Here is an 88962-nt window from a genome sequence, read left to right as displayed (position 1 = left end):
AAGGCCGATGCTTTTTTTAAGATATCGACGTCGCCGCGCAGTTGCTTGTTCTCGGCTTCAAGCTGGCGGATGCGTTGCTGCTCAGCGCTGAGCGGCTTGCCGATACCGGGGCGACCTGCAGCCTCTTCATCAGCCTGGGCTAGCCATCGCCGAACGGCCGTCTCGCCAAGCTTCATGTCGCGGCAGACATCGCCGACGCTCAAGCCCTGCACACGAATCATCTGCACGACCTGCAGCTTGAACTCCGCGTTGAATGTCCTTCGTTTTCTCTTGCTCATATTCCTCGTCCAGGTGGGTTGCACCTATCGAGGTGTCCAGGGAAATTAGACCAGCACAAAACAGCAGCGCCAAGCGCCTGGGCAGCGTGGCAGACGATTCCAGCGGTGCAAAGCGCAGCAGATCCACGATGGCAATGGAGGTCGCATGAAACCCCATGCGCACGCCTGGGTATGGGTCTCCATGAGACACACAGCCCGTATCTGGGGTTGACTACCGGGCCCCTATTGATTGGAGTTGCAGCCTAAGGATTGGCGATTCTCTGGCGTATCCAGGGTCGGCCAGACTACGCCATCGACAGCCAGAACGCGCAAGCCCAGCACACGCTCGCAAGGGGCGCAGCTACCCGATGTCCATGCGCGCGCCAGCAGGGTGAACAATTGCTGCAGCAGCTCCTGACCCAAGCGCTGGCGGCCCTGCAAAGCGGCACGGGGTGCGGCGATAGGTTGGCCGTCCAGCGTCAAATCCAACTGGCGCACAACATGCCAGATGGGTTGATTGCGAAACAGCGCTAAGCCGATGACCAGCCAGACCACATGCGCGGCAGGCAGTTTGCGTCTGCGCACAGAGGCTTTGCCGGTGGCGGCAAGGGCTTGGCTTATCCACTGGGGGACCGATCAAGGCGCTCAATTGATCCAAGCTGGCAGGGGTGCGTGCCAGAGTGTGTGAGAGCTCGCTTTGCAATCAATTCATAGAACAAAAAAGGGAAGTTGTTCAACAGCTTCCCTTTTTACTTCAGGCCATGCGAAGGCTTAACTGACTGGCATTAGGCCGAAGCCCTCTTTTTTTGCGTTGTTGCTTGTGTGTTTCAGCCGCTTACAGCACGCCTTGCGCCAGCATGGCATCCGCCACCTTGACGAAGCCAGCGACGTTGGCGCCGTTGATATAGCTCACGCTGCCATCAGCGCGCTGGCCGTGCTTGATGCAGGCGGCGTGGATGCCTTGCATGATCATCAGCAGGCGGTTGTCCACCTCTTCGGCGGTCCAGGACAGGCGCATGGCGTTCTGGCTCATCTCCAGGCCCGAGGTAGCGACGCCACCGGCGTTGCTGGCCTTGCCCGGTGCGTATAGCACGCCGGCGGCTTCAAACGCCTTGGCGGCTTCGTTGGTGCAGGGCATGTTGGCGCCTTCGGCGACGCAGATCACACCGTTTTGGATCAGCAAGGCTGCATCGTTCTTATCTAGCTCATTCTGCGTGGCGCAGGGCAGGGCCACATCCACTGCCACATGCCAAGGGCGAACGCCGGCTTCAAAACGCGTGCCGGTGCGGGCTGCGTAGTCGCTGACACGACCGTACAGATGGTTTTTGACTTCCATCAATTCGGCCAGCTTTTTAGGGGTGAAACCGTCCTCGTCGATCACGGTGCCGCTCGAATCGGACACCGTCACCACCTTGGCGCCCAGAGCCATGGCTTTTTCAATCGCGTACTGGGCGACGTTGCCAGCGCCCGACACCGACACGCGCAGACCGTCGAACGACTTGCCGCGGGTCTTGAGCATTTCGTCAGCAAAGTACACCGTGCCGTAGCCGGTGGCTTCGGGGCGGATCAGCGAACCGCCAAACGACAGGCCCTTGCCGGTGAAAACGCAGTCGGCGCGGTTGCTGAGCTTTTTGTACATGCCGGCAATGAAGCCGACTTCACGGCCGCCCACGCCAATGTCGCCGGCTGGCACGTCGGTGTCGGCGCCGATGTGGCGGAACAGCTCCGAGGCAAACGCCTGGCAGAAGCGCATCACTTCCCCGGGGCTCTTGCCCTTGGGATCGAAATCAGAGCCGCCCTTGCCACCGCCCATGGGCAGCGTGGTCAGCGCGTTTTTGAAAGTCTGTTCGAAAGCCAGGAATTTCAGCACTGACAGTGTCACCGAGGGGTGAAAGCGCAGGCCACCCTTGTACGGGCCAATGGCCATGCTGTGCTGGATGCGGTAGCCGCGGTTGACTTGCACCGTGCCGTGGTCGTCCGTCCAGCAGACGCGGAACATGATGGTGCGCTCGGGCTCCACCAGACGATCGAGCAGGCCGTGGTCGGCGTATTTCGGGTTCTTTTCAATGAAGGGCCACAGGCTTTCCATGACTTCGGTCACGGCTTGCAGAAACTCGGGCTGACCAGGGTTGCGCTGAGCCACCTGTTCCAGGAACTGGTCTACGGACGCGTACTTCATATTTAAGAGCCTTTTGGATGAAAAAAACGGGCAATGCCGCACCGCAGCGCAGGATTATGCCAAAGACTCATGGCTCCATGCACCAAATGTGTGTGGTCTCATGCACCAAGTTCATGCATTGCATGGAGCGATGGCGCTGCAAATGCCCGATCGTGGTGCGTTATGGCCATGAAAAGCAGTGTTTTGGCAAGGCGATGGCTGCGTCTCCCTGGTTTGGGGCAGCCACAAAAAAGCCCGCAGTGCGCAGGCTGTGGTCGCAATGGGACGCAAGCCTTAGCGCCCACGCAGGAACAGTGCGTCCAGCTCCTTGATGCTGAGCTGACGCCAGGTGGGGCGGCCGTGGTTGCACTGGTCGGAGCGCTCAGTCACCTCCATCTGGCGCAGCAGAGCGTTCATCTCATCCAGCGTCAGGCGGCGGTTGGCGCGCACCGCACCGTGGCAGGCCATGGTGCCGAGGATTTCGTTTTGTGCGCGCTGCACCACGGTGCTGGCGTCGTGCACGCTGAGTTCAGCCAGCACGCTGCGCGCCAGTTCGACCGCGTCGCCCTGTGCCAGCGTGGTCGGCACGGCGCGTACCGCCAGGGTTTTGGGGGAGAACGGCACGATCTCCAGTCCGAGCTGTGCCAGTGTGTCGGCGCAGGCTTCGGCGCAGGCGACTTCTTCGGCGGTGGCGGCAAAGGTGGCCGGGATCAGCAGCGGCTGGCTGGTAATGCGAGCATTGCTGTCCACCTGTGCCTTGAGGCGTTCGTAGACGATGCGCTCGTGTGCGGCGTGCATATCGACCAACACCAGCCCTTGGGCGTTCTCGGCCAGGATGTAGACGCCGTGTAGCTGCGCCAGCGCTCGGCCCAGCGGCCATACGGCGGCGGCTGTTGGGCTGTCCTGCGGGTCGGGCGTGGCATCCGTGGCCGGTGCCGCACGCTGGTCTGTCACGCGCCACAGCGGTGGCGCGGCGCTGGGTACGGCTGGGCTGCCCCACAGTGCCTGCAGATCGGTCACACGGTGGCCGCTGCGTTCATCAAAATGTATAGCTTCTTGCGCTTGATGGACGGGCGTTTGAGGCCTATTTGGCTCATATTTTATTGCCGCAGCCTGGGGTAGCGTGAGGCTGGCGCTGCTCTCGCTGGCCAGGGCGGCGGCCAAGGCCGCAGCGCGGGGCGCCGCAAGAGCGTCTTCGACCGCATAGCGCACGGCTTGGTGCACTTCGCGGCTGTCGCGAAAGCGCACTTCGATTTTGGTCGGGTGCACGTTGACATCGACACGCGCCGGGTCGATGGCCACATACAGCGCATACACCGGCTGGCGTTGGCCGTGCAGCACGTCCTCGTAGGCGCTGCGTGCGGCGTGCGTGATCACCTTGTCGCGCACAAAGCGGCCGTTGACGTAGCTGTACTGCTGGTCGGCGCGCGAGCGTGCAGCGTCGGGCAGGCCTACGCGGCCGGTCACGCTGACGCGCCCGGCGCTGTACTGCACCGGCACCGATTGCGCGACGAAATCTTCGCCCAACACATCGGCCAGACGCCGCGCCAGGGCTTCAGGCAGATCGCTGCCAGTTATTAGCGTGGCGCGCCACTGCTCCACCAGCTTGCCCTGGTGCCAGAGGGCAAAGCCCACATCCGGGCGCGCCAGCGCGTGGCGGCGCACCGCTTCGATGCAGTGGGCCAGTTCGGTGGCATCGGTCTTCAAAAACTTGCGCCGCGCTGGCGTCGAAAAAAACAGCTCTTTCACTTCGACCGTGGTGCCGGTGTTGCGCGCTACCGGGCGCAGCTCGCCGCTGCGCGCATCGAGCAAAAAGGCGCTGGCCTGGTCGGCCGGGCGCGACAGCAGCGCCATGTCGGATACCGAGGCAATGGCGGCCAACGCCTCGCCGCGAAAGCCCATGGTGGCCACGGTTTCGAGGTCGTGCAGATCCGTGATCTTGCTGGTGGCGTGGCGGCGCAGAGCGACGGCCAGTTCGGCTTGGGCAATGCCGCTGCCATCGTCTTCCACTGCAATCAGGCGCACACCGCCAGCCGACAGACGCACAGTGATCTGCCGTGCGCCGGCGTCCAGCGCATTGTCGACCAGCTCGCGCACCACCGAGGCTGGACGCTCAACCACTTCGCCGGCGGCAATCTGGCTGATGAGTTCGTCCGGCAGTTCACGGATCGGGCGGCGAGCGGGCGGGACCGGGGAGAGGGCGGGTACGGGTGCAAAAAAAGGGGAGTTCACTGCAGCGATTTTAGGCAGAGCAAAAAAAAGCTGCCCGCAGGCAGCTTAGGTGTGTCAGCGCCGACCGTGCAGGCCAGCGCAGCGGCCGTCTCAGCGGCTGCGTCGGTTGTGGTCGCTGTTCTTGCCGACTTCGTTACCGATCAGCGCCCCTGCGGCCGCACCGCCGATGGTGCCTAAGGTCGAGCCAAATACGGCGTCACCGACCACACCGCCAGCTACGGCGCCGACGCCAGTGCCAATCTGGGCGTTGCTCGGATTGCTGGCACACCCGCACAGCGCCAAGGCCGCAGACAGTACGCAGGCGGTGCTAAAAATGGAATGTTTCATTTGATTTCTCCTTGTGGCAGTGCCGGGTTAAAAGCCATCCTAAGACTATTGCGCCCGTGCGGCTGTCGGACGATGTCCTGAATGTAGAGTTAAAAAACAAGTGTCACAAAAAGGGCTTGGTGCGTGCAGCATTACAGTACGGGCCACGCACAGTGCGGCAATCTGTACCATGCCCTGGCCGCTTCGGAAGGACTTTTTCTTGGAAATCATTCAGTTCCTCCTTGACTTCATCTTGCACGTGGACAAGCACCTGGAGGCGTTTGTCGTGGCCTATGGGCCGTGGGTCTACGCGCTATTGTTTGTCATCGTGTTTGTTGAAACCGGCTTGGTCGTGATGCCGTTTTTGCCGGGTGACTCGCTGCTGTTCATCGTCGGCGCGCTGTGCGGTGCCGGGTTGATGAGCTTTCCCCTAGCGGTCGGCGTGCTGCTCGTGGCGGCGGTGCTGGGCGACCAGTGCAACTATTCCATCGGCCGTTACCTTGGGCCCAAGGTGTTTCAGTGGGAGAACTCGCGCTGGTTCAATCGGCGTGCTTTTGACCAGGCGCATGCGTTTTATGAGCGCTACGGTGGCATCACCATTGTCATCGCACGTTTCATGCCCTTCATTCGCACCTTTGCGCCATTTGTCGCCGGTGTGGCTGCGATGGGGCGCGGCAAGTTCACGGCGTTCAATGTCGGCGGCGCGCTGCTGTGGGTGCTGGGGATTTGCAGCGCCGGTTACTTTTTTGGCAACCTGGCCTGGGTCCGGCAGCACCTGGACAAAATCATCTGGGCGCTGATTCTGGTGCCCGGCTTGATCGCCATCGTCGGCGCTTGGCGCGCTGGAAAAGCGGATCACAGCGCAGCACTGCGCTGATCGTTTACACCGTGCGGCTGCGCGCCAGGGGCGGGTTTTTGGCGAAGTAGCGCGTGATGCCGCGCATCAGTGCGTCGGCCAGTTGCTCCTGGTAGGCACTGGAGCGCAGTTTGGCCTCTTCTTCGGGGTTGCTGATGAAGGCGGTTTCCACCAGTACGCTGGGGATGTCCGGCGCCTTGAGTACGGCAAAACCAGCCTGTTCGACGCGCGGCTTGTGCAGCTTGGCCATACCGCCAATCTCGCCCAACAGCACGCTGCCAAGTTTCAGGCTGTCGTTGATTTGCGCCGTAGTGCTCATGTCCAGCAGCGCGCGCTGCACATGCTGGTCTTTGGCGCGCACGTTCAGCCCACCCACCAGGTCGGCCTGGTTTTCCTTATTCGCCAGCCAACGCGCGGCGCTGCTCGATGCCCCGCCCTGGCTGAGGGCAAAGACACTGGCGCCGTGTGCCTCGGGCGTGGTGAAGGCATCTGCGTGGATGCTGACAAACAGATCTGCTTGTACGCGCTGGGCTTTTTGTACGCGCGTGCCCAGGGGCACAAAGTAGTCGCCGTCGCGCGTCAGAAAGGCGCGCATCGGGTTACCGCCGACGCTGGTGGCGTTGATGCGTTCGCGCAGCAGGTGTGCCACCTTCAAGACCACGTCTTTTTCGCGCGTGCCTTTGGGACCGATAGCGCCGGGGTCTTCGCCGCCGTGGCCGGGGTCGAGCGCGATGATGATGAGGCGGTCAGTGCGCCGCGCCGGGGGAGGGGGAGCGCTTGGGGCGGGTGCGGGATCTGGGGCAGCCGCTACCACGGCTGGTGCTGGTGCTGGTGCTGTCAGCGGTGCTGGCGTTGGCGCTGCAGCTGTCGCACTGGCGGGAAGCGCTGCGTGCCGGGCAATCAGCGCTTCCAGTGGATCGGGCGCGCTGGCGGTTGGCGGCGGTAGGGGCTGCGCAGGAGCTGCGGCCATGCTTTTGGCGGCGCCGGTGGTCTTGTCCCGCAGCCGTTCTGTGATCAGCACTTCGAGCGGGTCGATAGCCTCTGCAGGGTACAGATCGACCACTAGCCGGTGCTGGTAGGCCGCAATGGGTGGCAAGGTAAATACCTGGGGCAGTGCCGCCTGTTTCAGATCGATCACCAAGCGCACCACGCCGGGGGCGTTCTGACCGACGCGGATGCCGGCAATATTGGGGTCGTCGTGGCGCACTTTGGCCAGCAGCTCGCGCAGTGCCGGGTTCAGGTCAATGCCTTCGATGTCCACCGCCAAGCGCGGCGGTGTGGCGACGAAGAACTGCCGTGCACGCAGCGCGCTGTCGGACTCGATGGTGACGCGGGTGTATTCGGGCGCTGGCCAGATACGCACGGCCATGATGGTGGCACCACGCGCAATATGCTGCGTTCCCAGCAGCAGTACCAAGCTCCCCGCTTGTAGCAGGCTGCGGCGCGAGGTGGCCGGTGGGTGGGGTGGCGGTGGGGTGGGTGCAGGGTTCATGCGCTCATTCCTTGCAGCAAAGTATGACCTCGGGCAGTGTGTGCTTGCAGTGTCACACGCCGTTCGGTGTCATCAAATACTTCTATATCAATAGCAATATCCGCAGCAGGAATCAGCGCTGCGGCTTTTTGCGGCCATTCTGCCAGCTTGAGGCCCGGACTGGCAAAGATGTCCCGAAAGCCCGCATCTTCCCACTCGCGCGGGTCACTGAAACGGTAAAAATCAAAATGCCAGATCGCCAGACCTGGCGCTTCGTGTGGCTCGACCACGGCGTAGGTCGGGCTTTTGATGCGCCCGTCCACACCCAAGGCGCGCAGCAGATGGCGCACCAGCGTGGTCTTGCCCGCGCCCAGATCGCCGTGCAGGGTGATGAAAGCGTTGGCCAGCAAAGGCTGCGCGGCCAGTTGGCGGGCAAAGGCGGCGGTATCGTCCTCACTGCGCCAGGTGACTTGGTGGACCAGCGCGGCGGGGGCGACAGTGGTGTTTCCTACAATCGGGCGATGGTGGTATGCAGCAGTCAACTTGTTCCTCAAATTCAGCAATGGGCGCACGAGCTGGGATTTTCCCAAATTGGCGTGGCCGGGGTCGATCTGTCTTGTGCCGAGCCAGGGTTGATGGAGTGGCTGGCGCAGGGCTTCCATGGCGAGATGCATTACATGGCGGCGCACGGCTTGAAGCGCGCGCGTCCGGCCGAACTGGTGCCGGGCACGGTGAGCGTGATCACGGCACGCATGAATTATTTGCCGCGTACCACGCCCGAGGGCTGGCAGGCGCTGGAGTTTGCGCGCTTAGCCGATTCGGCGCAAGGCGCCGTCTCGGTCTACGCCCGGGGCCGCGACTACCACAAGGTGTTGCGTGCGCGCTTGCAAAAGCTTAGCGACCGCATTGCCGAGGCCATCGGCCCGCTGGGCCACCGGGTGTTTACCGATTCGGCGCCGGTGCTCGAAGCCGAGCTGGCAGCGCACAGCGGCCAGGGCTGGCGCGGCAAGCACACGTTGGTGCTGAGTCGGGATGCCGGCTCGATGTTCTTTCTGGGCGAGATTTATATCGACGTGGCGCTGCCCCCCAGCGCGCCGGTCAGCGCGCACTGTGGCAGTTGTCAGTCGTGCATGGATGTCTGCCCAACGCAGGCCATCATTGCGCCGCACCGGCTGGATGCACGCCGCTGCATCTCTTACCTGACCATCGAACATGCCGGGCCGATTCCGCTGGAGCTGCGCCCGCTAATCGGCAACCGCATTTATGGCTGCGACGACTGCCAGTTGATTTGCCCGTGGAACAAATACGCCCAAGTCAGCAGTCTGCCCGACTTTGATGCGCGCGCCGGCTTGTCGGGTCAGCAACTGGTGCACTTGTTTGCCTGGGACGAGCCGACGTTTTTGCGCCAGACCGAGGGTGGACCGATCCGCCGCATTGGCCATGAGCGCTGGTTGCGCAACATTGCCGTGGCGTTGGGCAACGGGTTGCGCGCCACCGGTAGTGCCGAGTTGCGCGCCGCGCTGCACACGTGCGCGCAGCATGAGAGTGCGTTGGTGCGTGAGCATGTGGCCTGGGGTTTGGCGCAAGGAATATAGGTCAAATAGGCCTCAAACGCTTATCTGGTAAGCGCTGATAGCTATATTTTTGATATTTTAAGACGCTGCAAAAACATCAGCGTAGCACGCTCAGCGCCAGCGGCAGGCTGGCCAGACCGAGCACCGTCGACAGCGTCACCAACCCAGCCACATATGGCCCGTTGTAGCCCATGCGCGCGGCCAGCACGTAGCATGAGGAGGCGGTGGGCAGGGCCGAGAACGCCAGCAGCACGGTGGTTTGCCGGGCATCCAGCTGCAAGGCCCGGGCAATGGCCCAGGCGGCCAGCGGCAGCAGCAGGTGGCGAATCGCCAGCACCGACACCGACAGGCTCTTGCTGCGCGTGAGCAGGCCAAATTGCATTCCGGCGCCCGCTGCCATCAGGCCCAGGGCCAGCGAGGCCGCACCGATGCGGCTGACACTGGGCGCCAGCCAGCCGGGAATCTGCAGGCCCAGCAGGTTGCACGCCAATGCCGAGACCGTGGCGATGATCAGCGGGTTGCGCAGCAGTTCGCGCGCAAAGCTGTGCTGCCCCTGGCGTGCCATGGGCCAGACGGCGCCGATGTTGAGCAAGGGCACGCATACGCCAATCAGCACGGCAATCATCTGCAGACCTTCGGCGCCCGCCAGGCGTTCGGCCAGCGCCAGACCAATGAAGGAGTTGAAGCGAAATGCCACCTGCGCGCTGGCGGCGTGGTCGCGCGCGTCCAGTTGCCGCCCCAGCCACGGCAGGCGTGGCAGCAGGTAGGCCAGGGCGATGCCGGTCAGGCTGAGCAATATGCCTGCCGCCATCAGGCTGGAGGCGGCGCCGGCGTCGATCGGGCTTTTAATGATCGACTGGAACAGCAGCACCGGAAACAGCAGGTAATAGACCAGGCTCTCCACCGGCTGCCAGACCGAGCGGTTCAGCGCCGTATGGCGGCAAATCAGGTAGCCGCACAGGATCAGGGAGAAGTCGGGGAAAAGAAGCAGTGCGTAATTCACGGCGCAGGATACCGGGCCTGCCCAAGCTGTTCTGAGGCCGGCAACGGGTTTTAATTCTGGTCGAGGTTGTCAGCCCAGGTCAGGGCTTGCAGATGGGCCAGATTGACTTGGCGGCTGGTCAGGTTCAGGGCCTCGGCGTGGTGCGCGAACACCGCATCATCGTTGCTTTCGCACGCCTTGGTCAGCGCCAGAAAGGGGGCAAACACCCCGGTGCCGTACAGCAACGCGTCTACAACAGGCTGTGGCAGCGCCAGCGAGTCCAGGGCTTCTTCCATGGGGATAGCCAGCATGGTGTCGAGCATGGAAAACATACCGACGACAAAGGCGTTGTCGCACTCTTCAGGCAACAGTAGCTCAGAGGCGAGCAGCTCCATGAGGCGCCCACGCACCACCGCCGTGGTGCCGATGGCCGGTGATGCGTTGTCTGCGCGCGACGTGGTCAGCAGCATGGCAGCCCAGCGAAAGAGCTTTTTGAAACCCAGGATCATCACCGCGTGGCGAAACGACGTGATCTCACACGACAGGCCAAAACCTGAAGAATTGATGAAGCGCAGCAGGTTGAAGGACAGCGTCGGGTCTTTTTTCAGCACCGCTTCAATTGCGGTGGCCTCAGCCTGGTTGCGCACCAGATTGATCAGCTGAATGATGATGGCGTGCGAAGGGCGCAAGGTTTGTGTCTTGACCAGCGCCGGTTTGGAGAACCAGTAACCCTGAAATAGCTTGACCTCCAGATCGGCCATCAGGGCGTGCTGCTCGGCGGTTTCGACCTTTTCGGCGATGAGCTGGGCGCGCGAGTACGCACGGGCGAATTTCACCAGTCCCGGCGCCTGGTCAGGCGTGAAGGTGGTCATGTCCAGCTTGATGAACGCCGCCAGCGCCAGCCACCGGGCGTAGATCGGGAGCAGCGTCTGCTGGTCAAAGGCCAGGCGAAAGCCGCGCTTGCTCAGCCCCACCAGGGTGGACATGCGGTATTCGATGTCATCGGTGGTGGCGTCTGCGGGCAGCGCCGGCACTTCCAGTACCACCTTTTCCGGGTGAATTAACTCCAGGTGTCCGCCCGCCAGGCTTTCGTGAGTGCAGTTGATGAACACCAGTTTTTTGCCCCCCAGCGCCTTGATGCCGGAAGAGGAGAGCGCATTGAACAGCAGCGCCGCATCGGTGGCCGCGGTGTGGGCGTGTGAGGTGGTCGAGCGGTCAAATAACTCGTAGCCAAACACGGCACGCCCGGCATCAACAATCGCCTGGCGAGCAATCACGGCCACATTGTCGGCCTTGAAAGCCTCGGCGTCGTCGGCTGTGGCGGGGTGGGCAAGGGTGTGGGGCATGGGTGGCGAGAAGATGGTTGAGCGTTGATTCTAGGAGGCTATCGAATTTGCATTATCGAAAGAAAAAACTACCCCCAGACCGACTGCATTTAGGCTAGCAGTGGTTTTATGGCAGAGCCGCCAGTGCTGCAGTTCAGTCGCCGATGTGATCGACCCATACCAGCGCCTGTAAATGGGCACCGTTGATTTGCTGGCTGCTCAGGCGCAACACGCTGGCTGCACGGTCAAAGGCATCGTCGTCATTGGACTCGCACGCCTGTGCCAAGCTGAGCAGATTGCCCAGCACACCGGTGTGGTGCATCAGCGCCTCTTCCACCGGCCCAGGCACACGTAGCAGCTTCAGCGCCGCCTCCATGGGTAAGCCCAGCATGATGTCGAGCAGTGAAAAAATACCCGCCACAAAGGCCTGGTCCGCGTCTTCTTGCTCCATGCCACTTTCGAGGGCCAGCAGCTCCATCAGCCGACCGCGCACGACTGCGGTCTGGCCTACCGACGAGGGCGTACCACTGCTGCGCGATGTGGTCAGGAGCAGCGCTGCCCAGCGGAACAGTTTTTTCAGGCCGAGCAGCATGACGGCTTGGCGAAACGAAGTGATCTCGCGGGCCATGCCAAAACCTGACGAATTGATGAGCCGCATCAGGTTGAACGCCAGACCGGCGTCTTTTTTCAGCAGATCTTCGATCTCGTCCGTGCTGGCCTGCGCGCGCACTAGGTTGATCAGGCCGAGGATGCTGGTTTGTGTCGGCGTGACCAGTTTGGCGTGCACCAAGGCGGGGCGCGCAAACCAGTAACCTTGGAACAATTGCACACCCTGACTCGACACCATGTCGTATTGCTGCGCGGTTTCGACTTTTTCAGCGATCAGGTTGGCCTGGGAGTGGCGTTTGGCGTATTTGATGAGGACCGCCAACTGATCCAGTGCGAGCAGTGACAGGTCCAGCTTGATGTAATCGGCCAGCGGTAGCCACGGCGCATAGGCTGACTGCAGTACGGTGTGGTTGAAGGCCAGATGAAAACCGCGCTGGCGCAGGCTGGTCAAAATCGGAAGGCGCGTGGCGACTTCTTCAGAGGCAGCGTGTCCCAGGGGCGGGATTTCCAGCACCACCTTGTCCGGTTCGATCAGTTCGAGATGGCCGCCGGCTAGGCTTTCATGCGTGCAATTGACGAAGATGAGTTTTTTACCGACCAGTTCGTCGCTGCCCGCGTGCGATAGCGCCGTGAACACCAGCGCCACGTCGGTGGCCGCCGTATGCGTAGGCCCCGAGCGTGAGCGGTTGAAGAGCTCGTAGCCGATCACCACATGCTGGGCATTGACGATGGCCTGGCGGGCGATCAGGGCAACCGAGGACGAGTGTTCTTGCGGAGGATCGGGAGGACAAGTCCTGGGGGCGGGAAGGCTGGACATAGTCAGGATTTCGATTGGAAAGCCCGCGAAATGGGCAAAAAATAGGGGTCAAAAATTCGCTCTAGAAGGCGATTCGTCTCAGTTTTGTAGCAACCACTGCAACTCAGCCTCGCTGAATCCGGCTTGGCGCCTGGCAGTTTCGTTAAAGGGGGGCTTGAGGCGTGGAGCCTGATACTGTTGTACCAGACTTGGGTAATGCTCTTGCGGGTCGAGGTGGCTTTGCAGGCACAACCAACGGTACCAATGGTTACCAATCGCAACATGCCCCACTTCTTCGCGCAGGATCACATCCAGAATGTCCGCCGCCGCCAGCGCGTCGGGCGCGCCCACTTGGCGCAATTTGCGCTGGATCAGCGGGGTGGCGTCCAGACCGCGGGCCTCCATGGTGCGCGGCACCAGTGCCATGCGTGCCAGCACGTCGTGTTCGGTTTTCTCGCACATCGTCCATAAGCCTTGATGGGCCGGGTAGTCGCCATAGTCGCGCCCCAGGGTGCGCAGGTGCGCGCGCAGCAGATTGAAGTGCTGGGCTTCTTCCGCAGCCACACGCAGCCAGTCGAGGTAATAGTCGCGCGGCATACCGTCAAAGCGCCAGATGGCGTCCAGCGCCAGATTGATGGCGTTGAACTCGATGTGCGCAATGGCGTGGATCAGGATGGCGCGCCCTTCCAAGCTGGCCGGCGAGCGCTGCGCTACCTCGTTGTGGCGCACCAGCAGCGGCCGCTGCGGATGGCCGGGCAAGGGCGGTGCCTCGGCGGCACGTACGGGCGCCTTGTCAGCTATTGAATATGTAGCTGATAGCGCTTGCATGGCAAGCGTTTCAGCGGATTTTTGCTCGGGATTAGTAAGGCCCAAGACTTGCAAGGCGTGTTGACGAAGTTCCATCCTTACAATTGTAGGAACCCCGGTGCCGGGTGGCGCTTGACGAGCGCGTTGAGCACACAACCTACCAAGACAGGATCAATCCATGGCAATTTATGAACTCGATGGCGTCACTCCGTGTGTGGCTGATACGGCCTGGGTGGCCGACAGCGCGCAGGTGATCGGCAACGTGGTGCTGGGCGAACGGGCCAGTGTGTGGTTTGGTACGGTGGTGCGTGGCGACATGGAGCGCATTACCATCGGTGCTGGCTCCAACATCCAGGACACCAGCGTGTTGCACGCTGATGCCGGTCAGCCGCTGTTGATTGGCGAGTATGTCACGGTAGGCCACCAGGCCGTGTTGCACGGTTGCACGGTGGGTGATGGGTCGCTGATCGGTATTGGCGCCATCGTGCTCAACGGCGCCAAAATTGGCAAAAATTGCCTGGTCGGCGCTGGGGCGCTGGTCACCGAGGGCAAGGAATTCCCGGACGGCTCGATGATTATTGGTGCCCCCGCCAAGGCGGTGCGCGAACTCACGCCCTTGCAAATCGAGGGTTTGCGCCAAAGTGCGCAGCATTACATCGACAATGCGCAGCGTTTTCAGCGTGGTTTGAACGAAATCGCCTGAAAACGTGTTTTGCCCTGCCCCAGGGCATGGCATTTTTTTCACTTGCAGGAACCCCTGGCGTGTCTGAACTTCACCGATTTTTATTTGATGACCAACCGGTACGCGGTGCCATCGTGCGCCTGACCGATGCCTGGACCGAGATGCTGGGCCGGCGTGTGGCCAATACCAGCTCGCAGCCGTACCCGGTGCCGGTGCGCGAACTGCTGGGCGAAATGGCCGCTGCTGGCGTACTAATGCAATCCGGCATCAAATTCAACGGCGCGCTGGTGCTGCAGATTTTTGGCGATGGCCCGGTCAAGCTGGCGGTGGCCGAGGTGCAGTCTGACCTGAGCCTGCGCGCCACTGCCAGCCTCAAGGGTGAGGTGCCGGAGGGCGCGGGTTTGGGTGCGCTGGTCAATGTGCACGGCGGCGGGCGTTGCGCCATCACGCTGGACCCAAAAGATAAATTTCCGGGCCAGCAGCCCTACCAGGGCGTGGTGCCGCTGGTGGATGCGCAGGGGCGCAAACTGGATCACCTGAGCGATGTGCTGGCGCACTACATGCTGCAGTCCGAGCAACTCGATGCCACGCTGGTGCTGGCCGCCAACGACCAGGTGGCCGCGGGCCTGCTGGTGCAGCGGATGCCGGTCAAGGGTGAAGGTAATATTTCTGGCGGTGCGGCGCGGCACGATAAAGAACACGACGAAGACCAGATCGGGCGCAACGAAGACTACAACCGCATTGCCACCTTGGTCGCCAGCCTGACGCGCGATGAATTGCTGACTCTGGACGTGGAAACCATTTTGCACCGCCTGTTCTGGGAAGAGCCGCTGCTGCGCTTTGAGCCCCAACAGGGCACGGATGGCCCGCGCTTTGCCTGCACCTGTAGCCGCGAGCGCGTTGGCCGCATGTTGCACAGCCTGGGGGTGGAAGAGGCCGACAGTATTCTGGCCGAGCAAGGACAGATCGAGGTGGCCTGTGAGTTCTGTGGTCAGCAATACCGCTTCGATCCGGTGGATGCAGCGCAGATTTTTGCCGCACCCGTTGTGGCCCAAGCGCCGGCGCCAAACGCAGTGCAGTAAACCACTATGCGCAGATTATTCTGCTCTACGCTTTATATGGCGGTCAGAACCAGTTTGGATAACTCGACCAAGCCGATCGGCGGAACTGTCAGCCACGGTAGCGTGAACAGGCGCTGGGCTAGGCCGGCGGATAGGCGTTCGATCTGCTTGTGTTCACTTACCAGCCGCGCCGCCAGCAGCGGGTCGTGTGTGCCGGCCGCGAGGACACTCTTGTTGAGCACCCAGGCATAGGGCTCGACGTTGGCGCGGCGCAGGTCTTCCTGTAAGGCAGCGGCCTGCGATACCGGCGTTACCTCGGGCAGGGTCACCAGAATGATCTTGGTGTAGGCAGCGTCTTGCAGCCGCATCAGCGGCGTGACCATGCGTCCTGCGCCGTGCCCTTCAAACTCGCGCACCATCTGCCGGTGGTAGGCGCCGGTGGCGTCCATCAGCAGCATCGAATGCCCTGTGGGCGCCGTGTCCAGCACCACAAAGGCGCTGCGCCCTTCGCTGACGATGCGCGAGAAGGCATGGAAAACCGCCACTTCCTCGGTGCAAGGCGAGTGCAGGTCTTCCAGCAGCAGAGCTTGCTCTTGGGCATCCAGGCCGGGCGACTTGGCGGCCATGATTTTGTCGATGTAGCGCTGGGTTTCGACCTGGGGATCGATGCGGCTGACCCGCAGTCCCGGCACCTCGCCCTCCAGCGTCACGGCCAGGTGCGCAGCCGGGTCCGTGGTGCTCAAGTGCACGGTTTTGCCGCGCTGCACCAGCCCCAGCGCCAAGGCCGCCGCCACCGTGGTCTTGCCGACGCCGCCTTTGCCCATGACCATGATCAAGCCGTGATCGGCCGTGGCCAGTTCATCGGCCAAGGCAGCGAGTCCTTGGACAAAGCTGATTTGTGAAGCGGAGACGCTTGGCACCGCCGTGGCGATCGGCGCGGCGGATGACAGCAAGGCGCGCAGGGCGGGCAAGCCGACGGTATCGAAGGCTCGCAGCGGTACTTGGTCCTGTGGCAGGCGCTTAAGCGACTGCGGCATTTCGTTCAGTGCCAGTTGTCCTAAATCTTCGATGGCGCAGGCCACGGCATCGCTGCGGTCGCTGGCATGGAACACGCCGTTGATCGCCAGACGCTGGTTGTTCAAGCCGAGTGCATGCAACTCTTCCGAGGTGCGCGCTGCCTCGGTGATGGCACCCTTGTCAGCGCGGGTGACCAGCACCACCGTGGTCAGGGCCGGATCGCTCAATGCCTGCAACGCGGCCTTGAAGCGCTCCTCTTGTATCTTCAACCCCGAGTGCGGCCCCAGGCACGAGGCACCGCGGTCATTGCCGGCCAGAAATCCGCTCCACGCCTTGGGCAGACTCAGCAGACGCAAGGTGTGGCCAGTCGGTGCCGTGTCGAAAACGATGTGGTCGAAATGCTCGGCATCGTCGGACAGCAACGAGGCAAACTCATCGAAGGAGGCAATCTCCGTAGTGCAGGCACCCGACAGTTGCTCGCGTACCGTGGCGCGCTCGGTCTCGCTGGCGGCGGCACCCATTTGCGCCACCACCCGCTGCCGATAGGCCTCTGCGGCGTTGTCTGGGTCGATGTTCAGTACCCATAGACCGGGCGCGCCGGGCACGGGCGTCGGGCGGTTGCGCAACGCCACGCCGAGCATTTCGTCCAGGTTCGACGCCGCATCCGTGCTGACCAGCAGTACTTTTTGGCCGGCGTCGGCCAGTGTCAGCGCAGTGGCAGTGGACAGTGACGTCTTGCCGACGCCGCCCTTGCCGGTGAAGAACAGATGGCGGGTCGGTTTGACCAGAAAGCCGATGGGGCTGTCGCACTGGCTATTTTCTGATCCTGAAGCTGTGGTGTCCATCTCGATTCCTTTTCGTTCGAACTGCAAGGCAGGTACGCTGACTTGTTTAGGCGCCCTCTGGGCGCCAGGCGTTGATGATGGTCACCAAGGAGAGCATCACCGGCACTTCCACCAGCACGCCCACCACGGTGGCCAGTGCGGCACCTGAATTCAAGCCAAACAGCGAAATCGCCACCGCTACCGCCAGTTCAAAGAAATTCGACGTACCAATCAAGCAGGCTGGGCCGGCAATGTTGTGCGGCAGTTTGAGCTGTTTGGCGCCCCACCAACTGATGAAGAAAATGCCATAGGTCTGAAGGATCAGCGGGACGGCGATGAGCGCAATCACGAAAGGCTGATCGACGATGGTGCGCGCCTGAAAGCCAAACAGCAAGACGACGGTGGCAATCAGACCCACCACCGACCAGGGTTTGAGGCGTGCGACGAAATGGCCCAGCGCGCCGGGAGATTGTTTGACCAGTATCTGGCGCGTGGCCATGCCCGCCAGTAGGGGCAGTACCACATAGAGCACGGTCGAGAGCACCAATGTTTCCCAGGGCACAGTGACATTCGTCACACCCAGCAGCAAGGCCGCGATGGGGGCAAAGGCGACCACCATGATGAGGTCGTTCACCGAGACCTGCACCAGCGTGTAGCTGGCGTCGCCTTTAACGAGCTGGCTCCACACAAAGACCATGGCCGTGCAAGGCGCCACGCCGAGCAGGATCATGCCGGCGATGTACTCGCTGGCCAGTTGCGGCGCTACCCAATCGGCGAACACATACCGAAAAAACAGGAGGCCCAGCGCGGCCATGGTGAAGGGCTTGATCAACCAATTGACGACCAGCGTCAGCACCAAGCCGTGCGGCTTCTGGCCCACATCCTTCACCGCGTGCCAGTCGATCTGGATCATCATCGGATAAATCATTACCCAGATGAGGAGGGCAACGACCAGGTTGACCTGCGCCACTTCAAGCGCTGCCACGGTTTGGAAAACACCGGGCATCACCAATCCCAGCCCTACGCCAGCCCCAATGCCCAAAGCCACCCATAGTGTCAGATACCGCTCAAACAAACCCATACATACCGCCTGATTGAAACTGAGAAAGTTGGTTATTGCGAAGCCAAATCGCGAGCGGACTCTTGCAGGCTCGATATGCCGAGCTTGCTGGCAGGCAGGTTGATCAGAAGCTCCAAGCGGCGTTTAAGTGTGTGCAGCGTTTTGCGGAAGGCTTCGCGTTTTTGTGCATCAGAAGTATTGCCTTCTGAGGGATCGGGGTAGCCCCAATGGGCGGTTGCGGGGTGCCCGGGCCATACGGGACATACCTCACCAGCGGCGTTGTCGCAGACGGTGACGATCAAGTCCATGTGCGGTGCGCCGGGTGCAGCGAATTCGTCCCAACTCTTGCTACGCAGTCCCTCGGTGCTGAGGCCTGCCGCTTGGAGTGTCTGTAGACCCAGTGGGTGGGGGTGCTGGTTTTCGCGGGGGCTGCTGCCAGCCGAATAGGCCTTGAAGCGATCACCGGCGATGGAATTGAGCAGCGCCTCGGCCAGGATGCTGCGAGCGGAGTTGTGCGTGCATAGGAAGAGGACGTTCAAGGGGGGTGTGGTGGTCATGATTTGACGGAGTTAGCAGCCGAAGGGTTTGGTTTCGCAGTGGCAGGAAATCGCCTCTGGCGACAGACACTCTGCCCCTTGGCAGCAGTTTTCGGTGAGGTAGCGCAGTAGTTCGTTCATTGCTGTGAACGATGCGCGGTAGATCAGGTTTCGCCCTTGGCGTTCTTGGCTGATCAGGTTCGCCCGCGCCAGCTCCTTCAGGTGAAACGACAGGGTGTTGGACGCCACCGCTAGCTGCTCGGCCAACGCACCGGGCGTAAGCCCTTCATTGCCTGCCACCACTAAAGCGCGAAAAACTCTGAGGCGCACCTCTTGAGCCAATGCAGCCAATGCACGAACCACTTCATCTTCTTTCATGAATCAATGATACAACGAATATTGAATTATTTTATCTGTTGCCAAAAACAGAAATTTCACCCGGGCGAAAGGGTCACACCAATCACCGCCACACCCTGCAAGGGAGTTCGCACCATCAGAAGCTTTGGCGAGGACTCAAAGAACCATGTAAGTCGCTATGACTCTATCCCAGTGCTGTTGCGGCTGGAAGTGTGCAAGTGCGGTCTGCAGTCACAACCGCTGCAGCCGCAGTGCCATGTCCCGCTTCAGGGCGTGTATTGCACGTAAATTTCGTTGGGCTTGACCATGCCCAGCTCACTGCGTGCTTTTTCTTCCACCATATCCAGACCTTCTTTCAGGTCGTTGACTTCGGACGCCAGCCGAACGATGGCTTGGTTGGCGTTGGCGTTGGCCGCTTTTTGTTCGGCCAGCTGGCGTTGCATGGCTTGCACGCGCGGAATACTGCCCCGGCCAGACCACAACTGAACATGCAGTGCGCCCAGCAGGGCCAGCAGCACGATGGGGACGATGCGAGAGCCCATGGATGGTCAGTGTGTGGTGTGTGCCGGTCAGCAGGAGCTGTTTAGCGCAGGTTGTAGAACGCGCTGCGGCCAGGGTAGTAGGCGATGTCGCCCAGGTCTTCTTCGATACGCAACAGTTGGTTGTACTTGGCCATGCGGTCGGAGCGGCTCAGGGAGCCGGTCTTGATCTGCCCGGCATTGGTGCCCACAGCGATATCGGCAATGGTGCTGTCTTCGGTCTCACCCGAGCGGTGGCTGATGATGGCGGTGTAGCCGGCGCGCTTGGCCATTTCGATGGCCGCGAAGGTTTCGGTCAAAGTGCCAATCTGGTTGATCTTGATCAGGATCGAGTTGGCAATGCCCTTGTCGATGCCTTCTTTCAGAATCTTGGTGTTGGTGACAAACAGGTCGTCGCCCACCAGTTGCACGTTTTTGCCCAGGCGGTCGGTCAGCACCTTCCAGCCGGCCCAGTCGCCTTCGTGCATACCATCTTCAATGCTGATGATCGGGTACTTGTCGCACCAAGTCGCCAGCATGTCGGTCCAGGCTTCAGCGCTCAAAGCCAAGCCTTCGCCGGCCAAGTGATATTGGCCGTCTTTGTAGAACTCGCTGGCTGCGCAGTCCAGCGCCAGAGCAATCTGCTCGCCGGCAGTGTAGCCAGCGGTGTCGATGGCTTGCAGGATCAGCTGGATGGCGGCTTCGTGGTTTTCCACGCTCGGGGCAAAGCCGCCCTCGTCGCCCACGGCGGTGCTCATGCCTTTGTCGTGGATGATTTTCTTCAGCGCGTGGAACACCTCAGCGCCCCAGCGCACGGCTTCGCGAAAGCTCGGTGCGCCCACTGGCACGATCATGAATTCCTGGATGTCGAGGGTGTTGTTGGCGTGTGCACCACCGTTGATGACGTTCATCATTGGCACCGGCAGTTGCATCCCGCCCATGCCGCCCAGATAGCGGTACAGCGGCAGGCCCGACTCTTCGGCCGCAGCACGCGCCACGGCCATGGACACGGCCAAGATAGCGTTGGCGCCCAGGCGGCCTTTGTTGTCAGTACCGTCCAGGTCGATCAGGGTTTTGTCAAGGAAGGCCTGCTCGGAAGCGTCCAGGCCCAGCACGGCTTCGGAGATTTCGGTGTTGATGTGCTGCACTGCCTTGAGCACGCCCTTGCCGAGGTAGCGACTGTTGTCGCCGTCGCGCAGTTCAATGGCTTCGCGCGAGCCGGTGGAGGCGCCTGAGGGCACGGCAGCGCGGCCCATGATGCCTGATTCCAGCAACACGTCGCATTCAACGGTGGGGTTGCCGCGGCTGTCCAGCACTTCACGGCCTACGATGTCAACAATGGCGCTCATGGTTTTTCTTTCAGGAGTTTTGCAAAGAGGACATAACGGCAATCAAACCGTCATGATTTAAGATGAAAATGGCTTCAAACCCTTATCGGGTGTGCGGTATTAGCTATTTTAATGATAGTCATTAAAAAGCCCTGGCAGGCGTTGGTTGCGCTGGTGCCGGGGCCAGTTGTATCTGCGTCAGACGCTAAAGTCGTTTTCCAGAAAACCATTCTTTTTCGTCACGGCGTCCAGGGCAACCAAAGTTTCCAGCAGTGCTTTCATGTGTTTCAGGGGCACAGCGTTGGGGCCGTCGCTCAGGGCTTGTGCGGGGTTGGGGTGGGTTTCCATGAACAATCCCGCCACGCCCACGGCGACAGCTGCGCGTGCCAGCACTGGCACCATCTCGCGCTGACCGCCGCTGCTGGTGCCCTGGCCGCCGGGCAGTTGCACGCTGTGCGTGGCATCAAACACCACCGGCGCAGCCGTCTCGCGCAGGATCGCCAGGCTGCGCATGTCGCTCACCAGGTTGTTGTAGCCAAAGCTGGCGCCGCGCTCGCAGGCCATGAAGTTGTCTTCATTCAGGCCCATTTCGCGTGCAGCGGCACGGGCCTTGTCGATGACATTCTTCATGTCGTGCGGCGCCAAAAACTGGCCCTTCTTGATGTTCACCGGCTTGCCCGACTGCGCGACTGCGCGGATGAAATCGGTCTGGCGGCACAAGAATGCCGGGGTTTGCAGCACATCCACCACGCTGCAGACTTGGGCGATTTGTGCTTCGTCGTGGATGTCGGTCAATACCGGCACACCCAGTTCACGCTTCACTTTGGCCAAAATTTCCAGCCCTTTGTCGATGCCGGGGCCACGAAAGGTACTGCCCGAGGAGCGGTTGGCCTTGTCAAAGCTGCTTTTGAAGATGAACGGAATGCCCAGCGAGGCGGTGATTTCTTTCAGCTGGCCGGCCACATCCATTTGCAGCTGCTCCGACTCGATCACACAGGGGCCGGCAATCAGGAAGAAGCGATGCTCCAGACCGACGTCAAAGCCACACAGTTTCATGCTGTGGCTCCTGCGCTGCTGGCGGTGGCCGCAGGCTCTGGGGAGGCTGAAGGCACGGCGCTGGTCATTTTCTGGCGCACGATGGCGGCCTTGATGAAGGCGTTGAACAGCGGGTGGCCGTCCCACGGCGTGGATTTGAACTCGGGGTGGAACTGCACGCCGACAAACCACGGGTGCACGCTGGTCGGCAGTTCAACGATTTCGGTCAGGTGCTCACGCTGCGTCAGCGCCGAAATTACCAAGCCGGCCTTGCGCAACTGATCTAGGTAGTTGACGTTGGCTTCATAGCGGTGGCGATGGCGCTCGGTCACTACATCGCCGTAAATGCTGTGCGCCAGAGTGCCGGGCTGCACGTCCGAGCTTTGCGCACCCAGGCGCATGGTGCCGCCCAAGTCGGAGTTGGCGTCGCGCGTCTGGATACTGCCGTCGGCATCTTTCCATTCGTTGATCAGTGCAATCACCGGGTGCGGCGTGTCGGGGGCGAATTCGGTACTGTTGGCGCCGGGCAGATGGGCCACGTGGCGCGCGTATTCGATGGTGGCGACCTGCATGCCGAGGCAAATGCCGAGATAGGGCACTTGGTGTTCGCGGGCAAATTGGGCGGTGGAGATCTTGCCTTCGACACCGCGCAGGCCAAAGCCGCCGGGCACCAAAATGGCGTCGTATTTCGCCAGCTTCTCAGCGGCGTTGCTCGCATCGATGGTTTCGGAGTCCAAATGCTCGATCTTCACACGTACATGGTTGTGCATGCCGGCGTGGCGCAGCGCTTCGTTGACGGATTTGTAGCTGTCTGACAGATCGACATATTTGCCGACCATGGCGACGGTGACTTCGCCTTGCGGGTTGGCGGTTTCGTACACCAGCGCGTCCCAGCGCTTGAGGCTGGTCGGCGGCGTGTTCAGGCGCAGCTTGTCGCAAATCAGGCCATCGAGGCCTTGCTCGTGCAGGATGCGCGGTACCTTGTAGATGGTGTCCACGTCCCACATGCTGATCACGCCCCACTCGGGCACATTGGTGAACAGCGAGATTTTGGCGCGCTCTTCGTCTGGAATGGCACGGTCAGCGCGGCAGATCAGCGCGTCGGGTTGGATACCGATTTCGCGCATTTTCTGCACCGTGTGCTGCGTCGGCTTGGTTTTCAGCTCGCCGGCGGCGGCAATGAACGGCACATAGGTCAGGTGCACAAAGGCGGTGTTGTTGGGACCGAGTTTGAGGCTGAGCTGGCGTACGGCTTCCAGGAACGGCAGCGATTCAATATCGCCCACGGTGCCGCCAATTTCGACGATGGCGACATCGACCGCATCGGCCGTACCCATGCCTGCGCCGCGCTTGATGTAGTCCTGAATTTCGTTGGTGACGTGCGGAATCACCTGCACCGTCTTGCCGAGGTAGTCGCCGCGGCGTTCCTTCTCCAAGACGCTTTGGTAGATGCGTCCGGTGGTGAAGTTGTTGGTTTTCTTCATGCGCGTTTCGATGAAACGCTCGTAGTGGCCAAGGTCAAGGTCGGTTTCGGCCCCGTCATCGGTGACAAAAACCTCGCCGTGCTGGAACGGCGACATGGTGCCCGGATCGACGTTGATGTAGGGGTCTAACTTGATGAGGGTGACTTTAAGACCCCGCGATTCGAGGATCGCGGCAAGGGAGGCGGAGGCGATTCCCTTGCCCAGGGAAGACACCACACCGCCGGTGACGAAGACAAATTTGGTCATGTCATTGATAGGTGGTGGGAAAGCGGGATTATAGGTGGCGCCCCGATGACCGCACGCTTGGACCGTTGCGTGCCTCTGCTAAATTGCGCCCCATGAATGAACTTGCCGGTAAACACATTGTTCTGGGCCTCAGCGGAGGTGTTGCTTGCTATAAGTCGGCCGAGTTGTGCCGCCTGCTGATCAAGGAGGGCGCCACGGTGCAGGTGGTGATGACCGAAGCCGCCGAGCACTTCATGACCCCGATCACCATGCAGGCGCTGTCAGGGCGCACCGTCTACGGCTCGCAGTGGGACGCGCGCGAGCCGAACCATATGCCGCACATCAACCTGAGCCGCGAAGCCGACGCCATCGTGGTTGCACCATGCAGCGCCGACTTTGTGGCGCGGCTGGCGCAGGGGCGGGCAGACGAATTGCTGAGTCTGCTGTGCCTAGCTCGCCCGCAAAACAGCGTGCCGCTGCTGTTAGCACCGGCGATGAACCGCGAAATGTGGGCGCATCCCGCCACGCAGCGCAATTTGGCCCAGGTGGCGCAGGATGGCGCGCTGGTGTTGGGTGTGGGCCACGGGGATCAGGCCTGCGGCGAAACCGGCGACGGGCGGATGTTGGAAGCCACCGAGCTGCTAGAAGAAGTTCTTGCCTTTTTCACGCCCAAGCGGCTGGCCGGGCAGCGGGTGCTGATCACCGCTGGCCCGACGTTTGAGGCGATTGACCCGGTGCGCGGCATCACCAACCACTCCAGCGGCAAGATGGGTTTTGCCATTGCCCGCGCCGCGCGCGAGGCCGGTGCCGAGGTCACGCTGATTGCCGGCCCGGTGCATCTGCCCACACCGCGCGGTGTGCAGCGGATTAACGTGCAATCAGCACAAAATATGCTTGCAGCCGTTGTAGAGCGTGCGCAAGCAGCTACTATTTTTATAGCGACGGCGGCGGTGGCCGATTGGCGCCCGGCAGCGCCGTCCGAGCAAAAAATCAAAAAAGACGGCTCGGGCCAGATGCCGGTGCTGCACTTTGTCGAAAACCCCGACATCCTGGCCACAGTGGCGCAGTCGCCCCATGCGCTGGTGGGCGATTTGTTCTGCGTCGGTTTTGCCGCCGAGAGCCACGACTTGCTGGCACACGCCACGGCCAAACGGGCGCGCAAAGGCGTGCCACTGCTGGTCGGCAACATCGGCCCGGCCACTTTTGGGCGCGACGACAATGCCCTGCTGCTGCTCGATGCCCAAGGCCACCGCGAACTGCCACCGGCCTCCAAGCGGGTGCTGGGGCAACAACTGGTTGAAGAGATTGCCGCCCGTTTGCCGCAGCCTCTTACATCTCACTAAAACATCCGAAAAACCTGATGAAAATAGACGTCAAAATTCTCGACCCGCGCATGACGGAGCAACTGCCGGCCTACGCTACACCGGGCAGCGCCGGCCTGGATTTGCGCGCCTGCCTGGATACGCCACTGGTACTGGAGCCCAATGCCTGGCAACTGGTGCCCACCGGCATTGCCATCCATCTGCAAGACCCCGCTTACGCCGCGCTCATCCTGCCGCGCTCGGGCCTGGGGCATAAGCATGGCATCGTGCTGGGCAACCTGGTCGGCTTGATCGATAGTGACTACCAGGGCCAACTGATGGTCAGCGCCTGGAACCGCAGCACCACGCCCTTCACCTTGGAACCGATGGAACGCCTAGCGCAGCTGGTGATTGTTCCGGTGGTACAGGCGCAGTTCAATGTGGTGAATGATTTTTCTGCCTCCGAACGGGGCGAGAACGGCTACGGCTCGACGGGTACCCGCTGAGAGCGCAAGCCGTGCAGCCGTGCAGCCGTGCACGCCAGCGTTGCCTGTCGGCGCAGGGCTGACCTTGATGGCCGCCATAGGCTGACACTGCGCCCGGTGTGCACCGGGTAAGGTCACAATGAAATATTGCCTTCGTTTTTATCGTGCAGCCGCTGTGCATTGGCGCATTGTTTCAAGGAGATCTTCATGTACACCACCTTTTTCCGCCGTGCCACGGGCACTGCTGCCTTGGTTGTTCTGGGCGCCCTGACGGCCTGTGCACCGTACCCGCGCCACCAGCAGACTTATCCGCAGGCCTACCCCCAGAACTATCCGCAGACGTCTTATCCGTCCACGGGCTACCAGAATCCTGGCAATGCCCCCTATGGCACCGAATACGGCCGTGTAGTGAATATTGAAGTGCTGCAGTCCCAAGGGCGCAGCCAGTCTTCGGGGGTGGGGACTGTGTTAGGTGCCGTGGTGGGGGGTGTCCTCGGCAACCAGGTGGGCCGCGGTAGCGGACGCGCGGCGGCTACCGCCTTGGGTGCGATTGGTGGTGCTGTAGTAGGCAACCAGATCGAGGGGCGCAACCAGCCCGGCGAGTACCCCCAGGGCTACCGCATGACGATCCAGCTCGATCAGGGTGGCATGCGCGCCTACGACGTCACTACGCCCGGTGACGTGCGCGTGGGCGACCGTGTGTCTCTGTACAACGGTCAGATTTCGCGCATGTAGGGGCTCTGGCCCCGCGCTTTCAGTGCAGCAGATCGTTCCCAGGAGCGTGGGGCTGGATGCGAAAGAATCCGGTGCCTGCGGTGCCACTGCCGATTTCTTCTTCAGTGGCTTCGCGCACACCACACACCTTCAGATGCAGCCGGATGGCAATGCCGGCCAGCGGGTGGTTGCCATCCAGCACGACATGCTCGGGATAAATTTCTGAAATGGTGTAGAGCGCATCAGTGGGTGCGTCGGGGTTGCAGCCTGCGGGCAGGGCATTGCCCTCCAGCACCATGCCTTCTTCCAGTTCCGCCGGAAACAGTGCACGCGGCTCTAAAAACAACAACTGATCGTTGTAGTCGCCAAAGCCTTCTTCTGGCTCGATGTGCAATGCCAGCGTGGCGCCCGTACTGTGGCCTTGCAGCGCACGCTCAATACAGGCGAATAAATCGCCGCCGCCCACCACAAATTCCACTGGTTCATCGAGCACGTCCAGTTCGTCGCCCAAGGTGTCTTTCAGGGTCCACGTGAGTGCGACCACGCATTGTTCTGTGATTTCCATAGGAGAATTGTCGCAGTTTGATCAACCGCCCTTTGCCGGGCAGACTTGTTTTTTTATGGACATCCACCAATCCCTTCCTTTGCTCGGCGGCTTGAGCGCTGCGCAGTTCATGCGCCGCCATTGGCAAAAAAAACCACTGCTGGTGCGCCAGGCCATTCCCGGCTTTGTGCCGCCAGTGCTGCGCACTGGGGTGTTTGCCTTGGCGGCCCAAGACGGAGTCGAGTCGCGCTTGGTGCAGCAAGTGGACGGTGCCTGGAAGGTGCAGTCCGGCCCGTTCACCCGCCGTGCGCTGCCGCCGCTGCAGCGCCCAAACTGGACGCTGCTGGTGCAAGGCGTGGATTTGCACAATGACCCGGTGCACGCTTTGATGCAGCAGTTCCGCTTTGTTCCCGATGCGCGGCTGGACGACGTGATGATCAGCTACGCCAGCGACGGCGGCGGTGTCGGTCCGCACTTTGACAGCTACGACGTGTTCTTGATCCAGGCCCATGGCCGTCGGCGCTGGCGCATCGGGCGCCAGAAAGACTTAACACTGCGCGACGATGTGCCTATGAAAATTCTGGCAAATTTTGAGCCTGAGGAAGAGCATGTGTTGGAGCCTGGCGACATGCTGTACCTGCCCCCGGGTTGGGCGCACGATGGCATTGCCGAGGGCGAGTGCATGACTTATTCGGTCGGCTTTCGCGTGCCCGAGCGCTCGGACCTGGCGCAAGAACTGCTGGTGCGCTTGGCGGACGAGGACGAGGGTTGCGCCAAGCCTTTGTTGTACCGCGATGGGCAGCAGGCGGCGGTGGAGCAGCCGGCAGAAATTCCGGCCACGCTGCAGACCTTTGCCCGCGATGCGCTGGCACGCGCCCTGGCCGAGCCGCGCGCCTTGGAGCGTGCTTTGGGCGAGTACCTGACCGAGCCCAAGGCCAACGTCTGGTTTGAGCCGGGTGACGCGCGCGCCATGCTGGAGCAGGTGGTGCTGGATCGGCGCACCCGCATGATGTATGACGCTGACCACCTCTTCATCAACGGCGAAAGCTACCGCGCCAGCGGACGCGATGCCACGCTGATGCGCCAATTGGCCGATCAGCGCCAGCTGGATCAACATGCGCTGGCGCGTGCCAGCGATGGGGCGCTGGAGTTGTTGTCTGCTTGGTGCGCAGACGGCTGGGCCCACGCGCAGCCGCCGGCCTGACGCGGTTTATTCCATTAGAGGTTAGCGATGCAGACTGTGCCTCCTGTACCCCCTGATGCCGCCCTGCCCGAGGGGCGCTTCACGGGGCGCGAGGCGTTTCAGCAACTGGTGCGCGACGCTTTCGCCTGCGCTGCGCGCGAGGGCTGGTCTGACATCATGGTGAGCGATGCTTATTTTCATGACTGGCCGCTGGGTGAGCGCGCCGTGATTGAGTCGCTGAACGCCTGGGCGCGCAGTGGGCGGCGCTTCACGATGCTGGCGTGTCACTACGACGAGGTGATTCGCCGCCAGGCCCGTTTTGTGCGCTGGCGTGGCACCTGGGATCACCTCCTGACTTGTCGTGCCAGCCGCTCGGCCGATCCGTTGGTTCTGCCCAGCATGATCTGGTCCCCCGGCTGGGTCTTGCACCGCCTCGATCCTGAGCGCTGCGTGGGTGTCAGCACGACGCAGCCACAGCAGCGCACGCTGCTGCGCGAGTCGCTCAAGGAATGGCTGACCAGCAAAAGTGCTCCTGGCTTTCCAGCGACGACGTTGGGCTTGTAGGGGATTACCCGTACTCTTAGCGTAAATTTACAGTGTTGGCTGCAAACGTCAGTGTTATTCAGGATTGACGAATCCCTAATATAATTATGGATTCAGTTTGACGTCAGCGTTTGCGCATACGTCGCCAGAGCGGAGCCAGGCTGTAGAGGCGGGACGTTATGGCATCGGTTTTTTGTTTATCTACCAAGGAAATTTAAAATGAACAAGTCTCTCCTCCTGGCTTCCCTGATGGTTGTGGCACTGGCTGCCTGCGGCAAAAAAGCAGAGCCTGTCGCTGCCCCAGCACCCGCTCCCATGGAAGCTCCTGCAGCTGTCGTCGCTCCTGCCGCAGCTCCTGCTGCTGATGCCAGCGCTGCCGCTGACGCTGCCAAGACGGCTGGCGAAGCTGCCACGGCTGCTGGCGAAGCTGCCAAGTCGGCTGGTGCTGCTGTTTCCGGTGCAGCTGCTGATGCTGGTGATGCTGCCAAAGCCGCTGCTGATGCTGCTGCTGCCGCTGCTGCTGCCGCTGCTGCCGCTGCTCCTGCCAAGTAAATTGCCCGGGTTTGGGTTGTCCGGCCGCTGTGGTCGGCTCCCAGACCGTAAAAAAGCCCCGAACCTTTTGGTCGGGGCTTTTTTTTGGCTGCGGTGTTTTACTTCAGGTCGTCCGCCAGTACGCGCAAGATGCTTTGGACATTGGCAGAGGTTTCGGGCGCGCCGGCAGCATTGAGCACTGACACTGTGCTGGCTTCGCCAGCACTGCGCACTACCACGCGGTATTTCAGCGGTGGTGTCGCTGCCTTGCCTCCCAGCAGCTTGCTGAAGAAGCTTTCTTCCTTGTCTGTGCCAGGTGCGACGTAGCGCACGAAATACACGCCCTGGCTGCGGTCACGGTCTTCGACAGTGAAGCCGGTACGGTCTAGCGCCAGGCCGATACGGCGCCAGGCGCGGTCAAAGCCTTCGTGCATTTGCAGCACCGGCACGCCATTGACGCTGGACAGCTGGGCACTGGGCGGTGTTTGCACCGGAGCGGCGGCAATGGCTTTGGACTGCTGCTGGCTGACGCCGAGTTTGACCATCAGGCGGCGCAAGAATTCGGTCTCCAGTTCCGGGTCAGCCGCACGTGGCTGCCAGATGGTGCTGTCCTTGGCGCTGCTGGAATAGACCTCGATCATGCCGCGGTGGCTGATGTAGATTTCGGTGTCGCCGTTGGGCATGCGCTCTAGGCGCGTGCGGAACTTATCGCGCTCGCCGGTCGAATACAGCGCATCAAACACCTTGCCAATCGTCGCGCGAATGATGTCTTGCGGCAGCTTGGCACGGTTTTCTGCCCAGTCGGTTTCCATGATGCCGACATCGGACTGTTCTTGCGCCAGCGTGAAGCCGTTTTCTGTCCAGAAGTCGCGTACCGGTTCCCATAGTTTGTCGGCCGGACGCTTGACCACCAGCCAGCGCTGGTTGCCGTCGCGTTCAATGCGCACGTCGCCCATGGTGGCCGTGGCGGCGGTGCTGGTGGCCGATGGCTGGACGGCTTGGCCGGCTTGCAATGCATTGGCCGATACCACGCTGCCAGGCAGGGTGTAGCGGCTGTCGCGCGAGAGCTGCTGCAGGTCAGGCGGCACCTCTAGGGTGGCGCCTTTGGTGGCGCTTTTGTAGTCGATCTTGTCGCCATCGAGCACTGAGCAGGCAGACAGCGCAAGGGTCAGGCCGAACAGGCCCAGTCGTGCAGTAGGGTTCACGCAGAAATCCTTGGAAATTCGTATACGGGCAGAAGCAAAGACAGAGGCAGAAGGTGCCGTGTGGGCGGTTCAGGTCAGCAGGCCGCTGGCGCGCAGTGCCGCTTCGACAGCAGCTTCGTGGTGTGCGCTCAGGGGGGTCATGGGCAGGCGCAGCGTGCCACCGCACAGACCCATGCGGGCGGCGGCCCACTTGACGGGAATCGGGTTGGCTTCAATGAACAGGTTTTTGTGCACTGGCATCAGCTGGAACTGGATTTCCATGGCGCGGCGGATGTTGCCGGCCAAGGCGGCAGCACATAGCTCGTGCATCAGGCGCGGTGCGACGTTGGCGGTGACGCTGATGTTGCCGTGGCCACCGCACAGCATCAATGCGACGGCGGTCGGGTCGTCGCCGGAGTAAATAGCAAAGTTTTTTGGCAGATCGCGGATTAGCCACTGCGCGCGTTCAATGTTGCCGGTGGCTTCCTTGATGCCGATGATGCCGGGCACTTGCGCCAGGCGCAGCACCGTTTCGTGCTGCATATCAGCGACCGAACGGCCGGGCACGTTGTAGAGCACGATGGGCAAGTCGCCCGTGGCTTCGGCAATCGCCTTGAAGTGCTGGTACTGGCCCTCTTGCGTCGGCTTGTTGTAGTAGGGCACCACCTGCAGCTGGCTGTTGGCGCCGACGCCCCGGGCGAATTTGGCCAGTTCGATGGCTTCCGCCGTCGAGTTGGCACCGCAGCCGGCCATCACGGGCACGCGCCCTGCCGCCTGCTCGACGCTGACGCGAATGATTTCGCAGTGCTCTTCGACGTTCACCGTGGGCGACTCGCCCGTGGTGCCGACCACACCAATGCAGTCGGTGCCTTCGGCAATATGCCAGTCGATCAGTTGGCGCAGCGTGGGGTAGTCCACGCTGGTGTCCTCGTGCAGGGGGGTGATGAGGGCGACGATGCTGCCGGTGAGGGGGGCGCTAGGTAGGGTCATATCCGCAGTGCAAAACGGTAAAAGGGCATTCTAACTAGCGGGCGCTTGCAGAAAGTGCCGCGCTGGTGCATTGGTTGCCGCCAGTTCACGCACGGCGGTGATGCGCTGGACGAAGCGCTCGGGCGCATCCAGATAGCCCTCTTCATAAGCCACCACGCGCAGCCCGGCGCAGGCGCACAGCAGTTCGCCCGGTTGCAGCAAGAAATCGGCGCGTGACGGCTTGCCCACGGTTTCGTTGCCACTGGCAAAGGTTTCGTAAATCAGTAAACCGCCCGGCGCCACGCTGGCCACCAGAGTGGGCAGCAGGGCACGCCACAAATAGTTCGTCACCACTACCGCGCCAAACTGGCGGCTGGGCAGGGGCCAAGGGGCGTTTTCGATGTCGGCGCACAGCGCTTCGCCCCAGGCTGCGGCCGCTTCGGCCGCTTGCGCTGAGCGGTCCACGCCGGTGACCGGATGGCCCCGCTCAGCAAACCAGCGCAGGTGCCGACCCAGGCCACAGGCCACATCCAGCACCGGCGCGCCCGCAGGTACCAAGTGTGACCAGCGCTGTATCCAGTTGGAAGGGGTTTCTGTGTGGTGCATGGTGCTCTTGGTTAGCTATTATTTAAATAGCTTGTAGTGCTTATTTTGTAAGGGTTAGAGGCTGTTTTGATGCTTAAAAACAAGCCCACATCTGATCAGCCAGCATCACCATGAAGTCGGGGTTGCTGTACAGCGCAAACACCAGCAGCAAAGCGATCAGCACCAGTGCGCGCACGGCCCAGCGCCGCCAGACGGCAGGGCGCTGGGCCTCGGAAGTGGCAGGAGCAAGTGTGCGGGACATATCAGGCGGTTTGCAGTGCCGGACGCTGGATGGGCTGTTCCTTGATTGGCAGGTTGATCAGGCCCGCCAGCACGCCCAGGCCAATGGCCAGATACCAGACGATATCGTAGCTGCCGGTGCGGTCGTACAGATAGCCGCCCAGCCAAACCCCCATGAAGCTGCCCAGCTGGTGGCTGAAAAATACAAAGCCGCCGAGCATGGACAGGTGTTGCACACCAAAAATTTGTGCCACCAGCGCATTGGTTGGCGGCACCGTGGATAGCCACAGCGTGCCCATGACGGCGGAAAAGATATATACGCTGGTCGGAGACAGCGGCACCAGCAAGAAGATGCTGATGACCACGGCGCGGGTGAAATAGATGAACGCCAGAATATGGCGCTTGGCCAAGCGCTGGCCCAGCGCGCCGGCCATATAGGTGCCGACCACGTTGAACAGGCCGATCAGCGCCAGGGCGTAGCTGGCTACCTGGGAGGACAGACCGTGGTCTTTCAGATAGCTGGGCATGTGCACGCCAATGAATACCACCTGAAAGCCGCAGACAAAGTAGCCAACGGTGAGCAATAAAAAGCTGCGGTGGCGAAACGCCTCGGTCAGCGCTTCGGCAATGCTCTGGCGGCGTTGCAGCGGCGCGGCGCCCTGGAAACCCGGCTCACGCAGACCAAAAGCCAGCGGCACGATCAGCAGCACCATCAGCGCCAGTGCCAGCAGCGCGGTTTGCCAGCCCAGGGTGGAGATGAAAAATCCCTCCAGCGGCACCATCAAAAACTGGCCGAACGAGCCGGCTGCTGCTGCCACACCCATGGCCCAGGAGCGCTTGTCGGCGGCAATCTGGCGCCCCAGCACGCCGTAAATCACGGCATAGGTGGTGCCGGCCTGCGCCGCGCCGATTAGCACGCCAGCCGTCAGGGCAAACAGCGTCTCGGTGGGTGACAGTGCCATGCCGGCCAGGCCCAGGCCATACAGCACGGCGCCGCCCATGAGCACGCGAAAGGCGCCAAAACGGTCGGCGGCCATGCCAGCAAAGACGCCGATCACGCCCCAGGACAAGTTCTGGATGGCCAGCGCCAGCGCAAACGACTGGCGGGTCCATCCCATCTCTTGCGTGATGGGTTGCAGCCACAAGCCAAAGCCGTGGCGAATGCCCATGGACAAGGTGACGATGGCGGCGCCGCAGGCGAGCACCTGGAACAGGGAGAGTTTGCGAGCTTCGAAAGACATCGGGCGAATGTAACGAATAGCGTGGTTTTTTGCTTGACAGTGTGATGACGGCAAAGCGGCGCGGTGCGGTCGATGGCTGGCAAAGACTGTATGAAACACCAGCACTACAATCGCGCACCATGGCCGTTAAACCCACTCCCGCATCCCTTTCCGCAATCCCCCCCGAATATTCCGAAAGCTCGATCCGCGTCCTCAAGGGCTTAGAGCCGGTCAAGCAACGCCCGGGTATGTACACGCGCACCGACAACCCGCTGCACGTCATCCAAGAAGTGCTGGACAACGCCGCCGACGAAGCCCTCGCCGGCCACGGCAAAAAAATCAAAGTTACGCTGCACGCCGATGGCTCAGTCAGCATTGACGACGACGGCCGCGGCATTCCGTTTGGCCTGCACCCGGAAGAAAACGCACCCGTCATCGAGCTGGTGTTCACCCAACTGCACGCCGGCGGCAAGTTCGACAAAGGCAAAGGCGGCGCTTACAGCTTCTCCGGCGGCCTGCACGGCGTCGGCGTCTCGGTGACCAATGCGCTGTCGCAGCGCATGGAAGTGGCCAGCCACCGTGAAGGCCAAGTGGCGACGCTGGTGTTCTCCGGCGGCGACGTTATCGAGCCGCTGGCCTTGCGTCCGCAAGTGGCGGGCGACCGCCGCCAAGGCACCAGCGTGCGCGCCTGGCCCGACGCCAAATACTTTGAGTCCAGCCAGTTGCCGATGCCCGCGCTGATCCACCTGCTGCGCAGCAAAGCGGTGCTGATGCCCGGCGTGTCGGTGTCGCTGATCAACGAGAAGACACGCGAAACGCAAACCTGGCAATACAAGGGCGGGCTGCGCGACTACCTGGCGCAGACGTTGGTCACCGACCCGGTGATTCCATTGTTTGAGGGCGAAGGCTTTGCCGACAGCGGCCACGACAGCTTTGCCGAAGGCGAGGGCGCCTCCTGGTGCGTGGCCTTTACCGAAGAGGGCGCGCCGGTGCGCGAGAGCTACGTCAACCTGATCCCGACCAGCGCCGGCGGCACGCACGAGAGCGGTCTGCGCGATGGCCTGTTCCAAGCCGTCAAAAGCTTTATTGAGTTCCACAGCTTGCTGCCCAAGGGCGTCAAACTGATGCCCGAGGATGTGTTCGCGCGTGCCAACTATGTGCTCTCGGCCAAGGTGCTCGATCCGCAGTTTCAAGGCCAGATCAAAGAGCGCCTCAATTCGCGCGATGCGGTGCGGCTGGTCAGCAGTTTTGTCCGTCCGGCGCTGGAGCTGTGGCTGAACCAGCATGTCGAATACGGCAAGAAGCTGGCTGAACTGGCGATCAAAGCTGCACAGACGCGCCAGAAGGCGGGTCAAAAAGTCGAAAAGCGCAAAGGCTCGGGCGTGGCGGTGCTGCCGGGCAAGCTGACCGATTGCGAAAGCCGCGACCTTGCCTACAACGAGGTGTTTCTGGTCGAGGGTGACAGCGCCGGCGGCAGCGCCAAGATGGGACGCGACAAGGAAACTCAGGCGGTGCTGCCGCTGCGCGGCAAGGTGCTCAACACCTGGGAAGTCGAGCGCGACCGGCTGTTTGCCAACAATGAAATCCACGATATTTCCGTCGCCATCGGCGTCGATCCGCATGGCGCTAACGACGAGCCGGATCTGAGCGGCCTGCGCTACGGCAAGATTTGCATCCTCTCGGACGCCGACGTGGATGGCTCGCACATCCAAGTGCTGCTGCTGACTTTGTTCTTCCGCCACTTTCCCAAGCTCATCGACACCGGCCACATTTATGTGGCACGCCCGCCGCTGTTCAGGGTGGATGTGCCCGCACGCGGCAAAAAACCGGCTGCGAAGGTGTATGCGCTGGACGAGGGCGAGCTGACCGCCATCCTCGACAAGGCGGTGAAAGACGGCGTAGCGCGTGACAAATGCGCCATCAGCCGCTTCAAGGGCCTGGGTGAAATGAACGCCGAGCAACTGTGGGAAACCACCCTCAACCCCGATACCCGCCGCCTGCTGCCGGTGCAACTGGGCGGCATGGACTTTGCCGCGACCGAGAGCCTGATCACCAAGCTGATGGGCAAGGGCGAAGCCGGCGCGCGGCGCGAGCTGATGGAACTGCACGGCGACAGCGTCGAAGTCGATATTTGAGCCACATATGCGTGTTTTTGGCCTCTAGCCCTTATGTAGTAAGTGCTAGTAGCTCTCATTTTTGAATAACTCTCCCATGACCGACGATCTTTTGACTCCTCTGGCCGAGCCGCCAGTCCCTGACGATAGCGCTGGTGATGGCGACTGCCTGGGCAGCTACGCCCAGCGCGCCTACCTGGAATACGCGCTGAGCGTCGTCAAGGGCCGCGCGCTGCCCGATGTCTGCGACGGCATGAAGCCGGTGCAGCGGCGCATTTTGTACGCCATGGAGCGCATGGGCCTGAGCTACTCGGGGGCCAACGGCAGCACGGCGCCCAAGCCGGTCAAGAGTGCGCGCGTGGTCGGCGATGTGCTGGGGCGCTTTCACCCGCACGGCGACCAATCGGCCTACGACGCGCTGGTGCGCATGGCGCAGGATTTTTCCCAGCGCTATCCGCTGATCGACGGCCAGGGCAACTTTGGCTCGCGCGATGGCGACGGCGCGGCGGCGATGCGCTACACCGAGGCGCGGCTGGCCAAAATCACCCGGCTGCTGGTGGAAGAGATTGACGAAGGCACGGTGGATTTCATCCCCAACTACGACGGCTCGACCACCGAGCCGCGCCAGTTGCCGGCGCGCCTGCCGTTTGCCTTGCTCAACGGCGCCAGCGGCATTGCGGTCGGTTTGGCGACCGAAATCCCTAGCCACAACTTGCGCGAAGTGGCCGATGCCTGCGTCGCGCTCATCAGAAATCCGCAATTGCCCGAGGCGGATTTGCTGACCATCTTGCCCGGCCCGGACTATCCCGGCGGCGGCCAGATCATCAGCCCGGCCAGCGACATTGCCGACGCTTACCGCAGCGGGCGCGGCAGTCTGAAGGTGCGGGCGCGCTGGAAAATTGAAGAACTGGCACGCGGCCAGTGGCAGCTGGTGGTGACCGAGCTGCCGCCCGGCGTGAGCACGCAGCGGGTGTTGGAAGAAATTGAAGAGCTGACCAATCCAAAGATCAAGAGCGGCAAAAAGGCGCTGAGCCAAGACCAGGTGCTGCTCAAGGCCAGCGTGCTGGCGGTGCTGGACGGCGTGCGTGATGAATCCAGCAAGGACGCTGCGGTGCGCCTGGTGTGTGAGCCCAAGACCAGCAAAACGCCGCAGCAAGAGTTGATCACGGCGCTGCTGGCGCATACCAGTCTGGAGACATCGTCGTCCATCAACCTGACCATGATCGGTATCAACGGCAAGCCGGTGCAGAAGTCGCTGCGCCAGATGCTGGTCGAGTGGATTGCCTTCCGCCAGACCACCATCACGCGGCGCTCGCAGCACCGTTTGGACAAGGTGCTCGATCGCATCCACATCTTGGAGGGGCGGCAGATCGTGCTGCTCAACCTCGACGAGGTGATCGCCATCATCCGCAATGCCGATGAGCCCAAAGCGGCGCTGATAGAGCGCTTTGCCTTGAGCGAGCGCCAAGCCGAGGATATTTTGGAAATCCGCCTGCGCCAACTCGCGCGGCTGGAAGCCATCAAGATTGAGCAAGAACTGCAAGCGCTGCGTGATAGTCAAGGCAAGTTGGAGGAGATTTTGGGCAGTCCGGCTGCGCTGCGCCGCCTGATGGTCAGAGAGGTCGAGGCGGATGCCAAGCAGTTTGCCGATGATCGCCGCACGCTGATCCAGGCCGAGAAAAAAGCCGTGGTCGAGGTCAAGGTGGTGGATGAGCCGGTGACGGTGGTGGTGTCAGAAAAAGGCTGGGTGCGTTCGCGCAACGGCCACGGCCACGAGGCGGGCAGCTTTGCCTTCAAGGCCGGCGACCTGTTGTACGGCACCTTTGAATGTCGCACCGTCGATACCTTCCTGATGTTCGGCAGCAATGGCCGCGTGTATTCGGTGCCGGTGGCGCAATTGCCCAACGCCCGTGGTGATGGTCAGCCGGTGACGACGCTGATCGAGCTGGAGGCTGGCACGCAGATGGCCCACTACTTTGCCGGCCCCGCCGCCGCCACCCTGCTGCTGGCCAGCACCGGCGGTTATGGCTTTCTGGCCAGCGTCGAAGGCATGGTGTCGCGCAATAAAAGCGGTAAAGCCTTCATCAGCCTGGCCGAGGGCGAGGCGGTGTGCGTGCCCTCGCACGCCGCCCACAGCAGCGGCAGCGCGGCGTTGCTGGCCGCGACGCATGTTGCCTGTGCCTCGGTCGGCGGACGCATCCTGACCTTTGAAATGGCCGAACTCAAGCGCATGGACAAGGGCGGGCGTGGGCTGATGCTGATCGACTTGGAAGACAAAGATGCGTTGGCCGGTGCCGCCGCTTACACGCGCAGCATCCGTATCGAAGGCGTTGGCCGCGGGGGCAAGCAGCGCGAAGAAACGCTGGAGATTCGCTCGCTCAACAACGCCCGCGCGCTGCGGGGGCGCAAGGGCAAGGCGGCCGACCTAGGCTTCAAACCGGGCGTGGTGACGCGGGTGGAGTAGGCCGGTTGTTGATGGCCCGCAAGGCCGGTCAGGCGATTCTGGTGTAATCATTGGGGAGAAATGTTTATTTTTATACTCCACTGAGAGAGCAGTCTTCTGTATGAATCAGCTTCGAATGGCGCACAAGTTGTGGTTTTCTGTAATGGCCATCGTGGCCCTCTTGGTGGCGGCGATAGGCTTTGCTGGCTATCGCACCATCACAGTCGAGGCTGAAAGCGAGGTGGCCAGCGCGGCGCTGGCCAGTCGCGTAGAAGCGGCTTTGCGCTGGATGGGCCTGACGGAGACAAATGCCGCGCGTACCCAGGCGATCATCGTCAGCAGTGACCCCGAGGTGGAGCGCGTGTTCAAAGACGCCATGGCGGCGACTACGGCGCGCATCAGCGAAGCGCAAAAATCGATGGAAGCCATGGGGCTGACCGACGCTGACCGGGCGCACATGGCAAAAATAGCTGCTGCGCGCAAAACCATGACCGAGGCCCGTACCAAGGCGCGCCAACTCAAGGCCGATGGCCAGTCCGCCGAGGCGGTGGCCTTTATCAATGGCACCTACAACCCGGCCTCCAGCGCTTACTTGCAAACCTTGCACGACTTTGTGCAGATGCAGCAGCAGGCGGCGCAGCAACAGCAGCAGACCACCCTGGCGGCGCGCACCACCACGCTGCAGATCGCTGCAGGCAGCGTGGGCCTGGTGCTGCTGGCCATCCTGGCAGGCGCCGGGTTGCTGATCCGCAGCATCCAGCAGCCGCTGGTAGAGGCCAATGCTTTGGCGGTGCGCATTGCCGGCGGTGACCTGAGCGCCCGTCACCAAGTGACGCGGGGTGACGAATTTGGCGAGCTGCTGCGTGCGCTCTATGCCATGAGCGGTGCGCTCGGGCGCATGGTGCACCAGGTGCGCCAGAGCACCGACAGCATTGCCACCGCCAGCAGCCAGATCGCCAGCGGTAACCACGACTTGTCGGCACGCACCGAGCAAACCGCCAGCAACCTGCAAGAAGCGGCCGCCGCCATGGAGCAATTCAGCAGCACCATCGCGCAAAGCGCCAGCAGCGCGCAGCAGGCCAGCACGCTGGCCGCTGGCGCTTCGGGCGTGGCGCGCCGGGGCGGCGAGGTGGTCGGCCAGGTGGTGAGCACTATGGAAGAGATCAACCACAGCAGCAAAAAAATTGCCGACATCATTGGCGTGATCGACTCCATTGCCTTCCAGACCAACATCCTGGCGCTGAACGCCGCCGTGGAAGCGGCACGCGCTGGCGAGCAGGGCCGAGGTTTTGCTGTCGTCGCCAGCGAGGTGCGCAGCCTAGCCGGGCGCTCGGCGCAGGCGGCCAAAGAGATCAAGGAGCTGATCAGCGCCTCGGTGGAGAAGGTCGGCGCCGGCACGCGGCTGGTGCAGGATGCGGGCACCACCATGCAGGACATCGTGCAGTCGGTGCAGCGTGTGACCGACATGATTGGCGAAATCACCTCTGCCTCGACCGAGCAGAGTACCGGCATTGCGCAGGTCAGTCAGGCCGTGGGCAACCTCGACCAGATGACGCAGCAAAACGCCGCCCTGGTAGAAGAAAGCGCTGCTGCCGCACAAAGCCTGCATGAACAGGCTGAGCAGTTGGCACAGGTGGTGTCGGCGTTCAAGGTCTAGCGCAGCCCCCGCACCGGGCGTTACGCCAATTCGGCGATCAGCTCAATCTCGACGCAGGCTCCCATCGGAATTTGCGCCACGCCAAAAGCGCTGCGCGCGTGCGTGCCGCGCTCGCCAAAGACCTCGGCCAGCAGCTCGCTGGCGCCGTTGGTCACCAAGTGCTGCTCGGTGAAGTCGCTGGTCGAATTGACCAAACTCATCAGCTTGACGATACGCACCACGCGGTTCAGATCGCCGCCGGCTGCCACCTGCAAGGTGCCCATCAGGTCAATGGCCACGGCGCGCGCTGCCACTTTGCCGCCTTCGGTGCCCATGGTGCGGCCCAGCTGCCCGACCCAGGGTTTGCCTTCTTGGCGTGCGATGTGACCGCTTAAAAACACCAGATTGCCGGTTTGCACATAGGGCAGATAGGCGGCAGCCGGTACCGACACGGGCGGCAGGGTGATGTTCAGGGCGGAGAGTTTGTCGTAAATATTCATGGGCGTCCTTGCGGGGAGTGTGTGGAAAAAACAAGCCACGCCTTGGTGGCGCTGGCACAGCGCTTTTATACAGCGGTGGCGGTGGCATTTCTTGTGATCGCAGTGGGACGAGGGAGAGCCGCGGCATTTAGCATGGCGTTATGGATATTTCTGCGCCTGCCCAGCCCACGCTTGATTTTGCGCTGGCGCCGCCGCGTTCGTCGGCGCTGGTGCCGCTGCTGCTCGGTGTTTTATTAGGGACAGCGCTACAAGTGCGTCAGCCGGTGCTGTGGTCGCTGGCGCTGTATGCGCTGCTGGGGCTGGGCAGCGCAGCGGCGCTGGGTGCGCTGTGGTGCTGGGGACGGCGGCGCAGAGGAGTGGGCATCGCTGTGGTTCTGGCCGCAGCCGGCCTGCTGTTTGCCGTGTGCGGCCTGCGTGCCAGCGACTTTGCGGCGCAGGCTTTGAGCCCGGCGCTGGAGGGGCGCGATGTGCGTATCACCGGGGTGATTGCCGCCATGCCGCAGCCGATTGAAGGCGGCGGTGTGCGCCTGCGTCTGGCGGTTGAGGCGGCGCAGCTGGACGGCAGGGCGGTGCAGCTGCCCCCACTGATCGATCTTGGCTGGTACGCCGGCGACTGGCGTGAGGGCAGTCGCGCCAGCGCGGTAACGCAGCCGCCGGGCGCGGTGCCAGCATTGCGGGCCGGCGAGCGCTGGCGCCTGACAGCGCGTTTGAAAGCGCCGCACGGCGAGCGCAATCCGCACGGTTTTGACTACGAACTGTGGCTGTGGGGGCAGGGGGTGCAGGGCGTCGGTTATGTGCGCGTTGGGGCGCATGACATAGCACCACAGCGCCTGGATACCACTTGGCGCTATCCGATCGAGCAAGCCCGCCAGTCGGTGCGCGATGCCATCCTGAACCGTCTGGCCAGCGACCCGACCGACGCCACTGCGGTGCGCATCGCCGGTGTGGTGGCGGCCTTGGTGACGGGCGATCAGCGCGCCATTGATCGCAGCGATTGGGATGTGTTTCGTGCCACCGGCGTGGCCCATCTGATGAGTATTTCGGGTCTGCACATCACGCTGTTTGCCTGGGTGGCGGCGCTGTTGGTGCGATGGTTGTGGCGGCGCTCGGAACGTCTGTGCCTGCGCTGGCCGGCACCTTCGGCGGCGTTGGTCGGCGGGGTGCTGCTGGCGCTGGCGTATGCGCTGTTCAGCGGCTGGGGTGTGCCGGCGCAGCGTACCGTGGCCATGCTCGGCACGGCGGCGCTGCTGCGCCTGAGCGGGCGGCGCTGGCCGTGGCCGCCCGCTTGGCTGCTGACCTGCGCGGTGGTGGTGCTGCCTGATCCGTGGGCTTTGTGGCAAGCCGGATTCTGGCTGAGTTTTGTGGCGGTGGCGGTACTGTTTGCTACTGATAAAGGAGCTTCTAGCGCAGGCAGTAAGGGCGTTAGAGGCCACTTTATGTCCTTGTTGCGTGAGCAGGGCGTGGTCACGCTGGCGCTGACGCCGCTCACGCTGCTGCTGTTTGGTCAGGTGTCATTGGTCGGGTTGCTGGCCAATCTGCTGGCGATTCCGTGGGTGACGCTGGTGGTCACGCCGCTGGCCTTTGCCGGTGTGTTATGGGCCCCGCTGTGGCATTTGGCAGGTTGGGCAGTGCAGGGCATGGCGGTGTGGTTGCAGTGGTTGGCCGCGCTGCCACTGGCCAGCGTCTGGGTGGCCGCGGCGCCGTTGTGGGCTGGGCTGGCGGGTGTCGCTGGCGGCGTGCTGCTGGCCATGCGCCTGCCGTGGTCGGTGCGTTTGCTGGGTCTGCCGCTGCTGTTGCCGGTGTTGCTGTGGCAGGCGCCGCGCCCGCCACCGGGGCAATTTGAATTACTCGCTGCCGACGTCGGCCAGGGCAATGCCGTGCTGGTGCGCACCGCCACCCACACGCTGCTGTATGACACCGGCCCGCGCTACAGCGCCCACAGCGATGCCGGTGGCCGGGTGCTGGTGCCGCTGCTGCGTGCATTGGATGCGCGTGTCGATGTGCTGATGCTCAGCCACCGCGACAGCGACCACACCGGCGGCGCGGCGGCGGTGCTGGCGCAGCAGCCGCAGGCGCAGTTGATGGGCTCGATTGAAGGCGAACACCACCTGCAAACGCTGCATCCTGTGCAGCCGTGTCTGGCCGGCCAGCAGTGGCAATGGGACGGCGTGGACTTTGCCGTGCTGCATCCCTTGCCGGGTGAAGGCGGCGGCGCCGAGCGGGCGCACAACCCAAATACCCAAAGCTGCGTGCTGCGTATCGCGTCAGGGCGGGGGGCGGTGGCGCTGCTGGTGGGCGATATTGAAAAGGCCCAAGAACAAGCGCTGCTCGATCGCCAAGCGGCGCTGGCCGCCGATGTCCTGCTGGTGCCGCACCACGGCAGCAAGACTTCGTCGAGTGGCGCATTTCTGGACGCCGTGCAACCGCGTGCCGCGCTGGTGCAGGCGGCTTACCGCAGCCGCTTTGGCCACCCGGCAGCGCAAGTGATGCAACGCTACCGCGAGCGCGGTATTGCGGTGTGGGATTCAGCGCACTGCGGCGCAGCCACCTGGCAGTCGGCGCAGCCGGCGCAGGTGCGGTGCGAGCGCGCGCAGCAGCAGCGCTATTGGCAGCACCGCATCGAGCCGTGATTCAGTCTGGTGTGGCCGGTGGGGTGGCGGCTGGTGGCGCGGACGTTGAGGGCGCAGCAGCCGGTGCGGCAGCGGCATAGCGGCGTTGATCGCGCAGCATGAACAGGTACAGGCTCTCGACCTTTTCGCGCGCCCAGGGGGTTTTGCGCAAAAACTTCAGACTCGACGCTACGCTGGGGTCGCTTTGAAAGCAGCGCACCGGAATGCGCTCGCCCAGCTCTTGCCAGCCAAAATAATTGGCCAGACCCTCGACCATCGCCTGCAGCGTCAGACCGTGCAGCGGGTTGCGCGGCTGCGCCGCAGGCGCCGGGGCGGCGGAGGTGGAATCGACGGGTTCGGTCATGGCGGGGTACTGTGAAATTTAAAAACGATAGCTATAAGCGCAGAATACATAAGCGTTGCAGCCGTTTTTAATATGAAAAAACGGGCCGAAGCCCGCGTGTCGAGAGCGCCAGCTGGGTGTCAGCCCACTTCGCCCATTTGCGATTGCAGATAGTTTTGCAGGCCGACTTTGTCGATCAACTCGATCTGCGTTTCCAAGAAGTCGATGTGCTCCTCGGTGTCGTCGAGAATTTTTTGTAGCAGGTCGCGTGAGACGTAATCGCGCACCGTTTCGCAATGCGCCATGCCTTCTTTGACGGTGGCTTGCGCGCCCAGTTCCGAGCGCAGGTCGCAGGCCAAAATCTCGGGTACGTCTTCGCCCACTTGCAGCTTGGCCAAATCTTGCAGATTGGGCAGGCCGTCGAGCATGAAGATGCGATCCATCAGCAGGTCGGCGTGCTTCATCTCGCCGATCGACTCCTCATATTCCTTCTTGGCCAGCTTGTCGAAGCCCCAGTGCTTGAGCATGCGGTAATGCAAAAAATACTGGTTGATGGCAGTCAGCTCGTTTTTGAGTTGCGCCTGCAGATAGGTAATGACTTGTGCGTCACCTTTCATGGTGGACTCCTTGCGATGCGGTGAAAACAGCTATTGTGCGGCCTGCCCGAGAGGGCAACAAGCAGACGGTGAGGGGCGATGCGGTTATTAAATAGTTTTGTACTATTAATAGTATTTATTCAATTGATTAGATCAATGATGTTCTTTACCCTAAACTTCAGTTTCGATGCAGCCACTTCTCTTTTCTTCCATTCTTTAACCCAAGGAAACCGCAATGTCCCTGATCAATACGCAAGTCCAGCCCTTCAAGACCGAAGCCTTTCACAACGGCAAATTTGTCACCGTGACTGAAGAAAATTTCAAAGGCAAATGGTCGGTGGTGATTTTCATGCCCGCCGCCTTTACCTTCAATTGCCCGACTGAAGTGGAAGACGCTGCTGACAACTACCCTGAATTCCAGAAGGCCGGTGCCGAGGTGTACATCGTCACCACCGACACACATTTCTCGCACAAGGTGTGGCACGAAACCTCGCCTGCCGTCGGCAAGGCCCAATTCCCACTGGTTGGCGACCCGACCCACACGCTGACGCGCGCCTTTGATGTGCACATCGAAGAAGAAGGCCTGGCGCTGCGCGGCACCTTCATCATCAATCCCGATGGCAAGATCAAGACCATGGAAGTGCATTCCAACGAAATCGCCCGCGACGTGAAAGAAACCCTGCGCAAGCTCAAGGCTGCCCAGTACACCGAAGCCCATCCCGGGGAAGTCTGCCCCGCCAAGTGGAAAGAGGGCGAGAAGACCATCGCTCCTTCGCTGGACTTGGTCGGCAAAATCTAATTTGCCTGTTACTCGTCAGTTAAACCACTGACCAAACGCCCGGGTGCCTGGCGCCCGGGTTTTTTTACGCCAAAAATCACCATTTCAGGAGTTTCCTCATGCTCGACGACGCCCTCAAGACCCAATTGAAAGCCTATCTGGAGCGCCTGCAGCGCCCGGTCGAATTGGTGGCTACGCTGGACGACAGCAGCGCGTCGAACGAGCTGCGCGAACTGCTGCAAGACATCCGCGCCCAGTCGGACAAGATCACCGTGGTCGAGAACAACACGCTGGATGTGCGCAAGCCCTCGTTCCTGATCACCAACCCCGGCACCGACAGCGGTGTGCGTTTTGCTGGCGTGCCGTTGGGGCACGAATTCACCTCGCTGGTGCTGGCGCTGTTGCAAGTCGGCGGCCACCCCTCCAAAGAAGCAGCTGACCTGCTGGAGCAAATCAAAGGCTTGGAAGGCGACTTTCACTTTGAAACCTATTACTCGCTGTCCTGCCACAACTGTCCCGACGTGGTGCAGGCGCTGAACCTGATGAGCGTGCTGAACCCGCGCATCACGCACACCGCGATCGATGGCGGCGTGTTCCAGAAAGAAATTCAAGAGCGCGAAATCATGGGCGTGCCCACCGTGTTTTTGAATGGCGAGCGCTTCGGCCAGGGCCGCATGGAGCTGGCCGAGGTGGTGGCCAAGATCGATACCGGCACGGGGGCACGTGAAGCCGCCAAGCTCAACGCCAAGGCGCCGTTTGACGTGCTGATCGTTGGCGGTGGCCCGGCTGGCGCCGCCGCTGCGGTGTACGCCGCGCGCAAGGGCATCCGCACCGGTGTGGCCGCCGAGCGCTTTGGTGGCCAGGTGCTCGATACGGTAGATATTGAAAATTTCATCTCGGTGCAAAAGACCGAAGGGCCGCAGTTTGCCGCTGCGCTGGAGCGCCATGTGCGCGACTATGAGGTGGACATCATGAATCTGCAGCGCGCCACGGCGCTGGTGCCCGCCACCACTGAGGGCGGACTGATTGAAGTGCAGTTTGACAACGGTGCCAGCCTGCACAGCCGCAGCGTCATCATCTCGACCGGCGCGCGCTGGCGCAACATGAACGTGCCCGGTGAAAACGAATACCGCACCAAGGGCGTGACCTATTGCCCGCACTGCGACGGTCCATTGTTCAAGGGCAAGCATGTGGCGGTGGTTGGCGGTGGCAACTCGGGCATTGAAGCTGCCATTGACCTGGCCGGTGTGGTGTCGCGCGTCACGGTGCTGGAGTTTGCTCCCGAGTTGAAGGCCGATGCCGTGTTGCAGCGCAAGTTGTACAGCTTGCCCAACGTCACCGTCATCACTAATGCCCAAACCACCGAAGTGATCGGCAACGGCAGCAAAGTCACCGGCCTGCACTACACCGACCGCGCCACCGGCGAGGCGCAACAGGTGGCGCTGGAAGGCATTTTTGTGCAGATCGGCCTGCTGCCCAATACCGACTGGCTCAAGGGCACGGTCGAACTGACACGCTTTGGCGAAGTCCAAGTGGACAGCCATGGCCGCACCGATGTGCCGGGGGTGTTTGCCGCCGGCGACTGCACCACGGTGCCGTACAAGCAGATCGTGATCGCCGCCGGTGACGGCGCCAAGGCCGCGCTGAGCGCGTTTGACCACCTGATCCGCAGCAGTGCGCCTGCGGCCTGATTGTGGGTTAAATAGTGTTCTAACGCTTTCTGGGTAAGCGGTAGTAGCTATCAAAAACAAAGCGCAGTCGAGGCTCTGCTTTGTTTGGAGTGGCGTGCCGTTTTTATCCGATGGTGTACCCGCCATCGACCACGATGTCTTGGCCATAGATGTTTTTCGCCGCATCGGACGCCAGAAAAACGGAGGTTTCAGCGATGTCTTCCGGCTGACCGAAGGCACCCTGCATCAGTCGCGCATTGATTTTTTCAGCCACCGAGCCCAGCGCTTCGGGCGGCAGTCCCACCGATCCCCACAAAGGCGTCGCGATGGGGCCGGGGGCGATGGAATTCACCCGTATGCCCTGCGGCGCCAGTTCTGCTGCCAAAGTCTGCGCCAGGGATTTGAGTGCCGCTTTGCTGGCGCTATAAATGGCCAGCCCGGGAAAGCCGACCTGCGTTAAAAAGGTCGTAATGAACTGAACCGAGCCGCCTTTGCGGATATGCGGAACAAACAGCCGCGCCGTCTCGGCCGCACCAAAAAAGTTCACTGCAAACTGCGTCGCAAAGACCTCCGGTGTACTGTCTGCAAAGGAAGCCACCCGGGCAATGCCGGCGTTAGGCACCAGAATATCGATGGTGCCGACACGGTCCAGTGTGGTCTTGAGCAAACGCTCCAAGTCTTCTTGTCGGGTGACATCGCCGCACACTGCAATCACCTCGCCCGGATGGGCGGCTTCCAGTGCCTGCAAGCTTTCTGCATTGCGCGCAAAAGCGACTACCTTTGCGCCTTCGCTCACAAAACGCTCTACCACCGCGCGGCCAATGCCGCTGCTCGCTCCGGTGACTACCGCAATCTTGCCGTCTAAACGTTTCATTGGTGCTCCCGAAAAAGACATCACTGTTACCAAGTAAAAACTTCAAAGAATCGAAGGGGGTTACGAGAATAGTCAACCGCTGTCAGCACGCTCAAAGTTTTCGATCCTCAGTGCAGCCTACTACCTCGGCCAATCCCATAGGGGATTAGCCGGCATTGGCGCTGCTGGGCGTACTGAGCGTCCTGGGCATTGGACAGTCAGTAACTCAACCGCTCGGGCCGTACTTCCTGCAGGATGGTGGTGGCAATTTCTTCAATCGACTTGTGCGTGGACGATAGCCAGCGGATGCCGGCGCGGCGCATCATGGCTTCGGCTTCGCTCACTTCCATGCGGCAGTTTTGCAGGCTGGCGTAGCGCGAGTCGGGGCGGCGCTCGCTGCGGATTTCGGACAGGCGCTCGGCGCTGATGGTCAGGCCAAAAATCTTTTTCTTGAACGGCACCAGCGCCGGCGGCAGCTGGCGCCGGTCAAAATCTTCGGGGATCAGTGGGTAGTTGGCGGCTTTCAGGCCGTGCTGCATCGCCAGGTACAGGCTGGTGGGTGTCTTGCCGCTGCGGCTGACGCCCACCAGGATGACATCGGCGGCTTCCAGGTTCTTGTGGCTCTGGCCGTCGTCGTGCGCTAGGCTGTAGTTGATGGCCTCGATACGGTCCTGGTATTCCTTGTTCTTGCTGATGTCCGAAAAGCGCCCGACGCGGTGGTGCGACTTGATGCCCAACTCCATCTCCAGCGGGTGCACAAAGGTGCCGAACATGTCCAGCAACATGCCTTTGCAGCCTTCCCGGATCACTTTGAGCACTTCCATGTTCACCAGCGTGGTGAAGACGATGCACTTGCTACCCTCCAGTTCCGAGGTGTGGTTGATCTGGCGCACCACCTGGTGGGCCTTGTCCACCGTGTCGGTGAAGGGCAGGCGCACGCGCCGTGGCACCAGTTCAAACTGCGCCAGGATGGCATTGCCAAAGGTTTCGGCGGTGATACCGGTGCCGTCGGAGACAAAAAATACGGTGCGTGTGTGCATGGGCGAGAGCCTGTTGGGGGGAGCCTACAATGGCGCCGATTATCCGAATTTCAGGCCGTGTAACCGCGCAGCGCAAAAAAACAACAACTCAGTTGCACCCGTTACATGGCCGTACCGCTTTCAACTTCTGGAGCTTTCCCATGTCTGCACTTTTCAGCCCGACCGACCTGGTCGTACCGTTTGAAAACCTGAGAATGAGCGACGTCGAGTCGGTCGGCGGTAAGAACGCCTCGCTCGGCGAGATGATTTCGCAACTGCCCGAGGGCGTGCGCGTGCCCACCGGCTTTGCCACCACCGCCCACGCTTTCCGCGAATTTTTGGCCTACGAAGGCCTGGCCGGCAAGATCAGCGCCAAGCTGGCCGCGCTCGATACCGAAGACGTGCGCGCGCTGGCCGTCGTCGGCGCGGAAATCCGCGCCATGGTCGAGGCCCAGCCGTTCCCGGCCGACCTGCAAAAAGCCATTGGCGAAGCCTTTGCCACTTTGTCCGCCGGCAATCCGCAAGCCAGCTTTGCCGTGCGTTCGTCGGCCACCGCCGAAGACCTGCCGGATGCCTCGTTTGCCGGTCAGCAAGAAACTTTCCTCAACGTGGTTGGCATTGAGGACGTGTTGCACAAGATGAAAGAGGTGTTTGCCAGCCTCTACAACGACCGCGCCATCAGCTACCGCGTGCACAAGGGTTTTGAGCACGACGTGGTCGCCTTATCGGCCGGTGTGCAGCGCATGGTGCGCTCGGACTTGGGCGCAGCCGGCGTGATGTTCACTATCGACACCGAATCGGGCTTTGAAGACGTGGTGTTTATCACCAGCAGCTATGGCCTGGGCGAGACGGTGGTGCAGGGCGCTGTCAATCCCGACGAGTTCTATGTGCACAAGCCAATGCTCAAGGCCGGCAACCAGGCGGTGATTCGCCGCAACCTCGGCTCCAAGCTGATCCAGATGGTGTTTGCCACGCCCGAAGAAAAAGCCGCCGAAGGCAAACTGATCAAAACCGTCGACGTGCCTGCTGAGCAACGCAACCGCTATTCGCTGACCGATGCCGATGTGCAGCAACTGGCGCACTACGCCTTGGTGATCGAGCAGCACTATGGCCGCCCGATGGACATCGAGTGGGGTAAGGACGGGCAGGACGGCCTGTTGTACATCCTGCAAGCGCGTCCCGAGACGGTCAAAAGCCAGTCCAAGGGCCAAGCCGAACTGCGCTACAAATTGAAGGGGACGGGCCCGGTGCTGGCCGAGGGCCGCGCCATTGGTCAGAAGATTGGCACTGGCCCGGTGCGCTTGGTCCACCACATCAGCGAGATGGACAAGGTGCAGGCCGGCGACGTGCTGGTCACCGACATGACCGATCCCAACTGGGAGCCGGTGATGAAGCGCGCCAGCGCCATCGTGACCAACCGCGGTGGCCGCACCTGCCATGCCGCCATCATTGCGCGCGAGCTGGGCATTCCGGCGGTGGTCGGCTGCGGTAACGCCACCGAGCAGCTGAAAGACGGCACGCTGGTGACGGTGAGTTGCGCCGAGGGCGACACCGGCCGCATCTACGATGGTCTGCTGGAAACCGAAGTGACTGAGGTGCAGCGCGGCGAAATGCCCGCTTCGCCGGTCAAGATCATGATGAACGTCGGTAACCCCCAGCTGGCGTTTGACTTCTGCCAACTGCCCAACGAAGGCGTGGGCCTGGCGCGGCTCGAATTCATCATCAACAACAACATCGGCGTGCACCCTAAGGCCATCCTGGACTACCCGAACATCGACACCGACTTGAAAAAAGCGGTCGAATCGGTGGCACGTGGCCACGCCAGCCCGCGTGCTTTCTATGTCGATAAGGTGGCTGAGGGTGTGGCGACGATTGCTGCCGCTTTCTGGCCCAAGCCGGTGATCGTGCGCCTGTCGGACTTCAAGAGCAACGAGTACCGCAAGCTGATCGGCGGCAGCCGCTACGAGCCCGAGGAAGAAAACCCGATGCTGGGTTTCCGCGGTGCCGTGCGCTACACCAGCCAGGAATTTGGCGAGGCTTTTGCCATGGAGTGCGAGGCGCTCAAACGCGTGCGCAATGACATGGGGCTGACCAACGTGCAGATCATGGTGCCGTTTGTGCGCACGCTGCGCCAGGCCGAGCGCGTCACGCAGTTGCTGGCGCAGCACGGCCTGCCGCGCGGTGATAACGGCCTCAAATACATCATGATGTGCGAGATTCCAAGCAATGCCATCTTGGCTGAGCGCTTCCTCGAGTTCTTCGACGGCTTCTCGATTGGCTCGAACGACCTGACGCAGCTGACGCTGGGCCTGGACCGCGATTCCGGTCTGGAGCTGCTGGCCGCTGACTTTGACGAGCGCGACCCGGCCGTGCAGGCGCTGATCCATCTGGCCATCCAGGCCTGCCGCGCTCAGGGCAAGTACATCGGCATCTGCGGCCAGGGTCCCTCAGACCACCCGGACTTTGCCCAGTGGCTGGCCGACGAGGGCATCTCGTCGATCTCGCTGAACCCCGACAGCGTGATCGCCACCTGGCAGCAGCTGGCCCGCTAAGCGGTAGTTCATCGGCTGTTTTGCCATGCGTGCCGCGATTCCAGACGCCGATGACGATGGCCAGGAAGCGCGGCCGTTTCCGCCCGATTTGCACGATGTGCGCCACCTGTGGCTCAAGGCGGGGCTGCTGGTGCTGTGGGCGCTGGCGTCGTTTGGCGCCTGCTTCTTTGCCCGCGACCTGACTTTGGCATTGGACGGCTGGGAGCTGGGCTACTGGATGGCTGCGCAGGGCGCGGTGCTGATTTTCATCGCCATCGTGCTGGTCTATGCCCGCGCCATGAGTTACTTTGAGCGCCAGGATGCCGTCGCTGCGGCTGCGGCTGCCGCTCCCGCTCCCGCTCCCGCTCCCGCTCCCGCTCCCGCTACGCGCCGTGCCGATGCCTGATTCCGCTGACGCTGCCAGCTACGCCCGCCGCCTGCACCGCATCCTGGCGCTGTACGTGCTAGGCGTGCTGGGGTTTTTGGCTTTGATGGCTTGGGCCGAGCAGCGTGGGCTGTCGCGCCATTGGATCGGACCAATTTTTCTGTTTTTCACCGTCATGGTGTATGCCGCCATTGGCGTCTATGGCCGCACCAGCGATCCTGAAGAGTATTACGTCGCCGGCCGGCGCATTCCGCCGATGTACAACGGCATGGCCGCCGCGGCCGACTGGATGAGCGCCGCCTCGTTCATCAGCCTGTCGGGCGCGCTGTACCTGCAAGGTTTTTCCGGTACACCCGGACACGCCGGTGGGCTGGCCTATGTACTGGGCTGGACAGGCGGGTTTTGTCTGGTGGCGATTTTGATTGCGCCGCACCTGCGTGCCATGGGCCTGTACACCGTGCCCGATTTTTTCCATGTGCGCTTTGGCGGCCGCTGGCCGCGCGTGATTGCGGCGCTGGCGGTGGTGGTGTGCTCGTTCACCTACGTGGTGGCGCAAATTTATGGCGTTGGCCTGATCGCCTCGCGCCTGACCGGCGTACAGTTTGAAATCGGCATCATGCTCGGCTTGGGCGGTGTGCTGCTGTGCTCTTTTTTGGGTGGCATGCGTGCCATCACCTGGACGCAAGTGGCGCAGTACGTAGTGGTGCTGCTGGCATTTTTGATTCCGGTGTCGTGGCTGGCGTACAAGCAGCTGGGCAATCCGATGGCGCCGTTGGTGTATGGCGTGCAGATCGGCAAGATCGCCGATCTGGAAACGCAACTGCTGAACTCGCCCGCTGAACGCCAGGTGATTGCCGCCTATCTGCTGCGCGCCCAGGATTTTGAAGCACGCCTGCAAGACGTCGATGCCGCGCTGGAGCACGCGCGCGAGGCGGGGCAGGCGAATATCCACCGACTGCGCGCACAAAACGCCGATGTCGGCCTGATTGTTGCTGCCAGCCGCGAACTGGCCGCCTTGCCGCGCGACGCTGCGGCCGCGCGCGTGCTGTGGACGCTGAAAATGCGCGAAAACTACGAGCGTGCGCGCCCGCTGGGGGGCCTGCCACGGCACAGCCAGCCTTATGCCGGGGACCCCGACGGTACGCCGCAAGAGCGGGCTGACTACCAGGACACGCGGCGCAATTTTCTGGCGCTGATGTTCTGTCTGATGGTCGGCACCGCCGGACTGCCGCACTTGCTGACGCGCTTTTACACCGTACCCACGGTAGCCGGGGCGCGCCGCTCGGTCGCGTGGACGCTGTTTTTTGTCGCCCTGATTTACATGAGCGCACCGGCGCTGGCGGTGCTGGTGAAGTTCGAGGTCATGAACAACCTGGTCGGCAGCAGCTTTGACTCACTGCCCAACTGGATGGCGCAGTGGGCGCGGGTCGATGCCTCGCTGCTGTCGGTGGAAGACATCAATGGCGATGGCCTCGTGCAATTTGGTGAGATCCACTTGGGCGCCGACCTGATCATGCTGGCCACGCCCGAGCTGGGCGGCATGCCGTATGTGGTGTCGGGGCTGGTGGCGGCAGGGGGCTTGGCGGCGGCGCTCTCGACGGCCGACGGGCTGCTGTTGAGCATCAGCAATGCGCTGGTGCGCGACCTGTATTTTCAGTCGCGCCCGCGCAGTGCGTCGCCCGAGCAGCGGGTGATTTTGACCAAATTCACGTTGCTGGTGGTGGCACTTGGAGCAGCTTTTGTCGCTGCGCTAAAACCGTCCGACATCCTGCCGCTGGTGTCGGCCTCGTTCTCGCTCGCTGCTTCGGCTTTTGTACCGGTGATGGTGCTGGGCATTTTCTGGCGCGGCACCACGCGGCGTGGCGCCGTGGCGGGCATGTTGTGTGGGCTGGGTATCGCTGTTTATTACATGGTGTCACATTCGCTGCTAGTACAGCACCTGGTGCCGCGCTGGTTGCTGGCCGATGGGCTGTGGTTTGGTATCCAGCCGATGTCAGCGGGGGTGTTCGGCGTTAGCGCCGGGTTGCTGGCAGCCGTGCTGGTCAGCTGGATTACCCGGCCGGTGCCAGAGCAGCCGCTGGTGCGCTTTGAAATGTGAAGTGAAGTCAAGTGAAGGCGCTGCTGCGGTGAGGCAGGCCTTCAGGCATAAAAAAAGCGGCTGATCAGCCGCTTTTTGAACTACCGGGGGAATCGATTTAACGACCGACCTGGACCAATTCAACGTCGAACTTCAGCGTGGCGTTGGGTGGAATGACACCGCCAGCGCCGCGTGCGCCGTAGCCCAGGGCTGCAGGGATGATGAGGGTGCGCTGGCCGCCGACCTTCATGCCTTGCACGCCTTCGTCCCAACCCTGGATGACTTGGCCGCCGCCCAGGCCAAAGACAAAGGTATCGTTGCGGTCCCGGCTGGAGTCGAACTTGGCGCCTTGTTCGCCGTTGTGGTAGAGCCAGCCGGTGTAGTGCACCGTGACCTGTTGGCCCTTGGTGGCTTCGGCGCCTTCGCCCACGGTGGTGTCTTCGTATTGCAGGCCGGAGGCGGTGGTGGTGAATGCCATAAACAATCCTTTTATTGCGTGGGTACGATGAAATTACTATATAAATGATAGCTACTAGCGCATGTATCTAAAGGGCTGGAGGCTGATTTCACTTATATTTTGTGTGGTTTTATTTTTTAGCGCGACTGGCGACCCAGCGGGTGGCAAAGGCTTGCACATCGTTCAGGCGCTTGAGCAAGTCGGTGCCGGAGGCGGTGACGATATAGCCGTCATTGCCGTGGTCCACCAAGCCGGCTTCACGCAGCTCTTTGATGCGCGTGTTCAGCGTGTTGGGCGTGATGCCGCCGACGCTGTCTTGCAGCAGGCGAAAGGTTTGCGGGTGGCCGTCGCGCAGAGCCCACAGGACGCGCAATGCATAACGGCATTCAAGCCGCTCAAACAGCTGGTTGATGGCGGTGTTCTCTTTGGAGCTCATGTGGCTTCTCCTTGCGCAGTAGGGAATCAGAGGTAGTTCAGCACCAGTAGCAGGGCGCTCTGGGCACGCTGCGGACTATAGCGCTGAATCTATTTTGCTACAAGTTTAGTAGCTCATAACGCATACCCGGTATGCGTCAGACCTTGAAAACACTTCAATCTGAAAAAAGTGTTGTGGTGCTACCACTGCACACACCGATGTATTCACCATAAAAAAGCGCCTGCTGTTCTCGTGGTGACACCACGGAAGCGACAGGCGCTGGGGGTGGCGTGGGCCAGTCGGTCGGCCCCATCGCTACCCGTTCAGTTACAGCGAATCGATAAAGCTGCGCAGTTTGTCGCTACGGCTGGGGTGCTTCAATTTGCGCAGCGCCTTGGCTTCTATTTGGCGGATGCGCTCGCGTGTCACGTCAAATTGCTTGCCGACTTCTTCCAGCGTGTGGTCGGTGGACATTTCAATACCAAAGCGCATCCGCAGCACCTTGGCTTCGCGCGGTGTCAGGCCATCGAGAATGTCCTTGACCACGTCGCGCAGACCGGCCTGCATGGCGGCTTCGATGGGCGCGGTGTTGGCACCGTCTTCGATAAAGTCGCCCAGGTGGCTGTCGTCGTCGTCACCAATCGGCGTTTCCATGGAAATCGGCTCTTTGGCGATCTTCATGATCTTGCGGATCTTGTCTTCCGGGATTTCCATCTTCTCGGCCAACACCGATGCATCGGGCTCAAAGCCAAACTCTTGCAGGTGCTGGCGGCTGATGCGATTCATCTTGTTGATGGTCTCGATCATGTGCACCGGGATGCGGATGGTGCGCGCCTGGTCGGCAATGCTTCGGGTGATCGCCTGGCGGATCCACCACGTCGCGTAGGTCGAGAATTTGTAGCCCCGGCGGTATTCGAACTTGTCTACCGCCTTCATCAGGCCGATGTTGCCTTCCTGGATCAGGTCGAGGAACTGCAGGCCTCGGTTGGTGTACTTCTTGGCAATCGAGATGACGAGGCGCAGGTTGGCCTCGATCATCTCTTTCTTGGCACCGCGCGAGGTGGATTCACCCGCGTTCATGCGCTTGTTGATGCTTTTCAGTTCGGTCAGCGGCACCACCACGCTGGTCTGCAGGTCGGTCAGTTTTTGCTGCAGGTCCTGGATCGGCGGAATGTTGCGCGCCATCACATTGCTCCACGGCTTGCCGGCCGCAGCCTGCTTTTCGACCCATTGCTGGTTCAGCAGGTTGGCTGGAAAGTCTTTGATGAACTGCTCTTGCGGCATGCCGCATTTGTCCACAATGATGCGGCGCATTTCGCGCTCTTTTTTGCGCACATCATCGACCTGCGCGCGCACCATGTCGCACAGCTTTTCAATCGTCTTGGCGGTGAAGCGGATGGTCATCAGCTGCTCGCTCAGAGCGTGCTGCACCTTCATGTAGGCCGGCGTACCGTAGCCTTCTTTTTCGTAGATCTTGTGGATCTTTTCGAACATCTCGCGCAACAGGTCAAAGCGGGTCAGCGCTTCGTTTTTCAGCTCTTCGAGCTTTTTGGTCAGCGCCTTGGAGCCGCCCTTGCCGTCGTCATCGTCGTCTTCGTCAAACTCGTCAAAGTCTTCTTCGGCGACATAGTCGTCGGCTTCGTTGGGGTTGGAAAAACCATCGACGATGGTGGTGATCACCACCTTGCCGCTGCGAATTTCTTCGCCCATGGCCAACACTTCGGCAATGGTGGCCGGTGAGGCGCTGATGGCTTCCATCATCGCCATCAAGCCGCCTTCGATGCGCTTGGCGATTTCAATTTCGCCTTCGCGCGTCAGCAGCTCGACCGTGCCCATTTCGCGCATATACATGCGTACCGGATCGGTGGTGCGGCCAAACTCGCTGTCCACGGTCGATAGCGCGGCTTCAGCGGCTTCTTCGGCTTCTTCTTCGGTCGAGGCGGTTTGTGCGGTGTTGGTCACCAGCAGCTGCTCGGCATCGGGCGTTTGCTCGTACACCGCCACGCCCAAATCGTTGAGCATGGAAATCACCACTTCGAGCGTCTCTTGATCGACCAGCTTGTCAGGCAAGTGGTCGGAGATTTCGCCGTGGGTCAGGTAGCCGCGCGTTTTGCCCAGCTTGATCAGGGTTTTCAGGCGCGAGCGGCGCTTGGCCATGTCTTCTTCAGACAGTACCGTTTCGTCCAAGCCAAACTCTTTCATCAAGGCGCGCTCTTTGGCCTTGCTGATCTTCATGCGCAGCGGCTTGACCTTTTCGACTGGCGCCGCGTTGGCATCGACTGTGGTTTCGGTGTCGGTTTCTGCCTCGGGTTCGCCTTCGAGGTCGGACTCGATGTCCGACAGGTCGGTGTCGTCATCCCCATCGTCCTTGGACTTGGCTTTGGGGCCGCGCTTGGCAGGGGGCTTGGCAGCGACTTTGGCGGGCGCGCGTTTTTTTGGTGCTTCGGCGGCGTCGGTGCTGTCGGCGTCCGTCGCTTTTACGATTTTGGCGCGGGCGGGTTTTTTCTTCAGCAATTCATCGGCAGCTTTGATCAGCTCGGCAGAAGTTTTTGGGGACACGGTTTTGACTTTCTTGACCACCGGAAGTACGGGTGTGACCGCTGGTGCGGCAGCAGCGGGGGCCGGTGGTTTTTTGGCAGTTGCGGGAGCGGCTGGGGCGGCGGTACCTGGGGTGGACTTGGGCTGCTTCGCAGACTTTTGAGTGGGCATGGCATGACCTCAGATTCAAAAATGAACACAAAGAAAACACAAGCGCCACAGGGGTCGGCGCGCAGAGCACGGTAAAGGCAGGGCCATTACGGTTCGAGGGCGATTCCTCGGCAGCAAGATGTTGGGGCGATCATTTGGAGTGCAGTCCTTGCGGCGCAGAGGGCGGTTGTGCGTGTGTGTCACGGTGGCCCGATCCGGAGGTGCTGCTGTCGCTCTTGCCGACGTTAACCGTACATTATAGCGGCGGCGCTTATTTCAAGAGGCGGGCGCAGCGAGTTTTTCCAGTGCCACGCGGCGCACTTGCAACTCGCGGTAACGCTGCAAGGCACTGGGGTCGTGCGCTGCTTGGGCGATAGCCGCGTCTTGTTGCTGCTTGATGTGTTCGATCAGCATCCGGTTGAGCAGGCTGCGCAGTTCGGTGCGCAGTTCAGCGGTTTCGCCTTGGGTCTGGGCGTGCGCGCCGGTCATGACCTGTTCGGCAATGCTCTGGCATGGTTGGCCCTGCACGGCTTCACACAACAGCGCCCACGAGCGTACGCCGTGTTCATGGAACTGGCCTTCGAGCCAGGTAAACAGCGGGCCGTGCGGCGGCGCCAGCGCGCACAGCACCGCCTGGTCTTCCTGCGTCAGGGTGTCCAGAAAATCCATGTGCGACAGCAGCAGCCGCGCCGCGTGGTCGGCCCGACTGGCGGGTGCAGCGCGCGGGCCGCGTGCGCCGCCGCTCCAAGCAGGGGCTGCGGCGCGTGGGCTCGTGCCTTTGGGGTTCCAGCGCGGTTTGGGCTGGGGCGGGCGCTGTGCGTAAGACGCTGCCCCGCCCTCGAATCCACTCGGCGGGCCATCGGGCAGATCGGACAGGTACGACGGCGGCTCGGCGCTGCCCCAGTCGGGGTAAGCCTCAGCGTGCGGCTGCGGCGCGTGGCGAATGCTGTGCGCGCCATGCGTTCGGGCGGCATCGCGCGCCCGGGCTTGGCTCCACACATCGGACAAATCGCGCACGTCCAACTGCGCCTGCGCCGCCAGCTCGCCCAGCAGTTGCCGTTTGAGCACGCCATCCGGCAGCAGCTCCCACAGCGGACGCGCATTGCTGGCCATGTGCGCGCGGCCTTCAGGCGTGCCCAGGTCGCATTGATCGGCGGCGGCTTCCAGCAAAAAGCCGCTCAACGGCATGGCGGCGCTGATATGGCGCGCAAAAGCTTCGCTGCCGTGCGCACGCACAAAGCTGTCGGGGTCGTGCTCGGCGGGCAAGAACAAAAATTTGATGCTGCGCGTGTCGCTGGCGTAGGGCAGGGCACCTTCGAGCGCCTTGCGCGCCGCGCGCCGGCCCGCGTTGTCGCCGTCAAAGCTGAACACCACCGCCTCGGTAAAACGAAACAGCTTGCCCAAGTGCTCGGGCGTGCAGGCCGTGCCCAGGGTGGCCACGGCGTTGGGAAAGCCCCACTGCGCCAGCGCCACCACGTCCATATAGCCCTCGGTGACCAGTACCAGGCCGTGCTCGCGGATCGCCGTGCGCGCTTCAAACAAGCCGTACAGTTCGCGCCCTTTGTGGAACACCGGGGTTTCGGGTGAATTGAGGTATTTGGGCTTTTCATCGCCAAACACGCGCCCGCCAAAGCCAATGCATTCACCCTTGACGTTGCGGATCGGGAACATCAGCCGATCGCGAAAACGATCGTAGCGGCGCACATCGCTGGGGTTCTCGTCGTTGACGATGACCAAGCCGGCCTCGGCCAGCAACGGGTCGTCGTACTGTGCAAACACGCTCGCCAGCCCATGCCAACCCTCGGGCGCGTAGCCCAGGCCATAGCGATTGGCCACCTCACTGGACACGCCCCGGCGCTGCAAATATTCAATCGCGTGCTGCGCCGTGCTCAGGTGCTGGCAGTAAGCAGCGCCGGCTTTTTCCAGTACATCGGTCAGCGTGGCCTGCTGCTGCTTGCGGGCGGCGGCGCGTTCGCGCTCTTGCGGCGAGACATCGTCTTCGGGCACCTGCAAGCCGGTTTGCTGCGCCAAGTCGTGCACCGCCTCGACAAAGCCCATGCCGGCGTGCTCCATCAGAAAGGTGATGGCATTGCCGTTCTTGCTGCAACCAAAGCAATGAAAAAACTGCTTCGCCGGGCTGACACTGAAGGAGGGTGATTTTTCGCCATGGAAGGGGCACAGCCCCATGAAGTTGGCGCCGCCTTTTTTCAGCTGCACATAACGGCCGACGACCTCGACGATGTCGGTGCGGTCGAGTAACTCTTGGATGAAGGACTGGGGGATGCTCACGGCGGCATTTTCCTTCATTGCGTTCCCCCTTCCGCATCCGGCCTGCCGGCTGGCGTCTGTTGTAATCAGGCGCAGTCCGTTTGCGTTTTTTTAAGGAAACCTTCATGACCAGTATTTACGACCAAGACATGCCGCGCACCGGCGCTAACCATGCGCCGCTGTCACCGCTGGACTTTATTGAGCGCACCGCGCAGGTCTACCCCGAGCGTTTGGCCATCGTCCACGGCGCGCTGCGCCAAACTTGGGCGCAAACCTACACCCGCTGCCGCCAGCTGGCCAGTGCGCTGCAACAGCGCGGCATCGGCAAAAACGACACCGTGGCCGCCATCCTGCCAAACACACCGCCGATGGTGGAAGCGCACTTTGGCGTGCCGATGGCCGGCGCAGTGCTCAACACCCTCAACACCCGGCTCGACCCCGAGGCCATCGCCTTTATGCTGGACCACGGCGAAGCCAAAGCGCTGATCGTTGACCCAGAATTTGCCGGCCTGATCGCCAAAGCGCTGCCGCTGCGCACCGCCACCACGCCGCTGCTGATCATCGAAGTGCAAGACGCTTTGTACGAGCACCCCAGCGACTCGCTCGGCGGCACCACTTACGAAGATTTTGTCGCCCAAGGCGATGCCGACTTTGCGTGGCAAATGCCCGCCGACGAATGGGATGCCATTGCGCTGAACTACACCAGCGGCACCACCGGCAACCCCAAGGGCGTGGTCTACCACCACCGAGGCGCAGCGCTCAACGCCATCAGCAACGTGCTGGAGTGGGATATGCCCAAACACGCTGTCTACCTGTGGACGCTGCCGATGTTCCACTGCAACGGCTGGTGCTTTCCGTGGACGGTGGCGATGCGCGCCGGCGTCAATGTCTGCCTGCGCCGGGTCGAGCCGCAGGCCATCTTCAACGCTATCCGCGCGCATGGCGTGACGCACTACTGCAGCGCGCCCATCGTGCACAGTCTGCTGGTCAACGCCCCGGCCAGCATGAAAGAAGGCCTGCCCAGCGGCGTCAAAGCCATGGTGGCCGGTGCCGCGCCACCGGCGTCGATGATTGAAGGCATGGAAAAACTCGGCTTTGACCTGACCCACGTGTATGGCCTGACCGAGGTGTATGGCCCGGCCACCGTCTGCGCCAAGCACCCGGCGTGGGATGCCTTGGACATCGGCGAGCGCGCCCGTTTGAACGCCCGCCAAGGCGTGCGCTACCACTTGGAACGTGCCGTCAGCGTGCGCGACCCGCAGACGCTGGAGCCGGTGCCGCACGACGGCCAGACCATGGGCGAAATCATGTTCAAGGGCAACATCGCCATGAAGGGCTACCTGAAGAACCCCAAAGCCACCGTCGAAGCCTTTGCTGGCGGTTGGTTCCATTCGGGCGACCTGGCAGTGCAATACCCGGACGGCTACATCCAGATCAAGGACCGCAGCAAGGACATCATCATTTCCGGCGGCGAGAACATCTCGTCCATCGAAGTCGAAGACGTGCTGTACCGCCACCCTGACGTGCTCTCTGCCGCCGTGGTTGCCAAGCCGGATGAGAAATGGGGCGAAACGCCCTGCGCTTTTGTCGAACTCAAGGCCGGCGTACACACCACCGCCGAAGACATCATGGCGCACTGCAAACAGCATCTGGCCGGCTTCAAGGTGCCGCGTACGGTGATCTTTGGTGATATTCCCAAAACTGCCACCGGCAAGATTCAGAAGTTTGAGCTGCGCAAGCAAGCCGGCTCGGCCAGTGCGATGGTTCCTCAGTAAGCGCGAAGCCCTCAATCAAAAAGAGCACCGCAAGGTGCTCTTTTTTTAATAGCTGCTAGCGCTTTCTGTATAAGCGTTAGAGCCGGTTTTGACTGGTATTTTGGTCTCAAGCCGGCAAAAACAGCGCCGGATCGACCATGCTGCGGTTCAGCATCACGCCCCAGTGCAAATGCGGCCCGGTGACGCGGCCGGTCGCGCCGACAGCGCCGACGCGTTGGCCGGTGTGCACGGAATCACCGATCTGCACGTCGATGGCGCTCAGGTGGCACACCATCGACAGCAGTCCGCCGCCGTGGTCCAGCCACACGGTTTGGCCGTTGAAAAAATAATCACCGGTGTCGATGACTTTGCCCGGCAGCGGTGCCACCACCGGCGTGCCGGTAGAGGCCGCAATGTCCATGCCGCTGTGCGGATTGCGCGCTTGGCCGTTGAACACGCGCCGCAGCCCAAACGAGCTGGAACGCCGCCCAGGGGTCGGCACCTGCATCGCCAAACGCGCTGGCAACGGCGTACTGAAAGTCGCCATCACCCCGGCCTGGTGGTCGCGCTCGCGCTCGTAGCGGGCCTGGTTTTCAGGCGACAGATCGACGGTGCGCGGCGCCACCGTCAGGCGCTGCTCACGATAGCGCTTGTCGGCCACGGTGTAAGCGACTTGGCGCGCCGGGCTATCGGCTGTGGCGGCGACGCTGATGTGCGCTGCACCCAGCGGAGCCGATAGGGGAATGCCGACCACCGCCGTCCACTCGATCATGTCGCCCAGCACCAAGAGCGGCACCTCGCCAGCCACTGCCACCGGTCGCTCGGGCGCCGGCCCCAGCGACAGGCGCACCACACCGCCCGGTACTACCAGCGCACGCGGCCAGACGCCTGGTTCAGACGCCTTGGCGCGTCCTTTGGAGGCGGCCCATACCGCCGAGGACCCTGCCAGCAGGCCTACGCTGGCCAGCAGGGCCGTGCGGCGGGAGGGGAGGAACGTGGTGAGAGAGGTGTGTGCGTGCATACAGGCCAGCAACAACTTCAGTGGGTGACAAATTCGTATGTCACGGCTTCGCTCTCGACCATGTCCAGAATGTCGTTGAGCACCGTTTCTTCTTCGGTGCTGCTCCAGATTTCTTCCGGGTCGCTGGCAAACAGCGGCTCAATGGCGATGTCCATGAACACGCCATTGGGCAGCTTGAGCACCGGGGAGCCCTCCGAGGTGCTGACCAGTTCCCAGTCGTCCGGGACAGACATTTCCAGTTCGATGGTGACGTTGAGTTTTTTCATGGGACGCTTTCTGTAGTGGGGGGATGGCAAACACGCTTTCAGGCGGCTTACCGGGGGTTTTCTGCGGTGCTGCATTTGTACCGCCATGGGCAACTGCAGGCCAAAGGCATCGGCCACCCAAAGCCAACTGCAGTTTGACACGTCATACGGCCAGCTGCGTGTTGCGTAAAGAAAAGTAGTCAATCACCCTTCAGGTGTCTTGGCCTGGGGGACGGCGCAAAAGCCAGCAGAAAATACCTGCTGAAACAGGCTGCGCGCTGGCTGCTGGCGCAAGGAGGGTCGTATGGTTTCGCTGGATTTGAAAATTCCGCCGCCGGTGGTGGCCGTGCTCGTGGCTGGCGCTATGTACGCCGCCACGCTGTTGCCGCCGCTGCTGGCACTGCACAGCAGCGTGCGCGTGGCGATTGCGCTGGTGTTGGCAGTGCTGGGCCTGTGCTTTGACCTGGCCGGTTTGCTGGCTTTCAGAAAAGCCAAAACCACCACCAACCCGCTCACGCCCCAGCGCAGCTCTTCGGTGGTGACTGGCGGGGTTTACCGCCTCACGCGCAACCCGATGTACCTGGGTCTGGCGCTGCTCTTGTTGGCGCTGGCGGTGTTTTTGGCGTCGCCGTGGGCGCTGTTAGGGCCGTTCGTGTTTGCCGCGTTCATCACGCGCTTTCAGATCCAGCCCGAAGAACGGGCGCTGGCGCAGCGCTTTGGCGCGCCTTACCTGGACTACTGCGCACGCGTGCGGCGCTGGTGGTAGGTACCTAAAATACCCCCAGGCCACGCAGCATCACCGCCAAAATCAGCAGCGGCGAGACCCAGCGCAGCACGAAAAAGATCGCCTGCGCCAGCGTGCCGTTGTTTAGGCGGCCCCGGTTCGACAGTGCCTGGCGAAACGCGCCGGTGCCCCAGACCCAGCCGACAAACAGCGCAATGAAGATGCCGCCCAGCGGCAGCAGCAGATTCGACGAGATGAAGTCGGCCCAGTCAAACAGATTGCGCCCGCCGGGTTGGAAAGCGGCCAGCGTGCTCTGGCTGAGGGCACAGCCGGCGCCGATCATCACCAGACCGAGCAGCGTCAACAGCGTGGCGCGCGGGCGTGAAATGCCCCAGCGCTCGTGCAGCGTCACCACCGGCACCTCCATCAGCGACAGCATGGCGCCGGTGGCGGCCACGGCGGTCAGCACAAAAAAGGCTGCCATCAGCACTTGGCCGAACGGCATTTGCGCAAATACCGCCGGGATGGTGATGAACACCAGCGACGGCCCGGCCGCCGGCTCAAAGCCAAAGGTGAACACGGCCGGAAAGATCGCCATGCCGGCCAGCATGGAGACGCTCAGATCGGCGGCCATGACGCGCACGGCGGTGGCCGGAATGTTCTGCTCGTCACCGAAGTAGCTGCCGTAGGTCATCATCGTGCCCATGCCAATCGACAGCTTGAAGAACGCCAAGCCCATGGCGGTCAGCACCACCGGCGCGGTGATCTTGTGCCACTCGGGCTGGAACAAAAAGGCCAACGCCTGCGAGGCGCCGGACAGCGACAGGCTGAAGGCGCACAGCAACAACAACAGCACAAACAGCAGCGGCATCAGCTTTTTGGTCAGCGCCTCAATGCCCTTGGTCACGCCCAGCAGCAAGATCGAGCCGATGAAGGCCAGCACGCCCCACTGCCACAGCAGCGACTGTACCGGGTCGCTGATCAGGGCCTGGAACGCCGCGCCGGTCACCGCCGGGTCGCTGCTCAGCAGGCTGCCGCGCAGCGCCTTGAGCACATAGGCAAACACCCAGGCCACCACCTCGGAATAGAACGACAGGATCAGAAACGCCGCCCCCATGCCGGCCATACCGATCAGCCACCACGGCTGGCCGCGCGGCGCCAGCGTGCGCAGCGCTGTGATCGGGTTGGCGCGCGCCTGGCGCCCCATGGCCATTTCGGCCACCATTACCGGCAGACCGATCAGCAGCGTGGCCAGCAAATACACCAGCAAAAAGCCCGCGCCGCCATTGGCGCCGGTGAGCGACGGAAACTTCCAGATATTGCCCAGGCCGACGGCTGAGCCCAGCGTGGCGGCGAGCACGCCAAAGCTTGAACTGAAGCCGGCGCGCGGCGTTGTGGACGTGGATGACAGGGGTGGGGTAGGTGACGGATGGGTCATTGTTTTTGTTCTAGGACGCGGTTTCTACAGCAACCATTCAATCGGCAGCCACGACATCAGCTGCAGGCCCCAGCGGCTCCACCAGCGGCTGCCCGGCTCCACGGTGTCCACCGTGGGCGGCGTACTGCCGGTGCTGTGCCATTCGATGTCGCCGCGGCCCGACAGCTGGAGCGTGTACGAGCGCTGCGGCACTTCGGTGTCAAAGGCCTGCTCGATCTGGCGCGCCAGCAGCGGGCTGTCGATGACAAAGCCCAGCTCGGTGTTGAGCAGTGCCGAGCGCGGGTCAAAGTTGAAGGAGCCGACAAAGGCGCGCTCGCCATCAATGGCAAAGGTTTTGGCGTGCAGGCTGGAGCCCGAGCTGCCCAGCGGATTCAGGCGATGGCGCTTGTCCTTGCCTGACGGTGCCAGGCGCTGCATCTCGTACAGCGCTACGCCACTGTGCAGCAGCGCCTTGCGGTAGTGCGCATAGCCGGCGTGGACCAGCGGCACGTCGGTGGCCTCATAGGCATTGGTCATCACACGCACCGCCACGCCGTTGCGGCTCAGGCGCGCCAGCGCCTCGGTGCCGGCGGCGGTCGGCACAAAGTAGGGCGACACCAGTGATACCGAGCGCTGCGGCGTGCCCAGCACGCGGTGCAGTTGGTCCACCAGCAGGCCACTGCGCGGCGCCAGTCCCAGGCCTTTGGCCGGGTCGTCGCTGACCATCTGCACGCGGCTCCACTGCAGTGCCAGCCGCTGCGCCAGCAGGTCGGTGATGAACGGCGTCTGGCGCACCGCCTCGGTATAGGCGCGCGCTGCCTCCGACGCGGCAATGCGCGCGGCGTCGGCCTCCAGTTGCGCGCGCTCGGCCTCGGTCACCGCTGGCACGATGGCCTGCACCGGCCAGGCCGAGGCACTGGCCCAGTAGCGGTCAAAGTCCTGCGACACCTCGGGCACGATCGGGCCGATGGCCAGTACATCCAGGTCGGTGAACAGCACGCCATCGGTGGCGCCAAAGTATTCGTCGCCGACATTGCGCCCGCCGACGATGCTGGCCTGCTTGTCGGCGGTGAACGACTTGTTGTGCATGCGCCGATTGGCGCGGGCAAAGTCGGTGATATAGCCCAGCGGCTTGGGCCAGCGCAGCACAAACGGGTTGAACAGCCGCACCTCCATGCGCGGGTGCAGCGCCAGCGCCGCCAGCGCGCCGCCCAGCCCGGCCGTGCCGCCATCGTCCAGCAGCAGCCGCACGCGCACCCCGCGCTCGGCTGCGGCCCCCAGTGCCTGCAACAGCAGCGTGCCGGTCTGGTCGCCGCGCCAGATGTAGTACTGCACATCCAGACTGCGCTCGGCCGCGTGCACCAGCACCATGCGCGCGGCAAAGGCTTCGAGCGGATCGGGCAGGGTGTGGAGGCCGCTCAGCCCCGGGTGCTGCAGCAGCTGCGGCGCAATCGCCTGGCCCAGCCGGGTCTGTGCGGCCTGCTGCGCGTCCAGCGCTTCGGACAGCGGACGGTCGGGCATGGCCGGCAGGGTGCAGCCCGCCAGCAGCAACGGGCTCAAGAACGTGTAGAGGTGGCGGATAAGAAAATCTCCAGCAAAACCGTAGGGTGGCTATGGTAGTGCAGCGCTGGCATGGCGCTGATGCTCCGTTATCAGGAGCGTTTTACAGAGGGGGTCAAGGGTTTGGGCGGTGAATTCCAGCGGCTTTTGCCTACATTTGCATACCATCGCTCCATTGACAATGGCGCTCATGAAAAAAAAACGCCGAACAGTGATGGTGGTGTTCCTGACCTTTATCGCCACCTGTGCCCTGGTGTTGCTGGCACTCAACTTCACGGCAGGCGAGAAGAAGATCGAGCACCAGATCGCACGGCTTTACACCAGCGCCGACCCGCAGTTCGAGCGCGATATGGGTCTGTTGCTCGGCCCGGGTTTGCTGGATGGCAACCAAGTGGTCGAACTGCTCAACGGCGACCAGATCTTCCCACCCATGCTGCAGGCCATTCGCGGCGCGCACACCAGCATCACCTTTGAAACCTACATCTACTGGTCCGGCGACATCGGCCAGCAGTTTGCCCAGGCCCTGAGCGAGCGCGCCCGCGCCGGCGTTGCGGTGCATGTGCTGCTCGACTGGGTGGGCAGCGCCAAGATCGAAGAGAGCTTTCTGACCGAAATGAAGGACGCCGGCGTCGAGATCGAAAAATTCCATGAACCCAAGTGGTATGACTTGGCGCGCCTGAACAACCGCACCCACCGCAAGCTGCTGGTGGTCGATGGCCAGATCGGTTTTACCGGGGGTGTGGGCATTGCGCCGCTGTGGACGGGCCACGCGCAAGACCCCGATCACTGGCGCGATTCGCACTACCAGGTCACGGGGCCGGTGGTGGCGCAGATGCAGGCCACCTTTTTAGACAACTGGCTCAAGGCCACCGGCCGCGTGATGCACGGCGCGCGCTACTTTCCGCCCATCGCGCCGGCGGGCACCATGCAGGCGCAGATGTTTTCCAGCTCGCCCTCCAGCGGCAGCGAGAGCATGCAGCTGATGTACCACCTGGCGATCACCGCCGCCGAGCACAGCATCGACTTTTCAGTCGCCTACTTTGTGCCCGACTCCCTGACGCGCCAGCTGCTGATCGACGCCCTGCAGCGCGGTGTGCGCCTGCGTTTCATCACGCCGGGGGAGCACACCGACACCGAAACTGTCAAGGCCGCTTCGCGTGCCACCTGGGGGCCGCTGCTGCAGGCCGGTGCGCAAATCTATACCTACGAGCCCACTATGTACCACTGCAAAGTCATGATCGTGGACAACCGCATGGTCTCGGTCGGCTCGACCAATTTCGACAACCGCTCGTTTCGCCTGAACGACGAAGCCAATCTGAACGTCTACGACCCGGCCTTTGCCGCGCGCCAGACGGCTGTGTTTGAAGACGACCTGCAGCGCGCGCGCCGCGTCACCTATGAGGCCTGGCTGGAGCGCCCCTGGCGCGAAAAGCTGGCCGAGCGCTTTGCCTCGCTGCTGGGCTCGCAGTTATAGATCAAATCGGGCTGTAGCGCTTATGTGGTAAGCGCTAGCAGCTATCAAAATATACTTTTCTTCCCCATTCCGATTTCATTGCATCACGCAGCGACAGGCTGCGCGCGGTAGCTCTCAGCACCTTGCGCCCAGGCCAGCAAGCGGTCGATGTTGGGGTGCTTGCCGGGGAAGGCCAGCGCATCTGCCGTGTGCTCGGCGTACCACTCCAGCCCCAGGTGGGCGGCGGCGGGCGTGATGCTGCCGCCATACAGCGCCGCCAGGGCGGCATACACCACCAGCGACCCGGTCTGGCCGGGCTTGTTTTCAATGGTGGCGAGAGTCTGGCCATCGGCGTCCAGCAGATGCAGGGCGGCGAGGTGGCTGGCGGAGGGAAGTTGTTTCAGGCGGTCGGCGAAGTGCATAGGATAAAAATTTTGAATCAAATCAGGCTCCAGCCCTTTACTGTCGGGCGCGAGCAGCTATAAATTTTGTACTCGAAAGTCCGGTGGAATGTCAGTGATTTTGTGTGCCGTCTGCGGGGGCTGGGGGCGCGGATGGTGCTTGGAGCGTGCGCAAATAGTCTTGCGGGCTGATGTGCAGCACCTTGCCGTTTTCGGCCACCACCATGTGGGTGTTGGCACGCTGTGCATCCTCAGCTGCGCGCAACCCGGCACGCGCCAAGGCTGCCAATGCCGCTTGAGCGGGGTCGTTGACCGGGGGTGTGGGGTTCAGGATTGCATTCATGGGTTGGCTCCTTGCGCCAGCAATATAGTGCCTCTCTCGCGCACAAAGGGCGATAAGTCCATGTCGTTTTCCCTCCTCCGATTCAATGGGGTGTTTTAAGCGCATCAGCCACCTTTTGTGTGGCCTCTATCAAGTCAGTCACCAAGCGCAGATCAATCTCCAGCAAGCCTTCGTATGCGCCCAGATTTCGTTTGTTGTGGCACAGGTCTAGCACCCGCCAGACCTCCGGCCCCAGGCCGAGCGTGTGTGCGGCGTTGTAGGCCAGGTCAAAGCGGCTCTCCAGTGCCAGCACGGTGTTGCGGGCATCTGCCAGACGGGCTTTGCCGGTGCGGGTCAAACCGGCCAGTTCGGCAGCGTCTGGCGGTTCGGGCTTGAGCGCTTTGCTGCGGCCGGCGAGGTTATCCAGCGGGGAGGTGGGCGTCATAGGGCAGGGTGACTTCTTGGCCGATCAGCCAAATTTTGGGCTGTTGCATCACGCGGGTCACAAAGGCGTTGTCGCCCTGCAACCGCGCCGCAAAATCAACCGGCGTGTAGAGAGCCGGGTTGATGGTGCGGCGCAGGGTGTGGGTGGCGTCCTCCAGTGCAGCAAACAAATCGCCATAACCCAGCGAGTAGCTGACCACCAGCACATCGACGTCACTTTGCGCGGTATCGGTCTGCTTGGCGATCGAGCCATATACGAAAGCGCGTTCTATCTGCGCCGCCAACGGCGCCAGCGCAGCACGTCGGCCAGACCCATGGTCTTGAGCACCAGCCCCCGCAACTCTGCAAATACGGGAGCGGTGGCATTGGCTTGGTAATGTTTCTGGTTGCCTTGTCTGCTGACGGTGAGCAAGCCGGCTTCGCTCAAGCCCGCCAGCTCTCGTTGCACCGCTCCGGTGCCCGACTGCGCCAGTGCAATCACTTCGTTGGCGTAGAAGCTGCGGTCGGGCGCGCCAAACAACACGGCCAGTACCCGCTGGCGCACTTTGGGGAAGAGGGCGTCTGCGATGAACGGTGAATCATTGGCAGTCGATTGATTGATACCCATAATGGGGTTTATTGTACCCATTTTGGGGTTTGTCTGGTCATGCGTCGCAGTGTTGAAAGGCGCGGTTTATTGAACTAATTGGAGTCTGCCTCCAATTTTCATATGTGATTAACAGTATTTTTGAACTCTGTCTGCTTGAATATTGCGGCTGTCAAAAGCGTCTCAAATTGTTGAAAACTAGGCAATTTCCTTAGTCCTGAAAAATCATCCATGAAGCTCGCGATCCGGCTCCTGGCGCGGTGTTCATTGAAACGTTTCAGGCGTTGTGTGGGCAAGTTTGACGCAGTTTTTAATGCAAAAAAAAGAATTTCTTTAGGATCGACTAATTGTTCTATTGACTTGTGTCTTGGTAAATTTAGCTCTACGCTGCCGTTCCGGTTGTCAGCGGCACAACGAATGGCGCCCGGGTCTGTTAGCAACCAACTTTCGATCATCCTTACCGGCACTGCCGGAATTACTGGAATATTAATACCAGCAGCTTCTTGTGCAAATTTGATTTCCTCAGTTCTATCCTTTACAGATGTGCTTTCCGCATCTCTATGGCAGACGATTATGTCCGGTTCATAGTCTTTATATGCCCTTTCAAGACGAATATGTAGCGAACCATGTGCAGGAATAACCTCACGCGCTGGTGTTATACGAAATGCTTGGTTTGGGAATGCGGTATCAGCAACTGCCTGAATTAGATCTTGAATGCATATATCAGACGTGCCATCGCAGACTATAGCGATACTAATGACTGCCAATTGTATCCCCTTGTGGAATTTGTTCAAAATCGAACATTCCTTGTTCGGCAGCTAGTTGCCAAAGTTTGCCGCCCTCTAGATCATCTTCAGGAGATATATCGGTACTTCGAAGGTAGTCTAATAACTCCGTGACTGTGACTTTTGGTGTTCTTTCGGACGAGTAGTCAGGATGATTAAGCCGCCAAGAGTTGACTATTGCGCCGTATGCTGTAAATGAGGAGCGATTTTTCCTTATCGGCACAGCTACTAGAAGTTCATCAGGAATCAGGTTTCGAACAACCACTGGTGAATGAGTATTTATGATTACCTGTCGTAGTGGGTTCTCCGAATTTACTGCGATTTTTGGGTTAACGGCCATCTCGCGAAGAAGTTCCAGAATAGCGTTTATGCGCGATGGATGAATTCCATTTTCCGGCTCTTCGAAGCAAATTAAACCCTTTGATTCTGAATCAAATGCCATGGTGGCGAGTGCTAGAAACCGTAGTGTCCCATCTGATAGCGACCGAGCTTGGTGAATAACGCCATTTCGTTGTTCAAGCAATAGCGTCTTGATTCTACGAGTGTTGTCAACGTCAACAGAAACCGCACGTACCTCTGGAAGTAGCGTGGCAACTCGATTCGATATTTCCTCATATCTCTTAAGTCGCTCAAGAGTCGATGGAATATGTGCCCCATCAAACGTTATATGCGGGTCATCGGAAAATTCATCAGGTGATCTAAGTTTTGATGGTTCTAGCTGCAGCAATTTCCAGCTTTGCATTTCTCTACGTGCCGCGAGAATTGTTGGTCTCTCGTCTGTGTTTGCAGAACCAAGTACCGTCCGCGGTGAGTTTTGTGCTGGAATTTGAGACGGGCGACCCGAATTACCGTCTTGACTCACGCTAATCGTGGAGTTGCCGCTTGTGCCGTCACGATCTGTTGTGATGAATGGCGCCCGACGCTCACCTGTCAGTGCTGAATTGAAAAACTCTTTTGAGCAATTGAATCCGATACGTTTCTTCGCACTGCTTTTTGGAAGATATGTTAAGTGTTCGGCGATAAGTTGAATTCGCTCGTTAAATTCATCGTCAACGACGTATTTAAGTTCAATTTTATAAGTTAAATACGTAGTGCTTGGTTTTGCCTTTCGGCCAAAATCATCGGTTACCTCACCTGAGACAATGAATTCTGCCTCTATCGCAATATTTGGTAGTTTTGAGTCAGTTGTTTTCGTAAATAGTGATCGCAGATCCCCTTTGCGACTGCCGGCACGGTCTCTGACTCTGTGGGCAGCTTCGATAATTGAGTGGTCTGCAAGATCACGCAAGAATAAAATCGCATCAAATAGATTTGACTTGCCCGCGCCATTCGCGCCAGCAATGCATGTGAATGGTCCAAATTGAACCTCGGCATCGATCAGGCTTTTGAAGCCTTGAACTCTTAGTCTAGTTAGCATGGGATGAGTCCTCGTCGATATTTAAATATTTCATTGAGTGCCGGGATTTTTCTCATATTTTTAGGCGCCATCGCTGCGTCTACTTCCCCCAACTATCCTTCAACCCCACCGCCAAGTTAAACACCGGCTTACCCGCCGCATGATCCACCCGATCGGCGACAAAGTAGCCATGCCGTTCAAACTGAAACTTTTCATCCGGCTGCGCATTGGCCAATGAAGGCTCGACGATGGCGGTCACTACTTTCAGGCTGTTCGGGTTCAGGCTTTCGATGAAGTCTTTGCCGCCCGCATCAGGCTGGGCGTCCAGAAACAGGCGGTCGTACATGCGCACTTCGGCTGCTACGCCATCGGCCACGCCGACCCAGGTGATGGCGGCTTTGACTTTGACGCTGTCGCTGCCGGGGGTGCCGCTCTTGGTGTCGGGCACGACGGTGGCCAGCACTTCGGTGATATTTCCATCCGCGTCTTTAGTCGCGCCGGTGCATTCGATGACGTAGCCGCCTTTCAGGCGCACCTTGTTGCCGGGGAACAGGCGCTTGTAGCCCTTGGGCGGCACTTCTTCGTAGTCTTCGCGCTCGATCCAGACTTCTTTGCCAATGGTGAACTGGCGCGGCGCGGGGGGCTCGGTGCCTTCGGGGACGTGGGGCAGGGCGGGCAAGGTGCAGGGTTCGAGGTGGCCGGCGCCCATCACGTCGTCCCAGTTGGTCAGCACCAGTTTGACGGGGTTGAGCACGGCCATGCCGCGGTGGGCCTTCAGCTCCAGGTCTTCGCGCAGGCAGCCTTCGAGGGTGGAGTAATCGATCCAGCTGTCGCTCTTGGTCACGCCAATGCGCTCGGCAAAGGTTTGCAGGGACTGGGCGGTGTAGCCGCGCCGGCGCAGGCCGACTATTGTTGGCATGCGCGGGTCGTCCCAGCCTGACACCTTGTGGTCGTACACCAGTTGGGCCAGTTTGCGCTTGCTGGTGATGACGTAGGTCAGGTTCAGGCGCGCAAACTCGTATTGGCGCGGTGGTGGGGCGGTCAGCAGGCCGCCTTCGGTCAGGCGCTCCAGCAGCCAGTCGTAAAACGGGCGCTGGTCTTCAAATTCCAGCGTGCAAAAGCTGTGGGTGATTTGCTCCAGCGCGTCTTCGATGGGGTGGGCGTAGGTGTACATCGGGTAGATGCACCATGTGTCGCCGGTGTGGTGGTGTGTGGCGCGGCGGATGCGGTAGATGGCCGGGTCGCGCAGGTTGATGTTGGGGCTGGCCATGTCGATCTTGGCGCGCAGCACCATGGCACCGTCCTCGTGCCGGCCGTCGCGCATTTCGCGAAAGCGCGCCAGGTTGTCTGCCGGCGTGCGGCTGCGGAACGGGCTGTCCACGCCGGGCTTGCCGAAGTCGCCGCGGTTGATGCGGATCTGCTCGACGGTTTGCTCGTCCACATAGGCGTGGCCGGCGTCGATCAGCGTTTCCGCTGCGCGGTACATGAAGTCGAAATAGTCGCTGGCCTGGTAGAGGTTGCTTTCGCCGCCGTTGTCCCAGCCAAAGCCCAGCCATTGCACCGAGTCCTTGATGCTGTTGACGTATTCGGTGTCTTCTTTTTCGGGGTTGGTGTCGTCAAAGCGCAGATGGCAGACGCCTTGGTAATCGCGCGCCAAGCCGAAGTTGATGCAGATGCTCTTGGCGTGGCCGATGTGCAGGTAGCCGTTGGGCTCGGGCGGAAAGCGGGTGCGGATTTTGGCCGGGTCGGGCTGGCCAGCGGCGTGGTGTGCGGCGTCGCCGGGGCTGCCACCCCAGCGGCGCTGGGCGTAGGTGCCTTTGGCCAGATCGCTGTCGATGATCTGGCGCAGAAAGTTGCTGGGCTTGGCGGCTTCAGGTGCTGCAGCGGGGAGGGGGTGGACGGGGGTGGAGGTGCTCATGGGGTTATTTTAGGATGCACATCCCGATAACGTGACGCACTGCAACATGCGTATCTACTCTCTGAAACAATCGTTTTACCTGTTTGTGCCATCCTTTCGGGCACCTGGCGCGTTATGTGTCCATGGGTCTGTTGCAATCCGCTGGCAGACCCTCTTCATTGGGAGATTGTCATGATGAAAAATCGTTCTTTGTCTGCTTGGGTGGCGGCTGCGGGTGTGGCCCTGGCGGCTTTGGTCAGCGTCGGTACAGCGCAGGCACGCGATGTGAACTGGTCGGTAGGTGTAGGCGTGCCGGGGGTGTCGGTGGGCGTGGGCAATGGCTATTCGGTCTATAACGCGCCGGCGCCGGTGTACTACGCCCCGCCGCCTGTGTATTACGCCCCGCCAGCGCCTGTTTACTACGCGCCACCCCGCTCGGCGTACTACGCGCCGGCGCCGGTGTACTACGCCCCGCCAGCCTATGGTTATTACCGTGACGGCGGGCGCGGCCATCGCCATGACCGCCATGACCGCCATGACCGGGGTGGGCGCGGCGGCTGGGACCGTTAAAAATCCGGACACTTTGCCAGCGGCCCTGCGGGGCCGTTTTTCATGGGGGCGCCGCATAATTGCCCGCTCTGATCAAGAAGAATTCCATGAAAACTGTTTACGTCCTGAATGGCCCGAATTTGAACCTGCTGGGCACACGTGAGCCGGCGGTGTACGGCGCGCACACGCTGGCCGATGTCGAGCAGATGTGCTTTGAAGCCTGCGCGCGCCACGGTTTTGCCTTGCAGTTTCACCAAAGCAACCACGAAGGTGCGCTGGTGGACTGGATCCATGAGGCCGGTCAACTCCATGCCCAAGGTGAGCTGGCCGGGGTGGTGCTGAATGCCGGTGCCTACACCCACACCAGCGTGGCGCTGCTGGATGCCATCAAGGGTACGGGCATCAACACGTTGATTGAGCTGCACATCAGCAATGTGTTTGCACGCGAGAGTTTTCGCCACCATTCCTGGATTTCGCCGGCGGCGCGTGCGGTGCTGTGCGGTTTTGGTGTGCAGGGGTATGCGCTAGCCATTGATGGCTTGGCACGGATTTGAATGCACAAAAATGAAGAATGCTGCAATGCCTGATTTGGTACAGCGCCTGGCCGCGCAGGCTACCCGCTACACCACGCCTTGCGGTGCGGGTGAGGTGGTCTGGCGGCGCTGGGGCGCGGGCCAGAACGGCGTGCGCCCGCTGGTGTTGCTGCATGGCGGCAGCGGCAGCTGGACGCACTGGGTGCGCAATATTGAAGATTTGGTAGCAGCGGGGCAGACGCTGTGGGTGCCCGATTTGCCGGGCTTTGGCGATTCGGCCCTGCCGTCCTGGGGCAGCGACGCGGATGCGGTGATCGAGCCTTTGCACGCCGGTTTGCAGCAGTTGCTGCACGGTCAGGCGTGCGACTTGGTGGGGTTTTCGTTTGGTGGCATGACCGCCGGCATGTTGTTGGCGGCGCACCCTGCACTGGCGGCGCGGCTGGTGCTGGTCGGCGCGCCAGCCATGGGCGTGGTGCCGCAGCGCCAGTTTCAGCTCAAGGCCTGGCGCCATTTGCCCACGCCCGAGCAGCAGATCGACATCCACCGTTACAACTTGGCGGCGCTGATGCTGCACGATGCGGCGCTGATCGACGGGCTGGCGCTGCAAACGCATCTGGCCAATATGCAGCGCGACCGGATGCCGCGCCGGCGGCTGTCGCACACCGACATCTTGGCGCGCTCGCTGGCCCAGGTGGTCTGCCCGGTGCACGCCATTTATGGCCAGCACGATGCCGTGTACCGCGATTACATCGGCCAGCTTGCCGGTGCGTATGCGGCGGCGGCGCCTGATTTTCGGGGGCTGGCGCTGATCGAAGGCGCCGGGCATTGGGTGCAGTTTGAGCGCCCGCAGGCCTTCCATGCTGCCTTGCTGGCGGCGCTGGCTGGGTGATCGGGTGACGGCATGGCAGCCATGACGGATTTGCTGCGGGTTGATGAGCGCGAGGTGGAAATCAGCGCCATGCGCGCCCAAGGTGCGGGTGGGCAAAACGTCAACAAGGTCTCCAGTGCGGTGCATTTGCGCTTTGATATTGGTGCGTCGAGCTTGCCGATCAATGTCAAGGCGCGCCTGTTGGCGTTGCGTGACAGCCGTATCACGCAGGAGGGTGTGTTGGTCCTCAAGGCGCAGCAGTACCGCAGCCAGGAGCAAAACCGTGCCGACGGCTTGGCGCGCCTGAATGCCTTGGTGCAGAGCGTGGCGCAAGCGCCCATTCTGCGCCGCCCGACCAAGCCGACCTATGGCTCGCGCCAGCGCCGCCTGGAAGGCAAGGCGCAGCGCAGCATCACTAAAACCCTGCGCGGCAAGGTGCGCGATTGACCTTGTTTAATCCTGTTGGATTCTTTGTTACCTGTGAGGAGCTTTGCCATGTCCGTCTCCGCGTCCCTTTCGCCCACCCCTCAGTTGGCTGCAGAACTGCCGGTGCTGTATGTCTCGCATGGCGCGCCGTTGTTTGCCCTAGAAGTGGGTGACACCGGGCCGGCCCTGACGCGCTGGGGCGCGGACTTGCGGGCACAGTTTCCGCACTTGCGTGGTGTCGTCGTGATGTCGCCGCATTGGATGGCGCGCACGCCGCAGGTCATGACCGCTGCGGCACCCGCCACTTGGCATGATTTTGGTGGCTTTCCTGCGGCGCTGTACCAGTTGCAATACCCGGCGCCGGGTGCGCCGCCGCTGGCGCAAGAGGTGCTGGCGCTGCTGCAGGCCGCCGGTGTGCCAGCGCAGGCCGATGCCGAGCACCCGTTTGACCATGGCGCCTGGGTGCCGCTGATGCACCTGTTTCCGCAGGCTGATGTGCCGGTGCTGCAGGTGGCGTTGCCGCTGAATGCCGGCCCGGCCGAGGTCTATGCCATGGGGGCCGCGCTGCGCTCTTTGCGCGCGCAGGGGGTGCTGTTGGTCGGCTCGGGCAGCATGACGCACAACCTGGGTGAATTTTTTGCTGACGCACATGCCGCCGCGCCCTATGTGCTGGAGTTCAGCCGCTGGATCGAAGCGGCGCTGCTGCGTGGCGATCGGCCGGCCTTGTTCAACTACCGCAACGAGGCGCCACACGCCGAGCGCGCCCATCCCACCGACGAGCATTTTTTGCCCTTCTTCTTTGCCCTGGGGGCGGCGGGCGAGAAGGTCCAGCCGCACTACCTCAGCCGGGAAGTGATGTACGGCGTGCTGGCCATGGATGCCTTTGCCCTGCACGCGGAGGCGTCCTGAGGGCCGCTGTTGTTTGTTGAAAATCGCCTTGAGAACGCTCCACCATGCTTGATTTACCCCTTACTTTTTTGCAGCGCCCAGCCGCCCCCGGCACGCCCCAGCCCTGGCTGCTGGTGCTGATGCACGGCGTCGGCAGCAACGAGCGTGACCTGTTCAGCCTGGCCGGACATATTCCGGCGCGCTTTTGCGTGCTCAGTCTGCGCGCGCCTTACCCACTGGGACCCGGGGCGTTCAGCTGGTTCGATTTTTCTATCGAGCCCGATGGCTCCCGCGCCATTGATACCGCGCAGGAGGCTGCCAGCCGCGCCTTGTTGGCGCAGGTGGTGGCGTCGGCGGCGCAGCAGCTGGACATGCCGCCCGAGCGCGTGGTGGTGGGCGGCTTCAGCCAGGGCGGCATCATGGCGCTGTCGCTGCTGCTGACCCGCCCGGAGCTGCTGCACGCCGCCATGGTTTGGCACGGCCGGATGCTGCCCCAGGTGCTGCCCTTGAGCGCCCCAGCCGAGGCTTTGCGCGGGCGCCAGTTGTGGGTCAGCCATGGCACGCAGGACGCCGTCATCCCGCTGGCGCAGGCACAGGCCATTCGCCAGCATGTGCAGACCCTGCCGGTGCAGTTGGCGTATGCAGAGTTTCCGGGCCAGCACGAAATCCGCCCAGCCGAGCTGGCGCATTCGGTGGCCTGGCTGGACAGCTTGGGCAACGTGCCGGATGGAGGCTATTGATAAAAAATGCCTGAAGCGCTTGCTGTGCTTGCGCCTATAGCTATCAATTTAATATTTTTTAAGGGCGCTGAAAGAATGCGTCCAGCAAAGGCACCAGCGTGGGCAACTCCAGCGCGCACTGCGCGCGCTGGACAAAGTAAGCCTCGCAGACCACGGCAAAAAATTCGGCGGGGGCGGTGGCGCCATAGGCGTCCAGCCACGGCGGTGCGCCACCAAAACGCTGCGCCATCGCCACGCGCTCGCAAAAATCTGCATACGCCGGCTCCCACACCGCCCACCACAGTGCGTGCGCAGCGCGGGCACTGCGGGTGCCCATGAAGCCGGCCGGCAGGGGCGGGCAACCATCGGCCGTGCCGCTGCGCATGTCCAGTTTGTGGGCAAATTCATGCACCACCACATTCGTACCCTGCGCCGCGCTGTGGCCAGCGCCTTGCACCTCGTGCCAGCTCAGCATGATCGGGCCGCGCTCCATGGCTTCGCCCACCAGCGGCTCGGCGTATTGGTGCACCACGCCAGCCTCGTCCGTCACTTGGCGCCGCGCCAGCACCGCGCCGGGGTGCACCACGATGCCGACAAAATCGTCGTACCAACCCAGCGCCTGGTGCGGATTGCCCCAGTGCAGCAGCGGCAGGCAGGCTTGGGCGGCAATGGCCACGGCCATGGCATCGGTGACCACCAGGCCGTGGCCGCCATGGAATTGTTTGTGTTGCAAAAACAGGGCGCTGAGCGTGCGCAGCTTGCCCTGCTCGTGCAGCGCCAAGGCGTTCAAAAACGGGTAGTGCTGCAGTGTCTGCAGCCACAGCGGCGGCGGGATGTGCGGCACCGGGGCCATGCGGATGCGCAGGCGGCGCCAGAGTCTGGTCCAGAAAGACAGCACGGTCATGGCGTCACCACCACATCATCACAACGCCACTACCAGCCGTCCGGCGCCAGGCGCTGCAGGCCGCTGGCCGTCAGGCGCAGGATGTCGGCGCGCGGTGGTTGCGCGGCGGCGTCCCAGTCGCTCAGCACGCAGCGCATCAGCCCCTCGGCCAGCATATGTTCGCCCGGGCGGTGCGTGTGGCCGTGGATCAGGGTGTGCGCCTGGGCGCTGCGCAGCCACGTGCAGGCGGCGGCGGTATCGACATCGGCATACACCTCGCCCGCATCTTTGCGTGCCTCGCTTTGATTGCGGATATCGCGTGCCTGGGCGCGGCGCACGGCCAGCGGTTGCGCTAAAAATTGCTGCTGCCAGGCTGCGCTGCGCGCCACAGCCCGAAAACGCTGATAGGGCAGGTCGTCCAAACACAAAGCATCACCGTGGCTGAGCAGCCAGCGCTGGCCGGCAAAGTCGAGCACCGTGGGGTCGTTCAGGCCGGTGACGCTGCTGCGCTGCAAAAATGCGTCACCGAGCAAAAAATCGCGGTTGCCGGGCAGAACAAATAGCGCCCGGTGCTGTGCAGCGGCGTGCAACACGGCGCAGCATTCGGCTTCAAAACTGCCGGGTTCGTCCAGCGCGTCGTCGCCCACCCAAACCTCGAACAGGTCACCGAGCAGGAAGACAGCGTCGGCGGGTGTCTGCGCCAGATAGCGCTGCCAAGCGCCAAAAGTGGTGCGGTCGCTGGCTTGCAGGTGCAGGTCCGACAAAAAATCGACCGTGCGCCAGTGCGGCGCAGCGATGAGCTGGGCGCACCGGGGTACGGTCGTGATCGTCACGGGGACGGTGTGTGGCAGCAGGGCTGCTTACAGTGCGACGGCTTTTTCAAGCACCACGTCGGTCACTGGCACGTCGCCGTGGCCGCCCTTGTTGCCGGTTTTAACGGCCTTCATTTTGTCCACCACCTCGGTGCCAGAAATCACTTTGCCAAACACGGCATAGCCCCAGCCGCTGGCGTTGGGTGCGGTGTGGTTCAAAAAGCCGTTGTTGGCGACGTTGATGAAAAACTGCGCCGTGGCCGAGTGCGGGTCGCTGGTGCGCGCCATGGCCACCGTGTAGTTGGCGTTTTTCAGGCCGTTCTGGGCTTCATTTTCAATCGCCTCATCGACGCTTTTTTGCTTCATGCCGGGCTCAAAGCCGCCGCCTTGCACCATAAAACCGGGAATGACGCGGTGAAAAATGGTGTTGTCGTAGTGGCCTTTTTTTACATAGGACAGAAAATTCTCGACGGACTTGGGGGCTTTTTCAGCATCCAGTTCGAGGGTGATGACGCCGTAGTCGGCAATGTGCAGTTCAACTTGGGGGTTGCTCATGGCAGGGACTTTCTTGAAAAATTACTTCACCAGGGTGGCAGAAGTGATGGTGATGGGGGTGGTGGGCACGTCTTGCGAGCCCGTGGCCACGGCCTTGATTTTGTCTACAACGTCGCTGCCCTGCACCACTTTGCCAAACACGGCATAGCCGTGGCCGTCGGGCTGCGGAGCGTTGAGCGAGGCATTGTCCTTGACATTGATGAAGAACTGCGCCGTGGCCGATTGGGGGTCGCTGGTGCGTGCCATGGCAATGGTGTATTTATCGTTTTTCAGGCCGTTGGCGGCTTCCAGGGCAATCGGTGCGCGCACCGGTTTTTGTGCCATGTCGGGTGTAAAGCCGCCGCCCTGGATCATGAAGCCGTTGATGACGCGGTGAAAGATGGTGCCGTCATAGTGCTTGTCCTTGACGTACTGCAAGAAATTGGCCACCGTTTTGGGCGCCTTGGCGGGGTCGAGTTGCACCACGATGTCGCCCATCGAGGTGGCCAGTTTCACCTTGGAGACGTCTTGCGCCAGGGCGGGTGTTGCTACTGAAAAAATAGCTGCTAGCGCAATACTGCTAAGGGCTAGAGCCGAATTTCGTCTAGAAATCATCCGATCACTCCTTCAAAAAATATTTTCCACTGGATGCCTTCGCGGATCCAGTACTGGCGTTTGGTCATGCCGGTGCGCATGCCTTCAATTACTTCACCGAAGGTCACCACCATGGTGTCCGCCGTGTCGGTCCAGCGTAAATACGAGACGTCCTTGAGCAGGATGGGGCGGCCCTGCACGCGCTCCATTTCTTGGCGCAGGGTGGGCGTCCATTGCACCAGGGTTTTATCCTGGCTGCGAAAGTCGGCGGTATAAAAATTCAACACCCGCGACAAGTCGCCGCTGCTTTTGGCCTGTTGCCAGCGCGTCAGGGTGGCGGCAAACGCCTGGCTGTTGTTGGCCACCGTATGGGGTGCTTGCCATTGCAGGCTTTGTGCAATCACCACCGGCGTGGTGCGTACCTGCACCGTGCGCACCAGGCGCTCCAGGTCGGGGTTGGCCAGCACCACGCAGCCGTCCGAGGCCCGGGGCGCACGTGAAAACTGCTCGGGCGGCGTGCCATGCAGCCAGATGCCGCTGCCGGTCTTGCCGCGGCTTTGGTCGAGCGCGTTGGGGTAGTTGATCGGCAGGGCGCCAGAGCCGTAAAAATTTTTCAGCGACTTGGGATCGAGGTTGCTGGTGATGAAGTAAATACCCAGCGGGGTGCGTTTGTCACCCTCGGTGTTTTTTTCTGCGCCGAGCTTGCCGATGGAGATGTAGAAATCGGCGATCAGGTGCAGGCCGGTAGTCGAATTTTCAAACAGATACAAGCGCGAGCGCGAGGTGTCGATGGCGATGGCGTGGCGGCTGCTGGGGGCCAGCGCCATGAACTGCGATGGCAGCGTGCCTGCGGGTGGCCGGTCGCGCAGGGCTTTCAGGCGCAGTTGTGATTCTTCGCGCAACTCGGCCAGCGCCTCTGCACGGGCCTTGGAGGCATCTGGCGAAACGTCGCCCAGCGTCCGCACCGGACGCACTTGGCTGTTGAGCAAATCGCCGTAAACCAGTTGCGCCAGCTGAAAGTTGGGGTGGTCATGCACCAGTTTGCGCGCTGGCTCCATCGCCTCGCGGTTGCGGGCTTCGCCAATCAGGCGGTAGATGGCGATCAGGCGATTTTCTGCATCGGCGTCGCGGGCGTTGGCCTGCGTGCTGGCTTTGCTGGCCAGTGCACCAATGCCGGCCACGCCCAAGGCAACCGGCAATACACGCGCTGACTTGCGCACGCTGACTTTGGCGACAGTTTTCGGCTCGGTTTTAAGGCTGGCTTTAGGGCTGGTTTTAGGGCTGGTTTTAGGGCTGGTTTTGGGGAGCGCTTTGGCGACAGCCTTGACAGCTGTCTTGACGGCTGTCTTGACGGCTGTCTTGGCGCCGGCCTTGGGCGCTGCAACCCGGGTATTGGCCTGTGCGCTGTGGCCAAGTGCCGCCAGAGACATCGCCAACAAGAGGCCGTTGAAAGACAAAGAGAGTGACCGAAGTGACCGAATGGAATGCACTTGAACCTCAGGTAGTGGTGATGGGTGCCGTCCTGCCATGCGCTCGGCCGCTGCTCTTGCAGCAGCGCTGCGTGGTGATCAGAAGGTTGTCGGGTCGGAGCGGGTTTGCAGTCGGCGATATTAGCGTTATCAGCGTGGGGCAGGTGCCTAGCCGCCGGTCGATTCACGCACGATGAGCCAGCGCTCGCCAGACTTCACCAGTTCCAGGGTTTTGCGGCTGGAGGCCTTGAACTTGCCAGCGCTGTAGTCCTGGCGAAACCGTGCTGTGGCTTGGTGGCCGGTGACGGAGATGGACAGGTCGCTGATTTTCACGTCGATGATGCTCTTGCCAACGATGCGCGCTTGCCGCTCCTGTTCCCATGTCTTGCGCGAGGCTTTGTTGGCCGGGGTAAAGCTTTTGTCATAGGCCCCCAGGTAGGCGCCCATGTCTTTGGCGGCCCAGGCGGAGGCCCAGGCATGGACGGCGACTTCAACGCTTTTTTGCGCTGCGCTTTCGGCCGCGACAGGGGCAGGTGCCGGCGTCGGTTTGGGGACCGCGGCGGGCGCCTGTGCTGGTGCTGCGGCCGGCGCTGGCTTGGGTGCAGGGGGTGCCGGGGCGGCTGGCACTGGGATAGGCGTGGCTGCAGGCGTTGGTGTTGCCGCTGCCACTATCACTGCGGGTTTTGCGGCCGGTGCGGGGTTGCTGGCCGCCACCGGGTGCGTGCCGCTGGCAGGTGTGGTCGAAACCAGCTCGTGGATCAGGGCCAGCTTGGGCTGCACGGCGGCGTTGCCGGTATCGAGCTGCAGCGCCTTGTTGTAGGCCTGGCTGGCCATGCGGGCGTAGACATCACCCAGGTTTTCTTGCGCCGTGGCGTAGCTCGGGTTGGTGCGAATGGCCATCTCCAGGGCGATGCGTGCCTTGTCGTACTGGCCCTGGCTGGCGTAAATCACGGCCAGGTTGTTGTAGGGTTCGGGCAGCTCGGGAAATTCTTCGGTCAGTTTGACGAAGGTGGCCGTGGCGTCGCCGGGCTTGCCGCTTTCGGACTGGATGACACCTTTGAGAAAGCGCATTTGCGGGTCGCGCGGCTTGCCAGCCAAGTATTTGTCGGCGCGTGTGAGGGCTTCGGGGTACTTGCCCAAGCGCAGTAATTGGTTGACGTCGGTGTAGTCATCGGCATGGGCCAGGGAGGCCGCCAGCAGCGCGGGCAGGGCCAATAACCGCACGCCGTGGTGCAACAGGCGCATGAGCGCCGACGGGGTTGGGTGCATGGGAGTGTCTTTGCGAAAGCGGGGCGCAAGGCCCGGCGGTGAGCGATATACTGCCTTCGATTGTAACTGAGGGGTGCGCCGCGCACCCCCTTCATTGCCTTGCAGCCCGCACGGACAGCGCCATCGGCCAGGCCTGGGTACGTTGCCTATAGCGGCTGTAGCGCCTGTGTGCTTTTCTTTCCTCCAAGTGACACCCCCCATGACCTTGCGTATCTACAACACGCTCACGCGTGCTTTGGAAGACTTCGTTCCGCTCGAATCTGGCCATGTGCGCATGTACGTTTGCGGCATGACCGTGTATGACCTGTGCCATCTGGGCCATGCGCGTTCGATGATTGCCTTTGACGTGGTGCAGCGCTGGCTCAAGACCAGCGGCCTGACGGTAACCTATGTGCGCAATATCACCGATATTGACGACAAGATCATTCAGCGCGCCGTTGCCAACGGCGAAACCGTGCGCGGCTTGACCGACCGCATGATCGACGCGCTGCACCAGGATGCCGATGCTTTGGGCATCGAGCGCCCGACCCACGAACCGCGCGCTACCGACTATGTGCCGCACATGCTGTCGCTGATCGGCACGCTGCAAGGCAAGGGCTTGGCCTACCAGGCCGGCAACGGCGATGTGAATTACGCCGTGCGCAAGTTCCCCGGCTACGGCAAGTTGTCGGGCAAGTCGCTCGATGAGTTGAACGCCGGCGAGCGCGTTGCCGTGCAAAGCGGTAACGACGGCAAACACGACCCTTTGGACTTTGTCCTGTGGAAAAGCGCCAAACCCACCGAGCCCGACGAAGTGAAATGGCCAAGCCCCTGGGGCAGTGGCCGCCCGGGCTGGCACATCGAGTGCTCGGCCATGGGTTGCGCGCTGCTGGGTGAGAGCTTTGACATCCACGGCGGTGGCGCCGATTTGCAGTTTCCGCACCACGAAAACGAAATCGCCCAAAGCGAAGGCGCCACTAGCCAACCGTTGGCGCGCACCTGGATGCACAACGGCTTTATCAACATCGACAACGAGAAGATGTCCAAGTCGCTGGGCAATTTTTTCACCATCCGCGACGTGCTCAAGGTGTATGACGCTGAGACGGTGCGCTTTTTTGTCGTGCGCAGCCATTACCGCAGCCCGCTGAACTACAGCGATGTGCATTTGAACGATGCCCGCGCCGCGCTCAAGCGCCTGTACACCGCCCTCAGCTTGGTGGCGCCGGTGCAGCAGGCGATGGACTGGAGCGATCCTTTTGCCGCGCGCTTCCAGGCAGCGATGAACGAGGACTTTGGCACGCCCGACGCGGTGGCCGTGCTGTTTGATTTGGCCGGCGAAGTCAACCGCAGCCAGTCGGCCGTCGCCGCCGGCCTGCTGAAAAGCCTGGGCGCCTGCCTGGGCCTGTTGCAGGGCGATCCGAAGGCGTTTTTGCAGTCGGGGGCTGTGCTCGATGAAGCGGCCATCCAGGCGCAAATCAGCGCCCGCGCTGAGGCCAAGGCGGCGAAGAATTTTGCCGAGGCCGACCGCATTCGCAACGACTTGCTGGCCGCCGGCATCGTGCTGAAGGATTCCGCTGCCGGCACCACCTGGGAAGCTGCGCAGTGAGTGTATTTATGGTGAAAATGGCCTCAAAGGCTTACAGGGTATGCGGTGATAGCTATTAAAAAAATAGTGGATGCGGCCTTGCCCATAGCGACGACTGGCGCTGCCCCCGCTTATTGGGCGGAGGCGCGCAAGCACCTGATGAAAAAAGACCGGGTGATGAAGCGCCTGATCCCGCAGCTGGGTGAGGGTGCGCTGGAGTCGCGCGGCGATGCTTTCACCACCTTGGCGCGCAGCATCATCGGCCAGCAAATATCGGTCAAGGCGGCGCAGACGGTGTGGGATCGCTTTGCCGCGTTGCCCACGGTCATGGCGCCGGCCCAGGTACTCGGTCTCAAGATGGAAGACATGCGCGCAGCGGGCTTGTCGGCGCGCAAGGCGGACTATCTGCTCGACCTGGCACGGCACTTTGACGCCGGCCAATTGCATATCGACGATTGGCAGGGTATGGACGACGAAGCCATCATCACCGAGCTGATTGCGATCCGCGGCGTGGGCCGCTGGACGGCGGAGATGTTTCTGATTTTTCACCTGCTGCGGCCCAATGTGCTGCCGCTGGACGATGTCGGGCTGATCAACGGTATCAGCCACAATTATTTTTCTGGCGACCCGGTCAGCCGCAGCGAAGCACGCGAAGTCGGCGAGGCATGGAAGCCTTGGTGCAGCGTGGCGACTTGGTATATTTGGCGCTCGCTGACGCCGCTGCCGGTCGCATATTGAGCCTTGGCGCGACCCTTTGCGCACGGCACCCTAGGAGAAACAACTTGGCAAAAAAGACCTTTCTGGATTTCGAGCACCCGATTGCCGAACTCGAATCCAAAATTGAAGAATTACGCTATGTGCAGTCTGAAAGCGCCGTCGATATTTCAGAAGAAATCGACCAGCTGAGCAAAAAAAGCCAGCAGCTCACCAAAGACATCTACGGAGTGTTGACCCCGTGGCAGATCACCAAAATTGCACGCCACCCCGAGCGCCCTTACACGCTCGATTACGTCCGTGACCTGTTCACTGATTTTGTTGAACTGCACGGCGATCGCCATTTTGCTGACGATAAATCGATTGTTGGCGGCTTGGCGCGCTTCAATGGCCACGCCTGCATGGTGCTGGGTCACCAAAAAGGACGCGACACCAAAGAGCGCGCACTGCGTAACTTTGGCATGACGCGTCCCGAGGGCTACCGCAAGGCGTTGCGCCTGATGAAAACGGCGGAAAAATTCCATCTGCCAGTGTTCACCTTTGTCGATACGCCCGGCGCTTTTCCGGGCATCGACGCCGAAGAGCGCGGTCAGTCCGAGGCGATTGGTCGCAATATCTACGAGATGGCGCAACTCGAAGTGCCGATCATCACCACCATCATTGGGGAAGGTGGCTCTGGCGGCGCGCTGGCGCTGAGCGTGTGCGATCAGCTATTGATGCTGCAATACTCCATCTATTCAGTGATCAGTCCTGAAGGCTGCGCCTCCATCCTCTGGAAGACCAGCGAGCGCGCGCAAGACGCCGCCGAAGCCCTGGGCATCACCGCGCACCGCCTCAAGGCGCTGGGCTTGGTGGACAAGATCGTCAGCGAGCCGGTCGGTGGCGCACACCGCGACCCCAAGCAAATGTCGGCGTTGCTCAAGCGCGCCCTGGGCGATGCCTTTCGCCAAGTGGCCGATCTGAAGGTGCCCGACCTGCTAGGGCGCCGCTACCAGCGCCTGCAAAGTTACGGCCGTTTTACCGACACCAAGGCCAGCTGAGCGCGCTGCCAGGCCAGGGTCGGGCATGACCGTCACTCTCGATGCGGCCCTGCGCGGCTTTGCCCCCGCGCTGCCGCTGGCTGTCGGCCTGAGCGGCGGGGCCGATTCGACTGCTCTGTTGCTGGCCTGCGCCGCGCGCTGGCCGAGGCAGGTGCAAGCCATCCACGTTCACCATGGTTTGCAGGCAGCAGCCGACAGCTTTGAGCAGCATTGCACCGCGCTGTGCGCACGCTTGCACGTACCGTTGACCGTGCAGCGTGTTGATGCCCGACCCCAACCCGGACAAAGCCCGGAAGATGCAGCGCGCACGGCCAGATACAAGGCTTTTCAGGCTGTAGCCCAATCACATCAAGCACTTGAAGCTATTCAATCAATAGCATTGGCGCAGCACGCGGACGACCAAGTCGAGACCTTGCTGCTGGCTTTGTCGCGCGGTGCCGGCGTCGCTGGTTTGGCTGCCATGCCGGCCCACTGGCAGCGCGGCGGTATCGACTGGCATCGCCCTTTATTAGCGGTGGCCGGCGCCGATGTGCGTGCCTGGTTGGTCGCACGCGGCCAAGACTGGGTAGAAGACCCGACTAACACCGACGAGCGCTATACCCGCAACCGCATCCGCGCCCGCTTGCTACCGGCGCTGGAGACGGTGTTTCCGGCGTTTCGCGACACCTTCACGCGTAGCAGCGCCCACGCCGCGCAGGCCAGTGGGCTGCTGCTGGAACTGGCGCAGCAAGACCTGATGGACGTCGGAGTACCGCCGCAAATTACCGCCTTGCAGGCGCTCAGCAGCGCGCGCCAGGCCAACGTGTTACGCCACTGGTTGCGCAGCGCGCACCAGACCACGCCGGCCGCCGCCCAACTGGCCGAGCTGCAGCGCCAGATCACCGCTTGCCGCACCCGGGGCCAGCGTATCCAGATCAAGGTAGGCAGCGGTATCGTCGAACGCAGCGGCACGGTTTTGCATTGGTACAATTCCGGCGGTTTTGGCCCAACTTTTGTACGAAAAACGGCGGCGCCCCAAAACCCTGTTCAACCCGCGCCGTGACACTGGGTTTCGTCCCCACACACTTCCAATGGCATTGATCGTTCAAAAATACGGCGGCACGTCGATGGGTTCCCCCGACCGCATCCGCCTCGTCGCCAAACGCGTCGCCAAATGGGCCCGCGCCGGCCACCAGATCGTCGTGGTGCCCAGCGCCATGAGTGGTGAGACCAACCGCTTGCTTGGCTTGGCCAGCGAGTTGGCGCCTGAGCGCGCCAACGCTGATTACCACCGTGAGCTGGACATGCTGGCCGCCACCGGCGAGCAGGCTTCATCAGCTCTGCTGGCGATTGCGCTGCAAGCCGAAGGCATGCCTTCGGTCAGCTACGCTGGCTGGCAAGTGCCGGTGCGCACCGATAGCAGCCATACCAAGGCACGCATCGAATCGATTGACGATCAGCGCGTGCGCGCTGATCTGGATGCCGGCAAGGTGGTCATCGTCACCGGCTTTCAGGGTATCGACAGCAACGGCAACATCACCACCTTGGGGCGTGGTGGCTCGGACACCTCGGCGGTGGCCATTGCCGCCGCCATGCAGGCCGCCGAGTGCTTGATCTTTACCGACGTGGACGGCGTCTATACCACCGACCCGCGCGTGGTGCCAGCGGCCAGCCGGCTGCATACCGTGAGCTTTGAAGAAATGCTCGAAATGGCCAGCCTGGGCAGCAAGGTGCTGCAAATCCGCTCGGTGGAATTTGCTGGTAAATACAAGGTGCCGATGCGCGTGCTCTCCAGCTTCACCCCCTGGGACATCGACCTGGCAGAAGAAGCCCAATCGGGCACGCTCATCACTTTTGAGGAAGACGAAAAAATGGAAAAAGCCGTTGTATCCGGTATTGCATTCAACCGTGGCGAAGCCAAGATTTCGGTGCTAGGTATTCCCGACACCCCCGGCATGGCTTACCGCATCCTCGGCCCCGTGGCCGATGCCAACATCGAAGTGGACGTGATCATCCAAAACGTCAGCAAAGACGGTAAGGCCGACTTCAGTTTCACCGTCAACCACAGCGACTTTGCGCGCGCAGTGGATCTGCTGCGCACCCAGGTGGTACCCGCGCTGGGCGCCAAAGAAGTGGTTGGCGACCCCAATATTTGCAAGGTGAGCATTGTCGGCATCGGTATGCGCAGTCACGTCGGCGTCGCCAGCACCATGTTCCGCGTGCTGAGCGAAGAGGGCATCAACATCCAGATGATTTCTACCTCCGAGATCAAGACTTCGGTAGTCATCGACGAAAAATACCTCGAACTAGCTGTGCGCGCCCTGCATACCGCCTTCGGCTTGGATCAACCCGTCGCCTAAAGCCGCCAAAGCGCCAAAAATGCCTGAAATCTGAGGCATAATAGCTGGATTGGAAACGTGACCGAGTGGCCGAAGGTGCTCCCCTGCTAAGGGAGTATGGGGTGTAGAGCCTCATCGAGAGTTCGAATCTCTCCGTTTCCGCCAAGTAGCAAGCAAAATGGGCCCTCGTGGCCCATTTTTGTTTTCTTTCCACCATCCTTTCCACCAAAAAGCATTGGCTGTTGCTGCACAGTAAAAGCTTTAGTTGGACATTCAGCAGGATGCGTACGGCCCATAGGTGATGGATGTCCCTGACACACAGCAGTAGGTGCGGCATCTATCCGATCGAGAATCTAGGGTGCTTTCATGTACTCTCCAATCTTGGTGGAGCAAAAAGTTAGCACCGCGCCGAATGAGCGTAAACCCACAATGTCCTGTGATGGTGATGATGGGGCTGCATGTTTGAATTTTAAGTTCGACCGGCAGCGAGAGCAGCACATTCCGGCATTTTCGATTCCGCCATAAGTCACAAAGCTCCACGGCCTATGCAAACGTGGGGCGCCTCCGCTTGCTCACACAACATCAAAAAATTGATTCGGCATCGCCTGTCGAGCAGACTGCCTTGCAAGTGGAAGAGGCGTGAGGTCTTTGGTGATCGGTCGCACACTGCATACCGTTTGCATGCCGAACTTGTCCCTGCACAAGAGATGGCGGTAGCGGGCTTGCTCCGCACCATTCTGCTGTCGCCCAATGATTTGTTGTCCGTGGTACACGCTGCCAGCGAAGCTCATGATTTTGATCAATTGTGTCAGGAGTTTGACTTGGCTGCGGAAATAACTTTATATAAATAATTATTGATTAATTTCCGTGATTGCCGTAATTAACATAAATAAAGTCATGGCTTTTCTGGATATTGGTCGATAAAATTTTTAGGTACTTAATCTATTGGTAAGAGTGATGTTAAGTGTGGATATTTTTATTTATTTATTTTGACTTTACTATTTACTAGTAATTTATTGGTGAGAGTATTAAATATATATTAATTTTAAATAAATTGATTAATTTATTATTAAGTGTAGCATCCCGGACGATTGCATAGATGAAAAACGCTATCCGCTCTTCATGGCCCGAGCCGTAATGCAGAAATTGATAGAGTCGCTGCAATCTACCCGGGGAGGGACGCCATGCTGATTGCTTTGCACAAGAACGCGCGCACCACGCCTGCCGTGCGCGCCGAGATAGCGGCCAGCAGCCATAGCGCTGGCGTGCTGGCTCAGCGATATGGCATCACCGAGCAGACTGTCTATAAGTGGAAGAAGCGCTCTGTCTTCACCGACCGCTCCCACACTGCGCAGCGCCTGCAGACCACGCTCACGCCTGCGCAAGAAGTGGTGGT

At 61.5% G+C, this 88962-nt stretch carries 85 protein-coding genes, 1 tRNA gene and 2 pseudogenes; 36 read left to right on the top strand and 52 right to left on the bottom strand.

The window, feature by feature from the left end; genetic code table 11:
• The 5 genes from Q390_RS0114075 to Q390_RS0114055 form a co-directional block, all read right to left on the bottom strand.
• A partial coding sequence (locus Q390_RS0114075) for an IS3 family transposase (protein ID WP_027994889.1) occupies positions 1 to 278 on the bottom strand: 278 nt, incomplete at its 3' end.
• A 222-nt stretch (positions 279 to 500) separates the two neighbouring features.
• Positions 501 to 878 (bottom strand): transposase domain-containing protein, encoded by a 378-nt coding sequence (locus Q390_RS0114070; RefSeq protein WP_084153924.1) that lies wholly within the window; start codon positions 876 to 878, stop codon positions 501 to 503.
• 214 nt (positions 879 to 1092) lie between these two features.
• Positions 1093 to 2436, bottom strand: a complete 1344-nt coding sequence (gdhA, locus tag Q390_RS0114065) for an NADP-specific glutamate dehydrogenase (protein ID WP_027996636.1) — start codon at positions 2434 to 2436, stop codon at positions 1093 to 1095.
• 273 nt (positions 2437 to 2709) lie between these two features.
• Positions 2710 to 4647 carry a DNA mismatch repair endonuclease MutL gene (gene mutL / locus Q390_RS0114060; protein WP_027996635.1) on the bottom strand — a complete coding sequence of 646 codons (1938 nt, stop codon included), beginning with the start codon at positions 4645 to 4647 and terminating at the stop codon, positions 2710 to 2712.
• Between the two features lie 90 nt (positions 4648 to 4737).
• Positions 4738 to 4974, bottom strand: coding sequence for a glycine zipper domain-containing protein (locus Q390_RS0114055; protein WP_037473090.1), 237 nt, complete (start codon positions 4972 to 4974; stop codon positions 4738 to 4740).
• Between the two features lie 199 nt (positions 4975 to 5173).
• On the opposite strand from Q390_RS0114055, the gene Q390_RS0114050 reads away from it, so the two are divergent.
• Positions 5174 to 5830 (top strand): DedA family protein, encoded by a 657-nt coding sequence (locus tag Q390_RS0114050; protein ID WP_027996633.1) that lies wholly within the window; start codon positions 5174 to 5176, stop codon positions 5828 to 5830.
• A gap of 4 nt (positions 5831 to 5834) precedes the next feature.
• Here Q390_RS0114050 and Q390_RS0114045 read toward each other — a convergent pair whose 3' ends face one another.
• Both Q390_RS0114045 and tsaE read right to left on the bottom strand, forming a co-directional pair.
• Positions 5835 to 7301 (bottom strand): N-acetylmuramoyl-L-alanine amidase, encoded by a 1467-nt coding sequence (locus Q390_RS0114045; protein ID WP_027996632.1) that lies wholly within the window; start codon positions 7299 to 7301, stop codon positions 5835 to 5837.
• A complete protein-coding gene (tsaE, locus tag Q390_RS0114040; RefSeq protein ID WP_027996638.1) occupies positions 7298 to 7822 on the bottom strand; it encodes a tRNA (adenosine(37)-N6)-threonylcarbamoyltransferase complex ATPase subunit type 1 TsaE in 525 nt (174 codons plus the stop codon). The genes Q390_RS0114045 and tsaE overlap by 4 nt, the downstream gene beginning before the upstream one ends.
• On the opposite strand from tsaE, the gene queG reads away from it, so the two are divergent.
• Positions 7802 to 8875 carry a tRNA epoxyqueuosine(34) reductase QueG gene (gene queG / locus Q390_RS0114035; RefSeq protein WP_084153928.1) on the top strand — a complete coding sequence of 358 codons (1074 nt, stop codon included), beginning with the start codon at positions 7802 to 7804 and terminating at the stop codon, positions 8873 to 8875. The genes tsaE and queG overlap by 21 nt on opposite strands.
• Before the next feature lie 76 nt (positions 8876 to 8951).
• Here queG and Q390_RS0114030 read toward each other — a convergent pair whose 3' ends face one another.
• From Q390_RS0114030 to Q390_RS0114015, 4 genes are all read right to left on the bottom strand, one after another.
• Positions 8952 to 9857, bottom strand: a complete 906-nt coding sequence (locus Q390_RS0114030) for an AEC family transporter (protein ID WP_027996630.1) — start codon at positions 9855 to 9857, stop codon at positions 8952 to 8954.
• Between the two features lie 50 nt (positions 9858 to 9907).
• Positions 9908 to 11182, bottom strand: coding sequence for an EAL and HDOD domain-containing protein (locus Q390_RS0114025; protein ID WP_027996629.1), 1275 nt, complete (start codon positions 11180 to 11182; stop codon positions 9908 to 9910).
• A 133-nt stretch (positions 11183 to 11315) separates the two neighbouring features.
• The gene (locus Q390_RS0114020) at positions 11316 to 12587 is read right to left on the bottom strand and encodes an EAL and HDOD domain-containing protein (protein ID WP_027996628.1); all 1272 of its coding nucleotides are present in this window, start codon (positions 12585 to 12587) and stop codon (positions 11316 to 11318) included.
• Between the two features lie 78 nt (positions 12588 to 12665).
• Entirely contained in the window at positions 12666 to 13469 is an 804-nt protein-coding gene (locus Q390_RS0114015; RefSeq protein ID WP_027996627.1) for a ferritin-like domain-containing protein, read from the bottom strand.
• A gap of 82 nt (positions 13470 to 13551) precedes the next feature.
• Here Q390_RS0114015 and Q390_RS0114010 point away from each other — a divergent pair, with 82 nt between their 5' ends.
• Together Q390_RS0114010 and hslO are read left to right on the top strand one after the other, a co-directional pair.
• Positions 13552 to 14076 (top strand): gamma carbonic anhydrase family protein, encoded by a 525-nt coding sequence (locus tag Q390_RS0114010; RefSeq protein WP_027996626.1) that lies wholly within the window; start codon positions 13552 to 13554, stop codon positions 14074 to 14076.
• 59 nt (positions 14077 to 14135) lie between these two features.
• Positions 14136 to 15137: an Hsp33 family molecular chaperone HslO gene (gene hslO / locus Q390_RS0114005; protein ID WP_027996625.1), complete on the top strand. Its 1002-nt coding sequence runs from the start codon at positions 14136 to 14138 to the stop codon at positions 15135 to 15137.
• A 32-nt stretch (positions 15138 to 15169) separates the two neighbouring features.
• Here the strand turns inward: hslO and arsA are convergent, their stop codons facing one another.
• From arsA to Q390_RS0113965, 8 genes are all read right to left on the bottom strand, one after another.
• The gene (gene arsA, locus Q390_RS0114000; RefSeq protein ID WP_084153923.1) at positions 15170 to 16978 is read right to left on the bottom strand and encodes an arsenical pump-driving ATPase; all 1809 of its coding nucleotides are present in this window, start codon (positions 16976 to 16978) and stop codon (positions 15170 to 15172) included.
• A gap of 46 nt (positions 16979 to 17024) precedes the next feature.
• Complete coding sequence (gene arsB / locus Q390_RS0113995; protein WP_027996623.1) at positions 17025 to 18038, bottom strand: ACR3 family arsenite efflux transporter; 1014 nt, start codon at positions 18036 to 18038, stop codon at positions 17025 to 17027.
• A gap of 32 nt (positions 18039 to 18070) precedes the next feature.
• Complete coding sequence (locus Q390_RS0113990) at positions 18071 to 18574, bottom strand: arsenate reductase ArsC (protein WP_037473088.1); 504 nt, start codon at positions 18572 to 18574, stop codon at positions 18071 to 18073.
• Between the two features lie 12 nt (positions 18575 to 18586).
• Positions 18587 to 18931 (bottom strand): ArsR/SmtB family transcription factor, encoded by a 345-nt coding sequence (locus Q390_RS0113985; RefSeq protein ID WP_027996621.1) that lies wholly within the window; start codon positions 18929 to 18931, stop codon positions 18587 to 18589.
• Positions 18932 to 19176: 245 nt separating this feature from the next.
• Positions 19177 to 19452, bottom strand: coding sequence for an FtsB family cell division protein (locus tag Q390_RS0113980; RefSeq protein ID WP_027996620.1), 276 nt, complete (start codon positions 19450 to 19452; stop codon positions 19177 to 19179).
• Between the two features lie 41 nt (positions 19453 to 19493).
• A complete protein-coding gene (gene eno / locus Q390_RS0113975; protein WP_027996619.1) occupies positions 19494 to 20777 on the bottom strand; it encodes a phosphopyruvate hydratase in 1284 nt (427 codons plus the stop codon).
• A 177-nt stretch (positions 20778 to 20954) separates the two neighbouring features.
• Positions 20955 to 21812, bottom strand: a complete 858-nt coding sequence (kdsA, locus tag Q390_RS0113970; protein WP_027996618.1) for a 3-deoxy-8-phosphooctulonate synthase — start codon at positions 21810 to 21812, stop codon at positions 20955 to 20957.
• On the bottom strand, positions 21809 to 23521 hold the full coding sequence (locus tag Q390_RS0113965) for a CTP synthase (protein ID WP_027996617.1): 1713 nt from the start codon (positions 23519 to 23521) through the stop codon (positions 21809 to 21811). The genes kdsA and Q390_RS0113965 overlap by 4 nt, the downstream gene beginning before the upstream one ends.
• Positions 23522 to 23613: 92 nt before the next feature.
• Between Q390_RS0113965 and coaBC the strand changes: the two genes are divergently transcribed.
• The 3 genes from coaBC (at position 23614) to Q390_RS0113950 (ending at position 26021) form a co-directional block, all read left to right on the top strand.
• Positions 23614 to 24843, top strand: coding sequence for a bifunctional phosphopantothenoylcysteine decarboxylase/phosphopantothenate--cysteine ligase CoaBC (coaBC, locus tag Q390_RS0113960; RefSeq protein WP_027996616.1), 1230 nt, complete (start codon positions 23614 to 23616; stop codon positions 24841 to 24843).
• 17 nt (positions 24844 to 24860) lie between these two features.
• The gene (gene dut, locus Q390_RS0113955) at positions 24861 to 25307 is read left to right on the top strand and encodes a dUTP diphosphatase (RefSeq protein WP_027996615.1); all 447 of its coding nucleotides are present in this window, start codon (positions 24861 to 24863) and stop codon (positions 25305 to 25307) included.
• Positions 25308 to 25493: 186 nt separating this feature from the next.
• Positions 25494 to 26021, top strand: coding sequence for an outer membrane lipoprotein (locus tag Q390_RS0113950; protein ID WP_027996614.1), 528 nt, complete (start codon positions 25494 to 25496; stop codon positions 26019 to 26021).
• A 19-nt stretch (positions 26022 to 26040) separates the two neighbouring features.
• On the opposite strand, the gene Q390_RS0113945 is transcribed toward Q390_RS0113950, so the two are convergent.
• Positions 26041 to 26565, bottom strand: coding sequence for an FKBP-type peptidyl-prolyl cis-trans isomerase (locus Q390_RS0113945; protein ID WP_027996613.1), 525 nt, complete (start codon positions 26563 to 26565; stop codon positions 26041 to 26043).
• 55 nt (positions 26566 to 26620) lie between these two features.
• Here Q390_RS0113945 and Q390_RS0113940 point away from each other — a divergent pair, with 55 nt between their 5' ends.
• The 3 genes from Q390_RS0113940 to Q390_RS0113930 all read left to right on the top strand — a co-directional run bounded on the left by Q390_RS0113940 (position 26621) and on the right by Q390_RS0113930 (position 28822).
• The gene (locus tag Q390_RS0113940) at positions 26621 to 27748 is read left to right on the top strand and encodes a JmjC domain-containing protein (protein ID WP_027996612.1); all 1128 of its coding nucleotides are present in this window, start codon (positions 26621 to 26623) and stop codon (positions 27746 to 27748) included.
• Between the two features lie 27 nt (positions 27749 to 27775).
• Positions 27776 to 28291: a hypothetical protein gene (locus tag Q390_RS0113935; protein ID WP_037473084.1), complete on the top strand. Its 516-nt coding sequence runs from the start codon at positions 27776 to 27778 to the stop codon at positions 28289 to 28291.
• Positions 28292 to 28489: 198 nt separating this feature from the next.
• The gene (locus tag Q390_RS0113930; RefSeq protein ID WP_027996610.1) at positions 28490 to 28822 is read left to right on the top strand and encodes a hypothetical protein; all 333 of its coding nucleotides are present in this window, start codon (positions 28490 to 28492) and stop codon (positions 28820 to 28822) included.
• Between the two features lie 98 nt (positions 28823 to 28920).
• Here Q390_RS0113930 and bamC read toward each other — a convergent pair whose 3' ends face one another.
• The 5 genes from bamC to Q390_RS0113905 form a co-directional block, all read right to left on the bottom strand.
• On the bottom strand, positions 28921 to 30006 hold the full coding sequence (gene bamC / locus Q390_RS0113925; RefSeq protein WP_027996609.1) for an outer membrane protein assembly factor BamC: 1086 nt from the start codon (positions 30004 to 30006) through the stop codon (positions 28921 to 28923).
• A gap of 69 nt (positions 30007 to 30075) precedes the next feature.
• Positions 30076 to 30975: a 4-hydroxy-tetrahydrodipicolinate synthase gene (dapA, locus tag Q390_RS0113920; protein WP_027996608.1), complete on the bottom strand. Its 900-nt coding sequence runs from the start codon at positions 30973 to 30975 to the stop codon at positions 30076 to 30078.
• A 30-nt stretch (positions 30976 to 31005) separates the two neighbouring features.
• Complete coding sequence (locus tag Q390_RS0113915; RefSeq protein ID WP_027996607.1) at positions 31006 to 31560, bottom strand: class I SAM-dependent methyltransferase; 555 nt, start codon at positions 31558 to 31560, stop codon at positions 31006 to 31008.
• 73 nt (positions 31561 to 31633) lie between these two features.
• Complete coding sequence (locus Q390_RS20125) at positions 31634 to 31801, bottom strand: hypothetical protein (RefSeq protein WP_169737286.1); 168 nt, start codon at positions 31799 to 31801, stop codon at positions 31634 to 31636.
• 1 nt (position 31802) lies between these two features.
• Entirely contained in the window at positions 31803 to 33020 is a 1218-nt protein-coding gene (locus Q390_RS0113905; RefSeq protein WP_027996606.1) for an MFS transporter, read from the bottom strand.
• Positions 33021 to 33139: 119 nt separating this feature from the next.
• Between Q390_RS0113905 and Q390_RS0113900 the strand changes: the two genes are divergently transcribed.
• From Q390_RS0113900 to Q390_RS18610, 3 genes are all read left to right on the top strand, one after another.
• Positions 33140 to 35134: a DNA topoisomerase IV subunit B gene (locus tag Q390_RS0113900; protein WP_027996605.1), complete on the top strand. Its 1995-nt coding sequence runs from the start codon at positions 33140 to 33142 to the stop codon at positions 35132 to 35134.
• 76 nt (positions 35135 to 35210) lie between these two features.
• On the top strand, positions 35211 to 37577 hold the full coding sequence (gene parC / locus Q390_RS0113895) for a DNA topoisomerase IV subunit A (RefSeq protein WP_037473081.1): 2367 nt from the start codon (positions 35211 to 35213) through the stop codon (positions 37575 to 37577).
• Between the two features lie 100 nt (positions 37578 to 37677).
• Complete coding sequence (locus tag Q390_RS18610; protein WP_037473103.1) at positions 37678 to 39213, top strand: methyl-accepting chemotaxis protein; 1536 nt, start codon at positions 37678 to 37680, stop codon at positions 39211 to 39213.
• 20 nt (positions 39214 to 39233) lie between these two features.
• Here Q390_RS18610 and Q390_RS0113885 read toward each other — a convergent pair whose 3' ends face one another.
• Positions 39234 to 39692: a RidA family protein gene (locus Q390_RS0113885; RefSeq protein ID WP_027996603.1), complete on the bottom strand. Its 459-nt coding sequence runs from the start codon at positions 39690 to 39692 to the stop codon at positions 39234 to 39236.
• Positions 39693 to 39832: 140 nt separating this feature from the next.
• Here Q390_RS0113885 and Q390_RS0113880 point away from each other — a divergent pair, with 140 nt between their 5' ends.
• The gene (locus Q390_RS0113880) at positions 39833 to 42322 is read left to right on the top strand and encodes a DNA internalization-related competence protein ComEC/Rec2 (RefSeq protein WP_084153922.1); all 2490 of its coding nucleotides are present in this window, start codon (positions 39833 to 39835) and stop codon (positions 42320 to 42322) included.
• A 1-nt stretch (position 42323) separates the two neighbouring features.
• Here the strand turns inward: Q390_RS0113880 and Q390_RS18605 are convergent, their stop codons facing one another.
• Both Q390_RS18605 and bfr read right to left on the bottom strand, forming a co-directional pair.
• Positions 42324 to 42665 (bottom strand): VF530 family protein, encoded by a 342-nt coding sequence (locus Q390_RS18605; RefSeq protein ID WP_051603265.1) that lies wholly within the window; start codon positions 42663 to 42665, stop codon positions 42324 to 42326.
• A gap of 119 nt (positions 42666 to 42784) precedes the next feature.
• The gene (bfr, locus tag Q390_RS0113870; protein ID WP_027996601.1) at positions 42785 to 43261 is read right to left on the bottom strand and encodes a bacterioferritin; all 477 of its coding nucleotides are present in this window, start codon (positions 43259 to 43261) and stop codon (positions 42785 to 42787) included.
• A gap of 214 nt (positions 43262 to 43475) precedes the next feature.
• Between bfr and ahpC the strand changes: the two genes are divergently transcribed.
• A complete protein-coding gene (gene ahpC, locus Q390_RS0113865; protein ID WP_027996600.1) occupies positions 43476 to 44039 on the top strand; it encodes an alkyl hydroperoxide reductase subunit C in 564 nt (187 codons plus the stop codon).
• A 98-nt stretch (positions 44040 to 44137) separates the two neighbouring features.
• Entirely contained in the window at positions 44138 to 45709 is a 1572-nt protein-coding gene (ahpF, locus tag Q390_RS0113860) for an alkyl hydroperoxide reductase subunit F (RefSeq protein WP_027996599.1), read from the top strand.
• Between the two features lie 103 nt (positions 45710 to 45812).
• On the opposite strand, the gene Q390_RS0113855 is transcribed toward ahpF, so the two are convergent.
• Both Q390_RS0113855 and ppsR read right to left on the bottom strand, forming a co-directional pair.
• Positions 45813 to 46562 (bottom strand): SDR family NAD(P)-dependent oxidoreductase, encoded by a 750-nt coding sequence (locus Q390_RS0113855; protein WP_027996598.1) that lies wholly within the window; start codon positions 46560 to 46562, stop codon positions 45813 to 45815.
• A 197-nt stretch (positions 46563 to 46759) separates the two neighbouring features.
• Positions 46760 to 47581, bottom strand: a complete 822-nt coding sequence (gene ppsR, locus Q390_RS0113850) for a posphoenolpyruvate synthetase regulatory kinase/phosphorylase PpsR (RefSeq protein WP_027996597.1) — start codon at positions 47579 to 47581, stop codon at positions 46760 to 46762.
• A 140-nt stretch (positions 47582 to 47721) separates the two neighbouring features.
• Between ppsR and ppsA the strand changes: the two genes are divergently transcribed.
• Genes ppsA through Q390_RS0113835 form a run of 3 tightly spaced genes read left to right on the top strand, consistent with a single transcriptional unit; the run spans position 47722 to position 52574 of the window.
• Positions 47722 to 50112, top strand: a complete 2391-nt coding sequence (gene ppsA, locus Q390_RS0113845; protein WP_027996596.1) for a phosphoenolpyruvate synthase — start codon at positions 47722 to 47724, stop codon at positions 50110 to 50112.
• A 25-nt stretch (positions 50113 to 50137) separates the two neighbouring features.
• Positions 50138 to 50497 (top strand): DUF4212 domain-containing protein, encoded by a 360-nt coding sequence (locus Q390_RS18600; RefSeq protein WP_051603264.1) that lies wholly within the window; start codon positions 50138 to 50140, stop codon positions 50495 to 50497.
• Positions 50490 to 52574, top strand: coding sequence for a VC_2705 family sodium/solute symporter (locus tag Q390_RS0113835; RefSeq protein ID WP_027996595.1), 2085 nt, complete (start codon positions 50490 to 50492; stop codon positions 52572 to 52574). The genes Q390_RS18600 and Q390_RS0113835 overlap by 8 nt, the downstream gene beginning before the upstream one ends.
• A 97-nt stretch (positions 52575 to 52671) precedes the next feature.
• Here Q390_RS0113835 and Q390_RS0113830 read toward each other — a convergent pair whose 3' ends face one another.
• The 4 genes from Q390_RS0113830 to dnaG form a co-directional block, all read right to left on the bottom strand.
• The gene (locus tag Q390_RS0113830) at positions 52672 to 53031 is read right to left on the bottom strand and encodes an FKBP-type peptidyl-prolyl cis-trans isomerase (protein WP_027996594.1); all 360 of its coding nucleotides are present in this window, start codon (positions 53029 to 53031) and stop codon (positions 52672 to 52674) included.
• 109 nt (positions 53032 to 53140) lie between these two features.
• The gene (locus tag Q390_RS0113825; protein WP_027996593.1) at positions 53141 to 53446 is read right to left on the bottom strand and encodes a winged helix-turn-helix transcriptional regulator; all 306 of its coding nucleotides are present in this window, start codon (positions 53444 to 53446) and stop codon (positions 53141 to 53143) included.
• Between the two features lie 306 nt (positions 53447 to 53752).
• Positions 53753 to 56134, bottom strand: a complete 2382-nt coding sequence (rpoD, locus tag Q390_RS0113820) for an RNA polymerase sigma factor RpoD (RefSeq protein ID WP_027996592.1) — start codon at positions 56132 to 56134, stop codon at positions 53753 to 53755.
• A gap of 255 nt (positions 56135 to 56389) precedes the next feature.
• Positions 56390 to 58402 carry a DNA primase gene (gene dnaG / locus Q390_RS0113815; protein WP_027996591.1) on the bottom strand — a complete coding sequence of 671 codons (2013 nt, stop codon included), beginning with the start codon at positions 58400 to 58402 and terminating at the stop codon, positions 56390 to 56392.
• Between the two features lie 104 nt (positions 58403 to 58506).
• On the opposite strand from dnaG, the gene Q390_RS0113810 reads away from it, so the two are divergent.
• Positions 58507 to 60156 carry an acyl-CoA synthetase gene (locus tag Q390_RS0113810; RefSeq protein ID WP_027996590.1) on the top strand — a complete coding sequence of 550 codons (1650 nt, stop codon included), beginning with the start codon at positions 58507 to 58509 and terminating at the stop codon, positions 60154 to 60156.
• A 106-nt stretch (positions 60157 to 60262) separates the two neighbouring features.
• Here Q390_RS0113810 and Q390_RS0113805 read toward each other — a convergent pair whose 3' ends face one another.
• Both Q390_RS0113805 and Q390_RS0113800 read right to left on the bottom strand, forming a co-directional pair.
• Positions 60263 to 61156 carry a peptidoglycan DD-metalloendopeptidase family protein gene (locus tag Q390_RS0113805; RefSeq protein WP_084153927.1) on the bottom strand — a complete coding sequence of 298 codons (894 nt, stop codon included), beginning with the start codon at positions 61154 to 61156 and terminating at the stop codon, positions 60263 to 60265.
• A gap of 17 nt (positions 61157 to 61173) precedes the next feature.
• Complete coding sequence (locus tag Q390_RS0113800; protein ID WP_027996588.1) at positions 61174 to 61422, bottom strand: hypothetical protein; 249 nt, start codon at positions 61420 to 61422, stop codon at positions 61174 to 61176.
• 283 nt (positions 61423 to 61705) lie between these two features.
• On the opposite strand from Q390_RS0113800, the gene Q390_RS0113795 reads away from it, so the two are divergent.
• Positions 61706 to 62167: a methyltransferase family protein gene (locus tag Q390_RS0113795; RefSeq protein WP_027996587.1), complete on the top strand. Its 462-nt coding sequence runs from the start codon at positions 61706 to 61708 to the stop codon at positions 62165 to 62167.
• 4 nt (positions 62168 to 62171) lie between these two features.
• Here the strand turns inward: Q390_RS0113795 and Q390_RS0113790 are convergent, their stop codons facing one another.
• Together Q390_RS0113790 and Q390_RS0113785 are read right to left on the bottom strand one after the other, a co-directional pair.
• Positions 62172 to 63563: a sodium-dependent transporter gene (locus tag Q390_RS0113790; protein WP_037473076.1), complete on the bottom strand. Its 1392-nt coding sequence runs from the start codon at positions 63561 to 63563 to the stop codon at positions 62172 to 62174.
• Between the two features lie 24 nt (positions 63564 to 63587).
• Positions 63588 to 65063 carry a phospholipase D family protein gene (locus tag Q390_RS0113785; protein ID WP_084153926.1) on the bottom strand — a complete coding sequence of 492 codons (1476 nt, stop codon included), beginning with the start codon at positions 65061 to 65063 and terminating at the stop codon, positions 63588 to 63590.
• A 229-nt stretch (positions 65064 to 65292) separates the two neighbouring features.
• Between Q390_RS0113785 and Q390_RS0113780 the strand changes: the two genes are divergently transcribed.
• Complete coding sequence (locus Q390_RS0113780) at positions 65293 to 66576, top strand: phospholipase D-like domain-containing protein (protein ID WP_027996584.1); 1284 nt, start codon at positions 65293 to 65295, stop codon at positions 66574 to 66576.
• Positions 66577 to 66659: 83 nt separating this feature from the next.
• On the opposite strand, the gene Q390_RS0113775 is transcribed toward Q390_RS0113780, so the two are convergent.
• From Q390_RS0113775 to Q390_RS0113750, 8 genes are all read right to left on the bottom strand, one after another.
• Positions 66660 to 66977, bottom strand: coding sequence for a DUF2322 family protein (locus Q390_RS0113775; protein ID WP_027996583.1), 318 nt, complete (start codon positions 66975 to 66977; stop codon positions 66660 to 66662).
• Positions 66978 to 67068: 91 nt separating this feature from the next.
• Positions 67069 to 67299, bottom strand: a complete 231-nt coding sequence (locus tag Q390_RS0113770; protein WP_027996582.1) for a hypothetical protein — start codon at positions 67297 to 67299, stop codon at positions 67069 to 67071.
• A gap of 82 nt (positions 67300 to 67381) precedes the next feature.
• Complete coding sequence (locus Q390_RS0113765; protein ID WP_027996581.1) at positions 67382 to 67723, bottom strand: hypothetical protein; 342 nt, start codon at positions 67721 to 67723, stop codon at positions 67382 to 67384.
• Complete coding sequence (locus tag Q390_RS20395; protein WP_245606930.1) at positions 67698 to 68006, bottom strand: nucleotidyltransferase domain-containing protein; 309 nt, start codon at positions 68004 to 68006, stop codon at positions 67698 to 67700. Before Q390_RS20395 ends, Q390_RS0113765 begins: the two co-directional genes overlap by 26 nt.
• The gene (locus Q390_RS20390) at positions 67991 to 68329 is read right to left on the bottom strand and encodes a helix-turn-helix domain-containing protein (RefSeq protein ID WP_245606929.1); all 339 of its coding nucleotides are present in this window, start codon (positions 68327 to 68329) and stop codon (positions 67991 to 67993) included. The genes Q390_RS20395 and Q390_RS20390 overlap by 16 nt, the downstream gene beginning before the upstream one ends.
• Positions 68330 to 68427: 98 nt before the next feature.
• Positions 68428 to 69075: a hypothetical protein gene (locus Q390_RS19975; protein WP_211250466.1), complete on the bottom strand. Its 648-nt coding sequence runs from the start codon at positions 69073 to 69075 to the stop codon at positions 68428 to 68430.
• Positions 69062 to 70510, bottom strand: a complete 1449-nt coding sequence (locus Q390_RS19595) for an AAA family ATPase (protein WP_084153921.1) — start codon at positions 70508 to 70510, stop codon at positions 69062 to 69064. Before Q390_RS19595 ends, Q390_RS19975 begins: the two co-directional genes overlap by 14 nt.
• A gap of 79 nt (positions 70511 to 70589) precedes the next feature.
• Entirely contained in the window at positions 70590 to 72407 is a 1818-nt protein-coding gene (locus Q390_RS0113750; RefSeq protein ID WP_027996579.1) for a glutamine--tRNA ligase/YqeY domain fusion protein, read from the bottom strand.
• Between the two features lie 171 nt (positions 72408 to 72578).
• On the opposite strand from Q390_RS0113750, the gene Q390_RS0113745 reads away from it, so the two are divergent.
• From Q390_RS0113745 to Q390_RS0113720, 6 genes are all read left to right on the top strand, one after another.
• Positions 72579 to 72956 carry a hypothetical protein gene (locus Q390_RS0113745; protein WP_027996578.1) on the top strand — a complete coding sequence of 126 codons (378 nt, stop codon included), beginning with the start codon at positions 72579 to 72581 and terminating at the stop codon, positions 72954 to 72956.
• 86 nt (positions 72957 to 73042) lie between these two features.
• Positions 73043 to 73489 carry a type II 3-dehydroquinate dehydratase gene (locus Q390_RS0113740; RefSeq protein WP_027996577.1) on the top strand — a complete coding sequence of 149 codons (447 nt, stop codon included), beginning with the start codon at positions 73043 to 73045 and terminating at the stop codon, positions 73487 to 73489.
• A gap of 25 nt (positions 73490 to 73514) precedes the next feature.
• Positions 73515 to 74357 (top strand): alpha/beta fold hydrolase, encoded by an 843-nt coding sequence (locus Q390_RS0113735; protein ID WP_245606928.1) that lies wholly within the window; start codon positions 73515 to 73517, stop codon positions 74355 to 74357.
• Between the two features lie 21 nt (positions 74358 to 74378).
• Positions 74379 to 74783: an alternative ribosome rescue aminoacyl-tRNA hydrolase ArfB gene (gene arfB / locus Q390_RS0113730; RefSeq protein ID WP_084153925.1), complete on the top strand. Its 405-nt coding sequence runs from the start codon at positions 74379 to 74381 to the stop codon at positions 74781 to 74783.
• A gap of 48 nt (positions 74784 to 74831) precedes the next feature.
• A complete protein-coding gene (locus Q390_RS0113725) occupies positions 74832 to 75671 on the top strand; it encodes a DODA-type extradiol aromatic ring-opening family dioxygenase (RefSeq protein WP_027996574.1) in 840 nt (279 codons plus the stop codon).
• Between the two features lie 44 nt (positions 75672 to 75715).
• Complete coding sequence (locus Q390_RS0113720) at positions 75716 to 76390, top strand: alpha/beta hydrolase (protein ID WP_027996573.1); 675 nt, start codon at positions 75716 to 75718, stop codon at positions 76388 to 76390.
• Positions 76391 to 76448: 58 nt separating this feature from the next.
• On the opposite strand, the gene Q390_RS0113715 is transcribed toward Q390_RS0113720, so the two are convergent.
• From Q390_RS0113715 to Q390_RS0113690, 6 genes are all read right to left on the bottom strand, one after another.
• Positions 76449 to 77273 carry a M90 family metallopeptidase gene (locus tag Q390_RS0113715; RefSeq protein WP_027996572.1) on the bottom strand — a complete coding sequence of 275 codons (825 nt, stop codon included), beginning with the start codon at positions 77271 to 77273 and terminating at the stop codon, positions 76449 to 76451.
• 29 nt (positions 77274 to 77302) lie between these two features.
• Positions 77303 to 78079, bottom strand: coding sequence for a UDP-2,3-diacylglucosamine diphosphatase (locus Q390_RS0113710; RefSeq protein ID WP_027996571.1), 777 nt, complete (start codon positions 78077 to 78079; stop codon positions 77303 to 77305).
• Positions 78080 to 78112: 33 nt separating this feature from the next.
• Positions 78113 to 78619: a peptidylprolyl isomerase gene (locus Q390_RS0113705; protein ID WP_027996570.1), complete on the bottom strand. Its 507-nt coding sequence runs from the start codon at positions 78617 to 78619 to the stop codon at positions 78113 to 78115.
• 21 nt (positions 78620 to 78640) lie between these two features.
• Positions 78641 to 79213 carry a peptidylprolyl isomerase gene (locus tag Q390_RS0113700; RefSeq protein WP_027996569.1) on the bottom strand — a complete coding sequence of 191 codons (573 nt, stop codon included), beginning with the start codon at positions 79211 to 79213 and terminating at the stop codon, positions 78641 to 78643.
• Positions 79210 to 80649 (bottom strand): L,D-transpeptidase family protein, encoded by a 1440-nt coding sequence (locus tag Q390_RS18590; RefSeq protein ID WP_425423951.1) that lies wholly within the window; start codon positions 80647 to 80649, stop codon positions 79210 to 79212. The genes Q390_RS0113700 and Q390_RS18590 overlap by 4 nt, the downstream gene beginning before the upstream one ends.
• A 180-nt stretch (positions 80650 to 80829) precedes the next feature.
• Positions 80830 to 81930 (bottom strand): nuclear transport factor 2 family protein, encoded by a 1101-nt coding sequence (locus Q390_RS0113690; protein WP_245606926.1) that lies wholly within the window; start codon positions 81928 to 81930, stop codon positions 80830 to 80832.
• A 199-nt stretch (positions 81931 to 82129) separates the two neighbouring features.
• Between Q390_RS0113690 and cysS the strand changes: the two genes are divergently transcribed.
• The 8 genes and pseudogenes from cysS to Q390_RS0113650 form a co-directional block, all read left to right on the top strand.
• On the top strand, positions 82130 to 83515 hold the full coding sequence (gene cysS, locus Q390_RS0113685) for a cysteine--tRNA ligase (RefSeq protein WP_027996567.1): 1386 nt from the start codon (positions 82130 to 82132) through the stop codon (positions 83513 to 83515).
• A gap of 138 nt (positions 83516 to 83653) precedes the next feature.
• The gene (locus Q390_RS0113680) at positions 83654 to 84232 is read left to right on the top strand and encodes a DNA-3-methyladenine glycosylase family protein (RefSeq protein ID WP_084153920.1); all 579 of its coding nucleotides are present in this window, start codon (positions 83654 to 83656) and stop codon (positions 84230 to 84232) included.
• Between the two features lie 44 nt (positions 84233 to 84276).
• On the top strand, positions 84277 to 85248 hold the full coding sequence (locus tag Q390_RS0113675; protein WP_027996565.1) for an acetyl-CoA carboxylase carboxyltransferase subunit alpha: 972 nt from the start codon (positions 84277 to 84279) through the stop codon (positions 85246 to 85248).
• Between the two features lie 25 nt (positions 85249 to 85273).
• Positions 85274 to 86290, top strand: coding sequence for a tRNA lysidine(34) synthetase TilS (gene tilS / locus Q390_RS18585; protein WP_084153919.1), 1017 nt, complete (start codon positions 85274 to 85276; stop codon positions 86288 to 86290).
• A gap of 28 nt (positions 86291 to 86318) precedes the next feature.
• A complete protein-coding gene (locus tag Q390_RS0113665) occupies positions 86319 to 87587 on the top strand; it encodes an aspartate kinase (protein WP_027996564.1) in 1269 nt (422 codons plus the stop codon).
• A gap of 51 nt (positions 87588 to 87638) precedes the next feature.
• Positions 87639 to 87731: transfer RNA gene (locus Q390_RS0113660), tRNA-Ser, on the top strand.
• A gap of 458 nt (positions 87732 to 88189) precedes the next feature.
• Positions 88190 to 88333 (top strand): annotated as a pseudogene (locus Q390_RS20685) (IS481 family transposase); the annotation flags it as partial.
• Between the two features lie 417 nt (positions 88334 to 88750).
• Positions 88751 to 88962 (top strand): annotated as a pseudogene (locus tag Q390_RS0113650) (IS481 family transposase); the annotation flags it as partial.

The sequence above is a fragment of the Simplicispira psychrophila DSM 11588 genome, assembly GCF_000688255.1.
GTDB lineage: Bacteria > Pseudomonadota > Gammaproteobacteria > Burkholderiales > Burkholderiaceae_C > Simplicispira > Simplicispira psychrophila.
Note: the sequence above shows the minus strand (reverse complement) of the source record. Positions and strands in the feature narration are given on the sequence as shown.

What these genes read in the sequence shown, in the direction of transcription:
- Q390_RS0113935 (WP_037473084.1), top strand. Translation starts at nt 27,776, where the DNA reads ATGCAGACTGTGCCTCCTGTACCCCCTGATGCCGCCCTGCCCGAGGGG.
- dapA (WP_027996608.1), bottom strand. Translation starts at nt 30,975, where the DNA reads ATGACCCTACCTAGCGCCCCCCTCACCGGCAGCATCGTCGCCCTCATC.
- Q390_RS0113950 (WP_027996614.1), top strand. Translation starts at nt 25,494, where the DNA reads ATGTACACCACCTTTTTCCGCCGTGCCACGGGCACTGCTGCCTTGGTT.
- kdsA (WP_027996618.1), bottom strand. Translation starts at nt 21,812, where the DNA reads ATGAAACTGTGTGGCTTTGACGTCGGTCTGGAGCATCGCTTCTTCCTG.
- Q390_RS19595 (WP_084153921.1), bottom strand. Translation starts at nt 70,510, where the DNA reads ATGCTAACTAGACTAAGAGTTCAAGGCTTCAAAAGCCTGATCGATGCC.
- Q390_RS0113880 (WP_084153922.1), top strand. Translation starts at nt 39,833, where the DNA reads ATGGATATTTCTGCGCCTGCCCAGCCCACGCTTGATTTTGCGCTGGCG.
- Q390_RS0113735 (WP_245606928.1), top strand. Translation starts at nt 73,515, where the DNA reads ATGCCTGATTTGGTACAGCGCCTGGCCGCGCAGGCTACCCGCTACACC.
- Q390_RS0113775 (WP_027996583.1), bottom strand. Translation starts at nt 66,977, where the DNA reads ATGCACTTCGCCGACCGCCTGAAACAACTTCCCTCCGCCAGCCACCTC.
- Q390_RS20125 (WP_169737286.1), bottom strand. Translation starts at nt 31,801, where the DNA reads ATGTCCCGCACACTTGCTCCTGCCACTTCCGAGGCCCAGCGCCCTGCC.
- ppsA (WP_027996596.1), top strand. Translation starts at nt 47,722, where the DNA reads ATGTCTGCACTTTTCAGCCCGACCGACCTGGTCGTACCGTTTGAAAAC.
- dut (WP_027996615.1), top strand. Translation starts at nt 24,861, where the DNA reads ATGAAAATAGACGTCAAAATTCTCGACCCGCGCATGACGGAGCAACTG.
- Q390_RS0113780 (WP_027996584.1), top strand. Translation starts at nt 65,293, where the DNA reads ATGAAAAAAAAACGCCGAACAGTGATGGTGGTGTTCCTGACCTTTATC.
- Q390_RS0113830 (WP_027996594.1), bottom strand. Translation starts at nt 53,031, where the DNA reads ATGGCATTCACCACCACCGCCTCCGGCCTGCAATACGAAGACACCACC.
- Q390_RS0113765 (WP_027996581.1), bottom strand. Translation starts at nt 67,723, where the DNA reads ATGACGCCCACCTCCCCGCTGGATAACCTCGCCGGCCGCAGCAAAGCG.
- Q390_RS0113985 (WP_027996621.1), bottom strand. Translation starts at nt 18,931, where the DNA reads ATGAAAGAAGATGAAGTGGTTCGTGCATTGGCTGCATTGGCTCAAGAG.
- eno (WP_027996619.1), bottom strand. Translation starts at nt 20,777, where the DNA reads ATGAGCGCCATTGTTGACATCGTAGGCCGTGAAGTGCTGGACAGCCGC.
- arfB (WP_084153925.1), top strand. Translation starts at nt 74,379, where the DNA reads ATGACGGATTTGCTGCGGGTTGATGAGCGCGAGGTGGAAATCAGCGCC.
- coaBC (WP_027996616.1), top strand. Translation starts at nt 23,614, where the DNA reads ATGAATGAACTTGCCGGTAAACACATTGTTCTGGGCCTCAGCGGAGGT.
- rpoD (WP_027996592.1), bottom strand. Translation starts at nt 56,134, where the DNA reads ATGCCCACTCAAAAGTCTGCGAAGCAGCCCAAGTCCACCCCAGGTACC.
- Q390_RS0114015 (WP_027996627.1), bottom strand. Translation starts at nt 13,469, where the DNA reads ATGGAACTTCGTCAACACGCCTTGCAAGTCTTGGGCCTTACTAATCCC.
- Q390_RS0113940 (WP_027996612.1), top strand. Translation starts at nt 26,621, where the DNA reads ATGGACATCCACCAATCCCTTCCTTTGCTCGGCGGCTTGAGCGCTGCG.
- arsB (WP_027996623.1), bottom strand. Translation starts at nt 18,038, where the DNA reads ATGGGTTTGTTTGAGCGGTATCTGACACTATGGGTGGCTTTGGGCATT.
- Q390_RS0113690 (WP_245606926.1), bottom strand. Translation starts at nt 81,930, where the DNA reads ATGCACCCAACCCCGTCGGCGCTCATGCGCCTGTTGCACCACGGCGTG.
- Q390_RS0113915 (WP_027996607.1), bottom strand. Translation starts at nt 31,560, where the DNA reads ATGCACCACACAGAAACCCCTTCCAACTGGATACAGCGCTGGTCACAC.
- Q390_RS0113930 (WP_027996610.1), top strand. Translation starts at nt 28,490, where the DNA reads ATGAACAAGTCTCTCCTCCTGGCTTCCCTGATGGTTGTGGCACTGGCT.
- ahpF (WP_027996599.1), top strand. Translation starts at nt 44,138, where the DNA reads ATGCTCGACGACGCCCTCAAGACCCAATTGAAAGCCTATCTGGAGCGC.
- gdhA (WP_027996636.1), bottom strand. Translation starts at nt 2,436, where the DNA reads ATGAAGTACGCGTCCGTAGACCAGTTCCTGGAACAGGTGGCTCAGCGC.
- Q390_RS0114045 (WP_027996632.1), bottom strand. Translation starts at nt 7,301, where the DNA reads ATGAACCCTGCACCCACCCCACCGCCACCCCACCCACCGGCCACCTCG.
- arsA (WP_084153923.1), bottom strand. Translation starts at nt 16,978, where the DNA reads ATGGACACCACAGCTTCAGGATCAGAAAATAGCCAGTGCGACAGCCCC.
- Q390_RS0113900 (WP_027996605.1), top strand. Translation starts at nt 33,140, where the DNA reads ATGGCCGTTAAACCCACTCCCGCATCCCTTTCCGCAATCCCCCCCGAA.
- Q390_RS0113835 (WP_027996595.1), top strand. Translation starts at nt 50,490, where the DNA reads ATGCCTGATTCCGCTGACGCTGCCAGCTACGCCCGCCGCCTGCACCGC.
- Q390_RS0113790 (WP_037473076.1), bottom strand. Translation starts at nt 63,563, where the DNA reads ATGACCCATCCGTCACCTACCCCACCCCTGTCATCCACGTCCACAACG.
- Q390_RS0114025 (WP_027996629.1), bottom strand. Translation starts at nt 11,182, where the DNA reads ATGCCCCACACCCTTGCCCACCCCGCCACAGCCGACGACGCCGAGGCT.
- Q390_RS0113705 (WP_027996570.1), bottom strand. Translation starts at nt 78,619, where the DNA reads ATGAGCAACCCCCAAGTTGAACTGCACATTGCCGACTACGGCGTCATC.
- Q390_RS0113810 (WP_027996590.1), top strand. Translation starts at nt 58,507, where the DNA reads ATGACCAGTATTTACGACCAAGACATGCCGCGCACCGGCGCTAACCAT.
- Q390_RS0113740 (WP_027996577.1), top strand. Translation starts at nt 73,043, where the DNA reads ATGAAAACTGTTTACGTCCTGAATGGCCCGAATTTGAACCTGCTGGGC.
- Q390_RS0113725 (WP_027996574.1), top strand. Translation starts at nt 74,832, where the DNA reads ATGTCCGTCTCCGCGTCCCTTTCGCCCACCCCTCAGTTGGCTGCAGAA.
- Q390_RS18600 (WP_051603264.1), top strand. Translation starts at nt 50,138, where the DNA reads ATGCGTGCCGCGATTCCAGACGCCGATGACGATGGCCAGGAAGCGCGG.
- Q390_RS0113665 (WP_027996564.1), top strand. Translation starts at nt 86,319, where the DNA reads ATGGCATTGATCGTTCAAAAATACGGCGGCACGTCGATGGGTTCCCCC.
- Q390_RS0113700 (WP_027996569.1), bottom strand. Translation starts at nt 79,213, where the DNA reads ATGATTTCTAGACGAAATTCGGCTCTAGCCCTTAGCAGTATTGCGCTA.
- Q390_RS0114020 (WP_027996628.1), bottom strand. Translation starts at nt 12,587, where the DNA reads ATGTCCAGCCTTCCCGCCCCCAGGACTTGTCCTCCCGATCCTCCGCAA.
- Q390_RS0113720 (WP_027996573.1), top strand. Translation starts at nt 75,716, where the DNA reads ATGCTTGATTTACCCCTTACTTTTTTGCAGCGCCCAGCCGCCCCCGGC.
- Q390_RS20390 (WP_245606929.1), bottom strand. Translation starts at nt 68,329, where the DNA reads ATGGGTATCAATCAATCGACTGCCAATGATTCACCGTTCATCGCAGAC.
- ahpC (WP_027996600.1), top strand. Translation starts at nt 43,476, where the DNA reads ATGTCCCTGATCAATACGCAAGTCCAGCCCTTCAAGACCGAAGCCTTT.
- Q390_RS0113745 (WP_027996578.1), top strand. Translation starts at nt 72,579, where the DNA reads ATGATGAAAAATCGTTCTTTGTCTGCTTGGGTGGCGGCTGCGGGTGTG.
- Q390_RS18605 (WP_051603265.1), bottom strand. Translation starts at nt 42,665, where the DNA reads ATGACCGAACCCGTCGATTCCACCTCCGCCGCCCCGGCGCCTGCGGCG.
- Q390_RS0113885 (WP_027996603.1), bottom strand. Translation starts at nt 39,692, where the DNA reads ATGAATATTTACGACAAACTCTCCGCCCTGAACATCACCCTGCCGCCC.
- Q390_RS18610 (WP_037473103.1), top strand. Translation starts at nt 37,678, where the DNA reads ATGAATCAGCTTCGAATGGCGCACAAGTTGTGGTTTTCTGTAATGGCC.
- Q390_RS0113750 (WP_027996579.1), bottom strand. Translation starts at nt 72,407, where the DNA reads ATGAGCACCTCCACCCCCGTCCACCCCCTCCCCGCTGCAGCACCTGAA.
- Q390_RS0114010 (WP_027996626.1), top strand. Translation starts at nt 13,552, where the DNA reads ATGGCAATTTATGAACTCGATGGCGTCACTCCGTGTGTGGCTGATACG.
- cysS (WP_027996567.1), top strand. Translation starts at nt 82,130, where the DNA reads ATGACCTTGCGTATCTACAACACGCTCACGCGTGCTTTGGAAGACTTC.
- Q390_RS0113680 (WP_084153920.1), top strand. Translation starts at nt 83,654, where the DNA reads ATGAAAAAAGACCGGGTGATGAAGCGCCTGATCCCGCAGCTGGGTGAG.
- Q390_RS0113905 (WP_027996606.1), bottom strand. Translation starts at nt 33,020, where the DNA reads ATGTCTTTCGAAGCTCGCAAACTCTCCCTGTTCCAGGTGCTCGCCTGC.
- Q390_RS0113990 (WP_037473088.1), bottom strand. Translation starts at nt 18,574, where the DNA reads ATGACCACCACACCCCCCTTGAACGTCCTCTTCCTATGCACGCACAAC.
- queG (WP_084153928.1), top strand. Translation starts at nt 7,802, where the DNA reads ATGGTGGTATGCAGCAGTCAACTTGTTCCTCAAATTCAGCAATGGGCG.
- Q390_RS0113805 (WP_084153927.1), bottom strand. Translation starts at nt 61,156, where the DNA reads ATGCACGCACACACCTCTCTCACCACGTTCCTCCCCTCCCGCCGCACG.
- Q390_RS0113785 (WP_084153926.1), bottom strand. Translation starts at nt 65,063, where the DNA reads ATGCCCGACCGTCCGCTGTCCGAAGCGCTGGACGCGCAGCAGGCCGCA.
- tilS (WP_084153919.1), top strand. Translation starts at nt 85,274, where the DNA reads ATGACCGTCACTCTCGATGCGGCCCTGCGCGGCTTTGCCCCCGCGCTG.
- Q390_RS0113980 (WP_027996620.1), bottom strand. Translation starts at nt 19,452, where the DNA reads ATGGGCTCTCGCATCGTCCCCATCGTGCTGCTGGCCCTGCTGGGCGCA.
- parC (WP_037473081.1), top strand. Translation starts at nt 35,211, where the DNA reads ATGACCGACGATCTTTTGACTCCTCTGGCCGAGCCGCCAGTCCCTGAC.
- Q390_RS0113795 (WP_027996587.1), top strand. Translation starts at nt 61,706, where the DNA reads ATGGTTTCGCTGGATTTGAAAATTCCGCCGCCGGTGGTGGCCGTGCTC.
- Q390_RS0113825 (WP_027996593.1), bottom strand. Translation starts at nt 53,446, where the DNA reads ATGAGCTCCAAAGAGAACACCGCCATCAACCAGCTGTTTGAGCGGCTT.
- ppsR (WP_027996597.1), bottom strand. Translation starts at nt 47,581, where the DNA reads ATGCACACACGCACCGTATTTTTTGTCTCCGACGGCACCGGTATCACC.
- Q390_RS0113800 (WP_027996588.1), bottom strand. Translation starts at nt 61,422, where the DNA reads ATGAAAAAACTCAACGTCACCATCGAACTGGAAATGTCTGTCCCGGAC.
- Q390_RS0113855 (WP_027996598.1), bottom strand. Translation starts at nt 46,562, where the DNA reads ATGAAACGTTTAGACGGCAAGATTGCGGTAGTCACCGGAGCGAGCAGC.
- Q390_RS0113945 (WP_027996613.1), bottom strand. Translation starts at nt 26,565, where the DNA reads ATGGAAATCACAGAACAATGCGTGGTCGCACTCACGTGGACCCTGAAA.
- bfr (WP_027996601.1), bottom strand. Translation starts at nt 43,261, where the DNA reads ATGAAAGGTGACGCACAAGTCATTACCTATCTGCAGGCGCAACTCAAA.
- Q390_RS0114055 (WP_037473090.1), bottom strand. Translation starts at nt 4,974, where the DNA reads ATGAAACATTCCATTTTTAGCACCGCCTGCGTACTGTCTGCGGCCTTG.
- Q390_RS0113770 (WP_027996582.1), bottom strand. Translation starts at nt 67,299, where the DNA reads ATGAATGCAATCCTGAACCCCACACCCCCGGTCAACGACCCCGCTCAA.
- Q390_RS0113715 (WP_027996572.1), bottom strand. Translation starts at nt 77,273, where the DNA reads ATGACCGTGCTGTCTTTCTGGACCAGACTCTGGCGCCGCCTGCGCATC.
- Q390_RS0113965 (WP_027996617.1), bottom strand. Translation starts at nt 23,521, where the DNA reads ATGACCAAATTTGTCTTCGTCACCGGCGGTGTGGTGTCTTCCCTGGGC.